At 43.8% G+C, this 115,343-nt stretch carries 102 protein-coding genes (1 of these 102 only partly in view); 42 read left to right on the forward strand and 60 right to left on the reverse strand.

Annotated elements, in window-relative coordinates; all coding sequences use genetic code 11:
* From fliJ to A0128_RS11540, 3 genes are all read left to right on the forward strand, one after another.
* Window positions 1-436 carry the 3' portion of a flagellar export protein FliJ gene (gene fliJ / locus A0128_RS11530; RefSeq protein WP_069607654.1) on the forward strand. Its footprint begins 137 nt before the window's first position, so 436 of the gene's 573 nt are visible here — the last part of the coding sequence; its start codon lies beyond the left edge, outside the window; its stop codon occupies window positions 434-436.
* Window positions 437-594: 158 nt separating this feature from the next.
* Window positions 595-1,242, forward strand: coding sequence for a periplasmic-type flagellar collar protein FlbB (locus A0128_RS11535; RefSeq protein WP_069607655.1), 648 nt, complete (start codon window positions 595-597; stop codon window positions 1,240-1,242).
* A gap of 13 nt (window positions 1,243-1,255) precedes the next feature.
* Window positions 1,256-1,645, forward strand: a complete 390-nt coding sequence (locus tag A0128_RS11540; RefSeq protein WP_245667148.1) for a TOBE domain-containing protein — start codon at window positions 1,256-1,258, stop codon at window positions 1,643-1,645.
* A gap of 110 nt (window positions 1,646-1,755) precedes the next feature.
* Here A0128_RS11540 and A0128_RS11545 read toward each other — a convergent pair whose 3' ends face one another.
* From A0128_RS11545 to asd, 19 genes are all read right to left on the reverse strand, one after another.
* Window positions 1,756-2,118: a hypothetical protein gene (locus A0128_RS11545; protein ID WP_069607656.1), complete on the reverse strand. Its 363-nt coding sequence runs from the start codon at window positions 2,116-2,118 to the stop codon at window positions 1,756-1,758.
* Between the two features lie 608 nt (window positions 2,119-2,726).
* A complete protein-coding gene (locus A0128_RS11550) occupies window positions 2,727-3,290 on the reverse strand; it encodes a guanylate kinase (protein ID WP_083244107.1) in 564 nt (187 codons plus the stop codon).
* Window positions 3,287-3,568 carry a DUF370 domain-containing protein gene (locus tag A0128_RS11555; protein WP_069607657.1) on the reverse strand — a complete coding sequence of 94 codons (282 nt, stop codon included), beginning with the start codon at window positions 3,566-3,568 and terminating at the stop codon, window positions 3,287-3,289. The genes A0128_RS11550 and A0128_RS11555 overlap by 4 nt, the downstream gene beginning before the upstream one ends.
* Entirely contained in the window at window positions 3,568-4,629 is a 1,062-nt protein-coding gene (locus tag A0128_RS11560; RefSeq protein ID WP_069607658.1) for a hypothetical protein, read from the reverse strand. Before A0128_RS11560 ends, A0128_RS11555 begins: the two co-directional genes overlap by 1 nt.
* Before the next feature lie 48 nt (window positions 4,630-4,677).
* The gene (locus A0128_RS11565) at window positions 4,678-5,037 is read right to left on the reverse strand and encodes a hypothetical protein (RefSeq protein ID WP_069607659.1); all 360 of its coding nucleotides are present in this window, start codon (window positions 5,035-5,037) and stop codon (window positions 4,678-4,680) included.
* A gap of 8 nt (window positions 5,038-5,045) precedes the next feature.
* Window positions 5,046-7,034, reverse strand: coding sequence for a FapA family protein (locus A0128_RS11570; protein ID WP_069607660.1), 1,989 nt, complete (start codon window positions 7,032-7,034; stop codon window positions 5,046-5,048).
* A 29-nt stretch (window positions 7,035-7,063) separates the two neighbouring features.
* Entirely contained in the window at window positions 7,064-7,864 is an 801-nt protein-coding gene (gene whiG, locus A0128_RS11575; RefSeq protein WP_069607661.1) for an RNA polymerase sigma factor WhiG, read from the reverse strand.
* Window positions 7,865-8,021: 157 nt separating this feature from the next.
* Complete coding sequence (locus A0128_RS11580; protein WP_069607662.1) at window positions 8,022-8,507, reverse strand: hypothetical protein; 486 nt, start codon at window positions 8,505-8,507, stop codon at window positions 8,022-8,024.
* Window positions 8,508-8,510: 3 nt separating this feature from the next.
* A complete protein-coding gene (locus A0128_RS11585) occupies window positions 8,511-9,419 on the reverse strand; it encodes a MinD/ParA family protein (RefSeq protein WP_069607663.1) in 909 nt (302 codons plus the stop codon).
* Between the two features lie 28 nt (window positions 9,420-9,447).
* Window positions 9,448-10,749, reverse strand: a complete 1,302-nt coding sequence (gene flhF / locus A0128_RS11590) for a flagellar biosynthesis GTPase FlhF (protein ID WP_069607664.1) — start codon at window positions 10,747-10,749, stop codon at window positions 9,448-9,450.
* A 51-nt stretch (window positions 10,750-10,800) separates the two neighbouring features.
* A complete protein-coding gene (gene flhA / locus A0128_RS11595) occupies window positions 10,801-12,924 on the reverse strand; it encodes a flagellar biosynthesis protein FlhA (protein ID WP_069607665.1) in 2,124 nt (707 codons plus the stop codon).
* Window positions 12,925-12,933: 9 nt separating this feature from the next.
* Entirely contained in the window at window positions 12,934-14,124 is a 1,191-nt protein-coding gene (locus A0128_RS11600) for an EscU/YscU/HrcU family type III secretion system export apparatus switch protein (RefSeq protein WP_083244108.1), read from the reverse strand.
* A 385-nt stretch (window positions 14,125-14,509) separates the two neighbouring features.
* Window positions 14,510-15,292: a flagellar biosynthetic protein FliR gene (gene fliR, locus A0128_RS11610; protein ID WP_069607667.1), complete on the reverse strand. Its 783-nt coding sequence runs from the start codon at window positions 15,290-15,292 to the stop codon at window positions 14,510-14,512.
* A gap of 6 nt (window positions 15,293-15,298) precedes the next feature.
* On the reverse strand, window positions 15,299-15,562 hold the full coding sequence (fliQ, locus tag A0128_RS11615; RefSeq protein WP_069607668.1) for a flagellar biosynthesis protein FliQ: 264 nt from the start codon (window positions 15,560-15,562) through the stop codon (window positions 15,299-15,301).
* A complete protein-coding gene (fliP, locus tag A0128_RS11620; protein WP_069607669.1) occupies window positions 15,559-16,353 on the reverse strand; it encodes a flagellar type III secretion system pore protein FliP in 795 nt (264 codons plus the stop codon). Before fliP ends, fliQ begins: the two co-directional genes overlap by 4 nt.
* Before the next feature lie 38 nt (window positions 16,354-16,391).
* The gene (gene fliO / locus A0128_RS11625) at window positions 16,392-17,150 is read right to left on the reverse strand and encodes a flagellar biosynthetic protein FliO (protein ID WP_245667248.1); all 759 of its coding nucleotides are present in this window, start codon (window positions 17,148-17,150) and stop codon (window positions 16,392-16,394) included.
* Between the two features lie 35 nt (window positions 17,151-17,185).
* On the reverse strand, window positions 17,186-18,250 hold the full coding sequence (gene fliN, locus A0128_RS11630; RefSeq protein ID WP_069607671.1) for a flagellar motor switch protein FliN: 1,065 nt from the start codon (window positions 18,248-18,250) through the stop codon (window positions 17,186-17,188).
* A gap of 135 nt (window positions 18,251-18,385) precedes the next feature.
* Window positions 18,386-18,715, reverse strand: a complete 330-nt coding sequence (locus A0128_RS11635; RefSeq protein ID WP_069607672.1) for a DUF971 domain-containing protein — start codon at window positions 18,713-18,715, stop codon at window positions 18,386-18,388.
* 51 nt (window positions 18,716-18,766) lie between these two features.
* Window positions 18,767-20,998: an archaetidylserine decarboxylase gene (gene asd, locus A0128_RS11640; RefSeq protein ID WP_069607673.1), complete on the reverse strand. Its 2,232-nt coding sequence runs from the start codon at window positions 20,996-20,998 to the stop codon at window positions 18,767-18,769.
* 64 nt (window positions 20,999-21,062) lie between these two features.
* Here asd and A0128_RS11645 point away from each other — a divergent pair, with 64 nt between their 5' ends.
* Window positions 21,063-21,953, forward strand: coding sequence for an LIC_11366 family protein (locus tag A0128_RS11645; protein WP_069609257.1), 891 nt, complete (start codon window positions 21,063-21,065; stop codon window positions 21,951-21,953).
* A gap of 549 nt (window positions 21,954-22,502) precedes the next feature.
* Here A0128_RS11645 and A0128_RS11650 read toward each other — a convergent pair.
* The 6 genes from A0128_RS11650 to A0128_RS11675 form a co-directional block, all read right to left on the reverse strand.
* Window positions 22,503-24,650, reverse strand: coding sequence for a 7TM diverse intracellular signaling domain-containing protein (locus tag A0128_RS11650; protein ID WP_069607674.1), 2,148 nt, complete (start codon window positions 24,648-24,650; stop codon window positions 22,503-22,505).
* Window positions 24,651-24,711: 61 nt separating this feature from the next.
* Entirely contained in the window at window positions 24,712-25,908 is a 1,197-nt protein-coding gene (locus A0128_RS11655) for a sterol desaturase family protein (RefSeq protein WP_069607675.1), read from the reverse strand.
* A 4-nt stretch (window positions 25,909-25,912) separates the two neighbouring features.
* Window positions 25,913-26,698: an SDR family NAD(P)-dependent oxidoreductase gene (locus A0128_RS11660; RefSeq protein ID WP_069607676.1), complete on the reverse strand. Its 786-nt coding sequence runs from the start codon at window positions 26,696-26,698 to the stop codon at window positions 25,913-25,915.
* Window positions 26,699-26,854: 156 nt separating this feature from the next.
* Window positions 26,855-27,646 carry a hypothetical protein gene (locus tag A0128_RS11665; RefSeq protein WP_069607677.1) on the reverse strand — a complete coding sequence of 264 codons (792 nt, stop codon included), beginning with the start codon at window positions 27,644-27,646 and terminating at the stop codon, window positions 26,855-26,857.
* A gap of 1 nt (window position 27,647) precedes the next feature.
* Entirely contained in the window at window positions 27,648-28,412 is a 765-nt protein-coding gene (locus A0128_RS11670) for a hypothetical protein (protein ID WP_069607678.1), read from the reverse strand.
* Window position 28,413: 1 nt separating this feature from the next.
* Entirely contained in the window at window positions 28,414-29,061 is a 648-nt protein-coding gene (locus A0128_RS11675) for a hypothetical protein (RefSeq protein ID WP_069607679.1), read from the reverse strand.
* 224 nt (window positions 29,062-29,285) lie between these two features.
* Here A0128_RS11675 and A0128_RS11680 point away from each other — a divergent pair, with 224 nt between their 5' ends.
* Together A0128_RS11680 and A0128_RS11685 are read left to right on the forward strand one after the other, a co-directional pair.
* A complete protein-coding gene (locus A0128_RS11680; protein WP_069609258.1) occupies window positions 29,286-29,951 on the forward strand; it encodes a glutathione S-transferase family protein in 666 nt (221 codons plus the stop codon).
* A gap of 78 nt (window positions 29,952-30,029) precedes the next feature.
* Entirely contained in the window at window positions 30,030-30,266 is a 237-nt protein-coding gene (locus A0128_RS11685; protein ID WP_069607680.1) for a hypothetical protein, read from the forward strand.
* Window positions 30,267-30,273: 7 nt separating this feature from the next.
* Here A0128_RS11685 and A0128_RS11690 read toward each other — a convergent pair whose 3' ends face one another.
* A complete protein-coding gene (locus A0128_RS11690) occupies window positions 30,274-32,226 on the reverse strand; it encodes a M3 family metallopeptidase (protein WP_069607681.1) in 1,953 nt (650 codons plus the stop codon).
* Between the two features lie 304 nt (window positions 32,227-32,530).
* On the opposite strand from A0128_RS11690, the gene lsa23 reads away from it, so the two are divergent.
* Both lsa23 and A0128_RS11700 read left to right on the forward strand, forming a co-directional pair.
* Window positions 32,531-33,142: a surface adhesion protein Lsa23 gene (gene lsa23, locus A0128_RS11695; protein WP_069607682.1), complete on the forward strand. Its 612-nt coding sequence runs from the start codon at window positions 32,531-32,533 to the stop codon at window positions 33,140-33,142.
* A 304-nt stretch (window positions 33,143-33,446) separates the two neighbouring features.
* Window positions 33,447-34,625 carry a MaoC family dehydratase gene (locus tag A0128_RS11700; protein WP_069607683.1) on the forward strand — a complete coding sequence of 393 codons (1,179 nt, stop codon included), beginning with the start codon at window positions 33,447-33,449 and terminating at the stop codon, window positions 34,623-34,625.
* A 40-nt stretch (window positions 34,626-34,665) separates the two neighbouring features.
* On the opposite strand, the gene A0128_RS11705 is transcribed toward A0128_RS11700, so the two are convergent.
* Complete coding sequence (locus A0128_RS11705) at window positions 34,666-34,968, reverse strand: hypothetical protein (protein ID WP_069607684.1); 303 nt, start codon at window positions 34,966-34,968, stop codon at window positions 34,666-34,668.
* A gap of 318 nt (window positions 34,969-35,286) precedes the next feature.
* Complete coding sequence (locus A0128_RS11710; protein WP_069607685.1) at window positions 35,287-35,892, reverse strand: TetR/AcrR family transcriptional regulator; 606 nt, start codon at window positions 35,890-35,892, stop codon at window positions 35,287-35,289.
* A gap of 121 nt (window positions 35,893-36,013) precedes the next feature.
* Between A0128_RS11710 and A0128_RS11715 the strand changes: the two genes are divergently transcribed.
* A complete protein-coding gene (locus tag A0128_RS11715) occupies window positions 36,014-36,796 on the forward strand; it encodes a crotonase/enoyl-CoA hydratase family protein (RefSeq protein ID WP_069607686.1) in 783 nt (260 codons plus the stop codon).
* Between the two features lie 237 nt (window positions 36,797-37,033).
* A complete protein-coding gene (locus A0128_RS11720; RefSeq protein WP_069607687.1) occupies window positions 37,034-38,065 on the forward strand; it encodes a zinc-dependent alcohol dehydrogenase in 1,032 nt (343 codons plus the stop codon).
* A 442-nt stretch (window positions 38,066-38,507) separates the two neighbouring features.
* Here the strand turns inward: A0128_RS11720 and A0128_RS11725 are convergent, their stop codons facing one another.
* The 3 genes from A0128_RS11725 to metK form a co-directional block, all read right to left on the reverse strand.
* Window positions 38,508-38,828 carry an ATP-dependent Clp protease adaptor ClpS gene (locus tag A0128_RS11725; protein WP_069607688.1) on the reverse strand — a complete coding sequence of 107 codons (321 nt, stop codon included), beginning with the start codon at window positions 38,826-38,828 and terminating at the stop codon, window positions 38,508-38,510.
* Window positions 38,829-38,998: 170 nt separating this feature from the next.
* Complete coding sequence (locus A0128_RS11730; RefSeq protein ID WP_069607689.1) at window positions 38,999-39,961, reverse strand: transketolase family protein; 963 nt, start codon at window positions 39,959-39,961, stop codon at window positions 38,999-39,001.
* Between the two features lie 7 nt (window positions 39,962-39,968).
* Window positions 39,969-41,129 (reverse strand): methionine adenosyltransferase, encoded by a 1,161-nt coding sequence (metK, locus tag A0128_RS11735; RefSeq protein WP_069609259.1) that lies wholly within the window; start codon window positions 41,127-41,129, stop codon window positions 39,969-39,971.
* Between the two features lie 188 nt (window positions 41,130-41,317).
* On the opposite strand from metK, the gene A0128_RS11740 reads away from it, so the two are divergent.
* The 3 genes from A0128_RS11740 to A0128_RS11755 all read left to right on the forward strand — a co-directional run bounded on the left by A0128_RS11740 (window position 41,318) and on the right by A0128_RS11755 (window position 45,005).
* The gene (locus tag A0128_RS11740; RefSeq protein ID WP_069607690.1) at window positions 41,318-41,716 is read left to right on the forward strand and encodes a ParB N-terminal domain-containing protein; all 399 of its coding nucleotides are present in this window, start codon (window positions 41,318-41,320) and stop codon (window positions 41,714-41,716) included.
* 222 nt (window positions 41,717-41,938) lie between these two features.
* On the forward strand, window positions 41,939-42,757 hold the full coding sequence (gene lipL32 / locus A0128_RS11745; protein ID WP_069607691.1) for a major surface lipoprotein LipL32: 819 nt from the start codon (window positions 41,939-41,941) through the stop codon (window positions 42,755-42,757).
* A 490-nt stretch (window positions 42,758-43,247) separates the two neighbouring features.
* Window positions 43,248-45,005, forward strand: a complete 1,758-nt coding sequence (locus A0128_RS11755) for an acyl-CoA dehydrogenase family protein (protein WP_069607693.1) — start codon at window positions 43,248-43,250, stop codon at window positions 45,003-45,005.
* An 880-nt stretch (window positions 45,006-45,885) separates the two neighbouring features.
* Here the strand turns inward: A0128_RS11755 and A0128_RS11765 are convergent.
* On the reverse strand, window positions 45,886-46,545 hold the full coding sequence (locus A0128_RS11765; protein WP_069607695.1) for an oxidoreductase: 660 nt from the start codon (window positions 46,543-46,545) through the stop codon (window positions 45,886-45,888).
* Window positions 46,546-46,579: 34 nt separating this feature from the next.
* Here A0128_RS11765 and A0128_RS11770 point away from each other — a divergent pair, with 34 nt between their 5' ends.
* On the forward strand, window positions 46,580-48,016 hold the full coding sequence (locus tag A0128_RS11770; protein WP_069607696.1) for an adenylate/guanylate cyclase domain-containing protein: 1,437 nt from the start codon (window positions 46,580-46,582) through the stop codon (window positions 48,014-48,016).
* 488 nt (window positions 48,017-48,504) lie between these two features.
* Here the strand turns inward: A0128_RS11770 and A0128_RS11775 are convergent, their stop codons facing one another.
* The 3 genes from A0128_RS11775 to A0128_RS11790 all read right to left on the reverse strand — a co-directional run bounded on the left by A0128_RS11775 (window position 48,505) and on the right by A0128_RS11790 (window position 51,914).
* Complete coding sequence (locus A0128_RS11775; RefSeq protein WP_069607697.1) at window positions 48,505-49,398, reverse strand: hypothetical protein; 894 nt, start codon at window positions 49,396-49,398, stop codon at window positions 48,505-48,507.
* Between the two features lie 578 nt (window positions 49,399-49,976).
* Window positions 49,977-50,321 carry an Mpo1-like protein gene (locus tag A0128_RS11785; protein WP_069607699.1) on the reverse strand — a complete coding sequence of 115 codons (345 nt, stop codon included), beginning with the start codon at window positions 50,319-50,321 and terminating at the stop codon, window positions 49,977-49,979.
* A 63-nt stretch (window positions 50,322-50,384) separates the two neighbouring features.
* Window positions 50,385-51,914: a deoxyribodipyrimidine photolyase gene (locus tag A0128_RS11790; protein WP_069609260.1), complete on the reverse strand. Its 1,530-nt coding sequence runs from the start codon at window positions 51,912-51,914 to the stop codon at window positions 50,385-50,387.
* A 206-nt stretch (window positions 51,915-52,120) separates the two neighbouring features.
* On the opposite strand from A0128_RS11790, the gene groES reads away from it, so the two are divergent.
* The 8 genes from groES (at window position 52,121) to A0128_RS11830 (ending at window position 61,102) form a co-directional block, all read left to right on the forward strand.
* Window positions 52,121-52,411: a co-chaperone GroES gene (groES, locus tag A0128_RS11795; RefSeq protein WP_069607700.1), complete on the forward strand. Its 291-nt coding sequence runs from the start codon at window positions 52,121-52,123 to the stop codon at window positions 52,409-52,411.
* A 14-nt stretch (window positions 52,412-52,425) separates the two neighbouring features.
* Complete coding sequence (groL, locus tag A0128_RS11800; RefSeq protein WP_069607701.1) at window positions 52,426-54,063, forward strand: chaperonin GroEL; 1,638 nt, start codon at window positions 52,426-52,428, stop codon at window positions 54,061-54,063.
* A 103-nt stretch (window positions 54,064-54,166) separates the two neighbouring features.
* Window positions 54,167-54,835 (forward strand): SIMPL domain-containing protein, encoded by a 669-nt coding sequence (locus A0128_RS11805; RefSeq protein WP_069607702.1) that lies wholly within the window; start codon window positions 54,167-54,169, stop codon window positions 54,833-54,835.
* Window positions 54,836-55,439: 604 nt separating this feature from the next.
* Window positions 55,440-55,937: a DUF1579 family protein gene (locus A0128_RS11810; protein ID WP_069607703.1), complete on the forward strand. Its 498-nt coding sequence runs from the start codon at window positions 55,440-55,442 to the stop codon at window positions 55,935-55,937.
* 158 nt (window positions 55,938-56,095) lie between these two features.
* Window positions 56,096-57,352 (forward strand): ATP-grasp domain-containing protein, encoded by a 1,257-nt coding sequence (locus A0128_RS11815; RefSeq protein WP_069607704.1) that lies wholly within the window; start codon window positions 56,096-56,098, stop codon window positions 57,350-57,352.
* A complete protein-coding gene (locus A0128_RS11820) occupies window positions 57,339-57,986 on the forward strand; it encodes a class I SAM-dependent methyltransferase (protein ID WP_069607705.1) in 648 nt (215 codons plus the stop codon). Before A0128_RS11815 ends, A0128_RS11820 begins: the two co-directional genes overlap by 14 nt.
* Window positions 57,962-58,849: a class I SAM-dependent methyltransferase gene (locus A0128_RS11825; protein WP_069607706.1), complete on the forward strand. Its 888-nt coding sequence runs from the start codon at window positions 57,962-57,964 to the stop codon at window positions 58,847-58,849. Before A0128_RS11820 ends, A0128_RS11825 begins: the two co-directional genes overlap by 25 nt.
* A 3-nt stretch (window positions 58,850-58,852) precedes the next feature.
* Complete coding sequence (locus A0128_RS11830; protein WP_069607707.1) at window positions 58,853-61,102, forward strand: YhjD/YihY/BrkB family envelope integrity protein; 2,250 nt, start codon at window positions 58,853-58,855, stop codon at window positions 61,100-61,102.
* Between the two features lie 6 nt (window positions 61,103-61,108).
* Here the strand turns inward: A0128_RS11830 and A0128_RS11835 are convergent, their stop codons facing one another.
* The 6 genes from A0128_RS11835 to A0128_RS11860 form a co-directional block, all read right to left on the reverse strand.
* A complete protein-coding gene (locus A0128_RS11835; RefSeq protein ID WP_069607708.1) occupies window positions 61,109-61,597 on the reverse strand; it encodes a rod-binding protein in 489 nt (162 codons plus the stop codon).
* Window positions 61,594-62,676: a flagellar basal body P-ring protein FlgI gene (locus A0128_RS11840; RefSeq protein ID WP_069607709.1), complete on the reverse strand. Its 1,083-nt coding sequence runs from the start codon at window positions 62,674-62,676 to the stop codon at window positions 61,594-61,596. Before A0128_RS11840 ends, A0128_RS11835 begins: the two co-directional genes overlap by 4 nt.
* Window positions 62,673-63,395 carry a flagellar basal body L-ring protein FlgH gene (locus tag A0128_RS11845; RefSeq protein WP_069607710.1) on the reverse strand — a complete coding sequence of 241 codons (723 nt, stop codon included), beginning with the start codon at window positions 63,393-63,395 and terminating at the stop codon, window positions 62,673-62,675. Before A0128_RS11845 ends, A0128_RS11840 begins: the two co-directional genes overlap by 4 nt.
* The gene (gene flgA, locus A0128_RS11850) at window positions 63,392-64,285 is read right to left on the reverse strand and encodes a flagellar basal body P-ring formation chaperone FlgA (protein ID WP_069607711.1); all 894 of its coding nucleotides are present in this window, start codon (window positions 64,283-64,285) and stop codon (window positions 63,392-63,394) included. Before flgA ends, A0128_RS11845 begins: the two co-directional genes overlap by 4 nt.
* A gap of 18 nt (window positions 64,286-64,303) precedes the next feature.
* On the reverse strand, window positions 64,304-65,098 hold the full coding sequence (gene flgG, locus A0128_RS11855) for a flagellar basal-body rod protein FlgG (protein WP_069607712.1): 795 nt from the start codon (window positions 65,096-65,098) through the stop codon (window positions 64,304-64,306).
* A gap of 324 nt (window positions 65,099-65,422) precedes the next feature.
* On the reverse strand, window positions 65,423-66,574 hold the full coding sequence (locus tag A0128_RS11860; protein ID WP_069609261.1) for a class I SAM-dependent methyltransferase: 1,152 nt from the start codon (window positions 66,572-66,574) through the stop codon (window positions 65,423-65,425).
* A gap of 327 nt (window positions 66,575-66,901) precedes the next feature.
* Between A0128_RS11860 and A0128_RS11865 the strand changes: the two genes are divergently transcribed.
* From A0128_RS11865 to A0128_RS11875, 3 genes are all read left to right on the forward strand, one after another.
* Entirely contained in the window at window positions 66,902-67,420 is a 519-nt protein-coding gene (locus A0128_RS11865) for a hypothetical protein (RefSeq protein WP_069607713.1), read from the forward strand.
* Between the two features lie 15 nt (window positions 67,421-67,435).
* A complete protein-coding gene (locus A0128_RS11870) occupies window positions 67,436-68,299 on the forward strand; it encodes a penicillin-binding transpeptidase domain-containing protein (protein WP_427854305.1) in 864 nt (287 codons plus the stop codon).
* Window positions 68,300-68,530: 231 nt separating this feature from the next.
* On the forward strand, window positions 68,531-70,756 hold the full coding sequence (locus tag A0128_RS11875; protein ID WP_069607714.1) for a cation:proton antiporter: 2,226 nt from the start codon (window positions 68,531-68,533) through the stop codon (window positions 70,754-70,756).
* Here the strand turns inward: A0128_RS11875 and A0128_RS11880 are convergent.
* The 7 genes from A0128_RS11880 to A0128_RS11910 form a co-directional block, all read right to left on the reverse strand.
* Window positions 70,742-71,971 carry a multiheme c-type cytochrome gene (locus A0128_RS11880; RefSeq protein WP_083244112.1) on the reverse strand — a complete coding sequence of 410 codons (1,230 nt, stop codon included), beginning with the start codon at window positions 71,969-71,971 and terminating at the stop codon, window positions 70,742-70,744. The genes A0128_RS11875 and A0128_RS11880 overlap by 15 nt on opposite strands.
* Complete coding sequence (locus A0128_RS11885) at window positions 71,959-73,404, reverse strand: sulfurtransferase (RefSeq protein WP_162274104.1); 1,446 nt, start codon at window positions 73,402-73,404, stop codon at window positions 71,959-71,961. The genes A0128_RS11880 and A0128_RS11885 overlap by 13 nt, the downstream gene beginning before the upstream one ends.
* Before the next feature lie 13 nt (window positions 73,405-73,417).
* Window positions 73,418-74,371, reverse strand: coding sequence for a hypothetical protein (locus A0128_RS11890; RefSeq protein WP_069607715.1), 954 nt, complete (start codon window positions 74,369-74,371; stop codon window positions 73,418-73,420).
* A gap of 93 nt (window positions 74,372-74,464) precedes the next feature.
* Complete coding sequence (locus tag A0128_RS11895) at window positions 74,465-74,833, reverse strand: hypothetical protein (RefSeq protein WP_069609265.1); 369 nt, start codon at window positions 74,831-74,833, stop codon at window positions 74,465-74,467.
* 92 nt (window positions 74,834-74,925) lie between these two features.
* Window positions 74,926-76,359, reverse strand: a complete 1,434-nt coding sequence (locus tag A0128_RS11900) for a rhodanese-like domain-containing protein (protein ID WP_069607716.1) — start codon at window positions 76,357-76,359, stop codon at window positions 74,926-74,928.
* A 279-nt stretch (window positions 76,360-76,638) separates the two neighbouring features.
* Window positions 76,639-77,247, reverse strand: coding sequence for a helix-turn-helix domain-containing protein (locus A0128_RS11905; RefSeq protein ID WP_069607717.1), 609 nt, complete (start codon window positions 77,245-77,247; stop codon window positions 76,639-76,641).
* A gap of 255 nt (window positions 77,248-77,502) precedes the next feature.
* Window positions 77,503-78,816, reverse strand: a complete 1,314-nt coding sequence (locus A0128_RS11910; RefSeq protein WP_069607718.1) for a glycosyltransferase 87 family protein — start codon at window positions 78,814-78,816, stop codon at window positions 77,503-77,505.
* 62 nt (window positions 78,817-78,878) lie between these two features.
* Between A0128_RS11910 and A0128_RS11915 the strand changes: the two genes are divergently transcribed.
* Window positions 78,879-79,970 (forward strand): DNA-methyltransferase, encoded by a 1,092-nt coding sequence (locus A0128_RS11915; RefSeq protein WP_069607719.1) that lies wholly within the window; start codon window positions 78,879-78,881, stop codon window positions 79,968-79,970.
* Here A0128_RS11915 and arsS read toward each other — a convergent pair.
* The 3 genes from arsS to A0128_RS11930 all read right to left on the reverse strand — a co-directional run bounded on the left by arsS (window position 79,919) and on the right by A0128_RS11930 (window position 81,912).
* Window positions 79,919-80,962 carry an arsenosugar biosynthesis radical SAM (seleno)protein ArsS gene (gene arsS, locus A0128_RS11920; RefSeq protein ID WP_069607720.1) on the reverse strand — a complete coding sequence of 348 codons (1,044 nt, stop codon included), beginning with the start codon at window positions 80,960-80,962 and terminating at the stop codon, window positions 79,919-79,921. The two genes, A0128_RS11915 and arsS, sit on opposite strands and share 52 nt — an antisense overlap.
* 31 nt (window positions 80,963-80,993) lie before the next feature.
* Window positions 80,994-81,332, reverse strand: coding sequence for an arsenosugar biosynthesis-associated peroxidase-like protein (locus A0128_RS11925; protein ID WP_069607721.1), 339 nt, complete (start codon window positions 81,330-81,332; stop codon window positions 80,994-80,996).
* Window positions 81,333-81,426: 94 nt separating this feature from the next.
* Complete coding sequence (locus A0128_RS11930; protein ID WP_069607722.1) at window positions 81,427-81,912, reverse strand: DUF4395 domain-containing protein; 486 nt, start codon at window positions 81,910-81,912, stop codon at window positions 81,427-81,429.
* Window positions 81,913-82,157: 245 nt separating this feature from the next.
* Here A0128_RS11930 and A0128_RS11935 point away from each other — a divergent pair, with 245 nt between their 5' ends.
* From A0128_RS11935 to A0128_RS11970, 7 genes are all read left to right on the forward strand, one after another.
* Window positions 82,158-83,033, forward strand: coding sequence for a sulfurtransferase (locus tag A0128_RS11935; protein WP_069607723.1), 876 nt, complete (start codon window positions 82,158-82,160; stop codon window positions 83,031-83,033).
* The gene (locus A0128_RS11940) at window positions 83,030-84,406 is read left to right on the forward strand and encodes a multiheme c-type cytochrome (RefSeq protein WP_162274105.1); all 1,377 of its coding nucleotides are present in this window, start codon (window positions 83,030-83,032) and stop codon (window positions 84,404-84,406) included. Before A0128_RS11935 ends, A0128_RS11940 begins: the two co-directional genes overlap by 4 nt.
* Window positions 84,403-85,113: a glycosyltransferase family 2 protein gene (locus A0128_RS11945; protein ID WP_069607724.1), complete on the forward strand. Its 711-nt coding sequence runs from the start codon at window positions 84,403-84,405 to the stop codon at window positions 85,111-85,113. The genes A0128_RS11940 and A0128_RS11945 overlap by 4 nt, the downstream gene beginning before the upstream one ends.
* Window positions 85,110-86,552 (forward strand): MptA/MptB family glycosyltransferase, encoded by a 1,443-nt coding sequence (locus A0128_RS11950; RefSeq protein WP_069609267.1) that lies wholly within the window; start codon window positions 85,110-85,112, stop codon window positions 86,550-86,552. Before A0128_RS11945 ends, A0128_RS11950 begins: the two co-directional genes overlap by 4 nt.
* A gap of 137 nt (window positions 86,553-86,689) precedes the next feature.
* The gene (locus tag A0128_RS11955) at window positions 86,690-89,986 is read left to right on the forward strand and encodes an efflux RND transporter permease subunit (protein ID WP_069607725.1); all 3,297 of its coding nucleotides are present in this window, start codon (window positions 86,690-86,692) and stop codon (window positions 89,984-89,986) included.
* 943 nt (window positions 89,987-90,929) lie between these two features.
* Window positions 90,930-92,504 carry an FAD-dependent thymidylate synthase gene (locus A0128_RS11965; protein WP_069607727.1) on the forward strand — a complete coding sequence of 525 codons (1,575 nt, stop codon included), beginning with the start codon at window positions 90,930-90,932 and terminating at the stop codon, window positions 92,502-92,504.
* 46 nt (window positions 92,505-92,550) lie between these two features.
* Window positions 92,551-93,732 (forward strand): M20 metallopeptidase family protein, encoded by a 1,182-nt coding sequence (locus A0128_RS11970; RefSeq protein ID WP_069607728.1) that lies wholly within the window; start codon window positions 92,551-92,553, stop codon window positions 93,730-93,732.
* A gap of 82 nt (window positions 93,733-93,814) precedes the next feature.
* Here the strand turns inward: A0128_RS11970 and A0128_RS11975 are convergent, their stop codons facing one another.
* The 4 genes from A0128_RS11975 to A0128_RS11990 form a co-directional block, all read right to left on the reverse strand.
* Window positions 93,815-96,490, reverse strand: a complete 2,676-nt coding sequence (locus tag A0128_RS11975) for a SpoIIE family protein phosphatase (protein WP_083244115.1) — start codon at window positions 96,488-96,490, stop codon at window positions 93,815-93,817.
* A gap of 299 nt (window positions 96,491-96,789) precedes the next feature.
* Window positions 96,790-98,079, reverse strand: coding sequence for an aminopeptidase P family protein (locus tag A0128_RS11980; RefSeq protein WP_069607729.1), 1,290 nt, complete (start codon window positions 98,077-98,079; stop codon window positions 96,790-96,792).
* Entirely contained in the window at window positions 98,076-99,107 is a 1,032-nt protein-coding gene (locus A0128_RS11985) for a glycosyltransferase family 9 protein (RefSeq protein ID WP_069607730.1), read from the reverse strand. The genes A0128_RS11980 and A0128_RS11985 overlap by 4 nt, the downstream gene beginning before the upstream one ends.
* A gap of 15 nt (window positions 99,108-99,122) precedes the next feature.
* The gene (locus A0128_RS11990; RefSeq protein ID WP_069607731.1) at window positions 99,123-100,241 is read right to left on the reverse strand and encodes a thiolase family protein; all 1,119 of its coding nucleotides are present in this window, start codon (window positions 100,239-100,241) and stop codon (window positions 99,123-99,125) included.
* Window positions 100,242-100,388: 147 nt separating this feature from the next.
* Between A0128_RS11990 and bfr the strand changes: the two genes are divergently transcribed.
* The 4 genes from bfr to A0128_RS12010 all read left to right on the forward strand — a co-directional run bounded on the left by bfr (window position 100,389) and on the right by A0128_RS12010 (window position 103,854).
* Window positions 100,389-100,856 carry a bacterioferritin gene (gene bfr, locus A0128_RS11995; protein WP_069607732.1) on the forward strand — a complete coding sequence of 156 codons (468 nt, stop codon included), beginning with the start codon at window positions 100,389-100,391 and terminating at the stop codon, window positions 100,854-100,856.
* Entirely contained in the window at window positions 100,853-102,106 is a 1,254-nt protein-coding gene (locus A0128_RS12000; protein ID WP_069607733.1) for a THUMP domain-containing class I SAM-dependent RNA methyltransferase, read from the forward strand. Before bfr ends, A0128_RS12000 begins: the two co-directional genes overlap by 4 nt.
* 15 nt (window positions 102,107-102,121) lie before the next feature.
* Entirely contained in the window at window positions 102,122-103,249 is a 1,128-nt protein-coding gene (locus tag A0128_RS12005) for an acetylglutamate kinase (RefSeq protein ID WP_069607734.1), read from the forward strand.
* A 260-nt stretch (window positions 103,250-103,509) separates the two neighbouring features.
* Window positions 103,510-103,854 carry a DCC1-like thiol-disulfide oxidoreductase family protein gene (locus tag A0128_RS12010; protein WP_069607735.1) on the forward strand — a complete coding sequence of 115 codons (345 nt, stop codon included), beginning with the start codon at window positions 103,510-103,512 and terminating at the stop codon, window positions 103,852-103,854.
* Here the strand turns inward: A0128_RS12010 and A0128_RS12015 are convergent.
* From A0128_RS12015 to A0128_RS12025, 3 genes are read right to left on the reverse strand one after another with little or no spacing between them, the layout of a single operon-like run.
* Window positions 103,831-104,526 (reverse strand): iron-containing redox enzyme family protein, encoded by a 696-nt coding sequence (locus tag A0128_RS12015; RefSeq protein ID WP_069607736.1) that lies wholly within the window; start codon window positions 104,524-104,526, stop codon window positions 103,831-103,833. The genes A0128_RS12010 and A0128_RS12015 overlap by 24 nt on opposite strands.
* Window positions 104,527-104,537: 11 nt before the next feature.
* Window positions 104,538-105,605 (reverse strand): D-alanine--D-alanine ligase family protein, encoded by a 1,068-nt coding sequence (locus A0128_RS12020; RefSeq protein WP_069609269.1) that lies wholly within the window; start codon window positions 105,603-105,605, stop codon window positions 104,538-104,540.
* Complete coding sequence (locus tag A0128_RS12025) at window positions 105,598-106,860, reverse strand: KamA family radical SAM protein (RefSeq protein WP_069607737.1); 1,263 nt, start codon at window positions 106,858-106,860, stop codon at window positions 105,598-105,600. The genes A0128_RS12020 and A0128_RS12025 overlap by 8 nt, the downstream gene beginning before the upstream one ends.
* 98 nt (window positions 106,861-106,958) lie before the next feature.
* On the opposite strand from A0128_RS12025, the gene A0128_RS12030 reads away from it, so the two are divergent.
* The 3 genes from A0128_RS12030 (at window position 106,959) to A0128_RS12040 (ending at window position 109,852) form a co-directional block, all read left to right on the forward strand.
* A complete protein-coding gene (locus tag A0128_RS12030) occupies window positions 106,959-107,633 on the forward strand; it encodes an HAD family hydrolase (protein WP_069607738.1) in 675 nt (224 codons plus the stop codon).
* A 43-nt stretch (window positions 107,634-107,676) separates the two neighbouring features.
* Window positions 107,677-108,495: a GerMN domain-containing protein gene (locus A0128_RS12035; RefSeq protein WP_069607739.1), complete on the forward strand. Its 819-nt coding sequence runs from the start codon at window positions 107,677-107,679 to the stop codon at window positions 108,493-108,495.
* A gap of 130 nt (window positions 108,496-108,625) precedes the next feature.
* Complete coding sequence (locus A0128_RS12040) at window positions 108,626-109,852, forward strand: GGDEF domain-containing protein (protein ID WP_069607740.1); 1,227 nt, start codon at window positions 108,626-108,628, stop codon at window positions 109,850-109,852.
* On the opposite strand, the gene A0128_RS12045 is transcribed toward A0128_RS12040, so the two are convergent.
* Both A0128_RS12045 and mqnC read right to left on the reverse strand, forming a co-directional pair.
* Window positions 109,842-110,201, reverse strand: a complete 360-nt coding sequence (locus tag A0128_RS12045; protein ID WP_069607741.1) for an LIC11299 family lipoprotein — start codon at window positions 110,199-110,201, stop codon at window positions 109,842-109,844. The genes A0128_RS12040 and A0128_RS12045 overlap by 11 nt on opposite strands.
* Before the next feature lie 324 nt (window positions 110,202-110,525).
* Window positions 110,526-111,626: a cyclic dehypoxanthinyl futalosine synthase gene (gene mqnC, locus A0128_RS12055; protein ID WP_069609270.1), complete on the reverse strand. Its 1,101-nt coding sequence runs from the start codon at window positions 111,624-111,626 to the stop codon at window positions 110,526-110,528.
* Window positions 111,627-112,227: 601 nt separating this feature from the next.
* Here mqnC and A0128_RS12065 point away from each other — a divergent pair.
* Window positions 112,228-114,318 (forward strand): heterodisulfide reductase-related iron-sulfur binding cluster, encoded by a 2,091-nt coding sequence (locus tag A0128_RS12065; protein WP_069607744.1) that lies wholly within the window; start codon window positions 112,228-112,230, stop codon window positions 114,316-114,318.
* Between the two features lie 536 nt (window positions 114,319-114,854).
* A complete protein-coding gene (locus A0128_RS22120; protein WP_156781830.1) occupies window positions 114,855-115,016 on the forward strand; it encodes a hypothetical protein in 162 nt (53 codons plus the stop codon).
* Window positions 115,017-115,343: the final 327 nt, after the last annotated feature.

Raw genomic sequence — 115,343 nt, forward strand, 5'->3', positions numbered from 1 at the left:
GATCGATCTCCTCACGGGAGAATCCTATTCTCTTCATGGCGCTTCTTTAAGAGACTATCAACTGCACCAAGGTTATATTCGTTCCCTCATCACTCAAAATGAAAATTTAGAATCGGACATCGATAAGAAAAAGCCCGAACTCGATTCTAAAAGAGCCGAATTGATCCTCGCTCAAAAAGATAGAAAGATCCTCGAAATTCTAAAAGATAACCAATACAAACAATACAGAAAGCTCTATTTCAAAAAAGAAAAGTTCGAGCTCGAAGAACATTACAACCAGCTAAAATCCATCCAATGGAGAGAAATCCGTGAATCCACTCAATCTGAACCGCCTCCGAGAATCTTTACATTCGATACGGGAACAAACCCTGAAAGCGCAAACGACGACGCAGGGCTCTCAGAGCTTAAAAAACTCTACGAACGATTCAAAAAATGAATCCTTCTTTCAGAAAATTCTGAACGCGACGACTGGAAATTCTTCTTCTCCACCGGATTCTATGCTTAGCCTTCAGAAGAAAATTACCGATTTTCAAGAAAAGGCCGAAGAGTTGGAAAATAAGATCAGCAGGAATCGGATCGACCTAAAGGTTTAATATGGCATCGTTAAGCGACAAAGCAAGAGCAACCTATCTGGTTCTCCTTATCTTCTTTCTCTTAGGAATCGGTTTTTTTGTTTTTGATTACTTCCAAATCATCAACGCTTCCGAAATTTTTCCTTTTCTAAGAAAGGAACCAGGTCTCGTAAATCAAGACAACGAATCTCCTTCGGAACTTCAGAAGTTAGAATTCACAAAAGCTCAGGAAAGATTTGCGGAGGAATTGGACGAATTAGAAAAGAGAAAGATCGAACTCCTCGCTGAAAAGGGACGACTGGAAGCGGAGATGGAGAAACTCGAAGAGATGAGAAAAGGTCTTATCACAAAAGAGAAGGACATGAAATCAGCGGATGCCGAAAAGAACAGTCGTCAAAAGCTAGTTAAGGTTCTTGCTGATAAGGTCGGTAATATGCCTCCGGACTCCGCGGTCGGAATGCTTCTAAACTGGCCTGACGGAGACATCATAGACGTCTTTATTCAGATGGACAAGGACGCGGAAGACGACGGAAGACCTACGATCACAACTTATCTTCTGACTCTTTTTCCCGCGGACAGAAGAGCGATGATAACAAACAAATGGCTGAGCAGATCCGGCGGGATCAAAACTCCGGGTATTCCGGACGACGCCGTCGAAGCAAATCCATAATTCGGAGCAAACGATGAAACTATATTCTAAAATTATAATTCTTTTATGTTTCTTTTTCTTTTTGACGGCGTTCCCGATTCTCGGAAAGAAAAAGAACGGACCTCCTCCGAAAGTCAGCGGATACGAACTTGTTTCCAATCCTTCAGCCGCTTTTGGGAAAACGATTCAGATCTCCGGAACTGTCTCCGAAATTTTATACAAAGGAAACTCGATTCGTTTTGTAGTTTATTTTTCGGGCAAACCCGTTGCATTGGATTCGGATGCTCCTTCCTTGATTTCCAACGTCCAAGTGGGGAGTTCGGTTTCAGTCTGTGGGTTCTATCTCAAAGATCGCGAACTCAAGGCAAATGGAGTTCCTACCACAATGCCTTTTATTCTCGTAGAAACTCCCGATTGCAGATAACGCAGAAAATCGGTTCGAAAAAAAACAAAGCGGCTTTTCCGCAAGATGGAAAGAAATATAAGAATTCGACCTTCTCGATCCTTAGGATCGAATCGAAGTAGGATTTGCGATCAGGGGTTGAAGTCGTGTAAGATTTCCTCTTCTTCCTCTAAAAGACCGCCTTGATGTTTGTCGATTTCGTGAAGCCTACTCTCTAAAATTGAAAATTTCGATTCTTTACCTTTGGTGAAGATAGAAACTTCGTATTTTACCTCGACGAATCGATGTTCTTTCGAAGAACAGGTCGTAAAATGCCGGTAAGGGATTCCGATTTGATAAGACTTTTTGGCTTTCCTAAATTCCTTCGTAAGATTTTCCAGATAAGGATATAGATCCGGGATAGGATTTTTTTCGGCTGACTTTTTCGATTCCAGAAATAGGTCCGGAATTTCTTTGAGACGTCTTAAAAACTCTTTAGAGTCCTTCTTGGTCATTTTTCGTTCACCCAAGGAAATGGAAGATAGGAAAAGAAAGAAACTCGCTATCATCAAAAATGAATTTCTTGGAAGCATAAGATTTTTTTGAAAAGAAGTCTAAAAAATAATTTCTCTCCGTTCGAAAAAAAGAAGACATCCTTCCTTAAAAAACACCTGGTCGGAGCTACGACTTCATCGTAAAAGCGAGCGGGGCCCCACCCCGATCTTGTATAATCTTACCCACAAGTTAAGAGTAGATACAACGAGAATCGTCCCGAGAGAAAGGCATTTTGTGGGAATTCCTACACAGGAGTTTTTTCTTGCGAAAAGATTGATTTTATGATAGAGGAAACTCTCCGGAATTTTTCCACCACCCGCCCCTCCGCCCGAAATTTGGGCGGGGCGCGCGATTTTTACGGAAGAGTTGTCGGAGTTCCGACAAGTTATCTGCAGATCCAGACAACTTGTGGGTAAGGATAGGCTGATCTTGGGTGGATGGGAGAGGTGGCGGGGAAAATTCACAAAATCACCTATATCAGAAAATTAAGATTCTTCAAGAAAAAATACTGTAGCACGTCTTTTCGGAACTCCTACAAGAGCCCCGAAAAGAAATGGACCGAAAACTCCTATTTCGAATTTGAAAAAACGATTTTCTCCAATTCCTTCAAAGCCTTTTCCAAATCGTCATTCACAATTTTGAAATCGAATTCGTTTTGGCGTGCGAGTTCTGCTCTCCCATTCTTGATTCTTTTCAAGATATTTTCTTCCGAGTCCGTCCCACGTCCTCTCAGACGTTTCTCCCATTCTTCTTCGTTAGGCGGAAGAATAAAGATCGTTACGATTCTTTCGGGAAGTTTTTCTTTGATGATCTTCGCGCCTTGGACGTCGATATCCATGATCACCGAAGCTCCCTTTTGAAACGCGTCTTCGATAAACTTAAGAGGAGTTCCATAATACTGATCATGTACGATTGCCCATTCTAAAAAAGCGGATTCGGCGATTCCTTTTTCAAATTCTTCCTTGGAAAGAAAGTGATAGGAAACCCCTTCTTTGTCTCCGGGCCGAGGAGCGCGTGTGGTGCAGGAAATGGAGAACAAAATCTCGGGATGTTTTTGTCTAAGTTTTTGGATGAGTGTCGACTTCCCTCCTCCCGCTACGGAAGAGAGAACAAAAAGTTTAGGAGAATTCAGTCTAGTTCTTCCTCTTCAGAGGCGATGGAATTATCGCGGGACTCGATTCTTCTCGTGAGAGATTCCACTCTCAGATTGGAAAGAATCAGATGATTGCTGTCAGTCACGATGATCGAACGGGTCTTTTTACCTTGGGTCGCATCAATCAAACTGTTGTTCGTTTTCGCTTCGTTTCGAATCCTTTTCGCGGACGCAGAATCCGAATGAATGATGCTTACGATCTTAGAAACCAGAACGATATTCCCGAATCCTACGTTCAATACGCTAAACTGGGACATCAGAACCTCCTATTTCTGTCTAACCTGAATCTTTCTATGATATCCACTTCTCCGAGCGCCAAATCCAGAGCGTCGGAAATTTCTTCATGAGAATATTTTCTTTTTAAAAGGAAAACAACTTTCTCGATTTTTGTCGAGTCCTCACCCGCTTCTAAGAGCGCGGCTTCCGCGGAAATTTTAGCGGAATCCGGTTTTGGCGGTTTGTAACCGGTCACGTTTTCCTGAAGAATTCTTCCAAAGTCCGATTCTTTCGATTTAAGATTGTCCTTAAAGCCAGGTATTCCGCCTAACGTGCCCGAGTTTTCCTCAACGGGCGCAAAAGGATCTTCGTCCAAGGATATGTCCAGAGTAGTGTTTCTGATTCCGGGAAAATAATCGTTCGCGGCCGATTCTTCCTCAGCGACCGCCTTGATTTCCTGAATTCCAAAAAATTTTCTCACACCCTTTCCGATCGTCTCCAAAACTAAGTTAGAAGTAGAACCGGGAACGATTTGTTCCGGGATTTTTGAAACCGTCATTTCTTTTTTTGGAGCTTGTACTTTATTAACCGGCTTTTGAGAATAGGAATTGTTTTGAGTCATTGTCGCTCTTTGCGGTTTTGGAATTTCAAACTCTACGTCTTCTTTGATCAAATCCAAATTTTCTTTATAGATATTTCCGATTCCTTGTTGTACGGAACCCGAAATTCGAGCGCTTAGATTCTTTTCCGGAACCTTAGGAGAATCCTGAAATTTAGAATTTACAAAAAGTGAAGAATCATTTTTCGAAACTGAAGTTTCATTTTGAATCTGATTGAGAATACCTGGGGTGGTGGCTTGCTCGATTCTTTTGACCAGTTCTTCTACTTTCAAAGTCATTTCTTTAAAGGTTAAAATTCTGGACCCGATCAGATCCACTTGTCTCATCGATTCGGTTTCCAACTCGTCCACAAAATCCCGAATCTCTTCGTTGATCTTCTTTAACATGTGAGTCCGGATTCTCTCCGTGACCTTAGATGTGATCGTATAATACAACACCACCGAAATGACGGCGTTAATCGCTAAAACTGCAAAAAGCTCCATATCTTTTCCCCCGGAACTGTCTCCAACAACATTCCCACGGAAATAAGATTAAGCGAAGAATTCGATTCTGCCTCGATTGGAAGGTGCGTTAGTCGACTTTGCACCGCCCGCGGAGTAAGTGACCAATTCAGACTGACCTGGCGAAGCGGGTTTGTATGTTTTGAGTTTATCCCGAATCTGGTCGATTTTCTGATTGCGAGCGGATACCATTCTTTCTCTGGATTCCGGAGAAAGCGAGAACACATCGGTGTACAACTCGACCGCGTATTTTCTTGTATCGTTATACTCTTTGACCACCCGAGCGGTTTCGGAGATCGTATGGTGCATGGTGAAAGGATTTTCCACCTGCTGCTTCCGAATCATGTCCGGAGCCTGTCCATAGCCTAATAGAGTATCACTGAGGCGCATCCTATGGTTTAATTACCACGGTTTCGTTTTTTTCTCCAGTCTTTTTTATTGTCCGGATCCGGATCCTCGTAAGGCACTTGGCGAATCATTCCGTTCTCTTCGACAAAGGTCTTGTTCTTGATCTCGTTTCGGGTTTTAAAGTCGGAGTTTCGGATTTTCATCGTCACTCCGCCGTAGAGGACCTTCTCGATGCTGATCTTACCATGAGAGGATTTTTCCTCCATGTAGTTCTTAAGATTTCCGATTTCAACCTCGAATTCCTTGATCCGAGAATCAAGCTTATCCACTGCCTTTTGCATCTTGACCAGTTGGTTCTGATGATCTTCGGTAAAGGATGCAGGATCGGATTCTTTCCTCGCCTGGAGCGTTTTAAGACTCTTAAAGACCTGCTCGTGCTTGGATTGACTCTCGTGCATCTTCGCTTCGTAGTCCGCAATTTGCTTGAGAACCTTCGGATCGATCCCAACTACAAGCTCGGTCGCCGGGTTCGCGGAAGAACCGATGGTTCTCGCCCCGATCAACTCGGAAGCGCGCACGGTTCCACCCACGATTTGTCCGCGTTTCCCGTTGCAGAGAATCTTTCCTCCGGCGCTCACAAAAGAATGAAGAATTCCTTCCTGAACCAGAACGTCTTTTTCGGTGATCACGGTCGCGCTCTGAATAAATTTTGCGATTACGTTTCCACCAGTGGACTCGATATGAGCCTCTTCCCTTCCGGAAATTCCTTGGCGAATGATGATGTCTCCGTCGGCCTCTACTCTCGCTTTCTGAACGGTTCCGTAGATTTCGATATTCCCCGCTGCCTTTACGGAATAATTATCTTCCACGTTACCCGTAATCACAATGGATCCGAGGAAGGTTACGTTACCGGTTTTAATACCGACGTCTCCGTTGACCCTGTAGACGGTTTCCACGGACAATCTTCCGGTCGCAAAGACAACCTGACCGTTGACTTCGGCCGTAAGTTTGCTTCTGTCTTCCGAAAGAATCGTTCCCTTTCCTTGTTTGAGATCGGTGTCCACTCCATCCTTTGCGGGAAGAAGTTCGTTAAAAAGTGTACGTCCGTATTTTCCTTTTTCTGCGGGAATTTTTTCCGCAAGAAGCTGACCAACGACCACGTTCTCAATTAGATCGAGATCTTTGAAGTCCACTCTTCCGGTTTCGTCTTCTCTAAAAGAAACGTTCTTGTTTGTACGAACGTGATAGATGATCTGTGCGTTCTTTCCGTTGATCGGATAATCGCCTTCCGCAGCGAGAAAAGGTTGGTTGAAGTATTCTTCTTCGAGTCTTTTTTGAATTTCCTCTTCTTTGAATCCGTATTTGACGCCGGCGTTCTTGAGATGATTGACGACGTCCTTCATATCCAAATCTCTTCCGCCCGGTCTTGGAGGAAGAATGGTGACTTTCGCCTTCATCTTATCGGCGGTGATGTCCAAGATCATCTTGGCTTCCATTCCCTGTCTCGGTTTTTGTTCCGAGATCATCACGGCTTCGCCTTTGGAATCTTTTACGAGTTTACGGATGAGTTTATCGTCCTCTGCTGAAACTCCTTTCAGAGAAAGTTTTTTCGTAACTTCCTCCATCTCTACACGACGACCTTCGCCTAACGGAGGGAATACGGTGAGATATACTCCATTTCTGAAAATCTGGATAAGCGACCTTCCGTCCTTGTCCTTGGGCTGGATGAATTCTTTCAGATCCTTGGAAACGAGTTTTCCGGAGCCGCCGGTCAATTTTTTGTCGAGCTCCGTGAGTTCGTCTAAGAAATTATCTTCCGGAAGAATCGAAACTCGGATATGCCAGGGTTCGTGACCGAAGAGTTTTTTCTTTCCTCGTTTGAGGACAACGTAATCCAATTCGTGGATTTGCTTTTTTAGATGTTTTGCGGCGAGCCTAAGAGAATTTTCAAGAGTGTCCCCGTAGACCTCCACCTGTTCTTTCTGGATTCGATCCAGTTCCCGGCTTTGGTCTTCTAAGAATGGAATCAGGGAACCCATATAGATGTTTGTCCTAGTAAATAAATTCTTTACTTACGGGTAATGACGGATTTCACTTTTCCGAGTTTGCTTCTCAGGCGAGAAACGGCTCTCGTATGAAGTTGGGAAATTCTAGATTCTGTAACTTCCAGAACTTCTCCAATCTCTTTCAAAGTTAGATCTTCATAATAATACAATACGATAACTTTCTTTTCCTTTTCGGGAAGGGTTTTGATGGCTTCTACGATTACGTTTTTGATCTCTTCTTTTTCGATGATCGTATCCGGATTCATGTTCATCGGAGATTCAAGAGTTTCCATAAAGGAAACTTCGTCGTTCTCGTCGCCGAGAAACCAGATATCGTTTAAAGAGACAAGGGAAGTACCGCTGATCTTAGTAAGAAGAGTGTTGTATTCCTCCATGGAAATACCCAACTCTTTCGCGATGGCTTCGTCGTCCACTTGCTGGCCTTCTTTATTCTCCAGCATTCCGATAATCTGTTCGAGTTGTTTTGCTTTTTGACGAATCGATCTTGGAATCCAATCGATCGAACGAAGTTCGTCGAAGATACTTCCTCGAATCCGAGTCATCGCATAAGTTTTGAATTTGATGAGTCTTTCCGGATCGAATTTTTCGATCGCATCTAAAAGTCCGAAGACTCCGTAAGAGACAAGATCGTCGAACTCAACATTCTGCGGCATTCCGATTGCGATTCTACCCGCAACGTGTTTGACTAAGGGAGAATATTTCTCTACGAGGTAAGCTCGGATGTCCTGATCTTTGGTATCCCGATAGGATTTCCATAGTTCCGTCTCATCCTGCTGGTTATATTTATCATACTTTTTGGACATAAGCTCGGATCTGGAAAAACCTTGACCTTCATTCTAAAGTGTCGAGCTTCTCAGAAAATTGCAATAGCATTTTTTGAGGCAAAAACAGGGAAATCAAGCAGTTTTTTGTCTCATTACAGTTCTGCACCGTTTTGAGCCGTCTTTAGGAAAGAAATTGTTACTTTTCTCCCATATCGTCTTTTGCCATCATCGTTCGGATCGCTTCTGCCATGAGTTTCGGTTCGTTTTTGATCGCTATATTTTCGACAACGAGGTGATCTCCAAAGTTGCCGTTTTTTTGACGTTTCGGAGTGGAGGAAGCAAAGACTTCGGAAGAAGAAGGACCGTCTGCGGAAGAAGCTGCAAACTCGGAGTCCGCAGCCTGACTCGTATAATCTCGAAAACCACCGGCTCCCGAGCCTTCTTCGCCGGACGAAGCGGAGGAAAATTCTCCCGTAAGATTGGAAAGGAAATCTAAGAATTCAGGAACCTTCATTTCCAAAATCGCGTGAACTCCAAAACCGAAAATGGCAAACGCTAAGGTGGAAAGAATGGAAATAAAGATGATATGACCGACTTGGTTCCCCGCCAGAAATCCGCAGATCGGGCTGACGATCAGCGCGATGACTGCGAAGACTGCGACAAATAATATCTGGAGATTCAAGGACTATTCTTCGTCGTCCCTGAGTTCTTTTTCTCGGACGTCCATAAAGGTGAAAAACTTTTTGAAGAAGCCGCTGATTCCGGCGTCTTCCATCGGTTCCATTTCTTGATTCAAAAGGGAATACGTTATACGATTTAGACAGGCCGCCGCCTTACTTTTGGGAGAATTGATGATATAAGGCTTTTGTTCCCGAATACTCTTCTCCACTTCCTCATCCTGAAAGATAAATCCGAGGTTTTCCACTTTGACTTCCAGAAATTGTCCGCTGATATCGATCACTCGATCGGCGACTTTTTTTCCTTCGATCGCGCTTCTCACTCGGTTCACGACCATCTTCAGATTCTTATCTCGGCTCTGAGATACGATGGCCTTGATGAGTCCGTAAGAATCCGTGATCGCGGTCGGTTCCGGAGTTGTGACGACGATCACGTCGTCTGCGGGAAGCGTAAGACCGATCACGTTCGAACTGATTCCGGCTCCGGTATCAATGATCATAATATCATAATTGTCTAATTCGGAAAAACCTTTGATGAGGTTGTTTCTCTGTGTGTCGTTTAGATTGGCAAGCTGAGAATAACCGGAAGCTCCCGCGATGATATCCACACCTTCCGGAGTTTGGATCACGATGTCCTTCAGACTCTTATGGCCTTTGACGACGTGATAGAGATTGTATTTGGGAATGATCCCAAGGATAACGTTAACGTTCGCAAGACCTAAGTCCCCGTCAAATACGAGGACTTTTTGTCCGGCTCTCGCCATAGAGATAGCAAGGTTTACGGAGATGGTACTCTTTCCCACTCCTCCCTTCCCGGACGCGATCGCGATGATCTTAGTCGTGGGCTTTCTGGATGATAGAACTTTTAGACTCGTGTTCCCCTCGGTGAGTTTCCGTAAATGAGTCGCCTGGTCCATTCTTTACCTCTTTCCAGCCTGATCGGGATCAGCCACCGGCAACGGTGAAAACTTCTCCTCTCAGCTCAGCAATTTTCTCCGGAATTACAACACATTCAGCCATGAGCTTTTTATCAGAAGGAAGGATATCAAAAGGAACTTCCTGCCCCACGCTAAAATATGTGAAACTCTTAGAGTATGTATCGGCCAGTTCGAGAAAACCACCTAAAAAATCTGCCTCATCCAATTTGGTGAGAAGAATTCTTCGATAGTTCAAAGACTCATAGGCTTTCAATACCGCACTTGTATGATGATAGGAAGAAGTCGCGGAAAGGACAAGAAGATTTTCCACCGAGTCTTTTTCTCCGAAACAGGAAAGAAAAGAATTCATTCTTTCGAGTTGTTCCAGATTTCTATGACTGTAGCCTGCGGTATCGATCAGGATCAGTTCGGATCCGTCCCGAGCCAGAGTTTCCTTAAACTTTTTTATGTCTTTTACCGGATAAAACGGCATTCCCATTGTGTCCGCGTAACGTTTGAGCTGTTCGATGGCCGCGATTCTATAGTTGTCCGTGGTATAAAGAGAGACCGATTTTCCCATGTGAAGGAAATATTTTGCCGCGAGTTTGGCTACACTCGTCGTTTTACCGGAACCCGTCGGCCCGACTAAAAAGACAACTTTTCTCTGATTCTTTCCCGTGCCTCGAAAAAGATCCGGATCCACGCTCACTCTTTCCTTCAAAACTTCAATGGCCCTTTCGGAAACTGAGTGATTACGACCTTGATCGATCGGTGAAAGTCTCTCTTCGACTTTAGAAAGAATCTCGTCCACATAACCTTGGCTCATCCCTTCGCGAACCCATCTCTCGCCCAGTCTTGTTAAGGGAGAATCCTTTCTTCCCCGAACCGGAGAAGTTTCTTTGGACGTTCGGGAGGTTCGATCCAAGAGTTCCTTTTCAAAGGAGATTCCCATTCTTTCGGGCTCGGTTGTGATCTCTTCCAAGTCCCAGTTGTCCTCCGCGGTCAGAGTTGCGGTTTCTCTTTCTTCCAGAGTTCGAGAAAGAGGTTTTAAGGTCTGAAGAGTTTTTTTTCTTTCCGGAGCCGCATAAGACTTTTGTTTGAGAAGGTCTTTTAAGTCCTGAAGTTTTCGTTCGATCTTTTCGCGGGAAGCTTGTTTTTCGGGAATTCCGATTTGGATTTCGATCACCTTCTTTGCAAGAAGTCCCGTTCCCATCACTCCGCCTTCCGTAACGACTGTCTGAGAAATCACGGTGGCTTCGGGACCGTATTTCATTTTCATTTCCATTAAACAGTCTTGGTAACTTTTACCTCGAATTTTAGCAAACTCCATGTTTGACTCCTTGATTTTTCTGTTTAAGAAAAATCGAATATTCTAATAATTTCATACTTCTTCCCCGACTCCGGCAGTCGCCGTTTGTGTTTGCGGAAGTTTGAGTTCCGCTTCGATCACGGAATCCACGGAAGAATGAATTTCCTCGTAGGCAAGAACTCCAAAATTGCGAGGAGGAAATTCCTTTGCGAGCAGATAAGAAAAAGGAAGTCTTACTTCTCTGTTGACCACAAAGATCGGGAACTTTCCTTCAGTTCTAAAATTGCGGTAGAGTTCGGCGACTCCGTCGATCAACCTTCTATAAAAATCGGGAGGAAGAGAAAGAACGTCTCTGTTCTCGATTCTATCCTGAGTAATCGACTTGTTCAGACGATCCAAAATTCTACTTTCTAATGTGATCACTCGCAATTTGCCGTCCATGGAAAGATAGTCCCGAACCACGGTTCTTGAAACCGACTGACGGACGAGTTCCGTGAGAATGTAAGGATTCTGATATTTTGAAAGATTGTTTGCGATCGATTCTAAGATTGGAACGAGGTTTCGAATTCCCAATCCTTCTCTGAGAAGATTCTGCAAGACCTGTTGAATGATTCCCAAATTACCCGGTTTGTCCGCGTCCAATTCATTGACGAGGGTCGGATAAGTCGCTTTGTAGTGATCCAGAAGTTTTTTGACTTCTTCACGACCGAGCAAGGTGGAGGCGTGTGTCGCGAGGAGTTCCTTGAGGTGCGTGACTACGACCGTAGAGGCGTCGACGACTGTGTAACCCTTTGCTTCCGCTTCGGACTTGTCTTCGGAGGAAATCCATTTTGCCTTTTGTCCAAAAGAAGGTTCCAAGAAATCCTCTCCTTGGATCGCTTCCGCATTTCCCGGACTCGTATTGAGGGCCATAAGTTTATCCGGTTTTACAGTCGAAGCCCCTACTTCGGTTCCGTTGATCTTAATCGAATACGTATCCGGATTGAGATCAAGATTATCTAATATTCTTACCGGAGGAATGACTACCCCGTTGTCTTGAGCGAATTTTTTACGCAGGTTGCTGATCTGATCCAAAAGCGCTCCGCCCTGGGAAGCGTCGACTAACGGTATGAGATGATAACCGACCTCGATTTCGATCGGATCGGTTCGAAGCTCTTCGTAAAAATCTTTCGGCTTACGATCCTGACCGGATTCTTTTTCTTTTTTCTCGATCGACTCAAGCTGTTCTTTGACCGTTTGCTCGAGAGAATATCCCAAGTAGGCGATTCCCGAAGAGAGGATGAGAAGAGGAAAGAAAGGAAGACCCGGGATAAAAGCTGAGAATCCCAAACTTCCCGCAACTACGTAGAGAACCTTAGAATTGCTAAAGAGTTGGTTTTTGAACTGAGTGGCAAGATCGGATTCGGAACCGGAACGAGTTACGATGATACCGGTCGCAACCGTTGTCAGAAGCGCGGGAATCTGGGAAACGAGACCGTCACCGATCGTAAACTTTCCGTAGGTTTCGATCGCTTGTGTGAAGGATTCTCCCCGAATGGAAGCTCCGATGATCACTCCACCTAACAGGTTGATGGCGGTAATGATCAGACCGGCTCGAACGTCCCCTTGGACGAACTTACTCGCTCCATCCATGGATCCGTAGAAATCGACTTCCGCTTCGATCTTCTTTCTTCTTTTTTTGGCCTCTTCCTCGTTGATGTTTCCCGAAGAAAGTTCCATGTCGATCGCCATCTGCTTACCGGGCAAGGCGTCCAAAGTGAATCGGGCCGCAACTTCGGAGATCCGAGTCGCACCTTTTGTGATCACCAAAACCTGAACGAGAACCAAGATGATAAAGATGATAAAACCGACTACATATTTGGAAAGTCCCGACTCGCTTCCGATGATAAACGAACCGAAGGCATCGATGATACTACTGTTCATCGCCGGACCTTTCGAAAGAATCTGACGAGTTGTAGAAACGTTGAGCGCAAGACGATACAAAGTAGTGATCAAAAGTAAACTCGGGAAGATCGAAAAATCAGCCGGTTCCTTTACGGAGAGTGAAGTCAAGAGGACCAAAAGTCCTATCGCCAAACTCACAATAATCAAAATATCTAATATAAATCCGGGGAGAGGAATGACTAACATGGCAACGATTGCCACGGCGCCCACTCCTAAGATTACGTCGGACTGATTCCACCATTTCTTTTCCATAGTTTCCTCTTACACTGCTCTCCGAAAAGATTCAAGACGGGAGAGAATGGTTGCGATCGCGCGATAGAATTGTTGCGGAACCTCAGCGCCGAGTTCCACTTCCTCATAAAGACCTCTTGCTTGCAGACGATCTTCGATCGTAGGCACCCCATTCTCCCTTGCTATACGAATGATCAGAAGTGCGAAGTCATCCACTCCCTTTGCGATTACGATCGGAGCTTTGTGAATTCCGGGTTTATATTCCAGAGCCACCGCAAAGTGAGTCGGGTTTGTGATTACTACGTCTGCCTCGGGAACTTTCGCGAGCATCTTACGTTTGTTCATCATATCTCTTGCAAGTTGTCTTCTTCTTGCTTGAAGAGACCGATCCCCGTCGGATTCCTTGGCTTCTCTTTTGGCTTCGGAAGGAGTCATCTTTAAGGATTCTTCATATTCGTATCTTTGATACAAATAATCCACGACGCTGATCGCGAGAAGAATGATTCCCACGACGAGGAAGATCTTAAAGGAGGTGCTCATGATAAGAGCCACCGCTTGTTCGAGTCCCATCTCTCCTGAAAGAAGGATCGGAAAAAAATCCCGACTGATGATGATATAAGAAACCCAACCGATGAGTCCGACTTTCGCGAGCGATTTCCCCAAGTTAAAGAGCGTCTGACGCGTAGGAAGAACCTTCTTAAAGTTGGGTGCCACTCTGCTAAAATTAAAACTCAGGGCGCGGGGTGCGAACATGAATCCCACCTGAGCGACGTTTCCTATGACGGCCCCGACCAAAGTGATTCCGAGAAGAGGCCAGAGAAGAGTAAAAAGATCGGTGGACGCATTCTTCAAGAGTTCCGTTACGGATTCGGAGCTGATATCGGTGCGTTGTCCGACACCGTGAATGTATTTGCGAAGAATATAAAACGTCCTCATGAAGAAGTATTCTCCCATGAGATAGACGAGAATCACTCCCGCGAGGAGAACGACCGCCGCAGGAAGTTCCGGTGATTTGGGAACGTTTCCTTTTTCGCGTTCTTCTCTTCTTCTACGTTCGGATCCGGGTTCGGTTCTACCCTCGTCTTCCGCCGCAAAGAGCTGGAGGTTGATCTTAAAATCGGACACGTTAGACGAAACCGAAATGGGTTCGTAAAATCGAAAGAAGAACGCCGCTTCGATCCGAAAAAAATCGAAGATGGAAAGAAATATTTTTAGGAGCATGTGGGAACTCCTACAAGATCGGGGAAGAAGAATTCCTCTTGAAAGAAGCGCATTTCTGTGATAGAGAAAAATCTCCCGATTCTTCCCACCGCCTCACCCCACCACCCAAGATTAGGGTGGGGCACGAAACTTTCACGGAAAAAGTCGGAACTCCGACAGATCTCCCCGGCTCTTCGAAAAGATTTTTCTTTAAAATGAAATGTTTCGGTCGGAATTCCTACAACGACTCTAAGAGAAATTTTCTCTTGAAAGAAGCGCATTTCTGTGATAAAGAAAAATTTCCCGATTCTTCCCACCGCCTCACCCCACCACCCAAGATTAGGGTGGGGCACGAAACTTTCACGGAAAAAGTCGGAACTACGACAGATTTGCAAAAGAAGTCTTCTCATTGTTGAGGCCACTCCTGAAGCATCAGATTCAATTTATCAAATGACAAATCAAACGCAGCCCCCATCTGAGAGACGAGATAAGGAATGATAAAGATCATCACGATCAAGCCTATCGTCACCTTGATCGGAAAAGAAAGTTGCAAAATGTTCAGCTGAGGCGCGGCCTTTCCCATAAGAGCCTCCGAGACCGTCACCAAAAGTATGATCCCCAAAACCGGAAGAGATAACTTGAACGCGACAAGAAACATCGCTCCTACCGCGTCTTCAATGGCCTTATAGATTCCATTTTGAATCTCAGGAGCAAAGTTGAGCACCTGGATCTTTTCAAAAGAATACGCAAGGCTCTCAAACATGATTCTATAAGCGCCTAACGTCAAAAAGAGAATCATTCCCAAAAGATTCTTTAAAGTGCTGATCACAGGCAAACTCGTCTGAGTCACCGGGTCCAAAATTTCAGCGTAACCGAAGCCCAACTGAACGTTAAAAAATTCTCCGGCCATCTGAAAGGATGCAAAGATCAAGCTGATCATAAATCCAAGAAGAACTCCGATCAAAGCCTCTCCGATGACAACGAGGCCGTAACTTCCCATATCTCCGGGAACGGGAGGCAAAAATCCCGCGGTCACCGGAAATAAAATGACCGAAACCAGAAAGGAAAAAATCATCTTCTGCGGAACGCTGATCGAAGGATAAGAAAAGATCGGCGCAACCGACAAGAGTCCCATCAACCTCGAAAGGATGAGAAGGAAAACTTGAAAATGATTGATAAAGTATTCCATAATATTCTAAAATTTCTCTATCATCATAAATAGGTTTCGAGTATAGTCCGTCATGGTCTGAATCATCCAAGACGAAAAGATCACGATCACGATAAAGATCGCGACGAGTTTTGGAACAAACGCGATCGTCTGTTCCTGAATGGAAGTGGTGGTTTGTAAAATCCCTATGATCAACCCCACGACCAAAGCCGTAAGAAGAATCGGAGAAGAAATCTTCAGGGTAATATAGAGTGCGTCCCGAATCAAGGACATCGCTTCCAGTTCCGTCATTTATAACTCCTCACGAGTTCGTAGACGATCAGATTCCATCCGTCCACGAGAACGAAAAGAATCAGTTTAAACGGAAGGCTCACCATCACGGGAGGGAGCATCATCAAACCCATGGAAAGAAGCGCGGAAGCGACGACGAGATCGATTACGATAAACGGAATAAATATGATGATCCCGATCCAAAATGCTTTTTTGATTTCGCTTAACATAAACGCTGGAATCAAAACGTAAGAAGGAACGTCGTCAAAGGATTCTACCTTTTCCACTTTTCCGATCTTCAAAAAAAGCGCCACGTCCTTCGCACCGGAAGTCCCGATCTGACGCATCATAAATTCTCGTATCGGAACCATTCCTTTTTCAAAAAAAGCGTTCGTATCGATCTTACCTTCAAGATAAGGGGTTAAGGCCCTTTCATTCACGACATTTAGAGTCGGAGCCATGATAAAGAACGTCATAAAAAGAGCGAGGCCCATCATCACCTGGTTAGGCGGAAGGTTCTGAATCGAAAGCGCCCTCCTCACAAAATCCAAAACGATCACGATCTTTGTAAACGAAGTCAGAGACATCACGATCGCCGGCGCAAGAGAAAGAATGGTAACAAGAAAGAGAACCATCAGAGAAAGACTGGTTTCTCTCGGACTCTTCGCTTCATTGACGTTGATATTCAAATTGGGAATCGGAATTCTCGTCCCGGAAGACTGAGCTTCCAAAGTGAAAAAAGAACCCAGAGACAATCCAGTCACGAGCAGGAGTATCCATGTAATGTTCTTTATAATTTTTTTATGTCTCATTTTCACCTGAAGAATTTCCCTAAAAACTAAAACCTTAACTACGATCTCAAATCGAAAAGCCCGCTTTCGAGCGAGCTTGTTTTTTCTTTGAGTTCATCGAGTTTTTTCCGAGTCTGCCTTCGTTTTTCGTCCCGGGCCGCCTCGGTTTTCTCCGTTCCTCCGGGTGGACCTTCCTGATTTCCGGAGATTCTCGAATTTAAGTCCTTAATCTGTTCAAGGACCGTGACCAAAAAGCCTCCTTCCGGAGGATCAAAGGTTTCTTTCTTTTGAAGAATTCTATGTTTTACTTCCGGATCGGAAATTTCCGTGATCAAGTTGATCCCGTTGTCCGCGACGCCTAACACAAGAAGACGACCGGAAACTTCTACAATCTGAAGTTGTTTGTTCGGTCCGAGCATAAGACTCGAAAGAACGTTCATCTCTCCGCGAACGGGAAGACGACCTTCCCTATTTTTCGCAACGTATTTTAGAATATAATAAAGTCCTACACAAAGAAGAGCTAATATAAAGACGACTCGAAAGAGTGTTCCCGCGATTCCCGGACCTTCGTCACTGGTTTTATATCGTTCTGCGACCGGATTTGTCTCGGCGGATTCCCCCGAATTAGCGGGAGGTTTTACGACCGCTGAAGGATTTTCAGTCTTCGAGGAATCGTTCTTTTTGGATTCTTCTTTGGACGCGGGTGGTTGTCCCAATTCTTTTTTGAGAGCCTCGTCCATGAGTTCTCTTTCCGACTGAGCTTGTATGGAAGTTAAGAATAGAGTTGATACGAGAAGAATCAGAAAAACAGAAACGATCGTTCTTCTGACATTCCGGAGAGCTTCCAGAGATTTCACTTACCCTCCGGCTTGATCCGATCGGTCGGGCTTACGATGTCAGTGACCCGCACCCCGAAGTTTTCATCGATGACCACGACTTCGCCCTTGGCGATCAGCTTTCCGTTGACGAGAAGATCGACCGGCTCACCCGCAAGTTTGTCGAGCTCGATGATGGAACCTTCTCCCAAACCCAAGATGTCTTTGATATACATCTTGGTTCTTCCCAATTCTACCGTGACGCTCATCTGAACGTCCATGAGAAGATTTAAGTTCGGAGTGCTTGAGGCGCCGCTCGCGGTTCCTAAATTCGGAAACGCAACGGACTTCACGGACATGGAACCTGCGGACATTCCCATTCCACCCATGCCTCCCATTCCCATCCCGCCCATATCTCCGCCACCGCTTCCGGAACGACGATAAAGATTCAAAAGATCGGCGGCTGTAGAAAGGGAGAGTAAGAATTGAACTCGAAAAGAAGGAATACTTTCGATCGTAAGATTAAAAAAGACTCGAACGATACTTTCTCCATCCGGCAAAACCAAGGCAGCGGGAGAAGTTACGTTTCTTGTTTCGGAAGGAGAGCCATTGACTCCTCCTCCGGTCTTCGTACTGATCTGAGAAATCAAAGCTCCCATAACAGGAGTTAAAGAATCTCGAAGTGTCTGCATCTGTGCTTCGTCGAGATCTCCGGAATCAAAACCGCCCATCATAGAATTTGCGATCTTCACTGCGTTTTCGGCGGACATCGCAAGGACGACTCTTCCGTTTACGCTTCCAGATAAGGTAGAATACAAAAGGAAGGATCCGGACTTGAGTTCGGATTCGATATCTTTACGCGACTTGGTCTCCGCGTTTGGATTTAAGAATGCGGAAGAACGAGAAAGAACGGCGCCTAACGTGTTCCCTGCGACTTGAAAACAAGAAGAAAGTAGATCCGATAGGATGTCCCGGTCCACGGGGGACATTCCCGGAACATCTTTTTGTGCGGCTGTGGAAGCTACCGCCCCCGGATCAAACGAATCGCTCGCTCCGGCTAGTAGTGCATCAATTTCTTCCTGTGAAAGGGAACCTTCGCCCATTTTGGGAACTCTCCCGGGAATTTTAGTTAATGGGACATAAGAAAAGGGTTTTTGTCACCTCATTTTTTTCTTCCCAACTGGATTCCACTGGGTTTTTGGGTTAAAACAACCCTTTTTCTAAAAAAAAGCTCTCTTTCAGAGAGTGAGGTCTCCACCCAGTCCATCGGCAAGCATTCGAAGAGAATCAAACGAGTAAATTCCCGTTTGATGATTGTCGCTCCAGACCGGATTGATCGCGTAACGTCCTACCTTATTGACTGCGTAAAGAGAAATCTTTTGAATTCCTCCGGTGGTAGTTCCTACTTTTCCACCGTGCCCGCCCTTGCAGACGACGCAGGGACAGCGTTTTCTCAAGTCCAGAAGATCAAAGACGGAAGTAACTCCGTCTTTCCAGGTGATCTTCAAAGTTGTATCGTCAAAGTCGATGAGATCGGGTGTGGTCGCTTTTAAACTTAATTGTGCCATTTTTTTACGAAGCTATTTGTAAGAGTTCCCACTGATTGGAATCGGTTGACTTCATTTCGGAAGTTTACACTTCTTCTCTAAGAATTTTCCGATCGGTGTTCCGTAGGTGATCTTCTCATTGAGAGGAAGAGAATCAAACTGAAACGTTTCCTTTTCCATAAGAAGAATCACGGTGGATCCCATCTCGAATCTTCCGAGCTCCGCGCCCTTGTCGATCATGATGGAAACGTCCTTGTATTCCACGGTTCTCGCACTTCGAATGAGAGTGTTCGTCACGATCTTATTGTCATAGGTGACTCGGATTCTTCCCACGTTGGAAGCCCCCACTTTGATGACGGCGACTTTTCCGTATTCGGTTTGGAGATACGTGATCAACCTTTCATTTTTTGGAAAAAGTCCCCGGATTCCAAAAACAGCGAGTTCGTTGACCGGAAAGAGTTTTCCGGGTTCATAATAATATCCTAATATTCTTCCGTAAGCGGGAGAATGAATTCTATGATAGTCCTGAGGTGAAAGATAAAACGTGATGTATTTTCCGTTGGAGAAATCGTCCAGATATTTCGAAGCGCCACCTCCTAAGAGTTCTTTCAGATTGTAGTCCACACCCTTGGCTTGGATGATGATTCTCTGATTGATATCCCCGTATCCGGTTATCTTTGCGTCCACGGGGGAAACCATTTCGCTCTCTGCGGATTCGATGATTCTCGCTTCCGCCTTTAAGGCTCTTGTAAAGAATGCGTTGAGAGAATTGTATTCCTGAATTTCCAATTCCGCTTCGTCGAGATTGATCTTATACGCCCTTGCAAACGCCTTCAAGATCGGAATCATGATAAAACGAGGAAGTCTCGAGGATGCGAGAAGTCCGAATAAAAGGGAAAGTAAATTTTTGGGAACGATCGAAAGGACGAGAAGATAAAAATCTTTTAAGACCTCGTATCTCGCTCCGCTTTCCGTAAGAAAACGTTTCAATTCCGCTCTTGCGATTTTTTCCAATAGAACTAAAGATATTAGAACGGGAACAGCCGTGATGATGGAAAGGGAATATCCAAGACCAAACGCATCATAAAGAATTCCTTCCCCATTCTTTACGTAGAGATAGGCCGCGGAAAGGATCGTGACCAAAAAAAGAATTCGAAAGAAGTTCGCGAACTTTTCCCCGAGAATGTAAAGAGCGTTTTGTTCTCCGGTATAAAACCATCCAGTGATGGATACGACTCCGAAAAGAAGAAAGGAAGTGAAGAAGGCCGCATTGATTGGATTGGTATGACCTTGAAAAAGAGTATTTAAGAAAAACATCTGTTCTTCCATCTTAAACGCTCCGTAAGAAGAAAGGGCGTAGATCACAAGAGTGGATATGATAAATCCTTCGAAGAAGGTCGCGAGCATACTCACGAGTCCCTGCTTTGCCGGATAATCCGTTCTCACGACCCCCGAAACTCCCGCGCTCTTTCCGATTCCGGTTTCCGTGGACAGGAAGAAAATTCCGGAAGCCATGCTAAAGGTTCTCGCGAGAACAAAACTTCCTCCTGCAATCGCGGTCACGGGTTGAAACGCTTCCTGAAGAGAGAGCCAGAGGAAGTGTTGGAAGTTCATGAGAGAATTCTTAAATAGAAAAAAATAACCCGCAAAAAAAAGTAGAATCCCGATCGGCGCGAGATAAGCAGAAATCTTACCGACCCTTCTCACTCCTCCCAAAACGATAAAGACAAGAATCACCGACAACAAAAAAGGAACCGTCATTCCCGTGACTTCAAAAGCCTTACTCGCGATATGTGTCACATACAACATCGGAACCGCGCCGCCCATCACAAGAACCGTAAAAAGTCCGGCGATTGAAAAACTCACTGCGAGCCATCTCGCCTTCAATGCCTTTTCGATAAAATACATAGGACCGGAAAGATATCTTCCCGTCGCAGTTTTGGTTCGAAAACGAATCGCAAGTGTCGAAGAAACAAAACGTAAGGGCATGATGAGGAAGGTTGAAATCCATATCCAGAAAAGAACTCCGGGACCTCCGATCATAAGAGCGAGCGCGGATCCGATGATCGCACCCGGAAGAAGAGAGGATGCGGTCCCGGAAAAGAATGCCTGTGAATGAACGAGCCTTCCTCTGGAACCTTTGTAGTCCATATTGCCCGAAAAAATCTTCACTGCGAGGAAAAGAAACCGAACCTGTGGAAACCTAAGACGAAGGGTTAGATAGATTCCGATAAAACTCAAAAAGTAAAAGAAAGGTTTGAGTAAATCCCAATCGAAAAATTGAAAAAAATGAAGTTGAAACATGGTCCCACCCGATATGAAAGAAAATCCGCTTTTTTTGGAAGTCCTTGCTAGAAATCCTGTAATTATGAGGGCTACCAGCAAAATTTTCGGGATCTCATTCCGTGTTCTATTTTTTTTCCCTTTCAGCGTCGCCCTCTGGTTCTCCCTGTCTCCTTTGGAGGCTCAGTCTTCTTATCCGAAAACAAAGGAATATTCCAACAAGCCGCAGATCGAGTTGGAAAGCGAAGAAAAGCTCTTCTGGGAACTCGGACTCAGGGCCGGTTTCGGTTACAAGGGAGAAGACAGACTCAATTCTTATCTGAGAGGGTTTACGGATACTTATGATCCAAGGGTTCTTTCGAAAACAAAACTCGATCCGCCGAAATACGTAGCCCAAGGAGAGATCTTTTTAAGAAGAAAGATCAGCGCCGAAAGTAAGGTCGGCTTTATCGGTGGTTATCGGGAATGGCAAAAATTCGGCCTGAAACAAATTTCCTCCGAGCCCTTTTATACTGACCTCAGTTTCAAACTCTCCAACCCTTATTTTCTTTTGATGTATTGGCAGGAATGGAATTACAAACGTTGGACCTTCGAAGGAGGTCTTGGCGTCGGTATGTCTCAGGTCTATTGGGATTCAACCGGGTATGGAACTTCGGGAAAAGAATATTTTAAACAGGAAGGTTCCCTGACCGGGACCGGAATCGAATTTCGCGCGGAAGGTGCCGTGAGCCGGAAAATCACAGACTCTACGAGTCTCCAACTCGGACTCGCGCTTTCTTGGATCAACATTCCTTCTCTTACCGGTAACTTCAACGGGGAGACGGCGAGTTTTTATTTGAGAGAGGACGGACGCGTCACACCCCTTACGGAATCCACGAATCAAACCGCCATCTTCGCGACTCATCAATTTTCGAGGAAGCTCGAGTTCCAGGCTTTGACGACGACCTTGTTTTTCGGAGTTGCCCAGAAGTTTTAGAATTCTTTCGTGAAATGAAAAAGCTGTGAGAGTTCCCACATTTAAGATTCTTTCGTGAAATGAAAAAGCTGTGAGAGTTCCCACATTTAAGATTCTTTCGTGAAATGAAAAAGCTGTGAGAGTTCCCACATTTAAGATTCTTTCGTGAGATGAAAAAGCTGTGAGAGTTCCCACATTTAAGATTCTTTCGTGAAATGAAAAAGCTGTGAGAGTTCCCACATTTAAGATTCTTTCGTGAAATGAAAAAATTGTGAGAGTTCCCACATTTAAAATTCTTTCGTGAAATGAAAAAATTGTGAGAGTTCCCACATTTAAAATTCTTTCGTGAAATGAAAAAATTGTGAGAGTTCCCACATTTAAGATTCTTTCGTGAAATGAAAAAATTGTGAGAGTTCCCACATTTAAGATTCTTTCGCGAAATGAAAAAGTTGTGAGAGTTCCCACATTTAGAATTCTTTCGTGAAATGAAAAAGTTGTGAGAGTTCCCACATTTAGGATTCTTTCGTAGATCGCTATCAAGTGAACTTCCAATTCGAAAGGAACCGATTCTCAAACGTCAAAAGAAGTCCTTTCCCTCTTATAACGAAGGGGTTTTTTGAGATATTTGATTAGGAGAACCTTGTTTCCTTTTTCGTTAAACTTAACGATGTCAAAAACTCTCCGAGTCATCACGATCCCCCGACCGTGAGTCAGACTTGTTTCGTTTAACTTCTCAATATCCAAATTTAGAATTTTCTTATAATCGAAACCTTCGCCCTCGTCCGTGATTAGAAAACCGATTCTTCTCGCATTCAAAGAATAAGAGACCTTGACGGTTCGATAGTTATAAAAGGGCTCCTTCTGACGTTCCTGAATAAATTCCAAATACCGCCCTTTTGAGAGGGCTTCGGTTTTTTCGTCAAAACTGATCGCAAGATTTCCGTGTTCGATCGAATTGATGATGATCTCACGAATACAAGTTCGAATCGCGATCACGATCTCCGTCCCCACAAAAGAGGAAAGATTCACGGTCAAAAGACGACTCAAAAGATCCGCGTTTCTCAGATAATTATTTAACGTAAAGTGCATGGATTCGCTTACGATAAATTTGGCGAGAATATCCTCGTTTAATTCATAAGCCTTTCCTAATATTCCTTTTTTCTCCCCAAGATCGAGAAGCTGAAGACGAACGCGAATCTGTCTCGGTTCCAAAACGTATTTTTGTCTAAATTCTACTGCGAATTCCGAACTCTTTCCTTTTCGTAAGAGTTCGTCGATCTTCTCTTGCGCGAGAATTTTCGGAAACGAAGTCTCGACCCCATTCTGAACATAAATTAAATCCAAAAAATCCCAACCGATCACTTCTTCCGGATCAAAACCCAAAAGACGTCCTAAGGATTTATTGGCGTTTCTGATTTTTCCGTCCGTGTCCATCGTGAACAGGAACTCTTCGGATTCTTCGAAGAGGTTTCGAAATCTTTTTTCGGAATGTTCCGCGACGAGTTTTGTGGATTCGAGTTCGTCGATCTTAGAAGACAAAACTCTGGATAAAACCTTCACTCGGTCCGCGAGCCCGAGCCCCATTAAGACGACATGAAAGATCGAAACCAATTCTAAGATCCAAAATCGAAAGCTCCAGGTCGGAATCCATCCGTTCTGCAAGAGCAAGGAAAGAATCGCCCCTCCTCCCAAAATTCCCCAAGCCAGAAGAAAATAAAAGGCGCTTCCTTGATTCCAAAAGATGCTTCGTACTCCGTTGATAAAAAGAAGAATCACGCAGACACAAGACAAAACCAAACCGAAAAAAATACTGAATCTCGTCGGGATCCAAAGAGAAACAAAGGCAAGGATTAAAAATAGAATCTGAGACGTTTTAAAAAAACGATACGAACTTTGAGAACGATTTTTTAGATTCAGATATACGTTTACAAACAAACACATTAAAGAAAGACAAATCAAAAAGAAGAATGGAATACTCTGCCGAGTCCAAACAACCGCATTCGGCCAGAGAACCTGAAATCCGAAACCTTCCAAAACAAACTGAAAAAAAGAAAAACCTAATATATAAATCGAAAAGAAAAAATAATTTTTCTCCTTGGTATAAACAAAAAGTAGAAGATTATAAAAAACAAGAATCAGCATGGAACCGAAAAAAAGACCGAACAGAAGCTGTTCATAAATTACTTTTTTATAATATCCAAGAGCTCCATAATACCGAAAGGCGATCTGAATCCGCGAAGTGGATTGAATTTTAAGAAAGATATCTTTTTTAGAATGAGGAAGTCCCACCGAAGGAAAAGCGGGAGTTCTATTTTGAACCGGCCTTACCGTAAAAGGAATGGAATCCCCGGCGCGATAAAAAGGAAACTCCCCTTTTTTCTCGTCATAGTATTCGACGAGATCTACGTTCGGGAACTGATATTCCACAATCCACCGAATCGGAACGTTGGAAGAATTCTCCTGACGAATCCGAACCCAAACCGAGGCATTCGTATATCCCAATGAACTAATATTAGAAATCGTGAATTTTCCGCTCTCCGCCAAAGTTCGAATCTGAGAAAAACTCAAAGATCCGCTCTCGTCCACAAAGTATTCGAGAGACTCTTCTCTTCCAACCGAGGAATCGTCGAGCTGCACCAGGTCGATCGCGAAAGCCGGAAACGAAACCAAACCGAAAAAGAAAATCGCGGCAAAAAGTTGAATTTTTCTAACAAACATGATTTCCGGTCTTCGCTCTTAAGGTCATCCTTTCAGATTTGATTCTGCTTTCAATCCAGGTTCAGAGTAAAAAAAGAATCCAGGAAAGAATCAAAACGCCAAATGCGAGAATTCCCAGAGAAACTCGATTCACCGGACTTCCGTCCAAGACCTTGGAAGTATGATGAAAGCCGTAGATCAGAAAGAGAATCACCGGAAAAAGTTTCCAGATGGGAACGTTCCCGGATTTAAAAAAACGCAGAGCCAGAAGAGACAAGAAAGTCCAAAAAAAGAATTCGATCACGCCGGTAATCTTTCTTTGTTTGGAAATCACGGGGTCAAATTTCGCATAACGTTGACGATCGATAGGAGTAGGAAGCAGAGAGGGACCGATGCTCGCAGGCCGCCAGCCCGGAGCTTTCAGAAGAATGAGGATCTTATCCTTCCAACTTTTTGCTTTTCCCATCAACTCTCCGATCTCTTCGTAGACGTGAAGATTGGTATAAACCGGATCGAATGTGGTCACCGGTTTTGTGAGCCCGTAGATCGGCTCCTCTTCCTCTCTCGCGAAAGATCCAAAAATTCTGTCCCAGAAGATCAAAATTCCACCGTGATTTTTATCGATGTATTTCGGATCTCTTCCGTGATGCACCCGATGATGCGCGGGAGTTACAAGAATTTCTTCCAAAAATCCGAGCTTCCCAATCAAACGTGTATGAACCCAGAACTGATAGATTTTTAGAATTCCGTGAGCCAAAAGAAACGCCTGCCAGGGAACCCCGCAAAAAGCGATCGTAAGATTAAACGTGTATTCAAAGATCCTCTGAAAACTGGATTGTCTGAGCGCCACGGAAAGATTGAATTCTTCACTCGAATGGTGAGTAACGTGGCAGGCCCAGAGAAAATTGATTTCGTGGGTAGCCCGATGAAACCAATAGTAAACAAAGTCGACAGCAAGAAAGACAAAAATCCATCCCGCGAGATTCTTAAAATTCCAATGAATTCCGACGTGATCCCACCAAACTGGCGAATCAAGAGGAATCTCCGAAACTCCGAATAATGTCTGCAAAGAACAGAATATTCTAAACTTCTCATAGACCCAAAGGGAAACGATCGTAACGAGAATCCCAGTTAGGGAAAATAGAATCCCCGTGCTTAAATCCGCAACCGTATCGTTCCATCGATAGACTTTTTTTCCGGAAACATAAGAATAAAAAACTTCGATTCCGATGAGGACGAGAAAAAGGGGTACCGCTAAATCGAGGATGGATCCTTGCATTTTTTTATCCGTTTTGATTTAAGATTTTTGCGATCTTACGAATGATAAATCGAGGAGTGATTCTTACGCTCTGAGCTAAAATTTTATTCAAGACTCCGGCGACAACGACAGGCCTTCCTTTTTTGAGGGCGTTGTATCCGATTTCGGCTACGTCTTTCGCACTCATGATCGGGGCCATCGGATTGTTGAGTAGTCTCGATTTTGTGATCTCCGCCCTTTCAAAAAATTCGGTCTTGGTCGGTCCCGGACAAAGAGTTGTCACCGTAACTCCGTCCTTGCGAACATCTTCGTAGATTCCTTCCGAAAGGGAAAGGACATAGGCCTTGGTCGCATAATAATTCGCCATGTTCGGTCCGGGTTGAAAGGCCGCGGTAGATGCTACGTTCAGAATCTTTCCGGTTTTTCTTTCCACCATTCCTTGAAGAAAAAGATGAGTGAGTTCCGTAAGAGCGGTCACGTTGACCTGGATCATCGCGAGTTCTTTTTTTAGATCCGTACGATCGAATCTTCCGCTTGTTCCAAAGCCCGCGTTGTTTACCAAGACCTCTACGATCGCTTTCGATTTTTTTGCGAAATCAAAAATCTTTTTCGGAGCTTTTGGATCCGCGAGATCCACGGAAAGAGTTTCCACTTTTACTTTGTATGCGCCTTCGATTTCTTTTTTTACGGACTTCAGTGTTTTTTCGTTTCTCGCAACGAGAATCAAATTGTATCCGTCCGCCGCGATGAGTTTACTCAACTCATAACCGATTCCTACGGTTCCGCCAGTGATAATTGCCGTTTTTGCCATTTTCAAGAATTCCTTTTGAAGGTCGAAATTAACCTATAGAAAAAAGAGAGAAAGACTTTTTTGAAGGGAAAGGAAAAAGGAAGAATGGGAAAGAAAAAGCCGCCCAAAAATTCGCTTCCTGGACGGCTCCTAACAAATTTTATACTTTCAAAGTAATCAAGATTTAGGAGGAAAAATCCCTTGTACTAATTTCAGTACACTCTCTTGAAAGTTTGGCTTAGCATTGTCCACGTAGTTCCATGGGATAAAAATACTAGAGATTTTTTCGCTCTCACCACTTTGCACTTCGATTAACTGTAAACGAACACCGACAATCGCGCCTGCTTCGAGACTCGCAGTACTTTTTGTCTGGGTAGTCGTTCCGCCCCCGTTATTGTTGTTATTGTTCTGTTGTACGGAAAGCGTTTTTGTAAAGAGCTCGTTTCCTGGGCTACTGTATGCAAACGGAACCAGTACGTATTCGATATTCTTCTTTTTGAGTTCTTCTCGAAGGGCCGGACTCAAAGGAACAAACGGATTCTTAAAAGTCTTTTGAATCTCCGGGGCCAATCTTTTTTCGTCTTTCTCTTCAAGATATTGAACCGAAGGATTGGCGGTAGAAATTGCACTTTTCAGAGAAGAATACAACGAACCTTCTAAGAACATCTTAAAACTCTTCCTTGCGGGAGAATCTTGGAATTGTTTTCTAGGATCGACGGTGATTTCCACTATACCACCTTTTTTCGGTTTTCCAAGTGCATTCTTTCTTTGATTTTCTAAAAACGGAGTATGGTAAACATCCTCAGTAATGTGATCGCTGTAGCTCGGCAAAATCAAAAGAATTTTCGATCCGTTGATTTCTTTCCCTTCCGTCAGATAATTTGCTTCGTAATGAGAGAACGTAGTACAATTTGCAAGAATCAAAATTACGGATGCGAACAATATTCTTAAATGCTGATTTAATTTCATCTTAGTTCTCCAAAACCTGACCAATCATCGAGTCAATTTGTATGTTCGAATCTTCGACACCGCCGCTGCCTAAGACGCTGCGAATAGTCCGAATGTTTTTACCCGTTTTTAGATCCACTACGAAATAAGTCATATTATAGCTTTCTAATACTGTTTTTCCTAAGAAAACTGGAAAGAGAATGATATAAATGTCTGTAACGGTTACGTGCGGCCTGTAATCTAACAGAACTGGAAGAATCGCATAGTCTTGTTTTAATTTCAGACTTTTAAAATCGCCTTCTAAACCTTTCAAATCGCTTACAAAGAAATCGTCGTTTGTTTCAATTGCCTGAGGAGTCGTAGAAGCATTCGCCAATGCGCCATCATTCATCGCCTTTACAAATTGAGCTTGTAAAAGTTCCTTACCGGTTGCCAAGACAATCCTTTCCGATTTTTCTCTTTCCCAAACGGAAGTATAAATTTTCGACAACGATTTTGTAAAAGAAACATCCGTGAGAAACTTTTTGATATCGGAAGGTGTAGCCTGAACGAAGTTCGGATTGGTTGCCTTCATAGAATCAAAACGTCCGTCGATTTGGCTGCTAATAGCGGCTACGGGATATACAGTCAACGTCGGAAGAATCGCCCATTTTTTGGTTTTCAATTCGTTCATCTTCGGACTTGGAACGGACGAATACACTCTCGCTCGATAAGGAATGTTTATGCAAGTTGCGGTCCAAAAAAGAATGCTGAGGAGAATCAGGAAAAGTTGAGTCTTATTTTTCATATCAATTTGCCGCCTTTGCGCTAATCAATCCGTTGACTAAAACGGATGCAAGTTTTCTACCTCGTGCCGGCCCTCTTACGGGAGAATCTTCGGATGAAACAAATTCTTGGAAAAGAAGTTCGGAAGATTTCAATTGAATTACGGAAGCAGAATGAAAGATTCCTCTTCCGTTCCCCATCGTATTCGAAATAAAAGCACCCGAAGAAAACACCATCAATGTATCCAGAAGAGGAAATGCACCTTCATCCGAATAGATTACAATTGCGTAATTCGTTCCCAGACTTTCGGACAATTTTGCGAGTAAAGCCGGATTCGCTTTGATAGCGATCGGATCGTGCAGATTGATTTTCACGAGTTCAGGATCCAATTTCATTTCTTGGATTTTTTTTCGACTTTCGCGAAAGGAGACGATTTCCAGACCCTTGACTTCTTTAAGTTCGTTTTCAAATTCAGTTAAGAAAATCTTTTCATCTATGTATCCATATTTTTTCACTGCATGGTTTTCGTGAATGAGAGCGACCTTACCTTCGATAGAGAGAGTCGGCTGCGGTTTATACTGTTTTCCTATCCTAAAGCGATAGCAATTTCCAAAGAATGTCGCTATCATAAGGATCGGAATCAGAATTTGGTATGTGTTTTTTAATTTCATACAATCCTTCGATTCAAAATGTGTTTTTCCTAAATAAGCCGTCGTTAACAAATTTGAACACCATTTTTTGACACAAAAGGACCGAAGATTCGAACCTTTCGGGAAAAACTATGGTCTTTAGGCTTTTCGATCTGCTTTCCCTATGTTATGGTAAAGACTAACATTCTCAGATAACATGGAAAAAAAACTTTTCCTCATAACACCGAATGCTAATTTCCTCTCCTATGATCAAACTTCACGGCGCGAGCCTCAGCAATTATGTAAATAAAGTAAAACTTGGAATTTTGGAAAAAGGATTGGAATTCGAACAGATTCGAATCGCACCTTCTCAAGAAGAGAAGTTTTTAGTGATCAGTCCGATGGGAAAAATTCCGGTCCTCGAAGTGGACGGAAAGTTCGTCTTCGAATCGGGGGCCATCTTAGAATTCTTAGATACCCTCTTTCCGCAAGAACCCAGACTCATACCGAACGATCCTTGGGAAGCCGCGCGTGTAAGAGAGATCACGGCGATGATCGAAACCTACTTGGACATACCCGCGCGGAGGGTTTACATTTCTTCTTCGAGAGGAAGGGAAGTCCAACAAACGCTCTTAGACGAAGTTCATCCTATTTTAATGAAAGGTGTAAAGGCTCTTCAGAGAGTCGTTCGATTCTCTCCTTACATCGCGGGAAACAGTTTTACAATGGCTGATTGTTCTGCGTTTGCCAATCTAACTGTGATCGACGAAGAGCTCAGAAAATTTTATCCGGACAATCATCCTTTGGATTCGTTTCGAGGCTGGAAAGAATACGTCGAGTTTATGAAAACAAAGGAAGGCCCGGCGATCATAGAAAAGGAAAAAGAGAGACTGAGAAAAATTCTAGCAAGGGCAAAAGTCAAAGTGGAATAAACGAAAGGAAATTCTTATTTTCCTCTTCTAAATTTGATTTGACTCCCTTGGTACGGGAATTAGCCTGCTCTGGTCTTTATGGAACCAGAAAAAGTAATTTCTATCCCGATCCGCGAACTTCCCCATCTCAAAGTTCTCTTGGCCGGCTGGTATAATTTTCTAAAAGAAAGTTACGATCAAAAACAAATCAATCAAAACGAGTTCAAAGACGCGCTCCGAAGCAACGTAGTCTACAACATCGATCAAGATCAGGTGGAAGTGCTCTTAGCTGGAAAGGAATCTTTACTCTTAAGTTTTCGAAAGAGTCTTTCTTAATTCTTCTTTAAGCCGCTTTGAGACCGTAGAGTTTGAGAAGAGAGCTTACCTTGGGTTCTCTTCCTAAAAATCTCTTAAAAAGAATCATCGCGTTCTCACTTCCGCCCTTCTCTAAAATTTCTCTAAAATACGCGCTACTCAGCTCCGGATCAAAAACACCCTTCTCGACAAACGCAAAGAAGGCGTCCGCGCTCATCACCTCGGCCCATTTGTAACTGTAATAACCGGCCGCATAACCGCCCGAGAAAATATGGGAGAATCCGTTTTGAAAACGATTGTAAGAAGGAGGAATGACAACGCTCACTTCCTTTCTTACTTCTTGAAGAATCGAATGCACTTCCTCTTCGGTATGACTTTTTTGATGAATCAAAATATCGAAAAGAGAAAACTCGAGTTGTCTGACAATTCCCATCGCGGAGAGAAAGTTTTTTGTTTCTTTGAGTTTCGCAATGATAGAATCCGGAATCGTTTCCCCCGTTATATGATGTTTTCCGAATATCTTTAGGACAGAAGCCTCGGTCGCAAAATTCTCCAGAAACTGAGAAGGAAATTCCACTGCGTCCCATTCCACGCCGTTGATTCCGCTGACCGGAGGTTCTTCGATCCGGGTGCAGAGGTGATGCAGAGCGTGACCCATCTCGTGAAAAAAAGTGACCACGTCGCTGTGTTTCAAAAGAGAAGGAGAACTTTCCGTGGAAACCGGAAAATTACAAACTACGAATGCGGTCGGAAGAATCTCCTCACCGGAAATTCGATTCCTCGAATACCAGTTGTGCATCCAGGCCCCGCCCTGTTTGTCTTTGCGCGCTTCGAGATCCAGATACAAACGAGAAAGAAGAATCCCGTTTTTATAGAGATCATAGACTTTCACTTTTTCTTCCCAGACTTTTGCAGAAGTTTTTTTAAACTCAAGACCTAAGAGTTGTTGCAAGAATTGGAATGTTCCCAAAACTACTTTTTCTTTTTCAAAATAAGGACGAGTCTGTTCTTCGTCAAAATCGAATCGTTCTTTCATAAGTTTTTCGCTCGCAAAAGCGGTGTCATAGGCTTGGAGCGAAGAGATTCCTAACGTCTTTGCAAATTCAGAAAGATCGTCGAATTCTTTTTGCGCGATCGGTTTGGCCTCGACCGCGAGATCTCGTAAAAACTTGAGAACCGTCGCCCCGGAATCGGCAACTTTTGTCGCGAGAGAAAGTTCCACGTAGTTCGGATAACCGAGGAGTTTTGCGAGTTCGTCTCGGAGCGCGAGGATCGATTCGATGAGTTTTCCATTCTGCGGAGCCTTGGTCGTGTAAGCCTTATATAACGTTTCTCGAATGGAGCGATTAGGACCATAGGTCATATAAGCGATGTAACTCGGCATCTGAAGTGTAAATCGATACTTCCCGTCTTCGGTCTTTGCGGAATTCAAATCCGATTCCGCAATTCCTTCCACGTCCTCTTTTTTATCCAGGATCAACTCGTAGGCGTTAGTCGCATCCAAGAGATTCTGAGAGAATTGATTGTCGAGGTCGCTCAGTTTGATGGAAATTTCCTGGATTCTTTTTTTGGTTTCTTCCGGAAGTCCGATCCCGCTCAACTTGAATTGTATGATCGCGTCTTTCAAAACTTTTTTTTGGGGACCGGTTAAAGTGGATTCTTCTTTCTTTAGAATTTCCTGATAGGCGCGATTGAGTTCTTCGTTTTGTCCGAGGTCGGAATAAAAAGCTGTGATTTCCGGAAGGACTTCGGTATAGAGAGTCTGGATCTCTTTTGAATTTTTGACGCTATTGAGATGAGAGAGAATCGTAAATTCGATCTGCATCTCTTGAACGAGATTGTTCAAAGGGCGAATGACGGAGTCATAGGTCCTTTCTTTTTTTTCGAGGAGTTTCGGAAGTTCCTCTCGGATCGATTTGATTTTTTGAAGGATGACGTTTTTTGTAAGTTCGGGTTGGTCTGCTTTGAATTCGGGTAACATCTCCACCAATCTCCCTCGCCTGATTGAGACTTCACCCATTTTTCAAAGGAAGAATCCGAAATTCTTACTACACGTTCCAAAAGAAAATCGAGTTCCTCCAAAAAGTCGACCTACAAACTCGTTGCAGACGCTCTTTACGGATCTCAATGTATCCGATTGAGCCTTGCGAAAACTCAATGGAACTCTCCCAAAAACTCAGAGAATGCCCCCTTCGTAAACCAGGCCGAAGCAAGCTCTTATAAAAAGCGATTTAGAATCCAGAGTTTCGATTTGACCGGAGCGGAGAGAGGACTAAAACACGAACATGTTCTTTCAACAAATTCTTAGATTCACTTTTATTCTTTTCTGGATTTTCAATTGTAGTATCGGAAAAAACGAGCTTCCCAGTTTTGCAGGAACCCCCGAATGCAAGTTAGAAGAACTTCCGATCTTCGTACAACCGGAGAATGATATCGTCGATGGAAACCCTCTGGAAGTAGTCTATTGTTCCGCGAGAGAAACTCCTTCCGGAAAAAGAATCGAACTGAGTCTTGTATTTCAGGACGAAAGACATCCAGCTCTTTGGAAAGATTTTGTTTATAGAATCTATAGAAAATTTCGTTACGGAAGATCAAAGGACATCGAAAGTCTGCGTCTTCAATTTTCCCAAACGGGAGAATGGACCGCGATCCATCTCAAAAACGTCTACGCGGGAGAACAAGTCTTTGCTTCCGATCCTGTGGAACATTTTGATTCCATTCTTAAACCCGGATCGGTTGAGCTCGAAGAAAAAAGGCCGGTGCTCTATGTGAATACATGGAATCACATGTTCTCGGAAAAAAACCGCAACCCTTCTCTCTCTCCAAAAAAACTGAAAAACTATGAAATTCGTTTCGGAACCAGGGAAGATCTCGACGGATTCTACGGCGGAAAATAAAAGCGCTCTTGGAACGTTGGAGTTCCTACAATCGAAGAATCAGACTTGTTCAAAGTATAATTTTGTGATAGAGGAAAGTTGCGGCGAGTTTTTCCCGCCACCGCCCCCCTCCACCCAAGTTCAGGGAGGGGCTGGCGCTTTCACAGTAGAATGTCGGAGTTCCGACTCAGTTCCAAGTTTAGTCTGGTAAGTCCACCGATTTCGCCTCAAGATCTTCTAAGAATTCGATAAATAAAAAAACTTTTCCGCAAGATTGCCGACAAAAGACTGGAAAAAACGAAAAAAGATCGAGAGGCCTATTACTATGACTAAAGTTCCAAACAAACCCTTTGCAGAACTTGCACCCGGGACGCCTGTTACCAAGGATCAGGTAAAACGGAATATTTACGGAAGATATCTGGAAGAATTTACCGAAGGCGAAATTTTCGAACACCCAAGAGAAATTACGATCGATCGCGCTTTCGCTCAAGAATTTGCAACTACCTTTATGGATGCAAACCCGCTCTTCCTCTCCGCGGCTTATGCGCAGGCTCACGGATTTCAGGATATGCTAGTATCCTCTCTTCAAGTTTTTAATATCGCGCTCTCTCTCGGAGTTCAAAACGATTCCGAAAAAGCCCTCGCAAATCTCGGTTACTACAACGTACAATTTTTAAAACCCGTTTATCCGGGAGATACTCTTTCCGCTAAAACAAAAATTCTCAAAGTAGACGACAAAGGTCCGGACAAACCGGGGATTGTAAGCGTTCGCACTATCTGCTTAAATCAAAAGAAAGAATTGGTTCTTCAATACGAAAGAAAGATCATGATCTATCAATCGAACGGAAAACCGAAAGGAACTCCAAAACCGGTCGTCAAAGAAGCTTTTTTTCCGGAAACGGACGCGCCTGTGATCGAACTTCCTTCGTTAAAATTTCCAACCGAATTCAAATCCTCTACTTGGTCAGATACATACTTTGAGAATTTCAAACCGGGACAAATCTTTATCCACCAAAACGGAAGAACGATTACCGATGAACACTTTCCTTGGACTTACAGAGTCGGAAACACTCATCCACTTCACTACGACAAACTTTATTCTGCGGGAATCTCAGGTCCTATGGGTGGAGAACCCGTCGTCTACGGAGGACTCGTCTTTGCTTGGTTATGCGGAATGGCTTCCAGAGATATCACCGAAAACATGATCTGGGACCTCGGCTTTACCGAAGGATATCATACACAACCTTCTTTCAGCGGCGATACGGTAACCGTAATCACGAGAGTTCTTTCCGTGGAAGACAGAGGAAATGATTTTGGAATTCCTTCGGGCGCGGTTCACCTTCAGATCATCGGTCTGAAAAACATCAAGGCGAACGACGCGTTTGATAAATTCGGAGAAGATCTATTCTTAAAAGAGAACGATAAGAAAAAACTCGGAAAAGAAAAACTCGCCGAAAAGATTTTCGAAATCGAAAGAAAAATCTTAGTTAAGAAAAAAGGTTAATCCTCTTTCACAGCCTCTGTTGTTTCCAACAGGGGCTTTTTTATGTACACCGAAGATTTAAGCGAATTCCCAAAAGAATCAATCCTGTCCTTCGACGCAATTCCAGTGGAAGATAACTTTCTCCGAATGAATACTTCCAAGGAAAGTTATCTCTCACCGGTTTTGAAATTTGAATTTTAGAACGTGTAGTCGATTTATCTTCTTTAAGAAATTCCTCGGTTTCCATCTGAATCTGATTCTTCTTGTGGATGTATTCAAAATACATTTCTGAAAAATCAGGATTGAATAGAACCTTCGTCGGAAGGAAAAAATCTTTTTCATACTTCCCACCGATCAAAGACACGATCTTTGACTCATTGATTTTTTTTACACGATGGCCAAAATTATTCTCTGACTGATTATCTCGTATTTTTGTATGATTCCTGAACGTTCCTACCCATAAAGAGATACGGATTGTCCGAAGAAAAAGCGGCTCCTTAACAACTACTTGGAAAAGAAATCGTCTTCGCTGACTTTTTTTTTCAGATCCACTCGATATCCTTTCAAAGAAATATTTATCATTTACGAATATTCTTAAAAAAGAATATATTTGAAATTCTATCGAATTTTTATTTTACACTAAAATTTGAATGCATCCCTTTCGGGACTTTGAAAAGAATCTTTATTGGACAGAACGGCCGCGAGACAGTATTTCCACCATCTCCGCTTTGAATTCTTGGAAGTATTCGTTCTTCCCTGTGATTCGAAAGAGTTGCGAACTTCCTTGAAAGAGTTTGAGAATTTTTTTTGCGGCTGCGAGAGAATTTAGAGACGGATCCAGATTTCCCTTTTTCTTTTCGGATTCAAAATACAATTCAAAGCTCCGAATCCAACCTTCTATGATTTTATCGGCGACAATTTCAAATTCTTCATTTTTCTCTTCTACGCTATTGATAAAACGCGCGACGGGACAGCCGATAAACTTTCCACTCTTCACTTGTTTCAAAAGAACTCCGCTCCAAGTGTGGATAAATTCTTTCCAAGAAGGCGCGCGTTCCATCATTCTCTGAAGACCGTTCTCGAAATTCTCCCCTTGAAGTTTGAGATATTCCAGAGCGATCTCTTCTTTGGATTGAAAATAACGATAAAAGCTGGCTTTATGAGTTCCGGAATCTGCAATCAGCTGATTTGTGGAAGTTCCCGAATAACCCCTCTGATAAAATAGATCCAAGGCGGAGGTCATCAGCCGATCGTAGGGATTACTCTGTTTTTCTAAATTCTGAGCCATACTAAAAGATCAGAGTCTCAGAACCTAAAAAAAGTTCAAGGAAAACTAAAAAATGATAGACTAAATAGTCTATAAAGAATTCAAACTATGTAGACCAGATAGTCTATCGAAGGAAAAAACCATGTCGGAACTGATTCTCACTGAAAAAAAAGGTCCCATCTTACATATAATTTTTAACAGACCTGAAGAAAGAAACGCATTCAACGTTGACATGCTCTTTGCGCTGAGCCGCGCATACGATCAGTTAGAAGCGGATCCGGAAATTCGAGTCGGACTCGTCTACGCGAATGGAAAACAATTCACACTCGGCCTCGAACTGAAGAACGTTTCCGACTTCTTAAAAAAAGAAAGAAAATTTCCTCTTCCGGAAGAAAGCATAAATCCTTGGGGAACGACGGGTCGCCAGAGAACCAAGCCGGTCGTAGTCGCCGTTCATGGAATGTGTATCACTCTCGGAATCGAACTCATGCTCGCGAGCGATATTCGAATCGCCGCGAAACGTTCCGTCTTTGCACAAGTGGAAGTTCAGAGAGGAATTTTTCCTTTCGGCGGTGGCACGATGCGCTGGCCCGCTCAGTGCGGCTGGGGAAACGCAATGAAATACATTCTCACGGGAGAACCTTTTGAAGCCGAAGAAGCGCTTCGCATCGGTCTCATCCAAGAAATCGTAGAAAAAAACGAACTCATCTCAAGAGGAATTCAACTCGCAGAAAAGGTCGCGGCCCAAGCCCCACTCGGTGTCTTCGCCACCCTAAAATCGGCGAGGGATTCGGTTCAATTTGGAGAAACCAAGGCGGCGGAAGACCTATTCCCTCAACTTTTGACCTTGATGGATACAAAGGACGCGGAAGAAGGATTGAATTCCTTTATCGAAAAAAGGTCGGCCGTATTTCAAGGAAAATGAATATTCTTTAATCTTTATGTATCCTAAGAATGCTAAAAAGAATTGGTTTTTTCCGTAATCAATGGTGCCTTTCCGAATCGGGAAAAATCCTTTGAAAAATGAAAAGCTAAAAAAACAGAATCCGTTTTTCAAAAAGAGTGCCTAAAAGACAAAAACAAGCAAAAGTCTAAAGATGGGCATCATCCATTCTTAGATTCCAATTCGAAATCGATCCTTATCAAAAAACATAGGTGAATCATGAAACGAATCGTATTCAAAAAAAAGAATGTCTTAGAATGGGAAGAAGTTCCCGAACCGACCATCCAGGGAAAAAACCAAGCCATCGTCAAACCTCTCGCGGTCTCTCGGTGCGACCTCGACATTCCGATCGTAAACGGAGACACTCTGATGCGACCGGGAATTCCCGTCGGGCACGAATTCGTCGGCGTAATTGTGGAAACAAGCCCCGAGATCGAAAATGAATTCCCCAAAGGGACCAAAGTAATCATTCCGTTTCAGGTCTCTTGCGGGCTTTGTCCGGAATGTATGGATGGACATTCCAAAGCCTGTAACTCAGTTCCACCCGCAAGTTTTTACGGGATGGGACCGGGAGCAAAACAATTCGGGGGCGCACTCGCCGAAAGAATTTGGGTTCCGTTTGCAAAGCAGATGCTCATTCCAATGCCTTCGTCCGTCGACGCAATTGCTCTCGCCGCGATCAGCGATAATATGGTAGAAGCTTGGAAATTGGTCGGTCAGTGGCTGGAGAAAAAACCGAAAACTCCTGTGATGATCTTAGGCGGATCCGCGTCCAGCATCGCCTTATATTCAGCTTCTCTTGCAGTCGGTATGGGGGCGTCCGAAGTTTTATACATAGACAACGACGAGGAAAGACTGAAAATCGCGAACGAGTTAGGCGCAACCGTTGCTCCTTATTCTTCTCTTCCCAAGTCGTGGACAAAAAGATTTCCTCTCATCGCGGATTGTCACGGACAAAAAGAAGGATGGGATTTTTGTCTGAGATCTCTTTCCACGGAAGGAATCTACGGATGTGCGTCAGTTCACTGGACCAATAAATTAGAAATTCCTTATTTAGAATTGTATAATACGGGTGCGACGGTCAAAATAGGAAAGGTCGATTCCAAAGAATTTATTCCCAAGATGTTGGAAATGATCGAAGAGAAAAAAATCCAACCGGAAAAGGTGGTTACGGCGACTTGCAATTTTGAAGACGCGATCCACGCCTGGCCGGAACCCGCCGTAAAGTTAGTGGTAAATATGAATCTTTAACCTTGCTAAACAACTTGCTCCTTCGGAAGGCCCACATCTTTTCTGGAGGAGTTTTTTTTAAGGACTTTTAGGAGTTCCTACATTTTCGACTCAGAATTTCATCTTGAAAAAAAGAAACTTCTGTGATAGAGAAAGGTTCGCCGAGGTTTCCCACGAACCCGCCTCCTCCACCCAAGTTCAGCATAACCTTACCCGCTAGTTGAGAGGTGATGCAACGAGAATCGTCCCACAAGGAAGGGCTATTGTTAGAGTTCCTACATGAGACTTTTTTCTTGCAAAATTAGAATTTTGTGATATAGAAAAGTTTCCGGAATTTTTCCACCACCCGCCCCTCCGCCCAAAATTTGGGTGGGGCGCGCGTCTTTACGGCAAGACGTCGTAACAACGACGATTCTTCCTAAAAAAATGAGAGTTTAATTTTTGAATATGGGAAGGCGCGTTTTTATCTTTCGAGTGTGGCGCTCATCGATCCTTTCGAATTGGACATTCTCGGGTCGGCGCCGTAGGTGAGGATTCTTTCCTGAACGTGTTCTGCGTGTTCAAATTCTCCGGAAAAAACTACCGTTCTTTTTTCCTGATCCACTTGAACGGCGTGCAAGAACGCTTTTTCCACGGACATCGTGCAGATTTCCATAAGCATTTCGATTACGTATTCGTAGGTATGTTCATTGTCGTCCCAAAGAACCACTCTCCAAGGTCCTCCGGTAGACTTTGTAGATTCCTCGGTAATTTCGTTTAAGTCAGGAGTTTGTGTGCTCGCCATCTTTCAACTCAAAGCCCGAGAAAAGTAAAAGAAGAATTTCGATCTCGACCACCCTCTCTCAAACCGAGCGAGAGCGCCGATAAAAGAATGTCTTTCTTCTTCTTTTGCGATCCATAGAATCTCAGTTTCTGAAAACTCCAAAGCCGATCGCAGAAGAATGGGGGAAAACATTATCCTTTGAGTTGAATCGCTTTTTTTGCAGTCTCAACGATATTTTTAGAACGAAGACCGAAATAATCCAGAAGTTCCTTCCAAGTTCCCGACTTTCCGAATTGATCCTTCATTCCTACTTTGAGGACGTGAACTGGATATTCTTCCGAAAGAAACTCACTCACCGCAGAACCGAGTCCGCCGACAACGTTGTGTTCTTCACAGGTGACGACCGCTCTGCACTCTTTCGCGTATTTCAGGATGGCTTCTCTGTCGATCGGTTTGATCGTCGCCATGTTCAAAAGAGTCGCGGAAATCCCTTCTTTAGAAAGTTCTTCTACCGCTTTCATCGCTTCGCTTACGATCACTCCGTTTGCAATGATGAGAACGTCTTTCCCTTCTCTCATTACCTCGGCTTTACCGATTACAAATTGATAATTCTCTCTTTCGATCACGGGAACATTCGGACGACCCACACGAACATAGACCGGACCTTTGTAGTCCGCGATCGCGTGAATGATCTGTTTACATTCGTTGTAATCGGCGGGACAGATAACGGTCATTTCGGGAATGGCTCTCATAATCGCGAAGTCTTCGATACACTGGTGGGACGCTCCGTCCTCACCCACTGTGACTCCGCCGTGAGAGGCTACTAATTTTACGTTTAAGAATGGATAAACGACGCTGTTACGTACCACTTCCCAGGCTCTTCCCGCGAGAAACATCGCAAAGGAAGAAGCGAACGGAGTCATACCGGAAAGTGCGAGTCCGGCCGCGTGTCCGACTAAGTTCTGTTCGGCGACCCCTACGTTGAAAAAACGTTCCGGAAATGCTTTCGCAAACTTATTCGTCTTTGTGGATCCGGAAAGATCCGCGTCCAGAACGACTACGTCCGGACGGGAAACCCCGAGTTCATGCAGCGCATCCCCGTAACCGTCACGAGTTGCTTTTTCTGTCGCAGTTGCTGTACTAGGAGCTCCCATTTTTTTCTTATCCTTTTAAAGCCGCGGCTTTGTCGGTTTCTTCCCAAGTAAAGGTGGAACCCTTTCTTCCGAAGTGACCGTAAGACGCAGTCTCTCTGTATTTTCTTCCCTTTTCTAGGAGTTTTAAGGATTCTATGATTCCTCTTGGAGTCAGTCTGAAGTTGGCGCGAATTCTTTTTACCAATTCTTCTTCGGAAATTTTTCCGGTTCCAAAAGTGTCTACGTGAACAGAAACGGGTTCCGCAACTCCGATCGCGTAGGCAAGTTGCACTTCACACTTATCTGCAAGGCCGGAAGCTACCACGTTCTTCGCGATATAACGTCCCATATACGCAGCAGAACGGTCCACTTTGGAAGGATCCTTTCCGGAGAAAGCTCCTCCTCCGTGTCTTCCGTATCCACCGTAAGTGTCCACGATGATCTTTCTTCCGGTCAAACCGGCGTCTCCGTGAGGACCGCCGATGATGAACTGGCCGGTCGGGTTGATGAAATATTTCGTATCCTTGAGAAGATTCGCAGGAATGACCTTCTTGATACATTCTTCGATCAAAGACTCTTCGATCTGTTTGTGAGTTACGTCCGGAGAATGTTGAGTGGAAATCACCACAGTGTCAATTCTGACCGGTTTTCCGTCCTTGTATTCGACGGTGACTTGAGACTTAGCGTCCGGTCTTAAGAATTTGAGTTTATTAGAATGTCTGAGGTCCGCTAAGTGTTTTACCAATTCATGAGAATAGTAAATCGGCATCGGCATGAGTTCCGGAGTTTCGTTGATCGCGAAACCGAACATCAAACCTTGGTCGCCGGCTCCTTGTTCTTTGAAAAGACCTTCTCCCTCGGTCACCCCTTGGGAGATATCCGGACTCTGAGCGTGAACGTGAGCGGAAACAACCGCGAAGTCCGCGTCAAAACCCATCGTAATGTCGTTATAACCGATATCACGGATTACGTTTCTTGCAATTTCCTGAGCGTCTACTTTACCTTTACTTGTAATCTCACCCGCGATCACGACTAAATTCGTGGTCACCAAAGTTTCACAAGCAACTCGAGACTTTGGATCTTGCTCCAAATAAGCATCTAGAATCGCATCGGAAATCTGGTCACAAACCTTATCTGGATGGCCTTCTCCGACCGATTCCGAAGTAAAAATAAAATCTTTTAAAGACATCTGTTCTTCCTGATGGGTGAAATTGACTGAGTATCCGTAAGGAAAACCCGCTTTCATTCCAAAAACCTATGGATTCCTTCAGTGTCAAGAAGATCCAAACTATGTTCCCAACCGATTCTATAACAAATTGAACCGTTTACATCGGAATTGAATTGAATCGAGAGCCACCCGAATATTTTTGAGAAACAATGAAAATCCGAGTCTCCGACATCAAAGTTAAGAATCGTATCCGAAAAGATCTGGGCGATCTTCGCCCCCTAAAAGAATCCATTCAGAAGTTGGGTCTTTTGCATCCGATTCTCATCGACCTCGACAATACCTTGATCTCGGGAGAAAGAAGACTCGAAAGCGTAAAGAACCTCGGTTGGGAATACGTCGACGTTCGGATTGTAGACATTCGAAATAAAAAAGAAAGAGTGCAGATGGAGGCCGAAGAAAACAATATCCGTTTAGAATTTACTTCGGAAGAACAAGAAAGGGTTCAGGAACTCCTCAAGAGGTATTCGTATTCAACAATCTTTGGAAAAATCCTTGCGTGGATTTTGGATCTCTGGGACTGGATCAAACGATTTTTCCAAAAAAAATGAAATCCCTGCTGACTGTTTGGTGATTTAGAACTTTTTTCCAAAAAGATTCTGATTACTTGAATCCGATCCTGCAACCGTTCTCAAGGATCTATTGAGACTTTTGAATCCAATTTAAGTTCCATTTTAATCGGATTCTATCACTTTCAGGTAAAAAATTATTCAATATTGATTTACAAAAAGCTCCCGAGTCCATACCGTGATTTTCCTAACTAAGGAGAGTCTATGAAAAAACTTTCGATTTTGGCTATCTCCGTCGCACTCTTTGCAAGCATCACAGCTTGTGGAGCATTCGGCGGTCTGCCAAGCCTAAAAAGCTCTTTTGTACTGAGCGAGAGCACCATCCCAGGGACAAATGAAACAGTAAAAACTTTGCTGCCCTACGGGTCTGTAATCCATTACTATGGATACATCAAGCCAGGACAAGCGCCAGACGGTTTAGTCGATGGAAACAAAAAAGCATACTACCTCTACGTTTGGGTTCCTGCTGTTATCGCTGAGATGGGAGTTCGTATGATTTCCCCTACAGGCGAAATCGGTGAGCCAGGCGACGGAGATCTAGTAAGTGACGCTTTCAAAGCTGCAACTCCAGAAGAAAAATCAATGCCAAGTTGGTTTGATACCTGGATTCGCGTTGAAAGAATGTCGGCTATTATGCCTGACCAAATCGCTAAAGCTGCGAAAGCAAAAGCACTTCAAAAGCTTGATGACGATGATGATGGAGATGATACTTACAAAGAAGAGAGACATGCAAAATATAACTCTCTTACAAGAATTACCATCCCTAATCCTCCAAAATCTTTTGACGAACTGAAAAGTATCGATACTAAAAAACTTTTAGTAAGAGGTCTTTACAGAATTTCTTTCACTACCTACAAACCAGGTGAAGTGAAAGGATCTTTCGTTGCATCTGTTGGTCTGCTCTTCCCACCAGGTATTCCTGGCGTGAGCCCACTGATTCACTCAAATCCTGAAGAACTGCAAAAACAAGCAGTAGCTGCTGAAGAGTCTTTGAAAAAAGCTGCAGCTGACGCTACTAAGTAATTCACACTTAGTTTTACAGTTGTTTAAGGTAAAAAGCCACCGCAAGGTGGCTTTTTTTATACGAGCGTCGCCTAAACAAAAAGATCGAAAGATACAAACTTCTACGAATTCTTATACCAACTAAAAAACAAAAGAATGAAGAAATCAATCGGAGCTTCTTTTTAAATTCGTTTTTTCAAAAGAAAACAAACCCTTCACTTTCCGAAAAGTCCGGAAATTCTTAAAACCCCGCGTTGAATCTACTTGCAATTTACCGAATTCGTATAAAATTTAAGAAAGGGTCTTTTGTAATCCCGAGAATTCCTTTTAAAAAGAACGATCAAGATTCTTCTTTTCTTTCCGGAATCTCACGACTTAGAAACCTTCCTTTTCTGGAATTCTCCAAACAACGTTCGATAGCGAAGAATTTCGGTTTTCAAGGTGGAAATCTGGCTCCGGAGTGGCAATAAGACTAAAATCAACCTGAACATAAGTTCATAAAGGATTTGAAATGATAGAGAATAATTATTTTTCAGAAAACGCAGATCTACAAGAGAACTTTCAATCGATCGTAGATTGGAAAGAAATCATAGACGGCTTTGAAGGCGACTTTGAAGACCACAAAGAATATCAGAAAAACGGAAAAGACGAACTGGCGATGGCGCCCGGTTCCTACGAAGACGCATTAGAATATTATAAATCCATTTTAGAATCCGGTGGGGAGATCGCCGGAAAACAAATCGCGCCCTTGGCAAAAGACATGGACGTGGAAGGACTCAAATATTCTTCGGGAAAGGTTACGTTTCCGGAGGCTATGGTAAAGGCGGTCAATCAAGTCAAAGACGCGGGGATTCTTCCTTATAGCATAGGAAGACACCACGGCGGTTTGGGAATTCCTGCGACCGTTCAGACCATGATGATGGAATTGTTTTCCAGAGCTGACGGTTCCTTTGCGATCACCTTGGGTTGTTTAAATCTCGCGGAAACGATCGAAAGATTCGGATCTCCGGAAATGATCGAGGAATACGTTCCCAAGATGGCGAGCGGAGAACTCTTCGGTGCGATGGCGCTAACGGAACCGAACTACGGATCCGATCTTCCCAATCTTCAGACCAAGGCCGTAAAAGATGCGAACGGAGTCTGGAGACTCACGGGAGCAAAACGTTTTATCACTCACGGTTGTGGGTTTGAAGGAATTCCCGCAGTGATTCTTACCCTTGCAAGAACCGGAACTCCGACGAGCGGCGCGAGAGGACTTTCTTTCTTCCTCGTAAAAAGTTCAGACGTTTTTATCGCAGGGATCGAAAAGAAGATGGGACTTCACTGCTCTCCGACTTGCGAAGTCGTCTACGAAAATTCTCCGGGAGTTCTCATCGGAGAAGAAGGTTACGGTTTGGTTCGTTATTCTATGGCGATGATGAACGGCGCGAGACTTTCGATCGCGGCTCAGGCGATGGGAATCGCGACCGCGGCCTATATGGAAGCAAAGAAATACGCATCCGAAAGAGAACAATTTGGAAAGACGATCCAAAACATTCCAGCGGTGAGAAAGATGCTTTCGGCTATGGACCGTGAAATCTCGGGAATGAGAGCGATTCTTTTAGAAGCTTCTCGTTCCATCGATCTCTATCACTGGAAGTCCGAACGTCTCAAACTCAAAGGCGGCGACGAAAAGGAAATACGCAAAGACGAAACGATTCGTAAATGGGAAAAACTGGCGAACCTTTTTACTCCATTATCGAAGTATTATATTACGGAACTTGCAAATAAGATCGCCTACGACGGTCTTCAGATCCACGGAGGCGCGGGTTTCACCTACGACTACGACATCTCAAGAATCTACAGAGACGTAAGAATCACGAATATCTACGAGGGAACCACACAACTTCAAGTAGTCGCTGCCATCGGAGGAATCGTTTCCGGGATGTCCGCGAAAGGCCATCTCCGTCAATACTTCGAAGAAGAATTTTCTAAAATTTCAACTTCTTCACTTTTAAACGAGAACAAAGAAACCTTTGAGAAGATCGTCGAAGCCTATTCTTCCGTGGAAAATTCTTCTCTGAGAGACGAGGTAGCTTTCGAAGTCGTGGAATCAACGGCTCGGATTTTAATAGGACTTCTTTTGGAAAGATCCGCTTCCCGTTTGAAAGGAGAAGCCAAAGAGAAAAAAGATCTTCTCGCGAGAGAATACAATCTGGAAACCAAGGCGATTCTTGCCGGAAACAAGATCGAAATCGAAAACCGCCAAGGACAACTCACCTTCGCGTAAAACTCTTTCCTTCTGATTCCCACACTGATTTTCGAAACTTCCGAGATCTGTGTGGGAACTCCCTCTTCGAATCCTTTTTCTACAAACCCATTGTTTTCCAAAAAAAAGTTGCTGGAACTTATTCCAAACTCGGATTGAACGCAGCTTCGACACTACCCGGCTTCCGAGGAGAATGGACGATGGTTCACAAAGTATTCAGTTTCCTCTTTGAGCTGATTTATAAAAAGGTTTCCCAAAAGACGTTCGCATCAATAAGGAGTTTGGAATTCTCAGCCTAAATGGAAAGTTTATCTTTTTATTAACTTTGATTTTACTTTCCCTTTTTGTTTCTTTGGGAAACTCGACTCCGATCACGATCGGACTTATTATCTTAATGACGTTTATAGAAACGTCACTTCTGACATTTCTCTACTTTCAGTCGATCAACAGGACCCTCGATCAAATCAATCTTGCTGCCAACCATCTCGTGGTGGGAGGAAGCGGGCCCTTCCCCTTCTCTCCATCGATCGCGAATTTATACTCTTAGCCGAAAATTCTGAAAAAGACACATCCGACGTCGGAAAGATTCGGGACAATCTCCAACAACTCGGAGACGAAAAAACCTCGGAGCTCAGAAATTCCCTGGATATCGTCGAAAAATTAAGATCGCAACAGGACGGAGAATACTTTCTCACTTCTCTTTTGATACAACCTCTGAGTCTAAATAAATCCACGGGAGACAAGGTACATGTCGATTTCCTAATGAAGCAGAAAAACATTCGTCTTTCACGGAAAAAAAAAGAATTTTGATTCTGCGATATTCTCCTTACAAGAAGCGTGGAAGATTCATCCCGAATCCGAAAAACTCTCGAGTCTTACCAAAACTTTAAAGAAAGAAAAATCACTGGCTTCCGATGGATTCGATTCTATCGGATTCTAAGATCCGAACCCCGGCCGGTTCTTTTTGCGCGATCGTAATCATTGCCTTTGCAACCGTTCTTCCGTGAATCGATCTGTATTTTCGAGTTCCTCCCAAAAGGAAGGGATTTACGACCTTGAATAAAAGATGTCCTACGGTTTCACCAAAACGATTTTCCTCCCGTTCTCCCTCGAGCAAAGAAGGACGAAAGATTCCCGTAAAAGAAAAGCCTACCTTCTCAAGATCCCTTTCCATCTCGCCCTTGACTCGATTGTAAAAAACCATCGACTTAAAATCCGCTCCGAGAGCGCTCACTACCAAAAAGGATTTCGCGCCGGCGGATTTGGTAAGTTTTGCGAGTTTTAAAACGTATTCGTAATCCACTTTTCTAAAATTCTCCTGGCTCCCGGCTTTGGAAATCGTAGTTCCCAAACTGCAAAATACATCCGTGATACCTTTTGGAAGCGATGTAGCAGATAACGTGTCATAATCCGAAACAATTTCTTCGGCTCCTGTGATCGATCCGGCCCTTCTTACGAGAGCGTAGATCTTAGAATAGTCGCCGCAATGAGACAATTCTTCCAAAAGATACTTTCCGATCAGACCGGAGGCGCCGGCGACCAATGCAATTTTTTGACTCATTCTTCCCTTTTCTCCCGAAACATATCCGGAAACTTTGTCCTTGTCCCTTTTTTATGAAAGAATTTTTTTCAAAAGAAGCCGCTTCCTCCGGAAAGAATTGATTTCGAATCGTGAAATTTCTATCTTGAACTTTGTGAATCTATTTCATTCTTTTAAAAACGCGCTGCATACTTTGGACCGTAAGTCCATGCCGGAATCGGTCTTGGAAGTCCTAAAAAAAGAGGAATTGAACGGGATCATCATCACCAATTATTTCCGTTATCTCATCGCGTTCTTTTTTGCGATTCAGGTGATCGCCAACTTGGACGCGGGAAGTAAAACCACAAACTTGATCGCGTTTTCCGCATACTTGATTTTAACCGTAACACATACGATCGTGATCCGAGCTTTTCCGGATTCTATCATTTCCATTTTTAATTATATCACTCTGATTGCGGAATATATTCTCATTCTACTCATTCTTCTTTTTTATACCTTTACCGTCCCGAATATGGATTTCGGATTTACTTTAAAAAATCCGATCAACCTGTTTTATCTTTTTCCGATCATCTATTCCTTGTTACAGTTCCGGATCCGTTTCGTCTTTATAGGTCTTTTTCTTTTTTATATTTTCTACTTTTCCATTCTTTGGTTGGCCATATCTTCCGGAAAACTTACCTACGCGCAACACTGGGGTGAATACGTCAGTGGCCCCGCAGTTTTGTTAGAAGATATCATCACCGGAAAACCCATCTTATATTTTTGTTTTTCCATCGTAATCGCTATCGGAATCTTTCGTACCGTTTCCATGGTAAGAAGAATCGGGATCGCCGAAGGTCAAAAGACTGAACTCTCCAGATACTTTTCTCCAAAGATCGTAAACGAGATGATGGAAAATCCCCAGACTCTTCAGAGTGGAAATCGTCAGATCGTGAGCATTCTCTTTTTGGACATTCGTAACTTTACTTCTATGTCCGAGAATATGGATCCGAAAGAACTCAGCGAACTTCTATCAGAATTTCGTAAAATTATGATGGAATGCGTTTTTGAAAACAACGGAACCTTGGACAAGTATATCGGAGACGCGGTGATGGCAACTTTTGGAACTCCTCACCCTTCTCCATCCGCCGAAGTCGACGCAAGAAACGCCGTCGGTTGCGGAGTGATCATGCAAAAACGTCTTTCCGAATGGAACTTCCAACGCAAGTCCGAAGGCAAAATACCGATCACGATCGGAATCGGAATTCATACGGGGGAAGTTTTTGCGGGGAATATCGGAAACGAACTTCACAGAGAATACACGGTAATCGGAGACGCGGTCAACACGGCATCCCGTATCGAATCCCTCTGCAAACTTTTGAAAAAATCCTTTTTGATTTCCAAAGAAACCAAGGAACTGTTAGGCGGGAAATACACTCTCAACCGAATGCCTCGTGTAAAAGTCAAGGGCAAGGAAGAACCGTTGCAAGTTTATGAGGTACTTTGGGGCTAATTCGCGATCCGTAGGGAGCGAATTAGGCTAAAGCGAAGCGGCAGCTCTTTGCGACGCAAAGAAAGAGCGATCCGTAGAGAGCGAATTAGGCTAAAGCGAAGCGGAAGCTCTTTGCGACGCAAAGAAAGAGCGATCCGTAGAGAGCGAATTAGGCTAAAGCGAAGCGGAAGCTCTTTGCGACGCAAAGAAAGAGCGGACCCGTAGGGAGCGAAGCCGCAAAAAGGCAGCGGAGCGTCGGCCGTTGGCCTCAAGCGCAAGCTTGAGAAACGCGATCTGCAAATGCGATCCATAGAGAGCATTTGCACTGAGTTTAGGGAGCGAATTAGGCTGAAGCGAAGCGACAACCCTTGCGAAGCAATGAAAAAGCGACCCATAAGGGAGCGAAGTCAATCAGCGCAAACTTGAAAAATACGCAAAACCGCCGATTCTTACCAAGAACACATGAGAATTTCATAAAATTCTAATCTAATAAAAGAACGATCAAAAAATCACTCAAACGAATTTTCCAGTTCCAAGTCGGCGTTCATCGTTCGTTCACAATAGGCAAACGGAGAAAGCAGATCGCCCTCGATAAATTGAAAAGAATCAATGACGTCGATCTTACGAATTTCACAGAGAAATTCAGGACCTGCTTTTTCTTCCGATTTGATTTCAAAAAGGATCGCTTCTTGCGGTTCTCCATAGGTCGCCTTTCCGAATTTCATCGAGACAAAACAAATCGTTTCACGAAGTTTGCATTCTACGGATTGAAAATCGATTCCCTTCCAGGCAAGGTTGAATTGATTTTCTTCATCCTTTACACTCAGAGAAAAATTCTCCAAAAGCGCTTTCAGAGGTTTTCTATAAAACCCGGCGTCGTAGTCCCCGTCCGTAAAATGATCTCGTTTCGCCCAACCGGAAAGAATCCCGTTTGTGACTTTGATAAAGGCGCGTAAGTCGTGACTCGGTTCGATTTCATCGATCAAACGAACGCTTGTATTGTAAGATAATTCTCCGATCAGTTTTGAATTCGGATCCGGTTTTTCTTGGAGAAGAATTCCGGATTTTGTAAAAACTCGAATCTTTTTATTATAGGATAGATCGTTTGAGGAAAGAAAAACTTCCTTCCCGTTCCAAAGACATTTTGTATAGAGCGAACCGTATTTCCCCCTTGCATTTTGTATTTCCCCGTCGTAATCGACTAACACCAAAATACGAGCTCCTTTCGGGACACGTTCAGCAAGATGTTCTCCGTTTAAGTCAGTTCCCGATCCGAAACCGACCATAAACGTAACGGGACAAGAATTCGTTTTTCTACAATCGCTTTTAAAAAACGAACAAGAGGAAGAAATCGAAGAAGCGAGAATTAGAAAGAGAACGGAGGTGATTCTTCGAATTTGCATTCCGGAGAATGTGCATACTTTTTAAACTCTGTCAATGGAAAAGAAGAATGGGAAACGCTATTTGTCCAATCGAAGGATGAAAGATTTCTTGCGCGGGGTCAAGACGTCTACGTCAGTGAGAAGGTTCGGATTTTATGCCGAAGAAAAACGGAACTGATAGAAAAAACCTTGTCGATTGCAAAGTTTCTATCTCGGAGCCGCACTCACAAAGGTGGTTCGAATTTCAAGATCCTTCGTCGGAAATACGACAACGATTCTACCGGGAAAGACACGGGCCTTGCGTAAGCGACAAAGTAAGTTAGGCGCCGAGATTTTGCATAGTCATTCATCTTATCCACAGGAAGCATTTCGGAATCGAGAAGATCCCAAAACCGATCTTTGTAGGAGTTCCTACAGGATGTTTTGCACTTGCAAAAGATCGATTCTTATGATAGAGCAAAATCAACGGGAGTTTTTCCCGCCACCGCTCCCCTCCACCCAAAATCAGGGTGGGGCGCGCGACTTTCACAGAGGATTGTCGGAACTACGACAAACTTTTTCTTAAATCTACGGTCCTCTCGGGTGCGGTTTCAGGAAGTTTACTTCTTACCGATCTTCTCGAGTTCCTTTCCGATCTGCCCGGTGAGAATGTAGAAATACATCAACCAGTCACCCATAAACGATTTGAACGGATAAGTAAAAGTTGCCGGACGATTCTTCTCAATAAAAAAATGACCGATCCAAGCAAAGAAGTAACCGGAAAAAAGCGCGGCGAAAATGTAATACGGATTTAAATTGATGATCGCCGTTAAAATCCAACCGAGAGCGATAGAAGTTCCGATAAAGTGAAGAGTTCGGTTGAGCGGATGGGAATGTTCCCCTAAGTAAAAGGGCCAAAATTCTTTAAACGTATCATAAGTCTTAGGTGCGGCTTCTGCGGTCATAGTAGTTCATCCTCTTTTTCTACGATTCTATCCGCTCCAGTTCTAAAATGCAAGCCATTTGAACTAAAACAACTTCGTGGAAATTCCTTCCAAGGAATCCACGTAATCAAAATACGATTTCAGTTTGAACTTCTTCGCGGTCGAATCCGATGACATAGTTCGAATGTTACCGAAAACGTTTCTTTCCGGAAACCAGGGTCTGTCGAACAAACCAAAACACCAAAGAATTCCGGTATAGGAATTCGGATCCCTTCCGTCATACGCATATTTGTTGTTAAAGTCTTCCAAAATTTCGAAAGCGGTTTCGTAGTCTCGAGTCCATTCGATCACCTTTTTTCCCCAGAGCATACGAAGATAGTTGTGCATTCCTCCGGATAAAACCAATTCCTTCTGAGCCGCGTTCCAAACCACGTCATGCGTCCTTGCGCTCTCCAGATCTTCTTTTTTATAGAGAAAAGGCCGTTTGTCCTTTCTGTGAAAATCCAGATTCTTCTGAATCCAATCCGGAAGAATGGAGAGATCTTTTCGAAACGAAGGTTCTTTCCAAAACATCAAAAAGCCGACGTCTCTCCAAGTGATGAGTTCGTCTAAGAATGAATTTACGTTTTCATCCGGATGAAAGTATCCTTCCCTTTTATTTTTATTTTCCGGAATGATGATCCCCGGATTCCAAGACGTTTCCAGATTCCAGTCGAGAACGGCGCTTACTACTTCTTCCTGTGCGATAGAACCGAAGTGCAGATACGGAGACAAAAGAGAAGAATGCGAATCCTCCGGTTTTTTTGGCTGACTTCTTTTTTCAGCGTATCCGGCCAATCCATCCTTTAAGAATCGTTTGAGAAGTTTGAGCCCCTCCGCCCTTCCCCCTATTTTTCCTTTTACGGGTAATACCTGCGGGCAAAGAAAATCAATTTTTTTGAATATTCTAAAATCGGAATTTTCTTCCGGGTCAAACCAACGAACGATCTTTAGGGGAGAATCCGGATTCTTCTCCAACCAGGATTCTCCTCTTTCCAAAAAAGGTTTCTCCGGTTTTTTCGAGGACCGGAAATTCCAGGCTTCCGGAAACAATCGATGTATTCGAGGTCTTAAAATTCTCGCGGCCGAAGCAAATTCTCCATAGGAAGAAAGCGGAATGATGGAATTGGAATCGACCGCGAGCAACTTTGTTTCGATTAGCGAAGAAACTTGTGAGAACATTTCAGGAATGATATAAGCAGGATAATCGTCGGTAACTACGAGTGCGGCGCGCTCGGTGAGTTTTCGAAACACATCGGCGATCGGATTGTCTTTTGTTTCGACAAAGGCTCGATACGTTAGACCTAACTTCTTAGCATCCTTCGCGTTAGTCGCCATTCCTTCCAATAGAAATCGATGAAGGCGGGGAGAACTCCATGGATAATCCATCTTCAAAGGTTCGTAGATTAGAATTTCCTTTTTGTATTTTTTAGAGAGATGGATCGCGTAATCCAGTGAATGATTCCAAGCGAGTCTTCTCGCCATCGACATCCAATAGAGAATGTAAGGCTCTTCTTCTCGAACGGGTTTTTGGTTACAATCTCGAACTCGGATGAGGTTTTCTTTTGGAAACATATTTCTCTTTTGTAAAGGATTCCACTTTAGACGGGCTTTAATCGGCGATTTACGAAATTCTACGCGATTCTCTCTTTTTTTGTTTTCGGAAATTAGCACTCTCAAGCTTTAAGTGCTTGACGAAAGAGCGCCAGATTTTTTAATTGGAAATCTAAGTCAGCACTCTTCCTTGTATAGTGCTAATCAACATTTTAAGGAGTTAGTCTATGGCATCGATTAAACCTCTGGGCGACAGAGTCCTCGTAGAACCAAGACAGGAAGCCGAGGAAAAAATCGGCAGCATTTTCGTTCCTGATACGGCAAAAGAAAAACCTCAAGAAGGGAAAGTCGTAGAAGTCGGAAGCGGCAAATACGAAGACGGAAAGCTCATCCCTCTCGAAGTAAAAGTAGGCGATACCGTCCTTTACGGGAAATATTCCGGAACTGAAATCAAATCCGAAGGCAAAGAATACCTCATCATCCGTGAGAGCGATATTCTCGCCGTTGTTAAAAAATAATTTAGGAGTGAATCATGGCTAAAGAAATAGAATACAACGAAACAGCAAGACGTAAACTCCTCGAAGGTGTAAACAAACTCGCTAACGCGGTGAAAGTTACCCTCGGGCCTAAGGGTCGTAACGTAGTTATCGATAAAAAATTCGGCGCTCCCACCATCACAAAAGACGGTGTGACTGTTGCAAAAGAAATCGAACTCGAAGACGCTCTGGAAAACATGGGCGCGCAAATGGTAAAAGAAGTTTCCACAAAGACGAATGACGTCGCCGGAGACGGAACTACCACTGCTACGATTCTTGCTCAATCCATCATCAACGAAGGATTGAAAAACGTTACTGCGGGTGCAAACCCAATGTCTCTGAAAAGAGGGATTGATAAAGCGGTAACAGCGGCAGTGGAAAGCATTCAAAAAAGAGCCGTTAAAATCGAAAACAAAAAAGACATCGCGAACGTTGCCACCATTTCTGCAAACAACGACAGCGCGATCGGAAATCTAATCGCTGACGCGATGGACAAAGTCGGTAAAGACGGAGTCATCACTGTAGAAGAAGCAAAGTCCATCGAAACCACTCTTGACGTGGTAGAAGGAATGCAATTCGACAGAGGATACATTTCACCTTATATGGTGACCGATCCTGAATCCATGATCGCAACTCTGAACGATCCGTTCATCCTCATCTATGACAAAAAGATCTCTTCTATGAAAGATCTGATTCACGTTTTGGAAAAAGTTGCTCAAGCTGGAAAACCTTTAGTAATCATCTCAGAAGAAGTGGAAGGAGAAGCGCTTGCTACGATCGTAGTAAACACTCTTAGAAAAACCATTTCTTGCGTTGCGGTGAAAGCTCCCGGTTTCGGTGACAGAAGAAAATCCATGTTGGAAGACATCGCGATCCTCACCGGCGGACAAGTGATCTCCGAAGACCTCGGAATGAAACTCGAAAACGCTACTCTTCAAATGCTCGGCCGTGCAAACAAAGTGACCGTAGACAAAGAAAACACTACGATCATCGAAGGCAAAGGCCAGACAAAAGATATTCAAGGAAGAATCGGTCAGATCAAAAAACAGATCGAAGATACTTCTTCCGAATACGATAAAGAAAAACTACAAGAAAGACTCGCTAAACTCGCGGGTGGTGTTGCCGTGATACACGTAGGCGCCGCTACCGAAGTAGAAATGAAAGAGAAAAAAGCTCGTGTAGAAGACGCTCTTTCCGCTACTCGCGCAGCCGTGGAAGAAGGAATCGTTCCTGGTGGTGGTCTGACTCTTCTAAAAGCTCAGGAAGCGGTTGCCGCTCTGAAACTCGAAGGCGACGAAGCTACCGGAGCAAAAATCATCTTCAGAGCTCTCGAAGAACCGATTCGTATGATCACGAACAACGCAGGTCTGGAAGGATCCGTTATCGTAGAACACGCGAAGAGCAAAAAAGGAAACGAAGGTTTCAACGCGCTCACTATGGTATGGGAAGATCTTCTCGTAGCCGGAGTCGTTGACCCTGCGAAAGTGGTTCGTTCCGCTCTCCAAAACGCTGCTTCCATCGGTTCTATGATCTTAACTACAGAAGTTACGATCACCGACAAACCTGAAAAAGACGGTCCTAACCCGATGGCGGGAATGGGCGGCGGTATGGGAGGAATGGGCGGAATGATGTAATTCATTCTTTCCTTTCTTTTGTTCACGCAAAAAAGGCGGTCGAGATTTTCTCTTCCGCCTTTTTTTATATAAATTTATACTTTTAGAATATTATAGGAATCTCATGAAACAATTTTTTACCCTCCTACTACTCGCGACCTCGTTTTTCGGACTTTCCTCCGAGACAAAACAAACCGTTCTCGTATCCGGGACCGGTTCCGGGATCGTCGAAACCGAATACATTCAAATTAGTTTTTCCGTGGAAGTGGAAGACAAAGACCACAAAGTAGCCCAAGAAAAGAATTTGGAAAGAACGACCTCCGTAATCAAAACCCTTGCCAAGAAGTTTAAGATCGGAGCGAAAGACATCTATAGTACGGACTATTCCCTTCAGAGACAGTATCTAAACGATGGAAAACAAAGACCTTATCTTTCCACATCCGGGATTCTTCTGAAATTAAGAAATTTGAATTTATACAAAGAGATTCTTTTGGAATTACAAAACATAGGAGTCAACCAAGTCGGCGGAATCGAGTTCAAGGCGGATAACGTTCAAAAACAAGAAAAGGAAGCTCTTGTCGCCGCTTTGGAAGACGCAAAAAACAAAGCCCTGATTCTCGCGACTTCGATCGGAAAAACGAATGTGATCCCGATTCGAATTGTTGAATCTGATTCTAACATAAACCCTCAGGTTTTCTATCAGATGAAAGGAAGGGAAAGCGAATCCTCCCCTCTTTCCGTGGGAGAAAGAAAGATCCAAGCCAAGGTCAGTGTGGAATTCGAAGTTCAGTAAAAATCCGACGCAGAGGGTTGTTCCACCTTCTACCGCTTCGTTCGATCTTGCGGTAGAATTTTGAAAAAGTAGGAACTCTTACAAGACTCCGATCTTGCGGTAGAATTTTGAAAAAGTAGGAACTCTTACAAGACTCCGATCTTGCGGTAGAATTTTGAAAAAGTAGGAACTCACACAAGACTCCGATCTTGCGGTAGAATCTTGAAAAAGTAGGAACTCTTACAAGACTCCGATCTTACGGTAGAATTTTGAAAAAGTAGGAACTCTTACAAGACTCCGATCTTACGGTAGAATTTTGAAAAAGTAGGAACTCAAACAAGACTCCGATCTTACGGTAGAACTTTGAAAAGTAGGAACTCACACAAGACTCCGATCTTGCGGTAGAATCTTGAAAAAGTAGGAACTCACACTGGAATCCGATCTTGCGGTAGAATCTTGAAAAAGTAGGAACTCACACAAGACTCCGATCTTGCGGTAGAACTTTGAAAAAGTAGGAACTCACACTGGAATCGCCAATTCAACGGGAAACCAACCGGCTTTCTTCCCATTTTCGTAGTCTAAATTTTCTTGATTTCCCGACTGAATTCTTAACTACTGTTCCGCCATGGGCAAAGAAAAGTTTGAAACTTCAAAACGAGAAGGTATCCACAAAGAATTCGAATCCTTCGTAGGAAACTGGAAAGGTGTAAACCAGATGATGTTCAAAGAGGGAGAAGTCACCGACGAATCCCCGATCAGCGGAAGCATAAAACTTGTGTTAGGTGGAAGATTTCTACTTCACGAATACAAGGGAAGTTACGCGGGAGAATCTCTGGAAGGAATCGCGATCTACGGATATCATATCGATCGCAAACGATACGAATCCGCCTGGATCGAAAGTTTCGGAATGGGAAGCGGAATTCTTTTTTCCCAAGGAGAATCGGGAGTCCCCGATTTTTCTTTTACGGGCCACTACGGCGGAGAAACTCCGGAAACAAAATGGGGTTGGAAAACCCATCTCGAAAAAGACGGAGAAAATAAACTCATCATCTTTTCGCAGAATCTCAGACCGACCGGAGAAAAAGCCGGTGGAGTCAGAATTCTTTACGACAGAGTCAGTTGATCCTAACCAAGATTCATTCTTACGAAGGAAAATTCGGAAGAGACGAGGAACACTTTTATACGGACCCCGAGATCGCCGAGAATTCGAACTCCAATCTCAACCTTCCCTCTTAAAAATCCTTTGACTTTCTTAGGGGATCCAAAGAAATACGAAGGGAAATGAAACAGAAGGGGTATTTTCTTTCCATCGGAGCCGGTATCAACCAAGTACCCCTCATCTCTTCCGCCACCAACTTGGGATACACGGTCATCGCCGTGGATCAAAGCGATCGCGCCCCCGGACTGGGCCTCGTCCCTCTTCGAATCTTAGAATCAGTAACAGAATATCGTAAAATTCTTAAGACCGCCTCCGAACTTCCTCTGCAAGGAAAAATCGTCGGAGTAGGAACTCGTTCCTACGGAAAGGCGACTTATACTACTTCTTATATCGCGGATAAGATGAAGCTGCGTTATGCGCCTCTTGCCTCCGTTGAAATCTGTTCGGATAAGAATCTTCTGAAAGCAGCCGCAGAAAGGGTCGGAATTTTAGTTCCAGAAAGTTTGGATCTTCATTCCGGGATTTCAAAAACTCAGTTTCCTTTTGTATTAAAACCCGCGCGCGGAAATAGCAAAGAAGGAATTCGTACCTTTTATCATCCGGAAGAATGGGAACACTATCTCAAGTCTAAGAAAAAACTTCCTCGTCCCAAAACATCCGCTAAAAAGAAAAATGCGGCGAGCGTCGCGGAGAAAGAAGAATGGATCGCACAAGAATACATTCCCGGATTTGAAATCACCGTTTGCGGACTTGTGCAAAACAAGGAATTCTTTCCCGCTTCGATCTCTCACAAAGACGTAACTTCTTACGCGCCTTATTTAGAAATTGCTCATACACTTCCCTTTTTACATCCTGAACTCGTAGGAGAAATTCTCCTCAATTGCAGAGCCCTCGTCTCTGCGACAAAGATGAACAACTGTCCCTTTGTCGCGGAATTTAGAATAAATCCTCTCGGAGAAATTTATCTCATCGAAGCCGTTCCCGAAGTCGGAGGCGAATTTTTAGCTGACTATCTCATTCCTAATTATTTCGGAACTTTCTATTTTGAGAATCTTGTCAGACTCTTGGTCGGAGAAAAGATCAAACCGTTTGTGCAATTTTCTCAGGTTCCCAAAAAATACGCGGGAGTGTTTTTCTCAGCTCCTCCCGAAGGAAAATCCAAGTTTGTAGAACATTCTTCTTTTCAAACCCATGGAAAAGAAAAACTCATCTTGGATTTGAAATGGAAACATCCAGGTGATATTTTAAAAACAAACGACGGGAACTCTGTTCGAACTCGAAGTGTTGCGCTCGTCGGGCCGGAGCAAAACAATCAAAGTCCGGAAGAATGGAAAACTTCCGTACAAAAAAGACTGGAAGGCAAGTTTGAATCCGTCTGAACCTTCTTCACAGTCGGCTTGGAATACTCATTATACTCGAAACAAATCCAGGCTCGGTTATCCGGATGAAAATCTGGTAAGAATGCTTTCTAAAATCAAAACAAACACGGAAGAATCTTCAGTTCCCAAAAGGGCGCTGGATTTCGGTGCAGGTTCCGGAAGACACTGCATTTTGTTAAACGAATTCGCTTATCAAGTCTACGCGACGGATTATACGGAGAACGCCGTCCAAACGATTTCCAAAGAATATCCGTTTGTTAAAGCCATAATCAGCGATCGTCCGCCCTTCCCCTTTGAAAACGGATTCTTCGACTTGATCGTAAGTTGGGGAGTTCTCCACTACAACAGCGTAGAACTCGCAAAACAAATCCTAGATGAGAAAAAAAGAATTTTGAAACCGGGAGGATTTCTCGCCGGTTCGGTCCGCGCCGTGGGAGATACGCACCTCCAGGCGCAAGGGACCACCATCCAAACCCCCGATCTCAAAGGCGCTTATTCTCGATTTTATACATTAGAAGAATTGAAACAAGATCTGAACGGTTTTTCTCAAGTCGAGTTCGGATACACCGAAAGAACTCCCCTTGGAAAACTGGAAGAAAGGATTTGTCATTGGATTTTTCTAGCCAAACTCTAAACGAAACCTGTCCCTGCTGCGGAACAGATCGTTGGAAATTCTTATATCATTCTACATTTAATAATTATAATATACCGATATTCTTGTGTGTTTCCTGCGGTTTACAAACGCAATTCCCGAGACCCAAAGCGTCCGAGTTATACACGGAAGAATATTATTCCGGAAACGCAGACTTTTCTTATAGAGACGAAAGAAAAACGGAAACATTCGATCGTTATGTCTGGAAAGCGCGTATCAAGAACATTCAAAAATTCAAACGTAAGGGAGAATTTTTAGACGTCGGTTGTTCTTTTGGCGGATTTTTAAACTGCGCCAAGGAAGCCGGATTTGGAGTGACCGGCGTGGAGATTTCTCCTTATTCCGCGAAAGTAGCCGAGGCAAGAGGATTCAAAGTTTTCACGGGAGAATTCTTAGAAGCAGATCTTCCCGAAAATTTTTTCGACGTAATCACTCTTGTCGAAGTGATCGAACATCTTTCCGAACCTCCTCAAGTTTTTGCAAAACTAAATCGGATTCTAAAACCCGGAGGCCTTTTACTTTTACAAACCGCGAACTTCGAAGGATGGCAAGCGATCGACGCGGGTGCGAGTTATCACTATTATCTGCCGGGACATTTTTACTATTATTCCGAATCCAATCTGAAAAAAATTCTTGATCATTCCGGTTTCGCCGATCATATCACGTATCCCGGAGTCGACTTTTCTCTCTCCGCAAAATTACTCAAGTCCAGAGGTAGTTTCCAGTCTTGGATCGATTATTGGAAATGGATCCGTATCGGAATCTATCACTGGAAAAGCAAATTCAAAAAGAAAGGCAGACCATTGACTTCGTCGATGGTACTGTACAGCTTCAAGGTAGAATGAAGGATGTTACACATTTTAAAGCCGGGTTGGTTGACCGACTCCGATAAGATTCCTGAAAAAGGATTCTTACGTTATTTCGTACTTTTTTTAAGAGTCTTCGTCGGTTCCGCGTATCGTTTTATCAAAGACGATTGTCTCATGCAGGCTTCCGGAATTTCTTACACCACGATCGTATCTCTCATTCCGATGCTGACCGTGGCCTTGTCTTTGATTACGATCACTTCCGGTTTGGAAAATAGAAAGGAAGAAATCTTTGATACGATCAACACTTTCATTCTACAAAGCAACATCAACGTTGATATCAACACCTATCTCGAAACGATCGGAGACTTGATCGACACCGCGTCCCAGATCGGAGCGATCGGTTTTGTCATTCTCGTATTTTCAGCGACAGCGGTATTACGTTCTCTTGAAACCGCGTTTAATGGAATCTGGAAGATCCATTCCAATCGTTCCCTTTTCCAAAAATTGGTTTTTTATTTTTTCGTCTTAGCCATCGGACCTCTTCTCTTCGTAATCGGAGAAGGTGTTGCGGAAAAGACCATCGATTTTTTCAGACCTCCTCATTACTTCTCTATGGAAAGAGATCCGTCCGGAAAGATCTGGATCAGCGGCGAGAACGGCACCTTATTCCGTATGGACGCAAATCTTAAAAAAGAATATTTCATCCGAGAAGACGAGATCGATTTTGAAAATATGAAATGTCTGGATAACCTGGGCGGAAGGCTCGACTTCTGTAAAAAGCCCGATATAAGCGGTTCGGATTTTATAAAAGTAAAAATCAGGGACGGACTCATCTATGTACTTTCTCAAAAGGGAGTTCTTCTCATCAAAGCGATCGAATCTTCGGTTTGGACCTTGACTTCCTTAGAAGGTGTGGAACTCAAGGACATTGAAGTCATAGAGTCGAATAATATTTTTATTGTATTCAAAAACGGTGAAGTGCTTCACTACATCCCGGAAGGAATTTCCTTCAAACCCATCTTCAAAGACCGACTCAAGATGAACGCATCTAAAGTCTACTTTCCGGATCCTCTAAACGGATATATCGCCGACGAATCCGGAACGGTCTGGACGAGCAACGACAAAGGTTTTACTTTTTATCCGAACCGATTGACTCATTTAGCATTTCATGATATACACAGAACCGAAAACGGAGACATCTTTTTAGCCGGAGAAAGAGGAGTAATCTATCGTTCCAAAGACGGAGGAAATAGCTGGATCGAAACCAGTCACAAACGATATAATTTTATACGTATCTGGTCTTTTACCGGAATGGATCAGATGGAACTTTTTGCGATGGACAGCCTCGGTCACATTTTGATCTCCACGGACGATGGAGACCACTGGAATCCTTTTTATACTCCGATGAACGGAAAACTCTGGGCTAATCTCCTTTTGGAAAGAAAGGAAAACGGAAAGATCAGAATGTTAAACGTCGGAGAATATAGAACCATCAGTATTACCGAATCCAAGGATCAAAAGTTTGCGACTACGCTCGTAACCGGAGGAGACAGCGTCTTTTCGATATATTCTTTTTTAAGAATTCTTTTCCCTCTTTCCGGGATTTGGCTTTTTTTCCTGAGCCTTTATTCTTTGATACCGAACACAAGAGTTCCGCTCAAAGCTTCCGCGGTCGGAGCCGCGGTTACGGGTGTGATCTTTCTCATCTTTCTCTGGGGATTTCAAGTCTATCTTTCCTCGTTTAGCGAAACGACGATGATCATCTACAAAGCGTTAGCCGCTATTCCGATCTTTTTATTGGGCGTATATTCTCTTTCACTGATCGTGTTGTTCGGAGCGGAAATCACGGCCTCCTTACAATTCAGAGAAAGATATCTGGCCCCCCTCCAATCCTTGGAGACGATGCATTCGTCCACGAGCAACGAGTTTAGAAAGCTGATCCTAACCTTGAAATCCGCGTATCAAATTCAAAAGGATAAGAAGGTCCCTTCTTCCTTACACGAGATCGCGCTCGTCTCTCGTTTGAAAGAGGAAGAGATTCCGGTTCTTACCAAAAAGCTTTGTGATTTGGGATTTTTATCGGCGACTAAGGTAAACGAATTTGTTCCGATCGCCGCATCGGCGGACTTAAGCGTTGGAGATATCTATCGGAAGATTCCCGAACCTCTTCTTACCGGAGACGCCGGTCTCAAACTTTTTCCATCGCCTCTTCAATCCAAAGTGGAGAAGACCGAAGAAAAACTTCAAAACGATTTGGATCTAATTAAGTTTAGCGATCTGATCGGATAAAACCGATCAGACTTTTTGATCCAGTTTTTTAGAGGCGTTTACTGGAGGAAGATTGGATGCGAGGGATTGATAGATTTGTTCCGCGAGTCCGAGCGAAGAGTTAGAAGAAAGATTTTTCGCGTACTCGTCATAGAGCATGTCTTCGAAAATTTCCTCGGCGTGCCCACCGTCGATCAAGCCCGATTTTTCCACAGTCTTTTTCATTTCGGTTAACATCATCTTTACGAAAATGGACTCAAATTCCACGGAAGCTGAATAGAGTTTTTTACGATACGGGTCCGCTTGGATTTCTTCTTTGATATTATGAGGAAGACGGATTTCGGAGGAGCTGATCTTACCTGAAAGTTTTTCGTTAAATTCTTCTCTCAGTTGATCCGGAAAGGAAACGTTAGGTTTTCCCTTGCTTGCGTTTTCGGCGTTGAGAAGACTTCTGACTTCCGATTTTTCCAGAAGATTTAACTTGTTTGTATAATCATTGATAGAATCGATTTTCATTGGATCTCCAGCTCGGCGTGTAAGGCTCCCGATTTTTTAAGCGCTTCTAAGATTGCGATGATATCTCTCGTGGAAGCCCCTACTTTGTTCAAAGCTTCTACCACGTCGCCCACGCTCGTAGACTCTTCTATGAGAAAAGAACTTTTTACCGGTTCTTGTTCTTTTCCAAGCCAGTTGCGTTTTCTGTTTTTATCGGTTACGGAAAGATTTAGACCCGAACGGGAAACCGCGACTTCTTCGATCGTAATGTTTCCACCCATGACGATTACTCCGGTTCTTTCGTTGATGACAACTTTCGGTTTGACTTGAGTTTCAACGGTAAGATTTTCGATGTCGCTTAATAAAGTTAAGAATAGGTCCGATTTGTTTTCAAAGGTTTTCCCGAGAACGATATTGATTTCCGAAGGAGAAACCGGAACCACAGACTCAGGACCGATTCCGTGTTTTCCGGGAAGAATGGATCGAATCTGAGTGATCACCGCGTTCAAAGTAGTAAAGTCCTGATTGTCCAACTGAATCTGAACTCTTTCGGAAGCGTAAAAATTCTGATCTAACTCTTGTTCGACGATCGCACCGCCGTGGATCAGACCTACCGTCTTTTTATTTCCGCGTCCGCTACTTCCGCGTTCTTGCTCTTGTCTTCCACCAAAAGAAATCACACCGGAAGCGACTGCGAATGTTTTATCGCCTGCGGTTTTGAGAGGAGATTGAAGAAGAACCCCTCCTTCCAAGGACTTTGCGTCTCCGATGGAAGAAACTACCACGTTTAACTTATCACCTTTGCGCGCGTAAGTAGGAATCGTCGCGGTGATGAGAACCGAAGCGATGTTTCTCGTTTGATCCGGTTTTAAGTTTGCTTCGACTCCGAGGTTCTTGAGATAATTTTTCATACTTTCGGAAGTCAGAGGAGTTTTACTATCGCCAGTTCCCGGAAGACCGACTACGATTCCGTAACCGGTGATTTGATTTTCGCGAACCCCTTCGATCTTAGCGATGTCCTTCAAACGAAGTTCCGTCGGGAATAAACTTGGAAATCCGAGGAGAAAGAACATTAAGAATATAGAATATTTTAATTTCATTGTGATTCTCCGAGAAGACGGTTGAGCTGATTTAAAATCAGTCTTTGTTTTTCCTCTTCGGAAAGTTCAGCCTTGATGGTCACGGATCCATCCGGATTGGTTACGGTCTTAAGGGCAATCGGAGGAGTCACTTGTTTTGGATTGATTCTACCGCTATAGGTAACCTGCAAATTTGCAATCTTATCCGAATCTAAAGAAGAATCCTTTTCCACGAACTCCGGAGCCACAGTGCCCGCGAGAATCAGACTGTTCTCTTCCCCGTTGATCACGCTCACCTTTTGTCCTTGAATCGTAAGGAGACCCGTGTTTGGATCGACCGCGGTTACGAGCGCGGTAAGATTTCCTTTTATCTTTCCGACGGACTTGATCTTTCCCTTATTTTTACGACTGATCGTACGATCGTTGTTATAGGAAGGCATATCCGGAATGATTTTTTTATCCGGCATCGCCTTAAGCGTGATCGTCTCGTCAGCGTTGGATTCGAGTTCGAATTCGGCCTGAAGACCGTTTCTAATTTTGATATATAGAGGAGATCCAACTTTGATATTCTGACGAACCGAATACGGATTTTTATCTCTCCAGAGAGAGGAATCTTGAGCCTTCAATCGAGAGCCGTCTTCTACAAAAACCGCTAATATTAGTAAAACATAAACCGTTAGGCCGCCGAGGATTCCCGGAAAAAGATCGGAGAGGATCTTTGAAAAAGATTCGAATTTCATTCCGTGACCACCGTATTCTTATCCACAACCTTCGCTCTCATCTGACCTTCTCTGGAATGAGTGGTCACCTGAACCTCGTCTCCGATATTTCCGGAACTCAAGGCTTTTACTTTTGTCTTTAGAACGAGGCTTCCTTTATGATAGATCATAAGAATTTCTCCGCCTCTTTGAACGTCGGCGATCTTACGAACGTGTTTTTTACGAAAGATTTCCCCTTCGTTCATATCCTTCAAGAGAGTGGAACCGAGGAGTTCTTTTCCTGGAGAATCTAAGATCTCTTCCGGGGTTAAGATTTCTTCTTCCTTAAAATCCTCCTCCGTAATTTTGATTCCTTTGTTCAAAGTTCTGATCGCCCTTTGAACGCGAACCTTTTGTTCCACTTGGAATCGGATTCTCAGAGAATGGACTTTTTGGTTTTGAAAAAAGATTTCTAAGGAGGCCATGAGTTGTCCCGGGTGTAAACGGGAGGAAAGGTTCGCCCAGCGAAGTTCGACACCTTCCTGAGGAACCTTGGTTTCTCCGGATAAGAACGTTAGACGAAATTCTTCGTCCGGATGTTTCTTTTTGATTTCATTTGCGAGAGAATCCGTAATCTCGGAAGGTTCGAGCGTGTGGTTGAGCGGGAGAACAAGGGTTTCCTTTCCGGTGACGACCGGATCCAGATCCCTGTAGACGTTTAGGATTTCTTTGGAACCTATAAAGACGGGCTTTTTTAGATTTTTAAGAATGACTCTATCTTCGAAGCCGTCCGGGATTCTTGCAATCGAAGAAAGAAGAACCTCGTCCCCGTCCACAACCGCGCGGCCCTTTAGATAAATTCCGGACACTCCTCTTCCCCAGAGAGGGTTTAAAAACAAAATCAGAAAGAGAAGGATCCTTAAAAGTTTCATGAGAAATTTATAATATTCTTATCTCTTGAGAGAAATCGCGGTCGAGAGCATGTTGTCCGAGGTTTGAATCGCTTTCGAATTGGATTCGTAAGCTCTCTGAGCAACGATCATGTTCACCATCTCTTCAACGATCTTCACGTTACTCATCTCGAGAAAACCCTGAAGGACGTTTCCAAATCCTTCCATCCCTGGTGTTCCGGGAATTTCGGGACCGGAAGCCATAGTTTCTTGAAATAAGTTTTTTCCGATCGCAGTAAGACCCGCGGGGTTTACAAAACGATAGAGTTCCACCTGGCCGATCACGATAGGACGAATGTCCGCTCCGACTTTTACAGTGACCTCTCCTTGTTCGGAGATCATGAGAGTATTTAAGATAGAACCTTCGGGAAGAATGAGAGGCGGTTCGAGGAGATATCCGTTAGACGTCACCACTTGTTGATTCGAGTCGATCTTAAAAGATCCGTCTCTTGAGAATGCAAAACTTCCGTCGGGCATTTGGATTTTAAAAAATCCCATCTCGCCGGTGATCGCCATGTCGAGCTTGTTCCCAGTCGCCTGAAAAGAACCGATCTCAAAAAGTTTTTGAGAGGCAGCAGCGCGAACCCCATGACCAACATTGACCCCGGTAGGAATCTCGCTCACGGATGTGGCTGGAGTTCCGGCCAAGACCTGGTGTTGATAGACTAGGTCTTCAAAGTCCGCGCGGTTCTTTTTAAAACCGGTGGTATTCACGTTCGCCAAGTTGTTTGAAATCGTATCGATATGGAATTGCTGGGCAATCATGCCCGTAGCCGCAGTCCAGAGTGAGCGCATCATAATCCGGTAACCCTCTTCAGTATTCAAGTTCGGTCGAATTTCGAAATTGGTGAAGGGGAAAGCGCCGAAAAACAGAGAAAAAGAGACAGAATTCAGAAATTGTGAAAGCCCTTTGTCGGAACTCCGACAGTCCTTCCGTGAAACGCGCGCGCCCCCTCCCTTATTGGGCGGTGGAGGCGGGCCTTGTGGGAAAACTTGTGAAACTTTCCTGTATCACAAAATGAAACTTCGCACAACCGAAATTCCCACCTAATCCGCTTGTCGGAACTCCGACAACGTCCGTCAAAAGTTCTTTACAAAAACGAGCAGGCTCTTTCCGCCCTATTTGTAATTTCGAAACACGACACAACGATTCGAGTTCGTACCTTTCTCGTTATTCGAAACGTTCCAACAATTGGAGAGTTTTGTAAACTTCTGATCGTTGATAAACGTAGTCTCCCATTCTAAACCCGTTTTGTTAGCGGCTTGGATCACATACTCGTCCAGATTAAAGACGGTTCTTCCTTTCGTGATGTCCCCGACTTCCATCACACAAACTCCTTCGGGCCTTAGGACACGAGAGAGTTCTTCCAAGGTTCCGTGGATAAAGTCGGTCCAACCGGAGAGGGTTGAAAAAATACTCGGCTTCTTGTGATCCGGAAGTTCGATTTCTAAAAACCAATAACGAAGCCAGTTGTCTTCTTCGTAGTTCACCTTATCGAGAAAAGGCGGAGACGTTATGACAAGATCGGTAACCGAGTCTTCCAGAGATTCCAAATGAAGAGAAGAATGATTCGTATAACGATTTCTTCCCGAGAACTCGTGGTAAAACGGAGGAAGCGGAGTCTTTAGATCTCTCTTCATCTTCTGCATGATTCGAGATTTGATCTCCTTGTATTCGGGACGAATCCCCTTCTTCTCATTGTTCCGTTTCTGAGCGGAAGCCGGAATGGAAATCTGAGGAAAACTATACACGGAAAAGAATCCGTCGCTATGACCGTGAAGACGGGAAAGAGCCGTGACACCTATGTATTGAATTTCAGGAGTTGCGTCCTGGGCGAGAATTCTCTTGAGATTCTTGATCTCGTTCAAAGTGTCTTTATGATAGAATGCGAGAAGATCTTTGTCTTCTTTTTCTTCCTGAGTTTTCTTTTTGAGATCGAGACCGGCAAGAATTTTCTCCATACTTTCAATGGAAGGAACGATCTGTCTTGACTTTGCAAGAAACAAAGACATCGGACTGATATCGTTGTGAATCGCGGTATGTCCTTCTAAATTTGCTTGGATGGAAGTAGTTCCTCTTCCTCCGAACGGATCCAAGACGACTCCCTTGTTTCCGGAAAGATATTTATCCAAGAAGAATGCGGGGAGCTCGGGTTTGAACGAGGCGCGATAACTTACGCTGTAATGAATGGAGTGAGATTGTCTCTGGCGGGAAGTCCAGAATTCTCCGGTTTGAATTTTTCTTTCTTTTCTTTTGAGTGCAGTCGACATCCAAGAGGCCTCGTATGAAAAGATTTTCGGTCTTCCCATGAGTTTCCCCCTGAAGAAAAAGAAGAATGAAAGACGGGCCTCGGTTTTTACGAAAGGTGAAGATTCATTTACGAAGTTTATGTCTCCCCTTGAGGTCCCTTAGATCGTAGCGCTCGGAAATCAGCAGCGCTTTCCTCCATGTCGCCAAAACGATGGATCGCAAAAAAAACTCACCTCACCCACCTCTATAAATTGCAGTCGAAGTCGATCCAATTTGATTTGTCATTTCGAGTATAGAATTTTGCATGGATAGTAGAACGGAGAATATTCCTTTTTCTTAATTTACCAATGACCCAAGATAAAACAACAGCTCATTCCCTGGAAGCCATCGATTTAGAATTTGACAAAGAAGTTTTTTGGAATCGTCTTTTTGAAAGGGCCGGACTGATCGTCGGTTACGGAGCCTACCTGGTCTGTTTTATCATCGTTTTCGGTTTAAAAATGGAAGCCGTGAAATACGCTTCTCTTTTCTATCTGGGTCTTTTCACTCGCTTCTCGAGTCTTCTCATTGGAAAGTTTTACGAGATCCCTTCGGTTTTTCGAAATCTCTTTTCGGAAGATTCGGCGCTCGTTTCTTCAAGCAAAGAATATCTGAATGTTCATCGGGAAAAAGCCTTTCTTCGTTTGGCGTCGCGTCTCTACGGAATGAACGACGCTTCCGAACTCTACAACGCAAACGAAGAAGAGCTGATGGAACTCTTAAAACCTAAGATGCAAAAGCCTTGGAAAAAAGCGGGAAGACTCTACTTCTTCTTTTTTTATCTTCCCGTTTCTCTAATTTTGATTGGCATCTCCATTCTAAACTGATTGAGTCAGACTTGAGTGAAACGTTTATTCTTATTCTTTTATATCGTCTTTGTGCTTTTCTATTGTAAGAGCGAACCCGCCCTCGTCTCTCTTCCTCCGATGCCTTTTTCAGAGAAGAATCTAAACTGGGACGGAAAATCCGCCTGCGCCGTACTTGTAAATCTCAACGCAAGAACCAAAATCTACTTTCAAAAAGAAGAATGTTTTTACAAATCCCCTCCCGCGTCTCTCTTTCATACCATTCTCGCGATGAACGCATTGGAAAGCGGTTATCTCAAAGAGGATCAGTCTCTTTTTTTCTGGGATAAGACAAGACATCCTTATATCCGTTGGCAAAAGGATCAGAATCTAAAGTCGGCGCTTGAGTATTCCGTACATTGGTATTTTTCAAAACTCTGGAACGATATCGGTCCGGAAAAAGGAAAACAACTCTTAGAAAGGGGAAACACCTTTTCGAGTCCGGTTCCGATCACAAGAAGTTCTTTTTGGCTGGATGGATCGTATACGATTTCACCCGCCGAGTTTGTAGATTTCCTAACGCGTCTTCAAGAGTCAAATCCACCCTTTCGTAAAAAGACGATTCAAACAGTTTTCGGTCTTTTAAAACGGGAAGCGGGATCTCTTTCGAACGCGAGCGGGAATCACGACCTTCCCGGAAACTGGAACGGTATCGAAGATTATAAATCGGACTCCGCATTTTACTACAACCAGGACGAGGCCAACTCTTGGTTCTGGGCTTTGTTTCAAAAAGAAGGAACTCAGTGGTTGGTTTTAACTCGAGTTCGAACGACCGGACAACCGGCGGCTCCACTAGAGGCTGCAAAACTTGCTTCCAAAATCCTTCAAGAAGAATCCTTACTCCTTTCCGCACTTCCCTAATTCGATTTGTTAAACGAAGTCGGATCAAAGAGAAAAAATTTTTCTTTTTGTAAAGAATCCAAAAAGATTCCTGAGAGTCTAAGCCTTATGTGATTTGTTTTTTTTAGAGCGTCTCCTTTCTTTGTTTAAAATTATAAAAATATCAATCTCGGACCTCGGAATCCAAATTAAAATCTGAATGACGAATCCAGAATTCGGGAAGAAACTGCTCCCAGACAGGATTCCCCAAGTATGAAAAAAATATCGTTATTTTACATTTTTCTAATTTTCTCTTTCGTTCTATCCCTTGCTTTTATCCTGCAGTCCGGAAAAGACCTGGAACCCAAAAAGGAGAATTTTCATTCTTCACAAGGTCCGGAAAAACTTTCGGATAGTCAGAAAAAAATTCAGATACAAAGCGGATTGGAAAGACCGGGCCTACTCGACTTCGAATCCGTCGGAAAGATTTTTTCCGGCCATCTCAAACAACCGATTTCGAGACTGCTACTTCAGTTGATCGTCATCATGCTCGCAGCGAGATTTTTTGGAAAGGTCGCAACTTTCTTAGGGCAACCCGCGGTCATCGGTGAAATTCTTGCGGGAATTCTTTTAGGCCCTTCCTTACTCGGATTGGTCTTTCCGGAAGGATTTGCGGTTCTCTTTCCAAAAGAATCCTTGTCTACCCTTCAGATTCTCAGTCAATTGGGACTTCTTCTTTTTATGTTTGTGATCGGGATGGAACTCGATCTTAAAATTTTAAAGAATCAAGCTGAGTCTGCGATCGTAATTTCCCATTCAAGTATCATGTTTCCGTTTCTTTTGGGAGCGGGTCTCGCCTACTTTATCTACATTCCTCTCGCACCGGAGAAAGTGGACTTCATCGCGTTTTGTCTTTTTATGGGAATCGGAATGAGCATCACCGCGTTTCCTGTCTTAGCAAGAATCATCTTGGAAAAAGGTTGGACCAAGACAACGTTAGGCAGTCTTGCTATCACCGCGGCCGCGGCCGACGACGTAACGGCTTGGTGCGTTCTCGCGATCGTAGTCACCATCGTAAACGCCGGATCTTTCTCTTCGGGAATTCTTACCATTCTAATGTCCGTCACTTATATGGTGGTGATGTGGAAAGCGATTCTTCCTCTCATGAGAAGGGCCGGAAATCTCTACACGACCAAGGAATCGATGACCAAAACGATTTCCGCATTCTTCTTTCTTTTTATTTTTATCTCGGCTTGGGTCACGGAAGCGATCGGCATACACGCGTTATTCGGTGCGTTTGTCGCAGGTGTAGTAATGCCGGACAAAAAGGAACTGCGAAGCAATCTCGTGGATAAGATCGAAGACTTTAGTCTTACGGTTTTACTTCCTCTCTTTTTCGCTTTCACCGGACTCAGAACCAAGTTCGGTCTTCTTTCCAGCTCTGGACTTTGGCCGATTTTCTTTCTCATCCTCTTTGTCGCTATCCTCGGAAAGTTAGGCGGAAGCGCGATTGCATCCAGATTGTCCGGTAAAAATTGGAAGGATTCTCTTTCGATCGGGATCCTCATGAACACAAGGGGCCTGATGGAATTGATAGTTCTCAACATCGGCTATGATCTCGGAGTTTTATCGGAAGAGATTTTTTCTATGATGGTTCTTATGGCGTTGACCACGACGATTATGACCGGTCCAGGTTTGAAAATTGTGGACTGGTTTTTTTCCAAGGAAGAAACATTTTCCAGATTCAAAGCCGGAAACGGAATTCTCATTTCGTTTGCACAACATTCGAGAGGTCTGGAACTATTAAAGATTGCTTATGGACTTTTTCCCGAAAAGAAAAAGGAAAGAGAGGTAACTGCCGTACATCTTTCTCCGGATTCTAATATTTCGGAATCACACGCCGAAAAATACGAAGCTTCGAGTTTTACTCCTCTGAAAGAACTTTCAAAAGATTTGGACATTCGTCTAAAAACGATCTATAAAACTTCCACGAACATCACAAAGGACATCATTCGGATCGTGGAAGAAGGCAGTTTTAAACTGCTTCTCATCGGAGCCGCTCGTTCTTTTTTCTCCGACGATATCCTCGGCGGTAAGATCCGGACCATTTTGAATGAAACCGAATGTAATACAGGAATTTTATTTTCCTCACAATTGGAAGACGTAAAGAACATTCATATTCTTTTTGGAGCGGAAAAGGATCTGGATCTTTTACAAATTGCAAGAAGACTTTCGTCCAATTACAATTCTAAACTTTCGATCGTGGATCTAAACGGTTCGGTGGATCGGATTCCTTCTAAGATCAAGCAGAGTCTAAAACGCGAGAAGGTAAAAATTTTACAGCCCGGTTCGAGCGTCGCAGATTGGAAACAATTCGATCTGATTCTCTGCGATTTGGATATCTGGGAAAATCATCCCGAATTTCGAGTAAACGAACTACCAAAGGGAGGCGGACTTCTTTTGATCCGCTCCGTGGACGGATTTCTACTCGAGAGTTGAGGAACTAAATTTGCGATCGGTTTTAAAGAGCACATAACGCGAAGACTTAACTTTTTTCAAAACCTCGGAAAGTTGAAGTTCTTCCGCGCCGGATATGCCCAATTCTTTTTTGTGATCCTGGTTGTGTTGAAACATTCTTACATAAAACTCGTCCGGTTCGACGATCGCTTGAAATCGAATGGTATCTCCTTTTTTCCAATCGGACAAAGCGATCTTTCCTTTCAAAACTGCCTTCTCTCCTGGTGAAAGTCTTGTATCCTCGAACTCGGTTTCCAAATCGATATCCGTCACTCGACCGATCGTTTTCTCAGAAAGAGGACGAAAGATTTTCCCGTTTCGAATCCAAGTCAAAGTAAGAAATACCTTGGGCACGGAATAGGTTGGAAACTTATGACCCGCGCCCGTGTTTGTCAAGGAAGCGGTGATCGTAAGTTGATCCTTTTCCAATTTTAGAATCAAAGAAGAAGTAACTGCTTTTTTCGTCGTCTCTAAGTCGTGAATTCCCTTCCATTCGTGAGAACGATTTTCCATATGACAATTTTGGCATGTGATTCCGGCCGAAGCGAATCTACTTTGTTTCCATTCGGTAAACGTCCCCATCATCCGTTTTCCGTTGAGTTCTTTTCCTGTCTTCGGAGATTCGTGGCAAGACGCGCAAAATTCAGACGATTCAAAATCTTTTTTTGCCACGTAACCGCCGTGAGGCGAAGAAACGTTAGGAGCCCTCTCCGACCGAGGCGGCGGCCCGTATCTTACGTGGTTTCGAACGTGACAGGAAGCGCACAAAAGACCTCTTTCTTCGTTTCCGGAATTTAAATAGGAACGTATCTCTTCGGAAGGTTTTGGAAATCCAAACTTCGATTCTTTGAAATAAGCTTGTGTTTCGGCTAACGGAGAATGACAGGAAAAGCAGGCTTCCGACTTTTCAACGCCTAATCTTTTTAACTGCCACTGAAGCCCCTCTCCTCCAGCTTTTGAATGAAGACTAACGTTCCATTTTTGAAACTGTTCCTTGTGACAGGTCCCGCAGTCTTTCGGATTCAGACTTTTTTCGGATTCTCCATAGGATGCAGGAGGTATTCCTTGTATCGCGATCGGCGTCGACCAATGCGATTCTAAGAACGTTTTTTCACAATGTACAAAACAAAATAAAAGAAGCCAGAGAACTCCGACTTCTTTTATTCTTAAAAGGAGAATGGTGTTCAGCCTCCGCAAGCGTTGCCGCCTCCACCACCCCCGCCGCCGGAGCTTGCTCCTCCGGATCCGCCTCCGCTACTTCCACCCGTGTTGCTCAAATACAATTTATCTTCGTTGATCAATTGATTCGCGCTTCGAGAAAATGCTTGTGCGGTCGTAAAACTCGACTTGGCAACATTTGCATCCGGATTGGATGTTAGGTTGTCGGTAAGAATGGTCAGGTTTGTTTTCCAAGGAGAAACCGCCGGAAGGTTTGACCATTTGAGATCGTCTGCGATCGCTCGATTGTCTGTCGCAAGAGATCCCCATTCCACCCAAGAACCGTCATAGTAACGGGTTGGAATTCCAAGAATCGCGACTGAGGCAAAACCGGTCACGGTAGAACGGACGTTTGTGCGGCAATAAGTGATGATCGTCTGACCGGAAACAAATCCGGCCGCCGAAAACAAATTCTGAATCTGCGCCTTGGTCTTAAACTGAACCGTAATATTCGTATCTTCTAATAGATTAGCAAACGGAATATTTACAGCCCCTTTGATATGACCTTCGATTGCTGTCACACAAGGCGGTGTCGCACAACCTTTCCCGCTCGGGCCCGCGGTGCTCGAAGCCGTGCCCGCATATTCCGCGGCCGATCTTGCGTCCAAAAAGAAAACCCCACCGTTCGGAACTGGAGTCACATTTAGGAAGTTAGAATTTCCATTCTTTAAAATATGAATCACATCCGCGAGAGCGGCTTGTAAAATCGTATTGTCAGTCAGGGAAGACTGAACACCTTTTCCGCCTGCGGGATTGAGAGGAGAAAGAAAAAGGGTCGTAAAAAGATTTCCTTGAGAAGCGTGATACGATACGGCTCCATTCAAAATTCCTAAACTCTTTGCGGGCGCTCCCCAATAACGCAGAGCATACCAACCCCGTAAGGCCTGTTGTAAGTTTGCAGTCGTCGGCGTGTCCGCAGAAAAAACCACAAGATCACTCTGAAGATCGATTCCGTATTTTTTTAGGAACCCATCAATCTGCGAACCCTGAGGCACCATCGTTTCCGTATCGATTACTCCGTTGTTTCGCGTCTGTCCAAAGGTGCTATCGGCGTCCGTTAACAAGTGAACGTAGACTCCGCTTCCCGATTTCGGAAATACATACTGACCGGAGGGATTACCCGTTTGAACTTGAAAAACAAAAAGTTTTCCGTAAACCCCGAGAGGCTTTCTATTCGGCCAATCCTGAACCCAGTAATTGAGTTTAGAATAGGTAATCAAACCGAAATTGTTCTGGTTGTAGTCGTCTGCGGACGCGCTCGCGATCTCCTCGGCCGTATTCACCTTAATGATCAAGGGAAGACGGATCTTTAAGGTTGCCGGAATAAAATCGTAATTGGTGGACTTATTTCCGCAATTCCAGACAAAACCGAATATTAAAAAAGAATAAAGAACGATTCTTAGATATCTCATCTGTGTCGTACTCCTACAAGTTAAAAGGAAAGTTAACGATAAAACCGATCGTCTGCAGTTTGGCGGTATTATAGCCCGCATACGTCTGGGAATAGTAGAGGTTATAAAAGTTACCGTAAGAATCCGTATAACCGAGAGAAGCCTCTACATTATGATAGTCTTCCCTTCTTCCCCAAGCGGGACGTTCTTTCTGTACCCACAGGTCGTAAAGATTGACCCCTGGTATCGTATCAGGAACGGTCAAATTCAAATAGTTCAAAGGAGGGGCCTGTCTAGGATCCGCAAATGCGTATCCTCCCTGCCCTTTTTGTCCTCTCGCTCCGACCGTCAAAAAGAAACTTTCAAAAAATCTTAAGTAGAGTCCGGAGTAATAGAGAATATCGTCCGGAACCGGATTTTCTCTTTTTCGATAACTGAGTTCGCCCAGAGCGCCGAGACCGTGAAAGTCAAAATCCTTGGCTAAATAAAGATTGACCTCTCCTCCGTTTGATCCGTCCCCAAGAGACTGAGGATTGCGGTCGTAGTCTCCCTTTTTGATAGCTCCTGCCCTTACCGAAATCGTGGGAATCCACCATTTGTCGTAGTCGAACTCGTCCAGGATCTTGTATCGGATTCCGATCCGAGTATCCAGATAGCCGTATTTATCCGGACTTTCGGGGATCTGCATAAGACCTCCATAACGATCCACTAATTTAGCTCTTCCTAATTTACCAAATCCTGTTCCGAAATCGACAGTAAGACGATCCGTGATTCCGTATTCTAAAACGATATTTCCGGTGCTGATTCGGATATTATCGTCGTAGTTTGCCTTTGTATTTGCAAGAAAGGCGGAATCATATTCGGAATGAATAAAGACCGTTCTTACCCATAACTGCCTCTGATAAGGGGACCAAGCCTGCTGTGCCTGAATCCCGGAAGAGGCCGCAAAAAATACGAACCCCCATAGAATTTTGATTCTATATTTCATAATGTATACCTAATATTCTTAATTCTTAAATTGATAAGAATCAAAAGGATTAAACTTTCGATTCAGAATCCCGACGTTGAAAAACCGATTAGATCACTCTTTTTTGTCTTCGAGTTTTACGTTAAAACGAATGCTCACGAAGTATTCGAGAGAATCCAATTGTTCGGGCGTCAACTTCCCCGCAAATTCCTCGAGGTTGACCCTTTGTTTTTCGCTGTTGGGCAAAGAACCCTGTAGGTATTCCAAGCGTATTTTTTGAGCCGCCGTCTTAGCGGGATCGGCTACCGCGGTAATTTCGATTTCATGATTGTAAACGGATTTACCGAGATGATATTTTTCACGATCCTTTCCTTTGGGAATCTGAGCGACTCCACCTCCGCTAAAACCGCCGGAAGCAAAGGAAGGAAAAACCAAAACACTGAATAAACTGATAAGAATACTGATGATAAAAGTCTGTTTCACTGCAACTTCTCCGAAATTTATTTTATAAAACGTTGAAACGCCGCGCGTCCAAAGCGGCGGCGTTTCAAAAAAAGATTCTTCGTTATCAAATTTTACTGAATCTTGTAATTCCAATCGTCAATGAGCGTCTGACGTGAAGTCGTCGCGTTCGGATTGACCACGGCTTTGTAATTGGCCGCATTCGCGGCGTTAAACGTTGGTCCGCCTCCGGATCCTGCGGTGCTCGCAGTCAAATCCGTAGTATCCGTTGCAAAAGGAGAACCCGCAGGAAGAGTTCTTTTGGTCGGGTCCGGATGATTTGCGGAAAGGCCGTTCCATTCTATAAAAGAATTTTCATAGAACACGGAAGGTCTTCCGAGGATCACAAAGGTAGAGATTCCGGTGACCATGGATCTTGCGTTTGTTCGGCAGTAGTGAAGATAGGTTTGTCCTTGTTGATAACCGCTGACGGAACCATTCTCCGCGTGTCCCCAACCGGCCGGATTTGACCAGAGGGCAGCGATCGCAGCTTTGGATCTAAAACGTCCGGTGGTTTGATCGATCACTTGAAGCCAGGGAGCAAAGAACGCACCTTTCAAATGTCCTTCCGTAAGAGCCTTCTTACCCGCTTCGACTTCAGCCGCATTCGTTCCATCGGCGGTGCCGACAAACTCGCGTTCGGTGGAAGTAGTGTTGTGTCTTGCGTCCGCAATAAAGACGGAAGAAGTCAGTCCGGTCACTCCGTGAGAATTCGGATTTCTTACGATCTTGATGATATTTTCTACGGGCTGAACGAGTACGGAGTTATCCACATTGCGTAAGTTTTTTACGGAATAGGTTCCGTCGTTCGGTGGAGAACTCTCAGTTCCCGAAGCAGTCAGTTCGGCTGCGGAGAATTGAGTATCGATCGGGCCGTCCAAAACCGCTACGTGTTTCGCATCCGCTCCCCAGTAACGAAGCCAGTACAAACCTCTACCCAAGGTTTGATACGTTGCGCCTTTTGGAGAAGCGGAAGTTCCGGCGCCGGCATCGGTGCCCGCAGCGAACACGACGAGATCTTTGGAAAGATCGATACGATACAATTTTAAGAATGCATCGGTTCTCGCTCCATCCGGAAGACCGGTTTGAACGTTTTCAAACAAACCGTTGTTTCTTTTTTGTCTGAAGTTGATATCCGTTCCGCCGCCGTTCGGCCAAGAATAAACATAAACTCCGCTGGAAGGTTTGATAAATTCCTGACCTGCCGTCGGAGTTTGTGTGGACTGAAGAATGATCAGATTCCCCGTAATCGAAGCCGGCTTCTGCCCAGCCCAATTTGTTTTCCAACGTTTGATCGTCGTCGCGGTTACTAAACCGAATTCGTTGTTATCATAGTTGTCATTGGATTCTACAGCGAGTTCCGCCGCAGTGTTCACCTTGACTCCGTTTGCTATGATTCCGGCGATTGCCAAGAGAAGCGTGTCGTCTTTTTTTTCCGACGGCTTGCAGGTTCCAAGAAACCCCGCGAGAGCCAGCACGATTCCAAATTTACCAAGTTTGCGTTTCATGGTGTATTTCCTTGCGTTAGTTTCCTTCCAGCAGGGTTTCATTTCCCAAAGGAAGTTTTCCCCAGGTTCAAATCGGAGGTTCAGAATTCTAATTATTTTCTGTTTTAACGGATTTAATATTCAATATATAAAACAAGAGTCTATACAATTTGCATAATATATTTTCGAATATTTCGCCTAACGTATAATGTTAATGCGAAATGAACAACTTTGGTTTGAATTATAATTTGAAAGGCTTTGTAAAGGAGAGAAAATTTGGATCCGCGAAGGATCCAAACCTCAGAGATTTACGGAAGAGCTAATCCAAAACAAGAGCGCTTTGGAGGAAGAGGGATTGAAAATTTCTTGTAGATCTTGTGCGAGAAAAACAGCCGTGTCACCCGGAAAAAGCAGATTCTTCTTTCCTGCGAAAACGAGTCCGATCTCGCCTTGCACAAGAGAGACTGTCTGCGATTTTTGTTTTTGAAACCAGATCGGCAGAGGAAAACTTCCCTGAGACAATTCCACTTCCAAAAACTCGAGATGATTTTCTGAGTCCTTATACAAAACCCGAGCGCTCAACTTTTCTCTGTGCAGCGTCAGAATCTTAGATTCTTCCTTTCTAAAAAGCTTTGGGCCGTGCATCGAAACGTCGGGCAAAAACTCCGCGACCTGAGTCCGTAACGCCTTGGATAATTTCCAAAGAATCGCGATGCTCGGAGTTGTCTTTCCTGTCTCGATCAAACCCAACATCCCACGACTGACCTGAGCGATTTGTGCAACCTTCTCCATAGAAAGCCCCAGTTCCAATCTTCGTTTTCGAATCTTATCTCCCAGGAAACTGGTCAGAAAATCATCCGGAGCTTTTTCCGGAGGAGCTACGTCTGAATTGTCTACACTGCGGGCCATAATTGTTTGCAAAGGAATCCACCTCTCTTCTCGTTTCTATCGATCACGCTTTAAAATTTCGCTTCGCCTCAGCCTTAAAAAAATCCCGGTTCATCCCGGGATAGAAAAGGGTCTTTTTCAGAGAAAGTTAGAGTTAGGACGAATCCAGGGAAGGACCCGTCAAGCAGAGATTTATTCTAATATATTAGAAAGTCAAATAATATTTCAATATAACATACATATCGGATTTATATATTGGAATTATTGCTTAATATTCTATTCTTTTTGTAAGAAATTTTGGAAAAGGAAAGAGATTCCGACCAAAGAATATTCTAAAAGCAGAATCCAGACCGGATTTTCATAGAGTTGGAGTTGAGCCGCAGAAGAAAGAGTCTTTCCGGAAACGTAAGACAAAACTACAACTCCCGAAAAAACAAGTCCTGGAAGTATTGGAATTCTTATCCAAAGAAAAAGAGGCCAGAGCAAATACCAAGGATTGACGACGGGACTGAGTAAAAAGAACCAGAGAAAACATTCCCCGAGGGCCCGGTCGTCACCTCGGCAAAATCTTCGCAGACAATACAAACCGATCGCTCCCCAGATTCCGAGACAAAAAATTCCCACCGACCAGACGGGCACTCGAATCAAGCTTCCCACAATCCACTTTAGAAAAGCGTAAAGTGAAGAATTGAACTCCCAGCTTTCCAGAAAGATGGAAAGCCCGTCTCCACCCACTCCCCCTTGTGTCCAAAAATACAGATACGGAAGTAAGAATGCGGAAACAAAACCGATGAGAAAGGAAATTCGTTTTGTCCGGATAAGACAGAACGGCAATAGAATCCAAGCAAAGGTTTTGACTCCGCAGGCGATTCCGAGCAAAACTCCCGCGATCCAAAACTTTTTTCTTTCGTTGTAGAAATAAACACCGCAAAGAAGCACCAATCCTAAGAAGTCGGGATGAGCTTGGATATAAGTTTCGATGATGAGTAAGGGAAACCAAAAGAGGATCCGAAATTCATTTTGTGTAAAATTCTTTTGAAGAATTTTCCAACCAAAGATCTCGATCAAAAAATAGAAACATTTTAAACCCAACAAAGAACCGGGAAACAAGAACGCGGAGATACAAAATAGAATTTGTAAGATAGGCCCGTAGATCGTAGGAACTTCGGGATGATTGATTCTACTTAAGATTTCAACGCTCCAAACAGGAAGATTCGGCGCTGAAAAAAAAGAGGACGGGGGTTTTCCATAAGGTGTTCCCGTTTCGAGGGTTTGATATCCGTCCCACAAAAACCGAGCCCAGTCGTCTTCCCAGACTGGAAACGTAAAAAGCGCCGTTAGACGAAATAGGATTCCCCAAAACCAGATCCTGCTCCACTCATTCTTCTCTTCGACTTCCTCGTTTACCTTCCTAAGAGGAAGAAGCGCAATTCCAAAAAGAATCAAATAAGCGGTGAGATAGAGGATCAGTCCCGCCACACCGGGAGTCGATTTCCAAAAAAGAAAAAGAATGAGATATAAAAAACAAGAGATCGGTCCCGTAAAATACGAGGAGGTTCCATTGAAAAATAAAAGTTGTCGTTTTATCACAAGGAGCTCCGTTGTTTTGAGTGGACAAAGAAACGGAGCGGGAGAATTCTATAGATTGAATTATGAAGCGAACGATCCATCAGATTCTGAATCGTGATTCGAGAGAACCGTTTCCTATCGATTCGGAAACCGTGGATTTGATTCTTACCTCTCCTCCGTATCCGATGATCGAAATGTGGGACGAACTCTTCTTTGGTTTTTCGGACGAGATTCGAGAAAACATTTCTACAAATCCGAATCTTTCCTTTGAAGGAATGCACTTGGAATTGGATAAGGTCTGGAAAGAATCCTTTCGTGTTCTGAAGGACGGCGGTTTTTTTGTAGTCAATATCGGAGACGCGACTCGTAAAGTGGATTCCGGTTTTCAAATTTTTATGAATCATGCCCGCGTGATTCAGAGCTGCAATTCTTTCGGTTTTCAAAGTCTTCCCGGAATCCTCTGGAGAAAACAGACAAATTCCCCCAATAAGTTTATGGGTTCCGGAATGTTGCCCTCGGGCGCGTATGTCACCTTAGAACATGAACATATTCTAATATTCAGAAAAGGAAATAAACGAAAATTCCCTTCCAAACCCGAAAAACTGGCGAGGGCGCAGAGCGCATTCTTTTGGGAAGAACGTAATCTCTGGTTTTCCGATCTCTGGGATTTTAAGGGTAAAAAACAAGGCCTTGATTCCCAGGCGGGAAGAGAAAGGAGCGCGGCATATCCGCTGGAACTCGCCAATCGAATCATCCGTATGTATTCTCTGAAAGGGGATTTGGTCTTGGATCCGTTTCTCGGAACGGGGACATCAACGCTTGCAGCCATCGGCAACTGTAGGAACTCCATCGGTTTTGATCTGGATTCCAATTTGCTTCAGAATCCGTTTCAGAATCTTTCTTTGCTTCCCGAAGAACTAAATCAAATCAGCGAAAAAAGAAAATCCAATCACGATCTTTTTGTCAAATCAAGACTCGAAGAAGGAAAGTCTTTTCTTCACTTCAATCAAAGCCTTCAATCTCCGGTAGTTACCAATCAGGAAAAGTTTCTCACCTTGGAAAGAATCACCGAGATCAAAAGAAACGTCGAGGATCAGATCGAAGTCGAATACTCTCCTCTCTTTCAAGCGGTCGCGCCTCCACAACTCGAGCCCGCCCCCGCAGTACAACCGTAACAGTGTTCGCCGACCCGAATCGTCCTCTGTTGCAGAAGTTTTTCGTCGTAGTCTTGGATACTTTGAATTTTACTTTCCACTTTCATTTCCAACATCTGATTAAAATCGCAATCGTAGAGGGAACCGTCGTATCCGACACTCAGAGTATTCTTACACATAACGCCTAACGCGGCGGAAGGATTGTAGGAAGTTACTAACTTTTCTATATAGTTTTCAAGATTTCCGCTTTCCTGCAGATATTCCAAATATCTAGAAATTGGCATATTCGTAATCGTGAATAAAGAATTAAACTTAATTCCGTGCTCTTTTTGAAGAGAATTCTTAAATTCTCTCTCTAATGAAACTTGATCCCCCGGCAAAAAGGCGCCGGCAGGATTGTAGACGAGATTTAGAACCAGGCCCGAATTTTCAATTCCGTATCCCACCGCGTTGAGTCGTTTGAGGGCTTCTATCGAACGATCGAAAACCCCTTCTCCTCTTTGAGAATCCGTTCTTCTTTTTTCAAAGTAAGGAAGACTCGAAACGACTTCGACTTGGTTTTCCGCGTAGAATTGAGGAAGATCCGCATAACGTGTTCCCGCGAGAAGAATCGTAAGGTTACAACGAACCATCACTTTTTTTCCGAGTTTTCTTAACTCTTGGACAAGCCATCGAAACTCGGGATGCATTTCCGGCGCGCCTCCCGTAATATCCACGATCGAAATCGAACTCGTCGCAAGAACACTCAAACATTGAAACATCGTATCCTTGCTCATACTTTCTTTCCGATCCGGACCGGCGTCTACGTGACAGTGTTTACAGGTTTGATTGCAGAGTTTACCGAGATTCATCTGAAAGATCTCGGTCGGAATCGGATGCAAAGCTCCTACGTTAGTTTGATCGAGTTTATCGGAGAAGAGCGGAAGATTCTTATGATCAAAAACCTCTTTTAATACCTGAAGCTGCCGTTCGGGTAAAACGAGTTCGCTTCCCCGCGATTGTAAGGATTTCATTCTTCTTGCTCCTAAAACTTCTTCGCCCGATTTACATTCCGAGTTCTTTGACCTTATTCATCATCTGAACGGAATGCACTAAGGACGCCCCGCTTCGAATCGCGGCCGCGACGTGAACGGCTTCCATAAGTCCCGCTTCACTTACTCCCTTTTCGAGAGTATCCGTTGTGTAAGCGTCGATACAATAAGGACATTGAATCGCGTGAGAAACCGCGAGAGCAATCAAAGATTTTTCCCGCGCGGTCAACGCACCTTCCGCGAAGACGTCTCCGTAGTAATCAAAAAATTTCTTTGCGAGGTTGGGTTGAAATTCTCCGATATTTCCGAATTTCTTGAGATCGTCCGGTACGTAGTAACTTTCTTTAGACATATAAGGATTCCTTTATTGAGCGATAGAAAGAAAAATTAGATTTAGCTTGGTTCTGATCTTTTTAAAATCAATCGTGTGGCCCGAGTTTGTAAAATCAATTCTTCGTCTTAAACGTAAGATTGTTACACTTTTCACAGACTTCCTGAGGAATCACTCCCCATTGCATCAGATAACCGAACATAAAACAGCCGGCACAAAAACCTACTATCGATTCGAGCGCGGCGAAAAAAGCCAAAATTCCAAGTACGACTTGAAACGCAAAGATCTGACCTTGAAAGAGTAAGACTAAAGACGTTAGGCTAAACAGAAGGCCTATCGCTTGTGCGAATCGTTTCGGCGGACCGGGTGTGGGACGTTCTCCCAGATGAAACAAGGGTACGATACCATGGATCGCAAGTTTGGCAAAGAGAGAAAACTTCGGTCCATACAGAACACGAGCGCTAAAGCCGTAGAACAATGCAAGATTCAACCAAATCGATTGTGTAAATAGCGTAGCCAAAGTCAGCGTGAGAACAAGACCGGCGACCGATCTCGCTGCGTATTCGTTGACAGAATCTGGGAAATTTCCAATACGAATCATCCGTCCTCCTATCCTCTTGGATAACGACAGGTCCTATGCTTAGACCTGGATTTCACGTAAAAGATGGCCCTTCATTTCCGCAATCATTTTAAATATTATAGTATAACATTAAAATTTCTGCTATAACGAAATAACTCTTGCCGCTCAAGAAATACCAGATTCTTTTGACAAAAAAAGAAATCCAGGTTTGAGATCATTCTAAATGATAGAATGAGAAGATCTCTGAAGACCGATCAGGAAAGACGATGAAAATTCAATCCTTATTCTTAACCTTACTGCTCCTTCTCCCCAATCTCGTCTCCGCACAAAAATCGGAATCTTGGATTCTTACTCCCGGCGAAGCCAGAGCCTTGTTGCCGAACAGCGTAGTCTTAGATACAAGATCTCGTTCCGTGTTTTATAGAGAACATATCAACGGCTCCCGTTCCGTTTCCTGGGAAGAATTCTCAGTTCCCAATCTTCCCTTTCGAGGCAACTTACTTCCTCCGGAAGCCCTCAGGAAAAAATTAGAATCCTACGGAATCGACAACAACCAACCCGTACTCGTCGTGAGCGAATCCAAAAACAATTGGGGAGAGGATGGAAGAATCGTTTGGATGCTTCGTGCTCTCGGTCATCGTTCCGCATTTTTAGTGGACGGAGGTTACTCTAGTTTAAAACAACTCGGGGCGCCCGTTTCCAATCAAGGAGAACCGAAAACTCACGGTTCGTTTCAGATCAAAGCGGATCCCAAACTCACGGCCACTTCTTCCGAAATCAAATCGAATCTTAAAAATCGAAAGTATGTCTTTTTAGATACGAGAGAAGATAGGGAATTTTTGGGTGAAACTCCCTATGGAGAATCCAGAGGCGGACATATCCCCGGAGCCAAACATCTCTATTATAAAAATCTTTTACACGACGACGGTTCCCTTTTATCTTCGGAAGAAATTTCAGAGAAGATCAAAGAACTGGGAATCGGAAGAGAAACGATTATCGTTACGTATTGCACCGGGGGAATTCGTTCCGCTTGGATGACCGTGGTTCTTAGAAACGAAGGCTACAACGCGAAGAACTACGCGGGTTCGATGTGGGAATGGTCCGCAGGAAACGAAAAGGACTATCCTCTCACCGTAAAATGATCAAAAACAGTAAATTCTACTTTTTGAATATTCTAAAATCATGGAGAACTTTCTGGATTGTAGCCGGAATCTCAGTTACGTTTTCTTCCTTTTATGTTTGCAAAAACGAATCCGATCTGACCGCTGTAAAGGATCGTTTTCCGGGTCGAGCCTGGGCGGAACCGATTAACGTCCAGGAATCTCTTCCCGGCATAAACGGCCTCACTGCAAAAGATTGCGGTGTCTGTCACGAAGATCATTATAAAGAATGGAAGAACTCCACACACGCAAACGCGTTTACCGATCTTCAATTTCAAGCGGAGCTCGCTAAACCGAATTCTCCTCAGTGGCTTTGTTTGAACTGTCATATCCCTCTGTCCGGTCAGAGAAAGGAAATCGCGACGCACCTCAAAGGTGGAGACGTATTTCAACCCGTTCTTGTTTCCAATAAAAAGTTCAACGCGAATTGGGAAAAAGAAGGGATCAGCTGCGGAACCTGTCATCTCAAATCCGATTCCCAAGGTCGTACGGTTCTCATCGGTCCGACCGGAGCCAACGCCCCTCATCCCGTTGAAAAAAACAGGGAAGCCCTTCACGCGCGCTGCAACGATTGTCACAACCAAGACTATAAACTCAATCTCTCCTTGATCTGTTATTTCAAAACCGGAGACGAATACAAAGAAAGTATTCATTTTCCAAAGGAAGACTGCGTTAGCTGCCACATGCCTTCCGTAAATCGAAACATCGTAATTCCTTCCTTTCAAAAAGAAAAAAGGGATTCTCACAGACATACGTTTATAGGCGGAGGAGTTCCGAAAACTTTCGCTCTCTTTGACTCCCAGTGGAAGGGATATCAAAGCGGTTTGAAAATCGGCGAACCCAAATGGTTCTTGTCTGAAAAAGAAGGGATTCGATTGTCCCTAACGCTTGAAAATACGCTCGCGGGTCATAACGTTCCGACCGGGGACCCGGAAAGACATCTGATCGTGGAAGCGATTCTTCAAGACGAAAACGGAAGAGAAGTCTCAAAAGAAGTTCAAAAGATCGGACAAAACTGGGAATGGTATCCGGAGGCAAAACTCGTCTCCGACAATCGGATCCGATCGGGGGAAAAGCGAAGTATCGATTGGGTTCTAAATACAAAGCCCGGCCCAAAGCCTAAATTCGGTATTTTAAGAATCTTGCATGTTCGTTTAACAAAAGAAAACGCCGAACACATGAAAAAAAATTCAAACTACGCCTCCCCTGAAATCGGAAAAAAAATAAAAAACATCGAACTTCACTATCCCTTTGCAAACGTTTTCTACGAAGCAAAAACCGATCTGAATACCGGAAAGATCCAACTCACATCCAAGAAGAACCTACTGGAAATCTCAAAACGAGGCGGTTTGTGAACCGACATTCCGTAAGCGTCGTCATACCGGCGTTAAACGAAGAAAAATCCATCGCCCTCGTTCTCGCGGACTTGAATAAAATTACCGACGTGAACATTATAGAAATCATCGTCGTCGACAACGGCTCGAAGGACCAAACCGCGAAAACCGCCTCCCAAAACGGCGCCGTGGTTTTAGAAGAACCGGAGAGAGGTTACGGCGCTGCCTGTCTCAAGGGTCTGGAAAGAATCTTTCGATCCTCCGCGCCTCCGGATCTGGTTGCCTTTGTGGACGCCGACTATTCGGATTCTCCCTTAGAACTCAGAGATTTGTTAAACGAATTCCAAAATCCGAATATAGATCTCGTGATCGGTTCGAGGGCCCTCGGTAAGGCGGAAAAGGGTTCGCTTTTGCCAGTTCAAAAATTCGGGAACTGGCTCTCCACGTTTTTAATCGGCATTTTGTATGGTGTAAAATTTACGGACCTCGGTCCGTTTCGTGTGATCCGTTTGGATTCTCTCAAAAAATTGAATATGCAGGATCGGAATTTCGGATGGACTGTGGAAATGCAGATCAAAGCCGCCAAACTCGGAATGGATTGTGTGGAAGTTCCGGTCAGTTATAAAAAAAGGATCGGGGTTTCGAAAGTAAGCGGAACGATTTCCGGATCGATCCGAGCTGGTTGGAAAATTCTTTATACGATCGCGAAACTTCAATTTACGAAATGAGCAAGGAGTTTATTCTTTTTTTATTCTTTCTTCCTAGTGTCGTATTTCAGTTTTTTGGAGAAAGAAAGGACTTCGTTTTTTTGATCGCGGCGAATGTTCCCGCCTTTTTCGCCTATTTTTGGGTCGTCTTTTCAAAGGAGATTACTGATCTTTTTTCTCTTTCTCAAAAATCAGTTTCCAAATTAATAATATTCCTTCCCCAAATTTCGAACTCTAAGATTTCTTTTCGAACTTGGATTTTTCTCGGACTCGTATTGAGGACGTTGATGTTTTTTTCAAAACCGATTCTTTCGGAAGACGTGGATCGTTTTTTATGGGACGGACTTTTGGTTCAGGAAGGAATTTCTCCCTTTTCCATTCTTCCTAAAGAATTGGATCTTTCCATTTTCGACCGGTCCGTTCAACTGATCGCGACTCAATTATTAAACGAAATGAACTCGGCGAAATTCTATTCCGTTTATCCTCCACTACTTCAGTTTCTTTTTTTTATCAGCGCCAAAGGGATGTTATGGTTTCAAAACGTGTCGGCCGGAATGGCGATCTGGAAATCCATTTTGATTTTTTCGGAATTGGGTGTTCTTTGGTTTCTTTGTAAGATCCTAAGAGAAAACGGTCTTTCGATCCAAAGAAGTCTGATCTATTGGCTAAACCCTCTCGCGATCTTGGAGATTGCGGGTAACTCACATCCCGAACCAATTCTTCTTTTCTTTTTGATCGGCGCGGTCTATTTTCTTTGGAAATGGAACGAAAGACAAAAGACAAAGGATTTTCTCCTTCACGTTTTCTTTTTGTCCCTTGGAATTTTGACAAAGATCACTCCTCTTGTTCTTTTGCCTTGGACCGTCTTTATTTTAGTGGATCGAAAAAGATTCTCTCTCCTTTTTAAAACTTCCCTTTTTGCGACGGCGCTCGCGTTAGTCGGTCTTTTCTTTTTTCGGGAATCGTTTTTTGAAAAACAGAGCGAATCCGGGATCGGAGTTTTCTTTCAACTCTTCGAGTTCAACGGCGGTATTTATTATTTATTGCGGGAAACGTTGCGAGCAATCGGCGGGAATTTTTATCTCGCGGGAAAGATCTGCGGATGGGCAACGTTAGTTTTCATTCTCGCGTATTCTTATCGAAGAAAAAAAGAATCGGCGATTGCGGATTTTTTTCGCTCCTCGGAAACTATCTATTGGATCTTTCTTCTTTTTTCGACGACCTTACATCCTTGGTACATTCTTCCCTTGCTGGTTTTTAGCATCTTTTCGAAAAGTGTCTCTCCTATCGTCTGGTCGGCTTTGATTCTCGTTTCGTATTCCACCTATGCGGTGATTCCGTTCCGGGATTCTTTTTGGTGGATCGGTGTCGAATATGGAATTCTATTCTTCTTTTTGCATATTGATTACAAACTCATCTCATCGCTGAATCCATCTACACAGAGTTCGAGCGCGACCTAAACGGATCCCGAAAGGTTCTTTTTTTAGTCGGGTTCACATAAACTTCTTCAAAAACATTCTTTCTAAAAAAACCTTTCATCTATGACCTAAACGAGGTTTTTTGTCCATATCGTCTTTTTAAGAGTTCTTCGACACACATGATTGATAAACTGATCCGCGCCTCCATTAAGAACAGAGCCTTGGTGTTAGTTCTCACCTTTATGATCACCCTCGTGGGGATCTACAACGCCTATCATCTTTCCATCGACGCGATCCCGGACGTGACCAACGTTCAGGTTTCCGCCGTCACCGCTTCTCCGGGTCTTTCCCCTCTGGAAGTGGAACAGTTTATCACGTATCCGATCGAGATGGAATTTACAGGTCTTCCAAACGTCACGGAGATTCGTTCCATCTCCAGAACCGGTGTGAGTTCGGTTACGGTTATCTTCAAAGACGGAACCGATATCTACTTTGCGAGACAACTCGTAAACGAAAGAATCAAACAAGCCGAAGCCATCATTCCTCCTGGTTACGGAAGACCGGAGCTTTCTCCGATCGCAACCGGTCTCGGAGATATCTATGAGTTCGTATTAACATCCGATCGACATTCTCCGGAAGAACTCAGAACTTATATGGAATGGGAACTCGCAAGAGAAGTAAAGTCGGTCGAAGGTGTGATCGACGTAAACATCATCGGAGGTCAGGTTCGTCAGTATCAAGTCAAGATCGATCCGAGAAGACTAGCGGTTCACAACCTTACTCTTTCACAAATCTATGATAAATTAGAATCCGCCAACCAGAACATCGGGGGCGGTTATATTTCCAAGGGCGCCGAGCAGATCGTGATCCGAGGAGAAAGTCAGTACAAATCCATCGAAGACTTACGTAACACCGCCGTCACAACCGCCGGAGATGGAATTCCCCTTTTACTCGGACAGATCGCAGAGATTGAAATCGGTCCGGCTCTTCGTTTTGGTCTCGTGACAAAAGACGGTAAGGGAGAAGTTGTGGGCGCTACTGCGATGATGCTCATGGGTCAGAATTCTCTCGAGGTCGTTAAGAAAGTAAAAGTTAGAATCGAAGATATCAGAGAAAGACTTCCGCCCGGGATGAGAATCGAAACTTTTTACGATCGTTCCGAATTTATCGGAAGAACGTTAGGCACCATCTTCACGAATTTAGCCGAAGCCGCAGTTCTTGTTATCATCGTTTTGATCATCGCGCTTGGAACCGTTAAGGGTGCGTTACTCGTCGCTTTAGCGATTCCGATTCCGATGCTCGTAGCTACGATTTTTATGAACGCCTTTGGGATCGTGGGAAACCTGATGTCCTTAGGAGCCCTCGACTTCGGTCTTCTCGTGGACGGAACGATCGTGATGTTAGAATCCATTCTCCATGGATTTATTTTAAAACGATCCTTCTATGAGATGCAGACAAAACTCGAAGACAGAGAACTCGCCGCAGAGGAGATCATTACGGACGCTTGTGTTCGAGTCGGTCGGGCCGCCACGTTCTCAGTCGCGATCATCATGCTCGTCTATCTTCCTCTGATGAGTTTGGAAGGTGTGGAAGGAAGAATGTTTAAGCCGATGGCGATCACGGTCGCTCTCGCTCTCGGAGCCGCCCTTCTATTCTCACTCACTACGTTTCCTGCCGCCGCGAGTATTCTTTTCAAAGAACCCGTGTTTCATCATAGCAAGTATTGGGACGTCATCACCGAAAAATACAAAGAGCTTTTGGATTTCGGAATGTCTCGCAAGAAGGAATTCTTATACGCGGGCGTAGGAGTTGTAGTCTTCGCGCTTCTTTTGGGTTCCACTCTGGGTTCCGAATTCTTACCAAGAATCGACGAAGGAGAAATCGCCGTAGATATCAAACGTCTTCCTTCCACTTCTCTCAACTATTCCAGAGATACGAACACCGACATGGAAACCGTTCTTAAAAAATTTCCGGAAGTGATCAGCGTCGTCTCGAAGATGGGTCGAGGAGAATCGGCGGCGGAGCCGATAGGAACCGACGAAGGCGAGGCGATGGTAAAACTCAAACCCCGCAAGGAATGGGTGAGCGCCGACGACAGAGAAGAACTCATGACAAAGATGAAGGATGAAATTCTTAAATTCATTCCTTCGAGTACTGTGAGTTTGTCGCAACCGATCGAGAACCGTGTGAACGCCCTTCTTTCGGGTTCGAAGGCGGACGTCGTAATCAAGATCTACGGAGACGACTTAGTCAAACTCAAGGACATCGCCGGTCAGTTTGCAGAAAAATTAAAAGGTGTCAAAGGTGTCGCCGACTTAAGAGTGCAGAGAGTTTTGGGTCTTCCTCTCGTTGAGATCAAAGTCGATCGGGAGAACATGGCGCGTTACGGTGTGCAGGCCGATGAAATTCTCGCGACCGTGGAAGCGCTTCGTCTGGGAAGAAACACGGGAAAGGTGTTCGAAGGTTTTAAACGTTTTGATCTTGTCGTTCGTTTAAAAATCGACGCGACCGATTTGGAACAGGTGGAGAATATTCCGGTCTTTACTTCTTCGGGATCCACGGTTCCTCTCGGACAAGTCGCGGAGATCAAACTCGTAGAAGGTCCGGCCGCGATCTATAGAGAATCTTTGAAAAGAAGAATTATGGTCGAGACGAACATTCGAGGAAGAGACCTCGTAGGTTTCGTAAACGAAGCTCAGAAGGTCACCGAAGAGATCGAAAAAAATCTCCCTCCCGGTTATAGAACGGATTGGGGAGGTCAGTTTGAAAACTTTACTCGAGCAAAAGAAAGACTCGCGATGGTAGTTCCGATCGCACTTGCAATTATTTTCTTTATGTTGATGGCCGCCTTCGGGAGCATCTATTACGCGTTAGGCGTCTTTATAGTAGTTCCTCTCGCGGTTTCCGGTGGAATCATAGGTCTTGTTTTGAGAGGTCTTCCGTTTAGTATTCCTGCGGGCGTCGGCTTTATCGCAGTGAGCGGGATCGCCGTTTTAAACGGGGTCGTCTACGCTTCGACTCTACGAGAAGAATTGGAAAAGGGAGCTTCGATCGCGGATGCGGTTTATCTTGCGGGAATCCATTCTCTTCGTCCTGTTATGACAACCGAGGTCATCGCGGCCGTGGGTTTTATTCCGATGGCGATCTCGACGATGGCGGGCGCCGAAGTTCAGAGACCTCTTGCTACGGTGGTCATCTTCGGAGTGATCGTCGCGACCGTTTTCTCCCGGGTCTTACTTCCGATTGTAATGGAATATCTTTTGAACGTCTACGAATCTCAGGAAAAGAAAAAGTCCGCAAAAAGAAAACTCTTAGAAAAACAGACCTTTGGAGCCAACGCAGACTTCGGACACGATAACAGCGAGTGGATGCATTCTCACGCGGAAGCTACTGAAATTATAACTGAAGAAGAAGATTCTGAAAAGGAATCCAAATCTCGTCCGACAAAATCGAAAAAGACAAAGAAGAAAAAATGAGGAAGGCTTTTTAGAAAACCGATTTTGTCGTAACTACGACGGCCCTTCCGTGAAAGCGCGCGCCCCACCCTGATTGGGTGGAGGTGGTGGGCTCGTGGGAAAAAATCGGCAAGCTTTCCTCTATCACAGAAAAACACTTCTCGCAAGAAGAATCTGCCTCTTCTCAGTTCTGTCGGAACTACGACAAAATCAAAAGAAAACTTCCTTCAAAGGGTTTCGTCGGAACTACGACATTCTTCCGTGAAAGCGCGGGGGCCCCACCCTGATTGGGTGGAGGTGGTGGGCTCGTGGGAAAAATCGGCAAGCTTTCCTCTATCACAGAAAATCACTTCTCGCAAGAAGAATCTGCCTCTTCTCAGTTCTGTCGGAACTCCGACAAACCTCGCTCTCTATGGTCACTCCTCTGATCTCTCGGTCTTTGTTTTTACAAAGAGCCAACGGCTACGCTCCGCGGCCTTTTGGCTAATTCGCTCTCTATGGATCGCGGTCTTTGTGTTTGGACAAAGAGCCAACGGCTACGCTCCGCGGCCTTTTGGCTAATTCGCTCTCTATGGATCGCGGTCTTTGTGTTTGGACAAAGAGCCAACGGCTACGCTCCGCGGCCTTTTGGCTAATTCGCTCTCTATGGATCGCGGTCTTTGTGTTTGGACAAAGAGCCAACGGCTACGCTCCGCGGCCTTTTGGCTAATTCGCTCTCTATGGATCGCGGTCTTTGTGTTTGGACAAAGAGCCAACGGCTACGCTCCGCGGCCTTTTGGCTAATTCGCTCTCTATGGATCGCGGTCTTTGTGTTTGGACAAAGAGCCAACGGCTACGCTCCGCGGCCTTTTGGCTAATTCGCTCTCTATGGATCGCGAATTATGTCCAAAAAAAGAGTTTCCGGTCAGGTTTCTCCCCTCAGGATTGTTCTACCGGGGATCCCCAAGTCCCGCCCGGAGATCCGATGCTAACCCAAAAACCAGTCGTTTCACTACTTGATCACAGTAAGGACCCTTTCAATCTTGCGATCGCAACGGCAAGAACCTGCTATTCTTCCAAAGGAATTCTTCTTCCTTCCGACATGGTATCTTCTGAAAAGTCCATCGAGATTCGAGATCGTGTAGCAAAGTCTACAAAAAAAGCCGGTCACTTGACCACAAGACAACATCCTCAGTTCATCTTCACCTTGGATAAAGTCTCCCGACAATTCGTCTGGTCCTTCTTACACTCTCATCCATTTTATAACTCGGAACAAGTATCTCAAAGATATGTAGAAGTCAAAAAGGAGAATTACTACGTTCCTCCAGGACTCAGCGGAAAACTTTTAGAACTCTATTTGGACGCAGTCGACTTTGCAAGTCAGGCTTATTTTTCTTATAACGAAATTCTTCATCCTTTTATCCAGGAAGAATATTTTAATATCTACAAGGCCAGAGCCAACTATCCGGACAAATGGCAGGGACCGATCAAGAAAAAATGTCTCGAAGTGGCGCGTTATCTGCTACCTCTCGGAACTTATACGTATCTCTATCATTCCATCAACGGACTCACCCTCCATCGTTACTATCGACTGATGAATTCTTACGACGTCCCCGAAGAACAAAGAGCCGTCGTCACCGAAATGGTCAACCAAGTCCGTGCAGTAGATCCTCTCTACGCGGACGAGATGGACGATCCCCTTCCTCTCGAAGAAACGACCGAGTATCGTTTTTTTGATTCTATGTTCGGCGCGGTAAAGAGAGAATTTCATCCGGAAGCCGCAGAGGCTTTTGTAAAAGAATACGACTCCGAACTCGGAGGAAGATATTCGAAACTAGTATCCCATTCTTCCAATGGACCTGAAATTCTCGCACGATCGGTTCGATCTATATTAGGAATTCCTAAATCTTCTCTCGGTGATCAGGACGCAATCGATCTCGTTTTAAATCCGTCTAAGAATAAACACTTAACTTCCACCTTGAACGAAAGTTCCCTGAGTCCGATCACGAGGGCCCTCTTTAACGTTCAGTATTCTTTTCAAAAAAGAATCTCCCACACCGCAGACAGTCAGGATCAGAGACATAGAATGGTTCCGGGTGGAAGACCGGTCCTCATGTCTCAGTATGCGGGAACTCCGGATTACATCACTCCTCTTGTGGTTCAAAAATATCCACAGCTCAAAGAAAAATACGATTCCGATATGAATCAAATTTTCGAAAAGGTAAACCGATTCTTAGACGCGGGCGGTTCTCCCGAATACGCGACCTATCTTTTGCCGAACGCATTCCCGATCCGTTTTTACGAAAGCGGAGATCTTCTCAACCTCCATCACAAATGGAGATCTAGAACTTGTTACAACGCCCAAGAAGAAATCTTCCAAGCATCCGTAGACGAACTCACGGACGTCATGAAAGTGCATCCCGAGATCGCAAAGTGGATCAAGGCCCCTTGTTGGATTCGACTTCAAGGCGAAGTAAAACCCTATTGTCCGGAAGGCGACCACTACTGCGGAACCCAGGTCTGGAAAAGAGAATTGTCGGAGTATTCCAGAGTGATCTAAAATTCTTTCCGAAAACGATTCTACGCTGTAGAATGGTCGAAGAAGTATGAAACTCACAGTGACCGACAGCCGAACCCGAGAACTCATTCGTTACAGAAGACAGATCCACAAACATCCCGAACTCCGTTACGAGGAAAATCAAACCGCCGGATTTGTGATCGATCATCTCAAGTCTCTCGGACTTTCCTTTCAGGATAAGATCGCGAAGACCGGAGTGGTCGCGTTAGTCGATTCCGGCAAACCGGGCAAAACGCTTCTCGTTCGCGCGGATATGGACGCACTCCCAATCTTTGAAGAATCCAAAGCGGAATACAAATCCGTTCACGACGGGGTCATGCACGCCTGCGGGCACGACGCTCACACTTCCATTCTTATGGGTCTCGCCTCGGATATCAAAGAAGACATCCGTTCCATTCTTCCCAAAGGGAAAGTTCTTCTCGTCTTCCAACCCGCGGAAGAAGGCGGACAAGGCGCTGACAAGATGATCGAGGAAGGAATATTAGAAAAATATAACGTTGATGCGGCGCTCGCGCTTCACGTCTGGAATCATATCCCGGTGGGAAAGGTCGGAGTTGTAGACGGTCCGATGATGGCCGCCGTAGACGAGTTTACGATTACGATCACGGGAATCAGCGGACACGGAGCGATGCCGCAACATACGGTAGACCCCATCGTCGTCGGAGCTCAGATCGTGACGGCACTTCAAACGATCGTTTCTCGAAACACGGATCCGTTGGATTCTTGCGTCGTTACGGTTGGAAGTTTTCACTCAGGAAACGCGTTTAACGTGATTCCTGAAACTGCGGAACTCAAAGGTACGGTAAGAACCTATTCCAAGAAGATGTTTGAAGAAGTTCCCGGCAAACTCGAACGTGTAGTCAACGGAATTGCGTCCGCGCTCGGAGCCAAGGTTTCCATCCACTATGAAAGAACCAATCAACCCACGATCAACGATCCTTTTATGGCGAATATCGTCCGTAAGGCTTCGCTTAACATTCTCGGCGCGGACAGCGTAACCGAAGAACATACGAAGTCCATGGGTGGAGAAGATTTTTCTGCTTTTCTTATGAAAGTTCCCGGTTGTTATTTCTTTGTGGGTTCGATGAACGAATCCAAAGGACTCATTCATCCTCATCACAGCTCCAAATTCGATATCGACGAAGATTCTCTCTCCATCGGACTTTCCGTCTTAAAAGAGGCGATTCGAATCTATCTTGAGGAAAATTAGAATTCTTTAAAATATCATGTCTTCCGCGACAACAAATCGCGGGGATATACCTCGAGCCGTCAAGGAATTCATATAGAAACGATCAAACGACTCCGAGTGAATTTTTCACTTGAAGAGCTTTTGTATTTTTTGGATCGATGCTAAGAGCTCTTTCCACGAGATCATTTGCACGAGGAAGAACATTCAAAATCCTGTATATATCGGCAAGATTGATCAGATTCCGAGTTAAGGTAGGATCCTGTAGATAAGCTCGTTCCCCTAAATCCGCAGCTTTTTGATAGAACTTTAGCATTTTGTAACAGAGAGACGCGTGATATAAAAAGTCGCTCGAATCCGCGCTTTGATCCAGAAGTGTTTCCCAGTATCCGATCGACTTCGCATAATCTTTTGCCTTGAGATAAAATTTTCCCAAAACTTTTAGGATTTGTTCGTTTTTCGGATCGAGCTCCAAGGCTTTCTCCAAAATATCCAACCCTTCTTGCACTCGATTTTTTTCGAGAAGTTCCTTTCCACGATCCAAGGCCTCTTGAAACGAATTTACGGGAAGGGTTTGAAAGGAAGGGAGAGACGACGTTTCAGGATGATACGTAATCTTCAAAAGAGTAAAATCATCGACCAAGGCACCGAATTTTACAATTCTATCATATACTTCTCTGAGATCTCCGTATCCTTCTTCTACCCTTCTTAAAAACTGTTCCTGATCCTCGTTGATGATCCGATCTTCAGCCTTTCCGATCAGAAGATCGTCTCTTCCGTCCGAACCGATCACGATCGTATCACCGGGAAGCATTCGAAAGGTTTTGATCGTAAGGTGTTGTTCGTTTTCGGGAATACCGATCTTACGAAGAGTCAATTCGTCTTCGATATAAGAAGCGACTCGATCCCGATACAAAACAGTCCAAGGATGTTCCGCATTGATATAATACAATAAACCGGAAGATTCTTCCACCAAACCCAAAACGATCGAGATATACATCGATCCGTCAAAGGATTCGAAAATTTTCTGAAGTTCTAAAAACGCTTCCTTCAACCAACGTTCGGGAGATTTGTCTTTCTGAGAACTGATCCCGGATCGAGTCAGGATCGTATTAAAGACGGTTCCCATAACCAAGGCGCCACCCGCGCCTTGGATGGATTTCCCCATCGCGTCTCCGTTGACAAAGACCACATAACGTTTACCGCTCAATTCCACGTTTCCGGAAATTAGAATATCTCCTCCGATCTCGTAGGTTTTCCCCTTGAACTCGAAGGACTTTTTCTGCTTTGTATAAAATTCGGTTCTTACTACCTTACTCGTGTTCTTATTGGATGAAAGGGGATTGATGAGAAGCGAAGTGAGAAAGTAATCCGCGTCCTGTTGCACCTTGAGACGATTGACTTGTTCCAAGGATTGTTTGAGTTCTTCGGTTCTTTGTTCTACTTTTTTTTCAAGGTCTTCGTTTAAGTCTTCCACTTCCTCGTTTAACCGAACGAACTTATTCGCAAGAATCGTCGCGATGCTTAGAATAAAAAATAGAAAAGCGTATCCGACGACTCTCGGAAATACGATCACGTTGCGAGCTCCGAGAGTATCCAAAACTCCGGCGACCACGACGACCAAAACTCCGATCAGAATAAAGAACGCGTCTCGATCCTTTTGAACGATTCTACGGATCAAATAATACGAAATGAGGGAAACATACAAAATCCAACCGTATTGGACCGCGTGTTTGTTCAGAATATTGTAATGAATGACGTTGTTTGAAAAAAGATAGAAGATCGTAAACGCGACGTAACTGCCGTCCAAGACGTTTAAAATTAGATTTCTAGGATATTTAAAATAGACTCGGACAAAATTACCGAATAGAGGAATCAAAACCGTAAGAATGATATATTCCACTTTTTTCATATAGATAAATTCGATCCCGAGATCGTATTTAATCTGGTTCCTTAAGAATTGATAAATAAAAAATAAAATCGTAAAAAGACCGTAGTAGAGATTCTCCTGATCCGCTCGACGCCTAATATAAAGAAAAAGAAAATAACCTCCCACAGTGAGATAAATCATCAATAAGAATGTTTTAATATACTCGGCGCGAAGAAGATCCTTTAGAACCAAGGCGTTATCGCCGATAGCTGTCCGGTCCTGTTCGATTCCCACTTCGCGATCGAAAAATTTCTTAACTTGAATCACGATGATATTTTTCTCACCCCTTCGAATGAGATCGTTTGGAATCGGATAGACTCGAATCTTATCGTAAGCCTGCGGAAAAGTTCCGTTCATATCGCCCGTAGCACCGATGAGAACTCCGTTGAGATACGTTCGATCCTTATCGTTGATCGTCCCCAACCTTATGGAAAGACTCGGAGCGGCCCACTCCTTTGGTGCGATAAATTTTTTAACGATATAAACCGTTTGAATCGATTCATCCTTTAACTTATGGACGCCCGGAGCCTTATAAATTTCGAAAGGAATCGAATTTTTCTTCCCATCCAGATATGACTGCGAAAAGGAAATCGGATTTAGCTCAGAAGTCGTGAGCTCCCAGTGATGCTCCTCATTGGAATCCAGGCTCGTGATCGTATCCAAGGAAGAAATTTTTTGAATCGATTCCGAATCCACGGAAACAGAAAAGATAAAACTACTCACAAAAAAAAGTGTGAGAAGATGATAGATCGAAAACTTTTGTAAAAAGCGAATTCGATGGATGAAAGTATAAGAAAAGGAATTGAATTTCTTTTTGGAAACCGGACCGAGGGCATGTTCGTATAAAAACATAAAAACAACTCTTCCTTAGTTCTTATTTGGTTTTAAAGACAGAACTCTATTTGTAAATTTAGGAATCGAAAACGTTACTCGCTTTCTTCTAAAGAAGAACCAAAGTCATTCTGTCTTCGGACTTCCCAAAAAGCTCCTACAAAAGTAGGAACTCCTTCAAAACCGAAAAATCAATACAACTAACGTTCTCATTCCGGTTAAGACAAGGAAAAATTTACTTTCTTAAGAATGAGGATTTTCTTTTTATAAAACAAGCCATCAATCAAATCGATTCCTACGCCGCAAACGACGACTTAGGTTTAATTTTTTCTCGATTCGATTTCGCCGATTTCTTTAGGAATCATTTCGGTCAGATTGAGCGGATTTTGACCTTGCACCAAAACGTCGTCTTCGATTCGAATTCCGATTCCACGAAAACGTTCCGGGATTTCAAGATCTTCCGGATCAAAATACAATCCGGGCTCAATCGTGATCACCTGTCCGTTCTCCAATTTTTTGGAAGATCCGCTTTGATAATACGTTCCTACGTCGTGAACGTCCATTCCCAAATAATGACTCGTTCTGTGCATATAATATTTTTTGAATATTCCCTGCTCCAAAATAGAATCCAAAGAACCTTCCAATACTCCCAAATCCTTTAGACCTTCACAGAGAGTTTTTACCGCTTGATTATGAATCGCGACAAACTCCACACCTTCTCTCGTATGTAAAACCGCTTCCTTCTGAGCATTTAGAACGACTTCGTAGACCGCCTTTTGTTCGGGTGAGAACTTTTTGCCGACCGGAAAGTTACGCGTAACATCCGCGGTGTAATATCCTTTTTCAGCGCCGCTATCGACTAAAACGAGCTCGCCTTCTTTCAACTGACAGTTGTTAGACGTATAGTGAAGGATCGTCGCGTTTCTACCCGTTGCAACGATATGTCCGTATCCTCCGCCCCAAGCCCCTTGTTTGAGATATTCGGATTCTAAGATGGCTTCGAGTTCGTATTCGAACATTCCAGGCTTGGATTCTATCATCAAACGTTCGTGACCGAGCGCGGTGATTCTCGCGGACTCTTGAAGCGCCGAGATTTCAAAGGGAGTTTTGAACATTCTCATCCAGTGTAAAAAATCGGGAGACTCGATTCTTCTTGGACCGAACTTCCCTTCTCTCGAACGTTGATTGAGGGAATAGATCCATTGGATAAGTTTAGAATCTCGGACCAAGTCCCTTCCGAAAAAATGATAGAGAGTATGCTGATTGACGAGGATTTCGTCTAACTTGGATTCCCATTCGTTGGTATCAAAGGATTCGTCAAGAGCCAGGAGCGACTTCGCTTTTTCTTTTCCGACGCGAATTCCGGTCCAGATTTCTTTTTCCTTATCCTTCGGAAGCATAAAGATGGATTTATAAGAATTTTTTAATATAAGAATTCCTTCCGCTTCGTCCAGACCGGTCAGATAATAATAATCCGAATCCTGACGAAACTTATATTCCACGTCCCGATTTCGAATCAGATGAGAAGCGGCGAATACGATCAACACTTCTCCGTCTTTGAGTTTTTTCTGAACCTCTGTGATTCGGTCTCGATAAATAGAATGTGTCATGGCTGAATTCCCTTTTCTAATTGGACTGCGATTGAAAACAATTTGTCGGGGTCCTGTTCTTTCATACAACGAAAATGTCCCTCCGGGCAAACCTTTCCTCCGTGAATTCCGCAGGGCCGACAAGAAAGTCCCGAAATCCCGGAGACATAGGAAAGCTCGGCCAACGGAGTATATCCGAAATCCGGAACGGTAGCTCCAAAGACGGCTAACGTAGGAATGTTAAAGGCAGAGGCAAAATGGATCGGAGAAGAATCGTTACTGACCATCAAGGAGGCCTTGGATACCAAAAAGGAAAGCTCTTGCAAATTTGTCTTTCCTGCGAGATTGATTCCGTATCCTGCCCCTACGGATTCGCAGAGTTCAATATCACCTTTGGATCCGATGAGGACGATTTTTTTCCCGGATTCTTTCGAGAGTCTTTCGCCTAACGTGCGAAACTGAGACGCCGGCATTCGTTTTGTTTCCCAGACAGAACTCGGAGCAAGAAGAATGAAGTTGCCCGCTTCCAGACCGTTTTCTTTCATCAAGACCCGAACTCGAAAAACGGATTCTTCTTTCCAAAACAACTCCGGTCGTTTGGAAAGATTTGAATATTCTTTCTCCTCATAGATTAAGGAGAATAATTTTTCAACCTCGTGTTTCCCTCGCAATGGACGAGGAATCTTTTTTGTAAGTAGAAAGGAAAAGCCTGCGCTTTCATATCCGATTCTTACTTTGGCCCCGCTTGCATATCCCATCAAGGTGGAGCGAAAGGAAAAATGCGGAAGAAGACAAAGGGTGAATTTTTCTTTTCGCAAACTCCATAAGAAAGAAAAAAATTTCCAGAGAGATTTCTTAAATTCTTTTTTATCGAGAGGGATCAGACGATCGATATGAGGATTCGCCTCCAAAACACCGTCCGTGCCTTTGTTGACGACAACAGTGAGATGAGAATTTGGATACTTACGTTTTACTTCTCGAAAGAACGCGGTAGTTAAAATCAAGTCGCCTAAGAACGCGGTTTGAATCAAAAGTATTTTTTCAGTCACGTGCTAATTCCATTCTTATACTTTGGAAAGAATCGTTGCAAAGTTGTTCACTCCCAGTCCGCCGATGGAAAGGGCGAGTCCGTTTTGAAAACGATTTTCTTTGTACATCCAAGTCTGAAGCTCGGCGATTTGTGCCAAGCCCGATACTCCGACCGGATGTCCCCTCGTTTTCAATCCGCCCGACGCGTTGATCGGAAGTTGTCCTTCAGGATGTGTTTTTCCCTCTTTCACATAACGTAGCGCTTTTCCCTTTGGAAAAAGTTCAGCGTCCTCCGCTCCGATCAATTCAAAAGGAGTGAATGCGTCGTGAAGTTCCGCGATATGTATGTTCTCCGGTTTTAGATTCGCTTCCTTATAAGCGCCTGCAAACGCAGCGACACTCGAAGGAAAACTCAAACTCCCCGGAGCCGAAGAAAGATTTCCAATCCCGTGTCCGATGCCGGCGATCTTCAATTCTTTTGAAGAATTCGTTTTTTCCGAACTCAAGAGCAAGGCGCTACTTCCGTCCGAAAGAGGAGAAATATCATACAAACAGAGCGGACTTGTAAAAAGAGGAGATTTAAAATATTCTTCTTCTGTAATATTCTTTCGGATATGTGCGTTTTCGTTTTGAAGGCCGTTGTCGTGGAGTTTTTTTGAAAGCGAATAAAGATCCTTTCGATCGTATCCGTATTCGTGAAGATAACGCGTGGCGATCATTCCCCCGCCCTGGGCCATGGACATCGCAAATCCTCTCTGACGCTCGGACAAGACACTTCCCAAAAGGAGATTGTTTTCTTCTCTTTCGAGCCGGCTCATCACTTCGGTTGCGATGACGATCCCTCTTTGAAACGCCCCCGATCGCAGAAGATACGCCGCTGTGTGTAACGCGCTCGCACCGCTCGAGGACGCGGTTTCGGTACGAATTACAAAAAGATTTTTAAGACCTAAACTTTCTTTGATTCTTGCGGGAAGAAAAATCTCTCCCGTATATCGTTCGGGAGCCATAGCCGCGAAAATAAGAAATTGAGGTTCAAACTCAGAATTTCGTTTGAGAAGTTGACTCGCGGTTTGATAAGAAAGAGAATGATAATCAAGTTCAGTTTTACCAAAGCGACTGAGTTGAGAATCGATAATGAAAACGGATGAAGACACTATAGTCTATGTTTTTGAAAATTGTGAGATTGAAAATCAAAAAAAATAAATCAAAGATAGACGAACGACTTTTCAGAGGACTTTATAAACTATCCTTGCAAATTTAAGAATGATTTTTATACTGAAAGGATAGAAGGGGAAAATACGATGAAAGGAAACAAAGAAGTTCTAGAAATTCTTGGCGAAGTTCTTGCCGCCGAACTCACAGCAATCAATCAATATTTTATTCACGCGAAGATGAACAAGAACTGGGGTTTTAAAAAACTCGCAGACTTTATGAAACACGAATCTATAGACGAGATGAAACACGCGGATGAAATCATCGATCGTATTCTTTATCTGGAGGGAGTTCCCGATCTTCAGAGATACATGAAAGTCGGAGTCGGCAATAACATCCAAGAGATTCTCAAAGTGGATCTCGAACTGGAATATGCCGCGATAGAAAGATTCAATAGAGGAATTGCAATCGCCGTCAAAAATAATGACAACGGAACTCGCGAACTTTTTGAAAAAATTCTCGTTTCGGAAGAAGAACACGTGGATTGGATCGAAGCACAACAGGAAATCATTCGTCAGATCGGCGTTGAAAACTATCTGGCGCAACAAATCGAGTGACGAATTTTAGAAACCCCGCTCCCAAAAAATCCCTTAGGTTGAAAGTAAGAAAGCCCGAGGGAAAATTTTCGTCCTCGGATCGTTCCAAAGAAAAAGAAGTCCCGTCCAAAACGGAATGGGACTTTTCAAAACCGGAAACGTTTGAATACCACGCTTCTTGCCCGGACGGTCTTTCCGGTTTGCTTCGGGAAGAAATCTTAGAGGCTCGGCTTACCGTCCTCGCAGAGAATCGCGGCGGCGTTTTCTTTCAAGGCTCCGCCAAGGCGTTAAAAGATTTTATTCTCACAACCGGAATTGCTTCGGGGATCAGCATTTCTCTGCGCTACTGGAGAGTGGATAGTCCCGAGGATCTTTATAACCAAGCGCTTCAATTCCCTTTTGAAAAAATCATAAGCCCGGAACAATCCTTTCGGATCGATTCTACGACCAAGGATTCTCTCAAAGACTCGCGTTATGCGACTTACAAACTCAAAGACGCTATGTTCGATCGTTTTCGCTCGAAGGGAAAAGAAACTCCGCAGGTTTCCAGAGACGAGCCCGATTTTTTATTCTATCTTCGTTCTCATTCCGATCACGCAAAACTTTCTCTGGGTTTAAATACAAGACCCCTCCAACAGCGAGGTCATGGAAGAATCGGAGGCGACGCTCCGATGCGGGAGATTCTCGCGTCCGCCCTGGTCCGTTATTCCGGCTGGGACACCAAATCTGTGTTATACGATCCATTCTGCGGATCCGGAACGATCGTCATCGAAGCGGCTTTAAAACTTTTGTACGGCGGTTATACGAACTACAGAAGTCTGGATTCTTCCCTTCCGTTTAAAAAACTTTTCGGAGAACCGAATCTGAAAGAAGAAGCGGGAAAGGTTTCAAAAATTCTAATATTCGCTTCCGATCAGGACGAAAAAGCCTTGAATCTGGCAAAACTCAACGCGAGAAACGCAGGAGTGGATCATCTGATTGAATTTTTTACCGCGGACGCAACCCTGTCCGAAAACGAAAAAGGGATTCAAGACGGCTTTATTGTGACCAATCCTCCTTACGGTGTTCGATTGGGAACCAAAGAAGAAGCCAAAGAAATCTACTTGGCCTGGGGTAAAAAACTAAAGGACCACTTTTCAGGTAACGTTTTGGCTCTTGTTTGCGGAGACACTTCTCTTTTGGGATTTCTAAAACTCAAGAAAGACAAGGAGCAGTCACTCACAATCGGAAAGTTGAAAGGAAAATTGGTTGCCTATACCTTGGGCAAATAATCTTATCGAATCGGAATGAAACATCAGGAAATTCTTCTTAAACTTTTAGAAGTCACTGAGAATACGAAGGATTCATTCCAGTTTTTAAAACTCTTTCGTTCCATAGAGCCGGAAAAATTTGCGGTGATCTACGCGGATTCGGGAACTCTGATGGAGTCCGCGGAAGCGCTCCTCTACAATCTCAAACTTCTTCACAAACTCGAACTCTATCCGGTTGTCGTTTTGGACAAGGATGGAATTTCTTATACGAATCTTTTTTATAGAAATCACACCAAGGAAGACACGGACTCCACGCTTCCCGGAAAACTATTTCGTCATTTCAATCAAGTGGAGACTTCGGTCGCATCCGCTCTTGCAGAAAATAAACTTCCGGTATTCATCGCTGAAGAAAGAGGAAGTGGTCTTTTTGAATTTCTTACTAATCTCTGTTCTTCTTTGAAGACTAAAAAACTTATCTACTTAAATCCTCGGGGTGGAATTTATTCCAACGGAGAGAAAGTTTCGATCTACGACGTGGATTCTACGATTTCACCGGATCCGATCGATTCGGTTCTATTTCATTCTTGCAATGAACTTTATAAAAACGTAAAGGACCCCGAATTCGGAATCGCAATCACCTCCGCCTCTTCTCTTTTGAAAGAATTGTTTACGATCAAGGGAAGCGGGACGCTCATTCGAAAGAAGAATCGAATCGACTTTATTTCCGATCTGAATTCTATTCCAAAACCTAAAATCAATCATCTCATCGAAACCGCGTTTCAGAGATCCTTGAAACCGAATTTTTGGAATCAGGAATTTGCGGGAATTCTTCTCGAGTCAGAATACAAGGGGTGCGCGTTGGTCAAAAACACTCCTTACGGTTTTTTTCTTTCGAAGTTCGCGGTAGACGAAATCGCGAGAGGAGAAGGAGTGGGGAGAGATATCTGGGATCAGATGGTCCAAAGATTTCCCGTGCTTTTTTGGAGAGCGAGAAAGGAGAATTCGATTTCCAAATGGTATACGAAAGTTTGCGACGGAATGCAGAAAGAAGGAATCTGGATCTATTTTTGGATTGGAGTTAAGGAAGAACACATTCAGCCGATCTGCACGTTTCTAAGAAATCTTCCTCAGGATCTAGAAGCGCCGTCTAACAATACGAAGTAGTCGGTAGATATTTTTTGATGTCGGCTTGCCCAACGAAAGAATTTTGTAAATTTTAAAAATGGAAGGTTTGTAGGAGTTCCTACAGAGAGAATCTTACTTGCAGAAAGTATGTTTTTCTGATAAGAGGGATTTGCCCCGAGGTTTTCCCGCCTCCTCACCCCTCCACCCAAGATCAGGGCGGGGCCGCGAAAGTTTCACGGCAAATGTAGGAACTACGACAGAGAGAATTTAGAAGAAATACGACAAGAAGAGAAATACTCATGAACGCATTAGTCTTTTTATACGATGGGGATTGTTCTTTCTGTAATGACCTAGCACAAAGACTTCAATTCTACAACCTCAATCCGAAGATTCGTTTTAAATCCTTTCGAGAATTTTCGGAAAAAGAGCTGAGAGAAATTCATCCCAGTTTGAACATCCAAGTCGCACAAGGAAATGTGCAGATGATTGCGGATGGAAGAAGATATCCCGGTTTTTTTGCGGTTCGAAAACTCAGTCATTCTCTCAGAGGATTTCGTTGGGTGGCTCCCCTTCTCTATCTTCCCCTGATTCCCATTTTCGGAATGATCGGAATGAATGTTCTAAAATCCCTGAAGAGTCGATAATCCTTCGTAAAAGACAAGCCTTGCGTCCAAGGCCAATCGATTCCCTTCCATAACTCTTTTTCTTTTTTCATCCGTGTCTGCTACTGACTCTATCAAACGAAAGAGTTTTTCGGAGTGAGATTCATCGGCGTCCAGGTTGACCTGAAAGAATTTACCTTCGGGCAAGGAAACTCTTCCTTTTAGCTCCTTGTAAGACATAAACATTCTAGAATATTCTAATTTTAGCAAGTATTCGTTCGCGGGACCGAGGGCACCGAGAGCCGAATAAAAATCGGTGGTCGTGATTCTTTGCATGAGATCAAGATAGGCTTTTGTCTCCGGCAGACGATGAGATTCAAAAACGACTTCTCCCATATCGGAAAGAAATTTTTTAAGAATGGAAACGTGAGAATCTTCGGCCTTCCCTTCTCCCAATTCTTCCCAGATATTTTGAACGAGTACGATCTTTGCGTCCAGATTGTCGCTGATCGCCGCGGTGTTTAAAAACCAATTTACAAAGTCGACACTCACGAAGTATTCCTGACGTAACCAAAGAAGAAGGTCTTCTTTTTCCATTCTTCTTTCTTTGGATTCCAACCAAAGATTCGCGGTCAAGACGGGATGATTGACGACCGATTCTTCCAGAGCGGTTCGAAAAGAAACGGTTGTTTGAGATGAGCGAAACGTCTGCATAAACTTCTGTTCTATTTTTTTGAAAGAATGGAATTCGTCTTTAACTTAGAATATAAAAATCGAGGAGATTCCCATTCCGAACGTGCGATCATTAGAATCTCTGAAAACAAGGATTTTTCCTCCCCTAAGCCCTGACGATAACAAATCGGAAAGGTAGAATAAAACGGAGACAATCCCGGAGTCAGGTTGATTTCCAAAAAGAAAGGTTCACCCGCATCGTCGCATTTCCAATCCAAGCGCGCAGGTCCGGAAGTTCCCAAGGCCTTACAAAAAGAAAGACTCTGTTCCTGAAGGAACAATTCCCTTTCTACCGGACAATCAAAGACCAAAGTTTCCGGCATAGCGCTCTTAGACTTTGTTTTTTCTCCATAGACTTCCTCTACTTTCAAATCCTCTCTCAGAATCAAACGCCCCGCGCGACTCGCGCGATAACCCGATTTCGATGAACCCATTACGGAAATTGTATATTCAGAACCACTCAAGTATCCCTCAACCAAATAGGGAAAGTATTCCTCCGGAAGGTCACGCGTCAGCGAACGAAGTTCTTTTTCGTTTTGAACGATACTTTTTTCTCCGATCCCGAGACTCGAACCCTCTCCGGAAGGTTTCAAAAAACAGGGAAACACGACCTCTTTTGAAAGAACAAAATTCTTTCGAGTCTCATATTCAATGGAGAATCCTGGGGCCACTGGAATTCCTAGAGACTTGGCAAAGATCTTCGTCAAATTCTTATCCAAAGAAACGTTTTGAGCGAATGCGTCCGATCCGGTGTGCGGAAATCCAAAAAATTCGGCCGTCGCAGGGACCAAGGCTTCTCTGTTCCGAGAACGAAACCCTTCCATCAGATGAAAAATCACCGGTCGATCCTTAAAACCTAAGGAAGAATATTGATTCAATTTTTCTAATAGATCTTTCGGCGTCGTCACGAGTTCGGCAACTTCCCCGAGTTCGTTTAACAATTCGAGAATCCTCTCAATGGAAGCGGAAGATTCCCATTCTTGTTTGTAAGAATCCGGAAACTCTCCCGTAAACTCGTGGAGATCTGCGTAGACGATTACGGTGGAAATCGCCTCACTCATAGGATTTTTTTTCTTTTGCACCCAGGCTGTCCGGAGAAATTCTTTCCCAGGTTTCCAAAGTGATCTCAGGATAACTATCTTCCATCGTAGAATCGGGAGGTTCCGGACTGACGTGATAGGTTCCGCGTAACGCGGATCGAAATACGTGCATCCTTTCCGGTTTATAATAACCCAGATACCAATCCGGAGTGAGAGTGATCTTGCCTCCGCCTCCGGGAAGATCGTTTACGAACTGAGGAATTCCCATTCCCGCGATTTTTCCCCGAAGATATCCTACGATCTCGATTCCTTTTGCAAGAGGAGTTCTAAAACCTCGAGAACCTGGAATCAATTCGGGATCGTACATATAATACGCACGGATTCGAAGCTCTAACAGTTTTTTATGAAGTTCTAACATAGTTTCTCCGGAATCGTTGATTCCTTTTAGGAGAACACATTGATTCCCGACGCTCACTCCCGCTTTGAGAAGTTTTAAGACCGCTTCCTTCGCTTCGGAGGTGCATTCCTTTGAGTGATTGAATTGTGTATTACAAAAGATGGACAACCTGTCCGTATTGTGAGATTCTATTATATTACAAAGTTCGTATGTGATTCGAAATGGAAGTGTGACCGGGTTCCTCGTTCCGAGCCTGCAGATTTTTACGTGCTCGATCTTTTCGAGTCTTTCCAAAATCCAATCGATCTTAGAATCGCTCAAGTTCAGAGGATCTCCTCCGGACAAAACCACGTCCCTGATTTCAGGATGGGATTCTATGTATTCAAAACAGGCTTCGAGGTCTTCGGAAAGCATCCTCTCCTTGGAATCGGAAACCTTTCTTCCCCGCATACAATGTCTGCAATAGACCGAACACTCGTGATTGGTAAAAAGAAGAACTCGATCGGGATACATGTGTGTGAGTCCCTTCACGGGAGAAAGTCTTTCCTCGTGAAGAGGATCGTTTGATTCTTCCGGAGAAAAGATCGTCTCCGCTTCCCTCGGGAGAATCATCTTTCGAATCGGATCTTCTATGTCTTCGGGGTCTGTAAGAGAAATGTAATATGGAGTAGCCGAGACGTTCAGTCGAATCGTGTCTTGTAATCCGATTCTTTCGCTCGGAGTCAGTTGGAAGTAACGCTCCAGTTTTTCACCTTGGACGCGATTTTGCAACTGGGCCTTGTAGTCGGTCCAGGCAAAGGACGAAAAAAGCTCCGAACGATTCTGCAAAATCTTTTGTGGAGAGGAAGCGCCGGTTTGACTGAGATCCGAAGTTTTCATGGAGGAGATACTTCCTATTTTCTCCGCGTCCGGGGAAAATCAAGCAAAGGGAAAAAGAAAATGCCAAAAGGACCCGTTTTCAGAAACTGTCCCCAGAAATGACTTCCTTTTCCAGCGATTCTCTCCAAGCTCTTGCCTTCGACGTAGACGGAACCTTGTTTTCTTCGGAGGAAATCATTCTCCAAGTTTATAAGGACTCAATCGAACATTTTTCGCAAAGCTCCGGAATTCCCCTCGAATTGCCTTCGAGAGAAAGAATCATGGACGAGATCGGAAAGCCGGTCAAAACCATTTTCCTCAACCTCCTTCCCCAACTCGAAGAAGAACAAAGAGATACGATCTCAGACAGCGTTCTTCGATTCTTATGTCAGAGAATCCGAAACGGAGAGGGAGAATTTTATCCTCAAGTAAAAGAAACGATCGAGTCTCTTTCCAGAAAAGGATTTCGTATTTTAGCGGCTTCCAACGGAAGAAGACCTTATATAGAAACCATTCTCGACGTAGCAGGAGTGCTTCCCCTCTTTGATCCGATTCTCGTCATAGACAACGAAAGGATCAAAACCAAGGGAGGAATTCTCAAAGAATACGTAAAACTCTACGGACTCGAACCCGAAAAGATTCTCATGATCGGAGACAGACTTTCGGACTACGACGCGGCCCGTCAAAACGGCTGTCCTTTTGCGTTCTGCACATATGGACACGCCAATCCGGGAGAAATTCCGGACTTCGAGATGGAGCTCAAAAACCTTTCCGATCTCACAAAACTCCTCTGATTTTTGCCTCCATAGAATCCGAATTCTTTCCGAAAATGTTAGAGTGCCGGATTCGGAAAAAAGAAAAAATCTCATCTTCATTCTAACAGGGATTATCTTTACGTTAGTGCTTTTGGATAAAAGTACCGGCTCGGGATTTTCTCTTTCAGGAACGGGATTTCAGGGTTTTCGAAACATCGGAAAGATGAATCCGGAAACTCAAAATTCCAATCGAGGAAATCTCAATCACAAAGAAATGATGGATCAGGCCGAGGATGAAATTCTCGGAGAACTCATGCAAAACGGAGACGTTCAAACCTCGTCTTCCGAAAATTCAAACTCGATCGAGGAAGATCTAAACGAAGAAAACCTTGTTCCCGTTTTAGATCCTCAGATTTCAGAAACACAAAAAAAAGAATCCACGACCGCTCTTCCCACGGAAAAGGGAGAACTGGCCCTCTACTTTCTCAAGTTCTATGGAAAGGGGAGCAAAAGTCATTCCAGACTTGTAAAGGTTCTACGACTTTCCAAGGGTGGAGATCGAGTGAAGCTCATCTTAAACTCGCTCATAGCGGGTCCGGTCAGCGCCGAAAAAGAAAAAGGAATTCTCAATTCGATCCCTTCCAATCTCAGCTACGATCCGGACTACAGAATCGAAGACGGAATTCTTCAGGTTTCTCTGAGCAGCGATTTGGAAAGAAGCGCCGGTCCTGAAATTCTCAAGGACCGAATCGACCAACTCACCTACAGTCTTATGGAGAATCTTCCGATTTCCGGAGTTCAGCTCCGAATCAACGGAAAATCGGTGCGTTCTCTCGGCGGAGAAGGAATGCCACTCCCCTCCGTTCTGACAAAAAATCCCCGAAAGATCGTAGTTTTTTAAAATTCGACACTGTTATTTTTTTCCAAATTCGGTCGAATTCCTATGCCAGGGATATCGAACAAATCATGATTGTTTAAACGGAGCCATTTTTAAAATGGGGAAGCAAATCCGGTTTCGTCGTTAAAAATAAATGAGATATAGTTTCGGAAATAATCAAAAAATAAAACTCCTCACTCGGAGAGTTTTTTTCAATCCATTCCCGGATGATTATCTGAAAATCTATCAACCGGATATCCGAAGAGCGACCGTCATTTATTTCTTTCTCTGTATTGGAATCAGCATTCTTTCCGCTTTGGTTCCAGACGGAGCCAATCCTTTTGGAGAAGAAAACCGTCTTCTCATCTACTCTCGATTTACGGTCGTTTTCTTATCAGGGGTTTTTGCATTCTTACTTATAAAATGGAAACATTTTTTTCGGAGAAGAATCGAGAGGTTCAGCATTCTTTCTTCAGGGACGATCGTATTCTCCGTTCTTCCCTTTGTCTTTTTGGATTCGGAAAGAATGGGACTTTACTTTCATTTTTTTACCGCGTTGGTCGTGAGCGGAAACATACTTCTCTGGTTTACGGGAACCACGGTGATCTTTTTCAACTCCCTCTTCTATTTTTCTCTCGTAGTTTGTACGACAATCACTGGTTTTGCGATGCCCCTTCAGCATGACTTTGCGATCATCTTGATTTATCTTACGACAGGAGTGATCGGAAATCTTCTGATCAATTTCTGGAGAGTGATGGATCATCGAGCCAAGAAAAAATTGCAGAAGGCGGTGAGTAAACTCCGAGACAAAAACATTCAGATCGAAAAGATCTCGAAGGTGGACGAACTCACTCGTCTTTACAACAGAAGATATCTGATCGAACAGTTCGAACTCTTTTTAAAGAGAGCGCAACGTTATCGATTCTCTCTTGCGATGATCATCTTGGATATGGATTATCTAAAAGACATCAACGATTCTTATGGACATTTGGCGGGCGATCAGGCGTTACGAACGATCTCGGAAGTGATGAAACAGAGAGTGAGAGCCACCGATATCTGTTCTCGGATCGGAGGGGACGAATTTTGTATTTTACTCGACGCGATTAAGGGAGAAGACCTTTCTCAACTCTGTGAAAAACTAAGACTGGAAGTTTCCGAAAAAGAACTTTCGTATCGCACCAAATCGGGGGATCCGGTTAAAATCACGGTCTCGATCGGAGCTTGTATTTTCGGCCCGGAAGAAGAATTCAGTTTTGACGATATCTATCACTCGATCGATTCCGCTCTCTACGAATCCAAAAAGAAGGGAAGAAATCGAGTTTCGTTTATAGAACCCGTTCGCTATTTTCCGAAAGAAAATCCGAGAGCCTTTACTTCTTAGGAGTTGGAAGTTCGTAGTGATACGTGATTTCGCAGTAAACTCCCTCTTCTAAATATTTCGTATTCTTGAGTTCCAAAAAAAACTGTCTGTTCTTTTGATCCGGTTCCAGTTCTTCCAGCTTGCGAGTTGCGATCGTCTTCGCCGCCGTACAAGAAGTATTCTGCATTTTGAATTTATCGTTTTCTTCCACCGAAGAAGAAGAGGCCTGACCGATTGAGACGAGTTCGTATTTATGAGGGCCGAGCGTTTTTACGGTAACGCCTGTGTCCATGTGAAGTCTTTCCTTTACTTCGTGAGCACAGGAAGTAAAAGCCAAGGTAAACACCAGAATGCTATTGAAAATCTTCATCTCTTTCTCCTAATCGTCTTTTTATTTGGAAGGACGTTCTCTTTATAAGACCTTTTTCTTTCTAAAAACGGATTCTTCCCTTTTTTAATTCTTATCTCGAAAGCCTTGGGGAAGAGTCATCCTTTGTTCCGACAAATCTATTTTTTGTAAATATAGGTTGATCCGGATTTCAAGTCCGTTCTCAAGTAGAATTCGGCGAGATCCATCTCAAAGGACGAAACGAAAATTTTCGGATCTCGCTTTCCTTTAGAAGAACAGTCCTCGGATAAAAATTTCCCTCTTTTTTCGAGAAGATAAAAAGACGATCGATTCAAAAAGAATTTTCTAAAGACTCTGAGCCAATTCATTTCCGTAACGATCGTAGTTGTAGAGAAGATCTCTTCGTTTTGGAACAAACCCGCCCTCTTTCAAAAACTTAATCGCTTCTTTTTCTGTCTTGAGTCCGTAAGAACGAAGTACATTTTCTTCGATCACCACGGAAGAAATGTCATCGGCGCCGCTCGTCAAAGCAAGTTGTCCGACTCCCTTTCCAAGAACCATCACGGAGGTTTCAATATGAGGAATGTTGTCTAAGAAAATTCTACAAATCCCAAGGACCTTTAGATATTCTTGCGTGGAAACCGCGCGGACCTTAAAACGTTTTGTCTGCGGCTGAAACGTCCAAGGAATAAAGGATAAGAATCCTCCGGTTCGGTCCTGGAGGTTTCGCACAACGCTCAAATGTTCGATCACTTCTTCTTTTGTTTCTTCGGAACCGAAGACGATGTTCGCGCTTCCCGGAAGCCCCGCCTCGTGACAGGTTTCCATCGCGCGAACCCATTCTTCCGTAGTCGCTTTTTTAGGAGAAATGATATTGCGCATTCTATCCGTAAGAATCTCCGCTCCCGCTCCGGGAACCGAATCCAAGCCCGCTTGTTTTAGAATCTGCAATACTTCTTTGAGAGGAAGTCCGGTGATCGTTTCTAAGTTGATGATTTCCACCGGAGAAAAAGCTCGGATATGCATGTCCGGATATTTCTTTTTTACGGAAGAGATGACGTTCAGATAATAATCAAAAGGAAGATCCGGATAAACTCCACCTTGGAGAAACATCTGGTCGGCCCCTTCGCTCACTGCGTAATCCATCTTTTCCAAAATTTCTTCGGTGCTTAAGACGTAACCTTTTCCGCTTCCGATCTCATCCATAAAAGAACAAAAACTGCATTCCACGTTGCAGAAGTTTGTGTAGTTCACGACGCGAAACATCGTATAACTCGCCTGAGTGTGAGGAAAAATTTTTTCTCTGAGGGTTCTGGCAGTCGCCATGATCTTAAGGTGATCGGCTTCCTTATAAAGAGAGAGAGCTTCTTCCGGAGAAATGCGAACTCCGTCCAAGGCTTTTTCTAAAATCAAATCGGTTGGATGAGATGAAAAAATTGAGGCCACTTGTGCTCCTGTGTTCCAGGCGTATTTCGAAATTGGTACGCCCTTCAATCTTTGGACTGATTCCTTATTTTGCATCTTCTTTTTTAAAGGAAGAATGGACTCTGTCAAGACTCTTTATCTAAAAGAGACTTTGTCTCAATTGAACGCAGGATCTGCTTCGCAAAAACGTAAGAGTTCCCACACCGGATGTTTCACTATAAAGTCAAGATCTGCTTCGGGAAAACGTAAGAGTTCCCACACCGGATGTTTCACTATAAAGTCAAGATCTGCTTCGGGAAAACGTGAGAGTTCCCACACCGGATGTTTCACCCCGAAGTCAAGATCGGCTTCGTAAAAAACGTAAGAGTTCCCACACCGATGTTTTACGGCAAAGTCAAGATCTACTCCGCAAAAACGTGAGAGTTCCCACAATTCGCGATCCTCTTCCAATCCAGTAGGAACTCTCACAAGTTCTCATCCTTCTAAAAAACCATTGAGTTTCAATCTCAAGAACGATCGTTCTACTTTAGATCCTCGATTTGAAAATTCCTCGACAGGGAGGTTCTGGATTCCTACGCTGTAAATCAAATCACCAATCCAAAAGAAAGGGTAACTCATCAATATGGCAATTTCTCAAATCGCCTTTCACGTGATCTTCACGATCCTATTCGTCATCGCGAATGTAGTTTTTATCCGTGCGATTCTTTATCGCCTTAAACTGATCTTCAACGCAAGAAAAGCTGCGGGGACCGAGAACTTTCTGGAAAACCCAAACTGGGGATTTAGAATCAACAGTTTTATCCAGAACGTGATTCTCCAGAAGAAGAACTTCAAAGAACCTCTTCGCGGAATCATGCACGCGTTTATCTTTTACGGCTTTGTAATTTATACGATCCATACCACGAGCCAGATGATCTCTGGTTTGATCGGTTATGGAATGGATGATCCTTACAAGTTCTCCCTCGTCGGTTTTCTTTTTGGAGAATCAATCGGACATTTGTATGAATCCATCGTTCAAGTAGTTTCGATTTTTGTCTTGATCGGTCTTGGATTCTTTGCTTGGAGAAGATGGATTCAAAAAGCAAAAGGACTGGATGTTCATTCTCCCGCGTCTGCAGTCGTAATTTCCATGATCTCCATTCTTATGATTTCCACCCTTTTGGGTGAAGGCGCAAAAGCGGTGGGTGCGGTTTACGACAGCCCGACTGAAAACGCTTCTTTTATCGCCGCGGGAATCGGAGCCGTTTGGAAATCCATCGGTGTGGAATATTCCACCGCCGACCTGGTAGTTCAAATCACTTGGTGGGTCCACATTCTTTCCGTATTCGCCTTTATGCTCTACGTGCCGACTTCCAAACACGCTCACTTGATCTTCGCACCTTTCAACTATTTCCTTCAATCCGATACTCCAAAAGGAGCTCTTTCTAAAATCAATTTAGAAGATGAGAATGTGGTCTGGGGAGTAAATCGTGTGGAAGACTTTCCTTGGCCGAACCTTCTCGATGGGATGTCCTGTATCGAGTGCGGACGTTGTCAAGTTCAGTGCCCGGCAAACAGAACCGGAAAAGTTCTAAACCCAAAAGCAATCATCGTAGAACTCAAACACGCACTTCTTGAAAAAATGCCGGAAGTTGCAAAGATTCGTCTGGAAGAATCCGACGCCGCTGTTGCCGCTGAAAAAGTTGCAGCACTGGATACGGCGGTGATCAACAACTACGAAGGTCTTTCGGAAGAAGCCCTTTGGGGTTGTACTACTTGTTACGCTTGTGTCGAAGCTTGTCCCGTTGGAAACAACCAAGTCAACGCGATCCTGGAAATGAGAAGACACTTGGTTCTTGCAGAATCCAAATTCCCAGTAGAACTTCAAAACGCATTTGTGAACATGGAAAACAACTCCAACCCTTGGGGTGTAGGAGCTCACACGAGAGCGGATTGGGCGGACGGACTGGGTGTAAAAACCATGGCGGAAGATTCCAACGTAGACGTTCTCTACTGGGTCGGTTGCGCCGGAGCCTTTGATGAAAGGAACAAGAGCATCGCTAAATCTTTCGTAAAAATTCTCCAGAAAGCGGACGTGAAGTTTGGAATCTTAGGAACCGAAGAAAACTGTTCCGGAGATTCTGCAAGAAGAGGTGGTAACGAATATCTCTACCAAACTCTTGCACAGACAAACGTGGATACGATGAACGGATACAACGTCAAAAAAGTTGTGACCGCTTGTCCACACTGCTACAACACGATTAAGAATGAATATCCTCAGTTCGGAGGAAACTTCGAAGTGGTTCACCATTCCGAGTTTATCAACGATCTCGTAAAAGAGAAAAAGCTGGATGTAAAAACGGCGGAAGACGCTTCTTCCGGAAAATACACCTATCACGATTCGTGCTACATCGGTCGTTACAACGATAACTACGAGAACCCAAGAGACGTTGTTAAAAAAGTTGCCGGTGGAAAACTCGCCGAACCTTCCGATCACCACTCGAAAGGTCTCTGTTGTGGAGCCGGTGGAGCTCAGATGTGGATGGAAGAACAAAACAACGATCGAGTCAATATCAAGAGAACAAAACAACTTCTGGATACCGGTGCGACTACGATCGCCACGGCTTGTCCTTTCTGCGTGACCATGATCACCGACGGTGTGAAACACGAAGGAAAAGTGGAAGAAGTAAAAGTAAAAGACATCGCGGAATTGGTCGCGGACAATCTTGCTTAAACGATTCTAACTTAGAATTTACCGTTAAAAAAGCCGGTCTTAAAAAAGCCGGTCTTAAAAAAGCCGGCTTTTTTATTTTCTTCTTAGATTGTTTCGATTCCAAGAATCGAAACTTTCCTCTGAAAACCATCTTCAAGTCTTCGTTTGAAGCTTTTTTCATTTTAGAATTCTTAAAAAGAGACGGAGTTTTTTTTCGTATTATCTCGGATACGGACTTCAAGTCCGATTTCAAGTTATTTTTCAGGAAGAGATTGTTCGTCGGAAAAAATAAATCCCTTTTAGAAGTCGCTTCGAAAGTAAGAGTTCCCACATTTTCTTAAAAAAATCGACTTACTTCAAAAAAAAAAATGAGTATTTTAGAATATTCTAAAATACAAAATTGTTTCCATTTCATTCAAAACATTCTTTTCACCTTCATTTCAGATTTCGCCGAAACGTATAATTTTCTAAAAAAATCTCCGCTTCGATTTATAGGAAGATTGAATTTCCCGATGAATCAAAGATTCGCTGGAGTTCCAACAAAGTCAGGAGAATCTATGAAAATCATTCCGGTTACAACGCTCCAAAAAAAATCAGAACTCACCCACTCCGTCTATGCAAACGATTATCACTTGATCTTTGAAACAAGAAAAAAGGTTCCTTGGTTAAATCCGCATTCGATGATTCAGATTCGAAATCTCTTTCGAAAAAAGTGCTAAGAATTGAACTTAAAAATCTTTCTCATAAAAGGATTTTGGTTCCTTTTTATTGGGTCTTTGGGAAGAGGATGAAAACTTTTAAAGAATCCGTTTGACGATTCCGCAAAAACCTTTTAAAAAAAGGGCTTCCCGTTTGAACAAATGGGTTTAAAAAAAAATAGGCGAAGTGGTCAAAGACCTCTTCGCCTCAAAGACATCTGGTGCAAATACGTATTGTATGACTCAGAAAAAATTCAGATTCTTACTTTCTAAATTCCCTTTTTTTTAAGAATCGAATTCGATTCTCCCCAAGGGGGTATGATTTCGATAGCGGTGAAAGTCGTTTGT

It is taken from the genome of Leptospira tipperaryensis, from assembly GCF_001729245.1.
Lineage (GTDB): Bacteria > Spirochaetota > Leptospiria > Leptospirales > Leptospiraceae > Leptospira > Leptospira tipperaryensis.

What these genes read in the sequence shown, in the direction of transcription:
- A0128_RS11535 (WP_069607655.1), top strand. Translation starts at nt 595, where the DNA reads ATGGCATCGTTAAGCGACAAAGCAAGAGCAACCTATCTGGTTCTCCTT.
- A0128_RS11540 (WP_245667148.1), top strand. Translation starts at nt 1,256, where the DNA reads ATGAAACTATATTCTAAAATTATAATTCTTTTATGTTTCTTTTTCTTT.
- A0128_RS11545 (WP_069607656.1), bottom strand. Translation starts at nt 2,118, where the DNA reads ATGACCAAGAAGGACTCTAAAGAGTTTTTAAGACGTCTCAAAGAAATT.
- A0128_RS11555 (WP_069607657.1), bottom strand. Translation starts at nt 3,568, where the DNA reads ATGTCCCAGTTTAGCGTATTGAACGTAGGATTCGGGAATATCGTTCTG.
- A0128_RS11560 (WP_069607658.1), bottom strand. Translation starts at nt 4,629, where the DNA reads ATGGAGCTTTTTGCAGTTTTAGCGATTAACGCCGTCATTTCGGTGGTG.
- A0128_RS11565 (WP_069607659.1), bottom strand. Translation starts at nt 5,037, where the DNA reads ATGCGCCTCAGTGATACTCTATTAGGCTATGGACAGGCTCCGGACATG.
- A0128_RS11570 (WP_069607660.1), bottom strand. Translation starts at nt 7,034, where the DNA reads ATGGGTTCCCTGATTCCATTCTTAGAAGACCAAAGCCGGGAACTGGAT.
- whiG (WP_069607661.1), bottom strand. Translation starts at nt 7,864, where the DNA reads ATGTCCAAAAAGTATGATAAATATAACCAGCAGGATGAGACGGAACTA.
- A0128_RS11585 (WP_069607663.1), bottom strand. Translation starts at nt 9,419, where the DNA reads ATGGACCAGGCGACTCATTTACGGAAACTCACCGAGGGGAACACGAGT.
- flhF (WP_069607664.1), bottom strand. Translation starts at nt 10,749, where the DNA reads ATGGAGTTTGCTAAAATTCGAGGTAAAAGTTACCAAGACTGTTTAATG.
- flhA (WP_069607665.1), bottom strand. Translation starts at nt 12,924, where the DNA reads ATGGAAAAGAAATGGTGGAATCAGTCCGACGTAATCTTAGGAGTGGGC.
- A0128_RS11600 (WP_083244108.1), bottom strand. Translation starts at nt 14,124, where the DNA reads ATGCTCCTAAAAATATTTCTTTCCATCTTCGATTTTTTTCGGATCGAA.
- fliR (WP_069607667.1), bottom strand. Translation starts at nt 15,292, where the DNA reads ATGGAATACTTTATCAATCATTTTCAAGTTTTCCTTCTCATCCTTTCG.
- fliQ (WP_069607668.1), bottom strand. Translation starts at nt 15,562, where the DNA reads ATGACGGAACTGGAAGCGATGTCCTTGATTCGGGACGCACTCTATATT.
- fliP (WP_069607669.1), bottom strand. Translation starts at nt 16,353, where the DNA reads ATGAGACATAAAAAAATTATAAAGAACATTACATGGATACTCCTGCTC.
- fliN (WP_069607671.1), bottom strand. Translation starts at nt 18,250, where the DNA reads ATGGGCGAAGGTTCCCTTTCACAGGAAGAAATTGATGCACTACTAGCC.
- A0128_RS11635 (WP_069607672.1), bottom strand. Translation starts at nt 18,715, where the DNA reads ATGGCACAATTAAGTTTAAAAGCGACCACACCCGATCTCATCGACTTT.
- asd (WP_069607673.1), bottom strand. Translation starts at nt 20,998, where the DNA reads ATGTTTCAACTTCATTTTTTTCAATTTTTCGATTGGGATTTACTCAAA.
- A0128_RS11645 (WP_069609257.1), top strand. Translation starts at nt 21,063, where the DNA reads ATGAGGGCTACCAGCAAAATTTTCGGGATCTCATTCCGTGTTCTATTT.
- A0128_RS11650 (WP_069607674.1), bottom strand. Translation starts at nt 24,650, where the DNA reads ATGTTTGTTAGAAAAATTCAACTTTTTGCCGCGATTTTCTTTTTCGGT.
- A0128_RS11655 (WP_069607675.1), bottom strand. Translation starts at nt 25,908, where the DNA reads ATGCAAGGATCCATCCTCGATTTAGCGGTACCCCTTTTTCTCGTCCTC.
- A0128_RS11660 (WP_069607676.1), bottom strand. Translation starts at nt 26,698, where the DNA reads ATGGCAAAAACGGCAATTATCACTGGCGGAACCGTAGGAATCGGTTAT.
- A0128_RS11665 (WP_069607677.1), bottom strand. Translation starts at nt 27,646, where the DNA reads ATGAAATTAAATCAGCATTTAAGAATATTGTTCGCATCCGTAATTTTG.
- A0128_RS11670 (WP_069607678.1), bottom strand. Translation starts at nt 28,412, where the DNA reads ATGAAAAATAAGACTCAACTTTTCCTGATTCTCCTCAGCATTCTTTTT.
- A0128_RS11675 (WP_069607679.1), bottom strand. Translation starts at nt 29,061, where the DNA reads ATGAAATTAAAAAACACATACCAAATTCTGATTCCGATCCTTATGATA.
- A0128_RS11680 (WP_069609258.1), top strand. Translation starts at nt 29,286, where the DNA reads ATGATCAAACTTCACGGCGCGAGCCTCAGCAATTATGTAAATAAAGTA.
- A0128_RS11685 (WP_069607680.1), top strand. Translation starts at nt 30,030, where the DNA reads ATGGAACCAGAAAAAGTAATTTCTATCCCGATCCGCGAACTTCCCCAT.
- A0128_RS11690 (WP_069607681.1), bottom strand. Translation starts at nt 32,226, where the DNA reads ATGTTACCCGAATTCAAAGCAGACCAACCCGAACTTACAAAAAACGTC.
- lsa23 (WP_069607682.1), top strand. Translation starts at nt 32,531, where the DNA reads ATGTTCTTTCAACAAATTCTTAGATTCACTTTTATTCTTTTCTGGATT.
- A0128_RS11700 (WP_069607683.1), top strand. Translation starts at nt 33,447, where the DNA reads ATGACTAAAGTTCCAAACAAACCCTTTGCAGAACTTGCACCCGGGACG.
- A0128_RS11710 (WP_069607685.1), bottom strand. Translation starts at nt 35,892, where the DNA reads ATGGCTCAGAATTTAGAAAAACAGAGTAATCCCTACGATCGGCTGATG.
- A0128_RS11715 (WP_069607686.1), top strand. Translation starts at nt 36,014, where the DNA reads ATGTCGGAACTGATTCTCACTGAAAAAAAAGGTCCCATCTTACATATA.
- A0128_RS11720 (WP_069607687.1), top strand. Translation starts at nt 37,034, where the DNA reads ATGAAACGAATCGTATTCAAAAAAAAGAATGTCTTAGAATGGGAAGAA.
- A0128_RS11725 (WP_069607688.1), bottom strand. Translation starts at nt 38,828, where the DNA reads ATGGCGAGCACACAAACTCCTGACTTAAACGAAATTACCGAGGAATCT.
- A0128_RS11730 (WP_069607689.1), bottom strand. Translation starts at nt 39,961, where the DNA reads ATGGGAGCTCCTAGTACAGCAACTGCGACAGAAAAAGCAACTCGTGAC.
- metK (WP_069609259.1), bottom strand. Translation starts at nt 41,129, where the DNA reads ATGTCTTTAAAAGATTTTATTTTTACTTCGGAATCGGTCGGAGAAGGC.
- A0128_RS11740 (WP_069607690.1), top strand. Translation starts at nt 41,318, where the DNA reads ATGAAAATCCGAGTCTCCGACATCAAAGTTAAGAATCGTATCCGAAAA.
- lipL32 (WP_069607691.1), top strand. Translation starts at nt 41,939, where the DNA reads ATGAAAAAACTTTCGATTTTGGCTATCTCCGTCGCACTCTTTGCAAGC.
- A0128_RS11755 (WP_069607693.1), top strand. Translation starts at nt 43,248, where the DNA reads ATGATAGAGAATAATTATTTTTCAGAAAACGCAGATCTACAAGAGAAC.
- A0128_RS11765 (WP_069607695.1), bottom strand. Translation starts at nt 46,545, where the DNA reads ATGAGTCAAAAAATTGCATTGGTCGCCGGCGCCTCCGGTCTGATCGGA.
- A0128_RS11775 (WP_069607697.1), bottom strand. Translation starts at nt 49,398, where the DNA reads ATGCAAATTCGAAGAATCACCTCCGTTCTCTTTCTAATTCTCGCTTCT.
- A0128_RS11785 (WP_069607699.1), bottom strand. Translation starts at nt 50,321, where the DNA reads ATGACCGCAGAAGCCGCACCTAAGACTTATGATACGTTTAAAGAATTT.
- A0128_RS11790 (WP_069609260.1), bottom strand. Translation starts at nt 51,914, where the DNA reads ATGTTTCCAAAAGAAAACCTCATCCGAGTTCGAGATTGTAACCAAAAA.
- groES (WP_069607700.1), top strand. Translation starts at nt 52,121, where the DNA reads ATGGCATCGATTAAACCTCTGGGCGACAGAGTCCTCGTAGAACCAAGA.
- groL (WP_069607701.1), top strand. Translation starts at nt 52,426, where the DNA reads ATGGCTAAAGAAATAGAATACAACGAAACAGCAAGACGTAAACTCCTC.
- A0128_RS11805 (WP_069607702.1), top strand. Translation starts at nt 54,167, where the DNA reads ATGAAACAATTTTTTACCCTCCTACTACTCGCGACCTCGTTTTTCGGA.
- A0128_RS11810 (WP_069607703.1), top strand. Translation starts at nt 55,440, where the DNA reads ATGGGCAAAGAAAAGTTTGAAACTTCAAAACGAGAAGGTATCCACAAA.
- A0128_RS11815 (WP_069607704.1), top strand. Translation starts at nt 56,096, where the DNA reads ATGAAACAGAAGGGGTATTTTCTTTCCATCGGAGCCGGTATCAACCAA.
- A0128_RS11830 (WP_069607707.1), top strand. Translation starts at nt 58,853, where the DNA reads ATGTTACACATTTTAAAGCCGGGTTGGTTGACCGACTCCGATAAGATT.
- A0128_RS11835 (WP_069607708.1), bottom strand. Translation starts at nt 61,597, where the DNA reads ATGAAAATCGATTCTATCAATGATTATACAAACAAGTTAAATCTTCTG.
- A0128_RS11840 (WP_069607709.1), bottom strand. Translation starts at nt 62,676, where the DNA reads ATGAAATTAAAATATTCTATATTCTTAATGTTCTTTCTCCTCGGATTT.
- A0128_RS11845 (WP_069607710.1), bottom strand. Translation starts at nt 63,395, where the DNA reads ATGAAATTCGAATCTTTTTCAAAGATCCTCTCCGATCTTTTTCCGGGA.
- flgA (WP_069607711.1), bottom strand. Translation starts at nt 64,285, where the DNA reads ATGAAACTTTTAAGGATCCTTCTCTTTCTGATTTTGTTTTTAAACCCT.
- flgG (WP_069607712.1), bottom strand. Translation starts at nt 65,098, where the DNA reads ATGCGCTCACTCTGGACTGCGGCTACGGGCATGATTGCCCAGCAATTC.
- A0128_RS11860 (WP_069609261.1), bottom strand. Translation starts at nt 66,574, where the DNA reads ATGTCGACTGCACTCAAAAGAAAAGAAAGAAAAATTCAAACCGGAGAA.
- A0128_RS11865 (WP_069607713.1), top strand. Translation starts at nt 66,902, where the DNA reads ATGACCCAAGATAAAACAACAGCTCATTCCCTGGAAGCCATCGATTTA.
- A0128_RS11875 (WP_069607714.1), top strand. Translation starts at nt 68,531, where the DNA reads ATGAAAAAAATATCGTTATTTTACATTTTTCTAATTTTCTCTTTCGTT.
- A0128_RS11885 (WP_162274104.1), bottom strand. Translation starts at nt 73,404, where the DNA reads ATGAGATATCTAAGAATCGTTCTTTATTCTTTTTTAATATTCGGTTTT.
- A0128_RS11890 (WP_069607715.1), bottom strand. Translation starts at nt 74,371, where the DNA reads ATGAAATATAGAATCAAAATTCTATGGGGGTTCGTATTTTTTGCGGCC.
- A0128_RS11900 (WP_069607716.1), bottom strand. Translation starts at nt 76,359, where the DNA reads ATGAAACGCAAACTTGGTAAATTTGGAATCGTGCTGGCTCTCGCGGGG.
- A0128_RS11905 (WP_069607717.1), bottom strand. Translation starts at nt 77,247, where the DNA reads ATGGCCCGCAGTGTAGACAATTCAGACGTAGCTCCTCCGGAAAAAGCT.
- A0128_RS11915 (WP_069607719.1), top strand. Translation starts at nt 78,879, where the DNA reads ATGAAGCGAACGATCCATCAGATTCTGAATCGTGATTCGAGAGAACCG.
- arsS (WP_069607720.1), bottom strand. Translation starts at nt 80,962, where the DNA reads ATGAAATCCTTACAATCGCGGGGAAGCGAACTCGTTTTACCCGAACGG.
- A0128_RS11925 (WP_069607721.1), bottom strand. Translation starts at nt 81,332, where the DNA reads ATGTCTAAAGAAAGTTACTACGTACCGGACGATCTCAAGAAATTCGGA.
- A0128_RS11930 (WP_069607722.1), bottom strand. Translation starts at nt 81,912, where the DNA reads ATGATTCGTATTGGAAATTTCCCAGATTCTGTCAACGAATACGCAGCG.
- A0128_RS11935 (WP_069607723.1), top strand. Translation starts at nt 82,158, where the DNA reads ATGAAAATTCAATCCTTATTCTTAACCTTACTGCTCCTTCTCCCCAAT.
- A0128_RS11940 (WP_162274105.1), top strand. Translation starts at nt 83,030, where the DNA reads ATGATCAAAAACAGTAAATTCTACTTTTTGAATATTCTAAAATCATGG.
- A0128_RS11950 (WP_069609267.1), top strand. Translation starts at nt 85,110, where the DNA reads ATGAGCAAGGAGTTTATTCTTTTTTTATTCTTTCTTCCTAGTGTCGTA.
- A0128_RS11955 (WP_069607725.1), top strand. Translation starts at nt 86,690, where the DNA reads ATGATTGATAAACTGATCCGCGCCTCCATTAAGAACAGAGCCTTGGTG.
- A0128_RS11965 (WP_069607727.1), top strand. Translation starts at nt 90,930, where the DNA reads ATGCTAACCCAAAAACCAGTCGTTTCACTACTTGATCACAGTAAGGAC.
- A0128_RS11970 (WP_069607728.1), top strand. Translation starts at nt 92,551, where the DNA reads ATGAAACTCACAGTGACCGACAGCCGAACCCGAGAACTCATTCGTTAC.
- A0128_RS11975 (WP_083244115.1), bottom strand. Translation starts at nt 96,490, where the DNA reads ATGTTTTTATACGAACATGCCCTCGGTCCGGTTTCCAAAAAGAAATTC.
- A0128_RS11980 (WP_069607729.1), bottom strand. Translation starts at nt 98,079, where the DNA reads ATGACACATTCTATTTATCGAGACCGAATCACAGAGGTTCAGAAAAAA.
- bfr (WP_069607732.1), top strand. Translation starts at nt 100,389, where the DNA reads ATGAAAGGAAACAAAGAAGTTCTAGAAATTCTTGGCGAAGTTCTTGCC.
- A0128_RS12005 (WP_069607734.1), top strand. Translation starts at nt 102,122, where the DNA reads ATGAAACATCAGGAAATTCTTCTTAAACTTTTAGAAGTCACTGAGAAT.
- A0128_RS12010 (WP_069607735.1), top strand. Translation starts at nt 103,510, where the DNA reads ATGAACGCATTAGTCTTTTTATACGATGGGGATTGTTCTTTCTGTAAT.
- A0128_RS12015 (WP_069607736.1), bottom strand. Translation starts at nt 104,526, where the DNA reads ATGCAGACGTTTCGCTCATCTCAAACAACCGTTTCTTTTCGAACCGCT.
- A0128_RS12020 (WP_069609269.1), bottom strand. Translation starts at nt 105,605, where the DNA reads ATGAGTGAGGCGATTTCCACCGTAATCGTCTACGCAGATCTCCACGAG.
- A0128_RS12025 (WP_069607737.1), bottom strand. Translation starts at nt 106,860, where the DNA reads ATGAAAACTTCGGATCTCAGTCAAACCGGCGCTTCCTCTCCACAAAAG.
- A0128_RS12030 (WP_069607738.1), top strand. Translation starts at nt 106,959, where the DNA reads ATGACTTCCTTTTCCAGCGATTCTCTCCAAGCTCTTGCCTTCGACGTA.
- A0128_RS12040 (WP_069607740.1), top strand. Translation starts at nt 108,626, where the DNA reads ATGAGATATAGTTTCGGAAATAATCAAAAAATAAAACTCCTCACTCGG.
- A0128_RS12045 (WP_069607741.1), bottom strand. Translation starts at nt 110,201, where the DNA reads ATGAAGATTTTCAATAGCATTCTGGTGTTTACCTTGGCTTTTACTTCC.
- A0128_RS12065 (WP_069607744.1), top strand. Translation starts at nt 112,228, where the DNA reads ATGGCAATTTCTCAAATCGCCTTTCACGTGATCTTCACGATCCTATTC.
- A0128_RS22120 (WP_156781830.1), top strand. Translation starts at nt 114,855, where the DNA reads ATGAAAATCATTCCGGTTACAACGCTCCAAAAAAAATCAGAACTCACC.